Here is a 111239-nt window from a genome sequence, read left to right on the forward strand (position 1 = left end):
AGCGCACCAATCGTCGCTTCCATTACCTGTCGCTGGGTGGCGCCGCCGCGCGCCTGTCCACGGCGTTCGACTCGGTCACGCTATACGGCGAAGATCCGGCACCGCGCCCGGATATCTACGGAAAGATCGGCAATTCCGGTGTTTCCATCGCCACGCTCGACGACATGAAGAAGCTGTACTCCGGCTTCGACCTGTCCGCGCCTTCCACGTCGGTATCGATGACGATCAACGGTCCGGCGCCGATCATCCTCGCCATGTTCATGAACACGGCGATCGACCAGAACGTCGAGAAGTACCTCAACGAGGACCCGTCGCGCTGGGACGCCGCCAAGGCGCGTATCGCGCAGCTTTACCCGGACGGTAACCGCCCGACCTACACCGGTGGCTTGCCCGAGGGCAACAACGGTCTGGGGCTTGGGTTGCTCGGCATCTCGGGTGAGGAAGTGGTCGATGCTGAAACCTACGCACGGATCAAGACCTTCACGCTCGCCAACGTGCGCGGCACGGTGCAGGCCGACATCCTTAAGGAAGACCAGGCGCAGAACACGTGCATCTTCAGTACAGAGTTCGCCCTGCGCATGATGGGTGATATCCAGCAGTACTTCGTCGACCACAAGGTGCGCAATTTCTACTCGGTGTCGATCTCCGGGTATCACATTGCCGAAGCTGGCGCGAACCCGATCAGCCAGCTCGCCTTCACGCTGTCGAACGGCTTCACCATCGTCGAGTACTACCTCGCACGTGGCATGAAGGTCGACGACTTCGCGGCGAACCTGTCGTTCTTCTTCTCCAACGGTATGGACCCCGAGTACACAGTGATCGGCCGCGTGGCACGTCGCATCTGGGCCCGCGCCATGCGTGAACGCTACGGCGCCAGCGCGCGCAGCCAGATGCTGAAATACCACATCCAGACTTCCGGCCGCTCGCTGCACGCGCAGGAAATCCAGTTCAACGACATCCGCACGACGCTGCAGGCGCTGTACGCGCTGTTCGACAACTGCAACAGCCTGCACACGAATGCCTATGACGAGGCGATCACCACGCCGACCGAGGAAAGCGTGCGCCGCGCGGTGGCCATCCAGCTCATCATCAATCGTGAGCTGGGCCTCAACTTCAACGAGAACCCCTGGCAGGGTAGCTACGTGGTCGACGAACTGACCGACCTGGTCGAAGAAGCCGTGTACAAGGAATTCGAGGCGATCAGCGAGCGCGGCGGCGTGCTCGGCGCGATGGACACGATGTACCAGCGCGGCAAGATCCAGGAAGAGTCGATGTACTACGAGCACAAGAAGCACGATGGCTCGCTTCCGCTCATCGGCGTCAACACCTTCCTGCCCAAGGATCACGGCGGCGAGATCTCCACGGAAATCGAACTCATCCGTTCCACGGAAGAAGAGAAGGGCCAGCAGATCGAAAACGTGCTGCTCTACGGTCGCGCCCGCAACAGCCTCGCCCCGGAAAGCCTGCGCACCCTGCAGAAAACCGCCCGCGAGCGCCGCAACGTCTTCGAACAGCTCATGGACGCCGTCAAGAACAACTCCCTCGGCCAGATCAGCCACGCCCTCTACGACGTAGGCGGCGAATACCGCCGCAACATGTAACGAACGAACGAACCGGCTTTTTGTAGGAGCCGATTCATCGGCGAAGCCTTCTGTGGGAGCCGCTTCAGCGGCGATGGGTGCTCGCGCCAGGGCCAGGATTCTTGCCCTGCTCGCGAGCCTCGTCTCGCTAGTCAGCCATGCCCAGACCCCACCCCACAACACGTTCACCCTCGCAACAGCAGCCCCGGCAGAAATCCGCCACATCAACGTCTACACCCCTCCAGGCTACGACGCATCCACTAACCGCTACCCCGTCCTCTATATGCCCGACGGCGGCCTGCAGGAAGACTTTCCGCACGTGGCGAAAGCGGTCGACGAAGGCATCCGCGCTGGGGAAATCCAGCCGCTGATTCTCGTCGGCATCGAAAACACCGAGCGCCGCCGTGACATGACCGGACCGACCACCGTCGACTCCGACAAGGCCATCGCGCCACACGTCGGTGGCTCGGCGGTCTTTCGTGCCTTCATCGCGAAACAGCTCATGCCGGAGATCGGCCGCCGTTACCGGGTGAACACGCACCGCGGCATCATCGGCGAATCGCTCGCGGGCCTGTTCGCCGTCGAGACATTTCTTCGCGAGCCGGGTTTGTTCGATACGGTTATCGCGATCAGTCCCAGCCTCTGGTGGAATGACGGCTCGCTGGTTCGTGAGGCGCCCGTCCTTCTGAAGAACCAGCCGCAAGGCGCGCGGCGTCTTCTCCTGACGTCGGCGGACGAAGACAATATCGCGCCGAACGTGGCCAGGCTCGCCGAGGTGCTGAACACTGGCGCACCGAAAGGTCTCGACTGGAGCTACGTACCTCGGCCCGAGCAACACCATGACACCATCTACCTTGCCTCCGAAGCGTTCGCACTTCGTCGCGCTTTCCCTCCGAAGAAACCTGCGGATGTGGGTCCGAAAGGCGAGCATCGCGTGCTCTTCATCGGCAACAGCCTGACCTACGTCAACAACCTGCCTTCGGCGTTCGCGTCGCTCGCGCCCGCTGGCATGCGCCTCAGCGTCGATATGATCGCCCGCGCCGGCGCCGCGCTCGAGGACTACGACCACGATCCCGTGGTCATGCATGCATTGGCGACAGGGGGCTACACCGACGTGGTGCTGCAGGAGCGCGGCGGCAACGCGACCTGCACGCCGGGCTGCGAACAGCGCCTGGCCGCGTTCGAGCGCACGGATCAGGCCACGGTGGCCCTCACGAGCGATGCACGGGCCGGCGGTGCTCGCGTTTACTACCTCGGCACGTGGCAGCGTGCGAGCCGCGAGATAAGCGAAGGTGAGGTAAGGGGCGAGCAACGCATCGCGACGCTCGCGGGCATCCCCCTCATTGAACTCAGCGAGACGCGCAGGCGGCTCATGGAGACGTATCCGGACGCTGCCTGGACGCACGCGGATGGTGAACATCCCGGCCAGGCGATGACGGCCTTGATGGCCTTGCGGACGTGGCGCGCTGTCATGGGTGAGGTGTCGACGCGGACTCCCTGCGTACCCGGTGCGCTGTGGGACCACGCACCGAAGCCGGAGGATGTCTTGCATGTCGACATGGGAACGACGCCGGCGACCTGTCTGGTCGACGCGTCAATGGCGGCCAGGCTCTCCGCCGTCCCATAAGCGGTTGACGTGACGTATGTCCTCATATGAAGCTTCGTCCGATGCACTGACGCAGGAGCCAGGGGAGGCGAAACATGGACGGAAACGATCCAGAGGGCAATGAACGCCGCGCGGAATGGTCGCCGTCACCGACATGGGTTCGCGTTGGCGCCCGCATCGGGCCCGTCGTGGCTCTTGCTCTATTCGGTGCGGGCTATCTGTGCGATGTCGCAGCCATAGGTAGCGCGGCGTGGATCTATTTTCTCCCGACGCTGATGATCGCTATTCCTACCGGTCGGACAGTCTACGAGGTAGGCCGCTATGTGGCTGCCCGCCGTTCGGGAATGGTCGTCGCCGTGATGCGGATTGGCCCAGTCGACGTGGTACCGCGGCGGAAAGGTTGGCGCGTTCGTTGGAAACGCTATATTCACCCGCTTCCGCCCGGATATGTGCACGCACTTCCCGACCCATCCCGGCCTCTTCGCATGCCGATGATCCGCTTCGCCCTGGGCGGCGCTGTGGCGACGGTCGCCCTTGCCACTCTCGTGGCGTCGTCCATTCCACTGCTTCACACATATGTCGAACGCTGGTCGATGGCTGGGCTCGCTCTCGTGCTCCTGATTCCGCTGTCGAGCCTGTTCCCGAATCCCTCGATCGCGGCCAGCCCGGTCCTCGAGTCTGGCGGCGTCATGGCATGGCGCTGGTGGAGGCATCCGCCAGCGGATGCGTGGATGGCTCGAACGCTTGCATTGTCCCGCGTGCTGCGTGGCACGCCGATTTCGGCATTGGGTCCAGAGGACATCGACATCCTTCTCGACGATTCGGTAAGCGGCGCCTGGTATGCGTTGAAGCAGCACCAGCAGCGCGGTGAGTGGACGCAGGTGACCGATGTCGGGCGCCGGATGGACACCTTGATTCCCGGGCACCGATATGCGAAGTCTGCGCTTGCCGAGCTGATCGACGTGACACGTTCCGAGATCGCGTTCGCGGCCGCTGTCACGGATCGCGACGCTGCACGGTTACCAACCCCCGATGCGCTTCGGCGGTCGCGGTGGGGCAACTCGCCCTTAGCTGCCAGGTGCGCTGCGTGGCGCGCGCACCTGACCGGAGATATCGAGGCTTGGCAAAGCGCTATGGATGAGTGCATTCGTGTCGCGGAGAATTCGGTGGATCGCTCGCTTGCAGCCAGCGAGCGATTGATTGCTAAGCAGCTATACGGCGACGTCGAACCCATGCCGGGCCGCCGATAGCCGAGTGCCGTTAACGATTCACGAAATCGATCTTCGAAAGCCCGTTCACCTTCGCCTCGGCGAGAACCTTTGCCAAGTCCTCATAGGAGGCGTTGTCCGACGCGCTGATGTGAATCGCGGGCTTGTCGCCTTCGCGCAAACCGAGCACCTGCATCTGCGTTGCCAGCGCGGCGTCCGTCACCAGCACATGGTTCCAGAACGTCATGCTGCCTGCTTCGATGGTGATGTCGATGGGCTCCTGCATCGCCGTGGGCGGTTGCGTGCCGGGCGAGGGCAGGTCTAAGCGAGCCTTATGAGCGACGACCGGTGCCGAGATCATGAAGATGATCAGCAGGACCAGGAGGACGTCGACGAGCGGGGTCACATTGATGCCCGAAATTGGGGCAGCGTCTTGCCGTGCAGAGAAAGCCATGGTGCCTCCTACAGACGTTATCGATGGAGTGGTGCCCTGGTGCCGGACCATGGGGGATGTCCGGCGAGTCCAGCCTAGGTGCCGACTGGCCCTTCCCGCAAGCGGCGGCAAGGGTGCATGATGCCGCGATAAGTCAACCTTGAACCAAACCCGCCGTTCGTAGTCCCATGGGGGCTAGGTTTTTGGCAGGAGCGTTACGTTGAGTAGTCAGTCATCAGGTTCGAAATGGGTTGCAGGTTTGCTGATCGTCGCGATTCTGGTCGTGGTCGGCATCTTCGTTTACAGGGAGAAGCAGGCACATGATGCGGGTACCGCACCGGCCTTCTCCAACGGTCCGGTCGCGTCCTCCTCGTCGACCACCGTGCATGATGCGCCGCTCGTGCAGCACCCGATCGGCCCGGCCGGCGGGTCCACCGCGGGCCTGCCGCCGCTCGACCAGAGCGATGACGACGTGCTGGCGGGGCTGATGGCCCTCACCAGCGATGGTGCGCTGAAGTCGCTGCTACGCCCCGAGGCCATCGTCTCGCGCATGGTTTCCACCATCGACGCCCTTCCGAAGCAGAGCGTCGGTATGAATGTCGTGCCGCTGCGCACGCCGACCGGACGTTTCCAGGTGGTTCCCGACGACGGTAACTTCGTCGCTTCGAAGACGAACACCGAGCGCTATGCCACCTACATGTATGTGGCGGACCGCATGGACACGAAGGCCGCCGCGGCCTGGTACAAACGCAACTATCCCCTGTTCCAGCAGGCTTATCGCGACCTCGGTACGAACGGTTACTTCAATGATCGGCTGATCGAAGTGATCGATCATATGCTTGCTGCGCCGGAGCCGAAGGGCAATCAGCAGCTGCTTCCGGAGAAGGTCGGTTATGTCTACGCGAACCAGGCCCTGGAGCAGCTGTCAGTCGGCCAGAAGTTCATGATCCGCCTTGGGCCCGAGAATGAAGCGAAATTGAAGGCGAAGCTTCGGGCGCTGCGAGGCGAAGTGGCTAACCAGTCGGCCGATGCTCCGCTGGAGGATCGAAGCGCTGAAGCGCCTCCCCGTAGATAGTGTTGCCGTAATACTCGCGTTCGCGCTCATCCGGGAATCGGCCGAAATCGATATAGGGCGCGTTGCAGGCCGGGCATCGAAGCGGATTCATGCGCTGGAAGCGACCGCTACACGTGGTGCACGGCGGCAGCCGCATCTCGAAGCGTGTCGTGGCAGCGAGATCCGCTGGGCCCAGCACCGGCGGTGCATCCTGCAGAAGCGCGCTGGCGACGAGGGTATGGGGGCCGCCGTCGCAGTAAAAGTAGGCGAGCTGGCTGAAGCCGGCGTGGAACGAATGCAGGCGAAACCCCGCGTGGCACTGGTCGCAAAGGCACAGCAGCGACACGTTGCCCTGGGTTATCTGTCCCGAGTAATGCAGGCCGCGAGCGAAGAGTCCCTTGCCTTCGAAGATGGCGTTGTCTGCGGCCGATTCCGGCAGCATGAAGGGCTGCAAGCGAACGCCCCTCGCGCCATTCCGAAACGCCTCGAGAGGATCGTCGTCGCGTGACACCGTGAGCAGCCCATCGGGCTGTACGGCAAAGGCGGCGCTCACTCGCACCGACAGATGAAGGTAGCGATCACCCTCGTCGTAGGCAGATGACAAGTCGAATGAGCGCGTTGTACCAGCGCTGTCGGCGAAGTTCAGGCGCATGCCCGGCTTGAGTTCGACCACCGGCATTTTCTCGGCGGGCAGGTCGGCCACGGCCAGCGAGAAAAGCTCGACATCGCCCGCAGTAACGCGAAGGAGAGGGGCAGGACCCGTCGGCTGCCTAGATTTGAAGGGCCACATGGGCAGTGTCCTTTTCGCTTGAAAGGTGACAGGCAGCTACCACTTGACTGATATCTCCTTGATTTCGTCATTCTTGTATGCGGTCACGACGGCCCTTCCGTGGCTGTTGCCGACGAACATCTGGCGCACGACGTATTGGTATTGATCCCCGTTCTGCAGTTGCGCGGCGGTGATTGCCGTCTTCGCCGCGTCACCATGGAACAGGAACTGTATCCCCATCGCGATGAGTACGGCCATGGCGATGCCGCCGCCGAACCAGAGCAGCGGCGGCCTGGCCGCGAGCCCATGCTCCTTCAGCGCCTGTCGCACTTCCTGCCGACGTAACAGCAGGTAGGCCCAGGCCAGAGGGGGCAAAATAAGAACAGGCGAGACCACCATGGGTAACGTCGTCCACGGACACAACTTCAGCTCGAGAAGCCACAGCGGCAACGGTTGAATCGCCGGAAAGACAAAGATGAGTACCAGTATTGAGGCAGCAAGGATCGCCGCGCCGAAGCGCGTCGCCCATAGCGCGGTGTGGAGATTGCCGCGCTTGAGGTAGATCCCGGCGGCGATAGCGAAGACGCTGACTGTGGAACCGTACGCCTGGCTGGTCAGGATGCAGACGACCCAGAAAGCGACATCGATCGCACCGACGACGATGAGGATCTTGCCGGCTTTTGTCAGGGTGCGGCGGTAGTCGTCCATGGGCGTTCCTTCGCGGTGACGTGTACGTCTGACAGCATCGCCAATGAATCGGCTCCTACAGAAGACCTGCGCAGGTTTTGTGTGGGAGCCGATTCATCGGCGATGCTTCTGCTTCTGGCTACGTAGGGCTTACGGCGTGGCCGGCTTCGACGGATCGCGTACCGGCACGCTGATATTGCACAGGTCGATCTTGCCCGCCGGGCGGGTATAGAAATCGTCCTTGCGATTGCGCTTGGCTTCAATCACGGCGGCAAAGGTCTTGCTGTCCGTGCGTAGCACCTGGATCGGCGTGCGCTGGGCTTCGGGCACATCGGCCGCGAGGCGCACGCTCTTGATCGTCACGCGCTGTTCGGGCTTGTCGTAGAAGCCCATCGGCTCGCCACCGCGCGGATACGCGGCGAGGAATTCCATGCCCTTGATGACCTTGCCGGCGACGGCGAGGTTGCGGTCGAGATTGCGGGGGGGCTGGCCGATGATCGCGTAAAGCGAGCTGCCATTACCCGTCTCGGCGCCGACATCGCGAGCCACGCCGACGGTGCCGTAGCAGTGGGTGATCCAGGCTTCGCCGGCCTTCGTGTCACGCGCCACGGGGAAACCCTCCGAGAAGCCCACTTCCGGGGCGTAGACGTCGCCATCGGGCAGCTTCGTGAAGGGAATGGCCTTGCCGCCCAGCTTGCGCGTGAACTCGGGCGTGAGGGTCTCTTTGGCGGTTCCCAGGCTCTTGGCCTTCTTCTTGTCGTCGCCATCGGGGTCGCCCCACTGGGTGACGAAGTTATCCTGGACGCGGATGACCTGGGTGCCGTCGAAGTAGTGTTCGCGGATGAGCGTGCGGATGTTCGCTGCGTGTTCCGGCGACCAGTCCTGGGCCAGCTCGATCACCACCTGGCCCTGGGGCAGGTCCATATAGACAAGATTCTGCGGGTCCGGGGTGCGCCATTCGGCGGCGGTCGACTTGGCCAGCAGCTCCTTCGCCGTGGGCGTGTGCGCCTTCTTCGCCTCCTCGGCAACGGCGGGCAGGGCGAGGGCAAGGGCGAGAACAAGGCAGGTGCGAGCGAGCATGGGATCCCCGGAATGAGTGCTAACGGACGAAAAGTAGCAGAGCCAGTTGTGATGCGCTCGGGTTGAGCCCCATGATGTGTCATTCGTCATCGGAAGGCAGGCATGGATCCCTCCGTACTCGATAATCCGCTGTGGTACTCGCTCACGGGTGAGCACGCAGCGCTGGCCCGGCGTTCGGGCGATGCGCTCTGGTATGGCGACGCCTACGCACCCTTCGTGGCGGTGGAGAGCCCGGCTGCCCGGGTGATCGACGACCCGCGGCTGGTGGGCCGACGCTATTTCCTGGGCGTGGCGCCGGACATGCTTCCTGAGCGCTGGCTGCGGGCCCCTGTCGACACGGGCCACGCGGTACCCGACACCTTGCAGCTCGTCCGGTCCCTGGACGCGCCGGACCTCGATACCGAGGAGACGGTAAGCGTGCTGGGCAACGAGCACCGAGAACGCATGCGTGCGCTCACCTCGTTGGTCTATCCGGAATTCTTCCGCGAGCACACGGCGGCACTGGGCACCTATGTCGGCGTGTTGCAGGAGAGCCGGCTGATCGCCATGGCCGGGGAGCGCATGGCGGTACCAGGTGCGCGCGAAATCAGTGCCGTCTGCACGCACCCGGAGTTCGCCGGTCGAGGTTTGGCGCGTGCACTGCTCGTGGCATTAGTGAACCGACATCGCGCGCAAGGACTGGTTTCCTTCCTCCACGTGTCCGCCGGTAACGAAGGTGCCACGAGGCTCTACGAGAAGCTTGGCTTCGTCCATCGGGCGACGTTGACGCTAACCGCCGTGGATATCGCCAAGTCGCATTAGGCGTCCACGCCGAGCAAGGCCTTCGGCTCGAGGTATGCCTCGAGACCGAAGCTGCCGTATTCCCGACCGAGTCCGGACTGCTTGAAGCCGCCGAACGGTGCCTTCGGCTCGTGCGAGATCGTGTTGACCAATACGCGTCCGGCGTCGATCCGCGAGGCAACACGGCGCGCGCGTACGGGATCAGCGGAAAGGACATAAGCCTGCAGGCCGTAAGGCGTGTCGTTGGCGATCGCGATGGCATCTTCTTCGTCGTCGTAGGCGATGATCGAAAGCACCGGTCCGAAGATTTCCTCGCGAGCGATGGTCATGTCATTGCGTACATCGGTGAAGACGGTCGGGCGCACTAGCCAGCCACGTGCATGGCCTTCCGGACGGCCTTCGCCACCGGCGATCAGGCGTGCGCCTTCTTCGATGCCCTTGCGGATGTAGCCCTGCACGCGATCCCACTGCTTGCGGCTGACCATCGGGCCGACGTCGGTGGCGTGGTCGGCGGGGTCGCCGGAAACGACCGCGTTCGCCGCGGCAGCCATGCGTGTTTCGAAGTCGGCCAGGCGTGCGCGTGGCACGAGCAGGCGCGTGCCCCCGATGCAGGCCTGGCCACTGTTGGCGAAGCCAGCCATCACGGCCAGGGGTACGGCAGCGTCGAAGTCGGCATCACCGAGGATGACCACGGGCGACTTGCCGCCGAGCTCCAGCGTCACGCGCTTGAGGGTATCGGCGGCCGCCCGGACGATGCCCTTGCCGACGGCGGTCGACCCGGTGAACGAAATCTTGGCGATGTCCGGACTGTCGACGATGGCTGCGCCGACCACGTCGCCACGGCCAGTCACGATGTTGAACACCCCGGCCGGCGCGCCCGCGGCATGCAGCGCTTCGGTAACGACGCGCGTCTGCAGGGCACTCATTTCGCTCGGTTTGATCACCGCAGTGCAACCGGCGGCGATGGCCGTAGCGAGCTTGCCGCAGATGAAGCCGGCGTTGCTGTTCCACGGCGTGATGAGACCCCCCACGCCAACCGCCTGCATGACCACCGTCGCTGTTCCCATCCGGCGCTCGAACTCGAAGTGCTCGAGCGTCTCGATCGCATCGAGGAAGACGCTCGAAGCATGCCCGACCATCCAGCGGCCGCGATTCACGGGCGCGCCGTATTCCTCGAGCACGGCGGCAAACAGATCGTCACCGCGCGCTTCGATGGCGGCGTGCATGCGGCGGAGCAGGGCGATGCGCTCAGCCACCGTTGTTCGGGAGAACGCCGGGAAGGCGCGCTTCGCAGCCGCGATGGCGCGGCGGGTGTCGTCTTCGTCGGCAAGACGCACGGTGCCGATGACTTCCTCGGTGGCCGGGTTGAACAGGTCGAAGCGCTCTTCGCCGTGCGGGGTAACGAACGCGCCGTCGATGTAGATCTGGTCGATCGTATGCATGGGAGTTCTCGGGAAGGGAAGGAGGTGGGTGCGATGGAAAGGATGGGCGCAAAGGATTAGCCTGATAAGCCGGACAAATCCGGATGGGGCATGAAGCAGGAGCGGACAATGCGATCGGGACTGACGGAATTCGAGGCGGTGCTGGCGGTGGCGCGACTGGGCAGCTTTCGCGCGGCCGCCGCCGACATGGAGATGTCGACCTCGGCGCTGAGCCAGTCGGTGGCCTCCCTGGAGGCGCGGCTGGGGACGCGGCTCTTCCACCGGACGACCCGCAGCGTCCGCCTGACGGACGCGGGGGAGCGCTTCGTCGCCGACCTGGCACCGGCGGTGGCGGGCATCCGCGACGCCATCGACCGGGCAGGCGACGAGGCAGCGACGCCGAACGGTACCTTGCGGCTCAACTCGTCGACGGGCGCGGCGCGCTGGCTGATGCTGCCTTTCCTGATTCCGTATCTGCAGCGCTATCCGGACGTCCACCTCGACCTGGTCATCGAGGAACGGATGATCGACATCGTCCGCGAGGGCTTCGACGCGGGGTTCCGCACCGTCGATACCGTGCCGGGCGACATGATCGCCGTCCCGCTGGGACCACCTATCCGCTTTGCCGTCGTCGGCTCCCCGGCGTACTTCGCGACGCACGGCCGGCCGCATTCGCCCGCGGACCTGGCGGCGCATCGCTGTATCCGGGCGCGCATGCCGGCGGGCCACATCTACCACTGGGAATTCGAACGGCATGGCGAGGCGGTCAGCATCGATGTCGAGGGGCAGCTGACCCTAGGCCAGCCCGACCTGATGCTGGAGGCGGCGCGCGCTGGGCTGGGGCTGACCTACCTCACCGAGTTCAACGTCTCGGAGGATCTTGCGGCAGGGTCGCTGGAGCGAGTGCTGGAAGACTGGACGCCACCGTTCGATCGCCTGTGCCTGTATTACCCGGGCCGGCGCCATGTGCCCGCTGCTTTGCGGGCATTGATCGACCTCATCAGGGAGACCGGCTGAGCGCATGGGCCAAGGGTCATGGCAAACCTTTGCGGATTGGGCGGCATCCTATCCGCAAGATTCCACGTCCCGGATGACCCATGCATCGCCGCTTCGCCCTGTTCGCCACGCTTTGTCTCGCTGCTTTCTCGGCCCGCGCCGAGGTGACGATCGACGGCCGCATCGACCCGACGGAGTGGGCGGGCGCGCAGCACATCACCGACTTCCGCGACACCCAGCCCAAAACGGGCAAGCCGGGTAGCCAGCCGACCGAGGCCTGGGTGCTCTCGACGCCGAAGGGCCTGGCCGTGGCCATCCGCGTCACCCAGTCCGCCGACGTGCCGCGCTCGAAGCAGCAGACGCGCCGTGACGAAGACGCGCTCGTGGATCGCATCAACGTGATGGTGGATTTCGACGGCGACGGCCGCGTGGGCTACGACTTCGAAGTGCGCTCGCTCGGTGGCGTTGCCGATGAGGTCATCACCAACGAATCGGACTTCAGTTACGACTGGGACGGCCGTTGGGATCATGCGGTCACCGAAGATGCCGAAGGCTATTCGGTCGAGATCCTTATTCCCTGGTATATCGCGCCGATGCGCAGTGCCGGCGACGGCAACCGCCACATTGGCTTGTACATCGACCGTGTCATCGCCGCGACGGGCGAGCGCATGGCCTGGCCGGCGATCAGCTTCGACCAGGGGCGATTCCTTTCGAGTTTTCAGAAAGTCTCGATGCCGGCGTATTCGCAGTCGTTGTTCGCCGTGACGCCGTACCTGGTCGGGCGCGTGGACCGTGCCCACGGCGGCACCTCGTTCCAGGAGGGTGCGGATATCGTCTGGAAGCCGAACGGGCAAACCCAGCTCACCGCCACGATCAACCCGGACTTCGGCCAGGTCGAGAGCGATGACCTCGTCGTGAACTTCTCGCCCGAGGAGACCTTCTTCACCGATAAACGTCCGTTCTTTACCGAGAACCAGGGCATCTTCGACTTCAGCCTGCTCGACGATTACTCGCAGCTGGTCTATACGCGGCGCGTGGGTGGCGAGTCCGATGATGGCCACGGCCCGGCGGATATCTCCGCCGCGGTAAAGGTAAACGGCAGCGTGGGCGATACCAGCTACGGCATCCTCACCGCGCAGGAAAAAGGCGACGACGGCCGTACCTTCGGTGCGTTGCGGCTGACCCAGACCGAAGGCACGCAGACCTTCGGCATGCTCGCCACACGGGTCAATCACCCTTACCTCGATCGCGATGCCAACGTGCTCGGCTTCGACCACCGTTGGCAGCCGAGTGAAACCTTCACCGTTACCAGCAACATCGTCGGCAGCAAGATCGACCAGCCACAGGCTAATTCGTCGGGCCTCGGTGCGACCAGCATCGTGTTCTGGGAGATGACACCGGTCTGGAGCCAGCAGTGGCTGGGCATGTATTTCGGCCATCGCCTGGACATCGACGATTTCGGTTATCTGCCGCGCAACGATATGGAATACCTGCATTGGGAAGTGCGGCAGCGACAGACCGACCTGCCGGCGGACTCCGCGTACGCCTCGCATCTCTGGCGCTACCGCGTTTCCGCCCAGGACAACACCGAAGGCCGTCGCATCTCCCGTCGTTTCCGCATCCAGCGTGACAGCCGGCGTCGCGACGGCGGCGACGAGGAATGGCGGCTGGATGCCTTTACGGCGGCCTATGACGACCTGCTCACCCGCGGCGGTAATCCTTTGCATACACCGCCGACCGCGAAACTCACCTATGAGCGCGAGAGCCCGCGTATCGGTCACTGGAGCTGGAAGGACGAAGGCTTCATCGGCGGCAACCAGCTCACCGGGTATCACCGCCTTTCGTACTACTTCAAGTTCACGCCGACCTATTTCATCACCGATGCGTTCAGTGTCTTCGCTGGTGCGAGTTACGAGTGGGACCCGAACTGGCTGATCTGGCAGGATCGTGGCGCGGGCGTTTCCAACCTGGTCGGCTCATACGACGGCAGGACGGTCGGCATCGACAGCGGCGTGAACTGGAACTTCGGCAACAAGCAGGAGCTGCGCGTGAAGCTGCAGACCCTGGCCGTCGGCGCGAAGCTGCGCCAGGCCTATGAGATCAATCCGGAAGGACGCGCGGTGCCCACCGACGAGCACGTCGATGGCCTGGGCGTCGCCAACCTGGGATTCCAGATCCGCTACCGCTATGAAATCGCGCCGTTGTCCAACCTCTATATCGTCTACAACCGGGGTGGCTACGAGCAGGACACCGAGGACGAGGTGGGTTCACAGTTCCGTCGCGGTTTCGGCCTGAAGGACATCCAGGAAGGACTGGTGAAGGTGGCCTACCGGCTGGAGTTCTGACCCTCTTCACGTGGGCTATGGCATTTCTGCGCCATGTCAAAGGCCCCGAAGCAAGCCGTCCGCGACCCGAACAATCCCGTTCCCGGCCGGAGCATCGGCGAGCACGGCATCATCGGCAACCTCGACACCACCGCGCTGGTGGCCAGCGACGGCACCATCGACTTCATGTGCTGGCCGCACATGGACAGTCCCACGGTGTTCTCCGGCCTCCTCGATCCGGACAAGGGCGGCGAGTTCACCGTGACTCCCGCCCTGACCGACGCACGCACGATGCAGCTGTACGTTCCTGAGACGAACATCCTGATGACGCGCTGGATGGCCGTCGCCGGCAGCGTCGAGCTCACCGACTTCATGCCGCATCCGGAAACTGAACCACGCGTGCCGGTCAGCGTGTTGCGTTGCATCCGCGTGCCACGTGGCAAGGTGCGCATTCGTGTGAACTGCCGCCCGCGGCTTGGCTACGCGCGGAACGTCCCGCAGGTAGAGGATTATGGCGAGACCGTGGTCTTCCACGACGGTCCGCAATCGCTTCGCCTTGGCTCGAATGTGCCGGTGATGATCGACGACGACCAGGGCGGGGCGCACTCGGAGTTCGAGTTGGGTCCGGGTGATGAAGTCTGGTTCGTGCTTTGCGACGAGGCGCACGATCCATTCGATATCCTCGAATGCAAAGCCGCCTTCACCGACACGGCCGAGGCATGGCGTCGGTGGACGCGCAAGTCCAACTATCGCGGCCGCTGGCGCGAACGCGTCGACCGCTCGGCGCTCGTGCTGAAACTGCTGACCTCGCATCGCCACGGCTCAGTGGCGGCCGCCGCGACGTTCGGCCTGCCCGAAGCCACGGGCGAGGGGCGGAACTGGGACTACCGCGCCACCTGGATTCGTGATGCCTCATTCACCGTGTACGCCTTCATGCGACTGGGCTACATCGAGGAGGCCGAGCACTTCCGCCGCTGGATTGAAGCACGGCTGACGGACCTGGACGATCACTCAGAGCTTCGCATCATGTACGCGATCGACGGCAGCGACGCGGCGGACGAAGACGTGCTCGAGCATCTTTCCGGCTATGCGGATTCCAGGCCCGTGCGCGTCGGCAATGCCGCACGCAGCCAGTTGCAGCTGGATATCTTCGGTGAGTTGATGGATAGCCTCTATCTCGCCAACAAGTACGGGCGCGCGATCAGCCGCTCCGGCTGGCTGCACGTGGTGCGAATGGTCGACCATGTCACCCGCCACTGGAAAGAAGCGGACGAAGGCATCTGGGAGATCCGCGATGCCAAACGCGAGTTCCTCCATTCGCGGCTGATGTGCTGGGTCGCGCTCGACCGCGCTGTCCGGCTGGCGAGCAAGCGATCCTTGCCCGGGCCGATCGTCGAATGGGCCACGGAACGCGATCGGATCGCCGAGGACATCTGGGCCCACTTCCGGCATCCTGAACACGGTTACTTCGTCCAGTCGAAGGGTGGCACGGACCTCGATGCCTCGCTGTTGATGATGCCGCTGGTCCGTTTCGTCTCCGCAACTGATCCGGTCTGGCTGGCGACCCTGGATGCGATCCGGGATCAGCTTACCGATGACGGCATGGTGTTCCGCTACCACAACGACGACGGATTGGAAGGCGGAGAAGGTGCATTTACCACATGCACGTTCTGGTATGTCGAATGCCTGGCGCGTGCGGGGCGATTGCACGAGGCGCGCGAAATCATGGCGCGGGGCGTGCTGTATTCGAACTACCTCGGTCTGTTCTCCGAAGAGTTGAGTCTTCGTGGCGAACAGCTTGGCAACTTTCCGCAGGCGCTCACGCACCTTGCCTTCATCAGCGCAGCCTTCTACCTGGATCGCCAGCTCACGGACCCCGACGGGCAGACCTGGCAGCCCTAGACGAGCTGCAGGTCGCGAGGCTTCGCACCGGGGAACACGGTGGCGAGGTTGGCGTCGGAGAGGCCGTAGGTGCGGCGGAGGAGGCCCCCGAGAACGTCGCGGTAGTTGTTGAGTACGGGGTAGTCGCGGTTCTGCAGAAGACTTCCCGCGTTCACTGCCACCTGCTGGCCGGCGACACGGCCACCGTTGACCTTGCCGCCGAGCACCCAATACGTCGTGCCATGCCCATGGTCGGTGCCCTTGTTTCCATTTTCGCGGAACGTCCGGCCAAACTCGGACACGACCACGACAACGGTGTTATTCCATTCCGCCTCGCCGAGTCCATCGGCGAAGCTGGCGAGCCCCTGTCCGAGGTTGTCGAGATTGCTGGCCAGCTGGCCATCGGCGCCGCCCTGGTTCACGTGGGTGTCCCAACCGCCGACGTCGACGAAGCCAAGTCGGAAGCGATCGCGCATGAGCGTGGCCATGCGTTGGCCCTGTTGTGCGAAGCCGCGCGCGTTGACCGCCCCACGACTCGCCGCGACCATTTCCGTCTGCAGGTCCTGTGCGACCTGCTGGCGCAACTGCAGGCCGTCGGTCGCCGCTGCCTGCAGCGACGTGCCTTCGTACATGCTGGCGAGGATTTTCGACTGGCGGTCATCGAAGACCGCTTTGCTGCCACCCTTGAGCGAGATGTTCGGGATATCGCCCGCGCCGCGGAACGACAGCGGCAAGGCATCCGTGAAGGCGATCGGCGGCGAGCCGCGCAGCACGCCGGAGAGGCGTCCCATGAAGCCTGAGCCGTAGCTGCGCGCGTCACCCGCTTCGCCTGCTTCGATGTTGTCCTGCGTTTCGAAGTGGCTGCGCGATAGATCGTCCGTGCCCGAGAAGGGGACGAAGGCGAGCTGGCGCTTGTCCCATAAGGATCCCATCGAAGCGGCGAGTGCCGGCGTGAGTCCCCAGTTCGCGTCGAGCGCGCGCACCGATTTCGGGTTGCCCGGGTCGGGCCTAGCCAACGCGATCGTTGGCCGCGACTCGTAGTAGAAGTCGCTCGAATAGGGCACCAGCATGTTGTTCGCATCGTAGCCGCCGCGTAGGAAAACCAGCAGGAAACGGGGCGACGACGCGGGCGCGGCGAACACCTTGCCGCCCAGCATGAGGGCAGGCACGGCGGCGGTAGCGGCGAGCAGAAACTGGCGGCGATCCATGGGAAGCCTCAGCGGTAGTTGAAGTCGGGAGACGCGAGCAGGAAGGTGTTCCATTCCTGCTGCGACGTAGCCTGGGTGAGCGCATCGCGCGTCTTCTGCGCCAGGAACGGTTCGATGGTCGCGTAATACGTCGGCGTGGTGAGCTGCGGGAAGCCGCCTCGCGTATGCGTGCCGGCCTCGTCGAGGTCGAACAGATGGTTGGCGCCACTGCCGATCGACCTCGCGATTTCGAAGCGCTTCGCCACCTGACCCGAACTCGACCATTCGGAGTCCGTGGTTGGCCAGCCGTCGGGCGTGATGCGACCAAAGGGCGCCTGCCCGAGTTGATTGATCCAGTTCACCAGCGGTCGCGGATTGGGCACGGGCTTGCCGTCGTAGGCGAGGCGCATGGTCGAAACGAGGAACTGGGTCGGATCCTTGTAGCGCTTCCCGAGCGACGCGGTGAACTCCTTCGAGGTAAGCATGGTGTCCATCACCGCGGCAATGTCGCCGTCGGTATGTCGGAACGTCTTGGCCATGGCCTTGACGAGTCCGGGCGGTGGATCGTTGGCGACGAAGTACTGCGCCAGTTTCGTCGAGATGAAGGTCGCGCACGCGGGCTGGCTCACGATGAGGTCGACGGCTTTCTCCACTTCGTCGAAGCCACCGCCCTTGATGGTCTTACCGAGCAGCATCTTGTCGCCGAAGTCGTGCCGGTTCGGGTTGAACTCGAACACGCCTTCCTGCACGTAATAGGCCTGCAGGTCGGGTTTCAGCTTGCGTGGCTGGCCGTCGAAGTTCACGCCGACGCCGGTCAGCACGCGTGCGAGGTTCTGCACGTCGTCCTGGCTGTAGCCGCTGCCAACGCCGAGCGTGTGCAGTTCCATCAGTTCGCGCGCGTAGTTCTCGTTGATCTTGTCGCGCGCGTTCTGCACGTTGTCCAGGTATTCGAGCATGGCCGGGCTTTTCAGCGTGGCCATGACCAGATCGCGGAACTTGCCCAGCGCGTGCGGGCGAATGGTGTTCTGCGCGTAGTCGGCGACTACCCAGCGGACGCGACCCTTCTGTTGGAAAACGCTGAAATGGTTGAGCCAGAACCAGACCATCTGCTCGCGTAGCTGGTTCTCGTCGTAGATGGCGTAAAGCAACTCGCTGGCCTGCGCTTCCTGCGCGTACTGGTTGCCTTGCTTCTGCAGGGCCTGCTTTGCCTGCTGCTTGCCGTCGCCGTCGGGCATGGCATTGATGTCGCGATACTGGTCCCGTACCTGCGCCACGAGCGTCGCCATGGGTATCTTCGAGACATCGAAGCCGTCGATCTGTGCGCGCATCTCCGCAGGAAGGCCGTCGGTCTTCGGATGCAGCTGGCGGTCGAGGAAACGACGCCGACCCAGATCGCGGTAACTGGCGATCGTGGCCGAGTCCACGCCGAAGGTCACCCGATCCAGCCAGGCGATGTCTTCTTTCGAGAGAGCGTCGTCGCGTGCCACGGCGGGCAGCGCGATGAGAGCAAGCAGTACGGCGGTAGCCAACGCTCGCATGGAATCTCCGGTTTCGGTGGGACGTCCACCTTAAACGGGGGCGAGGGCCGAAGGTTTACCCCCAGCTAACCGCAAGAACCTGTAGCAGCTCCCACATTACATCTCTATTTCGTCTTCGCCGATGAATTCGATGGCGGCCTCTCGGCTGCCGGCGGTTTCCTCGGCGACCTCGCGGACGCGCTCGCCGACCTTGTCGTTCGGCACTTCGACTTCCATGGTGAACGTACGCGAGCCGACATCGTCGGACAGTTCGCTGGAGCTGGAGTCGTCGCGGACGCCCATGCCGAAATCGTCGATCTCCTCCACGCGTTCCACGCGGTCGATGCCATGGATGGCGTTGAGCACGTCGTCGAAGATGTCACGGTCGCCGGTAATGCGGAGCTGGATGCGGGGCATGAGGTTCTCCTGGATCGATGGCATCCGATGCTGCGACCGGGCATGTATGCCCGAAGTGTAGGCCCGGCTAACATGTGCGTTTTCGGCGGCCAAGCACCATGCCCAAGACTTACGACAAGGCCTATTTCGACAAGTGGTACCGCAGCGCGGATCACGCCGTAGGCTCCCCGGCCGAACTCGGCCGCAAGGTCGCCATGGTGCTGGCCCAGGCGGAGTTCTACCTGGGTCACCCGGTGCGGAACGTGCTGGACATCGGCTGTGGCGAGGCACCCTGGCGTGCCGTGCTGCGCAAGATGCGTCCGGGTATCGAGTACCGCGGCCTGGAGACTAGTGAATATGCCGTTGCGCGCTACGGCCGTTCCCGGAACATCGGCTACGCGCGTTTCGGCCAGCTTGCCGAGTTGCGCTTCGATACCCGATTCGACCTGATCGTCTGCACCGACGTGCTTCATTACCTCAAGCCGGCGGAGATTCGCGCTGGCCTGACCGGTGTTGGCGAGATGCTCGAAGGCCTGGCCTTCCTGGAGCTCTATACCCGTGAGGACGACCCCGGCGGCGATCGCGAGGGGTTCCTGTCGAGCCCGGCACGCTGGTATCGCGAGGCCTTCAACGAGGTCGGGCTACTTGCCGTGGGGTCGCAGTGCTATGCCGGACCGCGGCTGTCGCGACACGTGGCTTCGCTCGAACGGCTCTGATCTCCGAGCGTCTCAGGAGCTCATGAACCAGCCGGCGGTCGCCAGGGCGTTATTGGCAGCGTGGGCGACGAAGCCCGGCCAGATCGACCCGCTGCGCACGCGCAGCCAGGCGCAGAACACGCCGACCAGGATCAGGTTGGGCACGGCGTACCAGAGCCAGTCGAGGTCGGGCAGGTGCACTGCACCGAAGATGATGGCCGATACCGCGATGGCCCAGCCGTCGCCCAGACGCGTCCGCAGCACCGAAAGCAGGGCGCCGCGGAACAGCAGCTCCTCGACCAGGGGACCTACCAGCACCACAACCGGAAGCAGGGCGACCCTCATGCCGACGTGGGCGCGGTCGGCGATGTCGGTCACTGTCTGGCTCACGTCGTGGTCGCCCGCCAGGAACTGGGTCAGCAGGCCGCCGAGCAGGGGCGCGAGGACGCCGAGCGCCGTGCCGATCGCGACATAGCGCCCGGAGGGTGGGGTAAAGCCGAGCCCACCGGCGCCGCCGTCGAGCGTTTTTGCCGCCCAGCGTCGCACAACCCATGTTACGACCACCCCCGCGGCGCAGATGAGGGTGAGGATCACCACGACGATCAGGCGGTCGGGCTGATCGGGCACGGCCGCCGGGAACCACCGGGCAAGGAGCTGCGACGTACCGCCGAAGGCCCCGCCAAAGCCCGCCTGCAGCGCGAAATAGGCAAGGATGGTCAGGGCGGTCTCGATCGTGCCGGGTGTCCGGGTCGGAACCGGCAGGTCGGGGGGCACGGAGGAGGTGTCGATGGGAGGGGAGGCAGGCAAGAGATCGTGAGGCATGAACCACCGTAGCCGACGGGCAGGGCCATCGCAACGGCGCTTCTGGCACAGACCGTCATGTGCCCCCTGTATAGTGTTGCGTCCCTTCCGGAGGAAACCGGGCGCCTCCCGCGCCGACCCATGTTCGCTTTCGACTGGCTTGCCGACCCATCGGCCTGGGCGGGTCTTCTCACGTTGATCGTGCTGGAGATCGTGCTCGGTATCGACAACCTCGTTTTTGTCGCGATCCTCGCCGACAAGCTGCACGCCCGCCAGCGCGACCAGGCGCGGCTCATGGGTCTTGGCCTGGCGCTGGTCATGCGCCTGTGCCTGCTGGCCGCCATGTCCTGGCTGGTTACGCTGACGCGCCCGTTGTTCAGCTGGAACGGCTTCGGCCTGTCCTGGCGCGACCTGATCCTCGTGATCGGCGGCGGCTTCCTGCTGTTCAAGGCCACGCTGGAACTGCATGAGCGCCTCGAGGCCGACGACGGCAACGATGGCAAGCCAGCCCGTCGGGCCAGCTTCTGGCTGGTCGTGGCGCAGATCGTGATCCTCGATGCCGTGTTTTCGCTGGATTCGGTCATCACCGCGGTCGGCATGGTCGACCACCTGTCGATCATGATGATCGGCGTGGTGATCGCCATGGGCCTGATGATCACGGCGAGCAAGCCGTTGACCGTCTTCGTCAACGCACGCCCGACGATCGTCATCCTCTGCCTGTCCTTCCTGCTGATGATCGGTTTCAGCCTGATCGCGGAAGGCTTTGGCTTCCATATTCCCAAGGGCTACCTGTACGCCGCGATCGGCTTCTCGATCATGATCGAGGCGTTCAACCAGACCATGCGGCGCAACCGTCGTCGCTCGCTGCTGGTGGGCGGCCGCATCATGCGTGACCGCACGGCGAAGGCCGTGCTGCGCCTGCTGGGTGGTTCGCCGGACGATGAAGGCGACAACGGCAAGAACACGCCCGCGACGGAAACCACCGATTCCGCCGTGTTCGGCAAGGACGAGCTGGAAATGGTGCAGGGCGTGCTCGATCTCTCGCAGCGACCCGTCCGTTCGATCATGACGCCGCGCACGGAGATCGTCTGGGTGGACCCGGGCGAAGACCTGCCCACGCTGCTGGCCGAGGCGCGTGAGTCGGCGCACCACTGGATGCTGGTCGCCCATGGCGATCTCGACCAGTTGATCGGCGTGGTCTCGTCGCGCGATCTGCTCGCTAGCCTCGCCGACCACGGCCGCCTTGAAACCGAGCGTGTGGTGCGCAAGCCGATCACGGTGCTCGAATCGCTCAGTGTGTTGCGCCTGATCGACGAGTTTCGCCGCGCACCGCTACAGGTCGCGCTGGTGGTGGACGAGTACGGCAGCATCCTCGGCCTGGTGACCCCGGCCGATGTACTCGAAGTGATTGCGGGCGAATTCCCCGACGAAACCAGCGAGGGCGACCCTTCGGCGGTCAGCGAACCCGATGGCGCCTGGCTGCTCGATGCCAGCCTGGATGTGCGTCGCGTGGAGCATCTCCTCGGCCATCGCCTGCCGGGCGCCAGCGACGGCAACTTCTCCACCCTTGCCGGTTTCGTGCTTCAGCAACTCGGGCGCCTGCCCAGTGCCGGGGACCGCTTCGAAACAGACGGCCTGGAATTCGAAGTCACCGCGATGGAAGGTGCCCGTATCCAGCGGGTTCGCGTGTTGGCGCTTGCACGGGACGACGAGGACTAGATCCCGGGGCCGGCGGCTTCATTGTGGGAGCCGCTTCAGCGGCGATAGCCAGTTCGGCGCACCCCCATCGCCGGCAAAGCCGGCTCCCACAGAAAGCCGGATCAGGCTGCGGTGGCTTCTTCAGCCGGAGCCGCGTTGTTCTCCATGATGGCCATGCCGATCCCGCCGGCAGCCATCACCATCAGCACGGCCCAGGCGATCATCGAGACCAGGTAGCCCGGCCCCCGGCGCGAGGCTTCACGGGCGTAGCCCCAGGCATACCAGACGCGGCCCGCAAGCCAGATCAGCCCTGCGATGCCCGCCCATAGCGGATCGGCGTACTGGGCCGCCAGCCACAGGGCCGGAATGAACATCGCCGCGTTCTCCAGCGTGTTCATCTGCACACGCCAGGCGCGCTCGAAAGCCGGGTCGCCGGAGATGGACGGCGCCTTTATCCCGTAGCGATGACGCGCGCGGCCGACCATCCAGACCGTGGCGAACATCAGGAGCAGGGTGAGCAGGGTGACGACGGCGGGGAGCTGACTGGTCATGAAACCTATCCGGAGGAGCGTATTCAGCCGCCAAGTCTAGCGGTTCTGGTCCATGCGATCATGCCGACCGTGTCTCGCTCCGGGGACACATCCATGGGAGGAGGGCGCCATGCTCTGGCAAAAAGGCCGTAGAAGCGACAACGTGGAAGACGCGGGCGAAGGCGGCGGTGGCGGGGGCCCCTCGTTCGGAGGGCGCGGCCTTGGCATCGGCGGCATCATCATCCTGGCGATCCTCGGCATGGTGTTCTACAAGGACCCCACGGCCCTGCTCGGTCAGGGCGAGCCCGGCACCGCGCCACAGCAGCAGACGCAGTCGGCGCCGCACCAGGCGGCTTCCAGTGACCCGCAGGTCGACTTTGTCCGCGCCATCCTCGGCGAAACCGAAGACACCTGGGGCGAGATATTCGCCGCCAACGGCCAGACCTATGAGCGGCCGAAGCTGGTGTTGTTCCATGGAGGGGTGCGAACCGCGTGCGGATCGGCGTCCTCGGCGGTGGGTCCGTTCTACTGCCCGGGCGACCACAAGGTCTACCTGGACCTCGACTTCTTCCAGACCATGCAACAACGCTTCCATTCGGCAGGGGATTTCGCTCGTGCCTATGTCATCGCCCACGAGGTCGGCCACCACGTGCAGAACCTCGTCGGTGTGTTCGACAAGGTCAGCGATGCGCGTCGACGGGGCGCGCGCCTCGAAGGGGCCACGGGCCTTTCCGTGCGGCAGGAACTGCAGGCCGACTGCTTCGCCGGTGTCTGGGCGAACCGTTCGCAGCAACGCCAGCAGTGGCTGCAGCCCGGCGACGTGGAATCGGCACTCAATGCAGCCACCGCCATCGGCGATGACGCGCTGCAGGAACAGTCACAGGGCAGGGTCGTGCCGGACTCGTTCACGCACGGCACGTCCGCCCAACGCGTGCACTGGTTCAAGACGGGTCTCGAATCCGGTGACATCGGCAAGTGCAACACTTTCTCCGGTTCGATCTGACATAAGCGCCGTATGACCCATCCCTGTCTTCTTTGTGGCGCGTGCTGCGCAACGTTTCGCGTAGCCTTCCACTGGATGGAAACCGATCTCGCCGGCGGCATCGTGCCGTCGGCGTTGACCGAGAACCTCGATCACCATCGGGTAAACATGCACGGCACGAACGCCTACCAGCCGCGGTGCAAGTCGCTGGTCGGCGAGGTTGGCGTCGCGGCGCATTGCGGGATCTACGACGTGCGGCCGTCGCCCTGCCACGATCTGCAGCCCGCCTGGGAAAACGGCGAGCCGAGCCCCCAATGCGACAAAGCGCGCATCAAGCACGGCATGCAGCCGCTAACCCCCGCAGACTTCGCTCACCATTGATCGGTAGGAGCCGATTCATCGGCGAACGCCTCGACGATGATTTCGCTGCGATTGCCTGCTACTTACGCTCTGGTGGGTGCGGACTTTGAGGCCCAGAGCCTTCGGTGCCTGGACGTCGCGGCGCAGAGCCTTCGGTGCCCACCCTCGCTGCTCAGACACCCCTCCGCGTTTCGTACCGGAAGGCCGCTACCGCGGCCCATGTATCTATTGGCCTACGGCCGCTCCACTTGTCGGGAACTCGCCTCGAGGGTGGGCACCGAAGACTCTTCCATCCCTGAGGTTCGTGGGGGGTCGAGCGGACGAAGCAACGCCGCTTCGAGTGCCAGTTCATCGCCATCGCCGAACGCTCGGCTTCAGCGCCAGTCGCGATCGTCCGCGTGAGTCGGCGCAGCGGCGAAGAAGGCGCTCACCGAGCCGGAATGTACGTCCACCACGACTACCGTGACGGACGGCTTCGGCGGCCACACCCACGCCAATGGCTCTCCTTCCTGCAGACCGTATCGTCGTGAGAGACCTTGGTGTCCACCCTCGATGCGAGTTCCGGACAAGTGGAGCGGCCGTAGGCCAAATAAGTACACGAGCCGCGTTAGCGGCCTTCCGGTACGAAACGCGGAGGACTGTCTGAGCAGCGAGGGTGGGCACCAAGGTCTCCCCGCGAAACGCCCAAGTGTAGAGCGCGACGGCAAAGCCGAGCCCGCGAGGCCGAAGGCGAGCGATGTGCGAAAGAATGCCCGGCCTGACGGCCGAGCGCTCACGTCCCGGTAATCCGCGAAGAACAAAAAAAAAGGCACCCGAGGGTGCCTTTTTGCTACTCAGTAATCGCGCTTCTTACGCGGCGGCTTGCCACCGCCGGGAGGACCACCGGCACCACCACCGCTGTGGCCGCCGGGGCGGGCGCCCTGAGGACGGAAGCTGCGCTGCGGCGGACGCGATGCGTTGCCGCTCTGCGGGGCTTCGACACCGTCCCACTCGGCGATCTTCAACTGCTGCTGGGCAACCCACACCTTCTTCAGGTGGGTGAAGATCTCCGGCGGCATGCCGTCCGGCAGGTCGATCAGGCTGTAGTCGTCACGAATGCTGACGCGACCGATGAACTTTGCTTCGACGCCGCCTTCGTTGGCGATGGCGCCGACGATGTTGCCCGGCTTCACGCCATGCTCGTGGCCCACTTCGATGCGGTACGTGCGCTTGCCGGCTTCCGTGGTGTGCGGACGCGGCTGACGCATGCCTTCGCGAACCGGACGACGGTCGTTGAAGTCGCCACCACCCTCACGCGAACCGCGGTCGCGGTCGAAGTCACGCTGCGGACGCTCGCGATCGAACTCGCGCGGCGGACGCTCGGTGTACTCGCGCTTGGCCGGCGGCTCGAGCAGCAGCGGCTGGTCGCCCTGGGCAATCTTCGCCAGTGCGGCAGCGATCTCGATCGCAGGAATGTTGTGCTCCTGCTCGAACTTCTCGACCATCTGCTGGAACAGGCCGAGGTCGCCCTGCGCCAGCGTATCGGTGATCTTCTGGTTGAACTTGTTGATACGCGTATCGTTGACCGCTTCGATCGTCGGCAGCTGCATCTGTTCGATCGGCTGGCGCGTGGCGCGCTCGATCTGACGGAGCAGGTTCTTCTCGCGCGGCGTGACGAAGAGGATCGCCTCACCACTACGGCCAGCGCGACCGGTGCGGCCGATACGGTGCACGTACGACTCGGTGTCGTGCGGGATGTCGTAGTTCAGCACGTGGCTGATGCGTTCGACGTCGAGACCGCGAGCAGCAACGTCGGTAGCGATCAGGATGTCCAGCTTGCCGGTCTTCAGGTTGTCGATCACGCGCTCACGCTGCGCCTGGGCGATGTCACCGTTGATCGCGGCGGCGGCGAAGCCCCTTGCCTGCAGCTTGCTGGCAAGTTCTTCGGTGGCCTGCTTGGTGCGCGTGAAGACGATCATCGCATCGAAGCTTTCGGCTTCGAGGATGCGGGTCAGCGCGTCGAGCTTGTGCACGCCGCTCACGAACCAGTAGCGCTGGCGAATGTTCGCCGCGGTCGTGGTCTTGTTCTTGATCGTGATTTCGATCGGATCTTTCAGGTACGTCTGGGCGATGCGGCGGATCGGCGCCGGCATGGTCGCGGAGAACAGGGCGACCTGACGGGTTTTCGGCGTCGCCTGCAGCAGCTTCTCGACGTCGTCGATGAAACCCATGCGTAGCATTTCGTCTGCTTCGTCGAGGACCAGGAAGCGCAGGCCGGAAAGATCCAGCGTGCCCTTGTCCAGGTGGTCGATGACGCGACCCGGCGTGCCGACGATGACCTGCGCGCCGCGCTTGAGACCCTGCAGCTGCGGACCGTAGCTCTGGCCGCCGTAGATCGGCAGGACCTGGAAGCCCGGCATGTAGGTGGCGTACTTCTGGAAGGCTTCGGCGACCTGGATGGCAAGCTCACGGGTGGGCGCGAGAACCAGCGCCTGTGGCTTGCCCGGCTTCAGGTCGATGCGCGAGAGCACCGGCAGCGCGAAGGCAGCGGTCTTGCCGGTGCCGGTCTGCGCCTGGCCGATGACGTCGCGGCCTTCGAGCAGCGGAGGAATGGTGGCGGCCTGGATGGGCGACGGCACTTCGTAACCGACTTCAGCCAGCACACGCATGACTTTTTCGTCGAGCGCGAGCGCGCTAAAACCGGGCTGAACCGGAGCGTTATCTGTATCGGGGGATGACATGGCGACCTCGAAGAGGGGGCGCGGCGGCGAAAGCGGCGCCGGGCAGTAGCGGTATTGTAGCAGCGATGGGCGCCCGGTGAGGCGGGCCATAGCCACTTGTTGCGTCGGCGTTACACTTCCCGGTCAGCTTTCGTAGGGAGAGAAGGGCATGACGACGATCGAGACGGTCTCGGAACAACGCTGCTTTGGCGGCATCCAGGGCTTTTATTCCCATGCATCCGAAGCGTGCGGCGGTACGATGCGTTTTGCGGTTTTCATGCCTCCTGCGGCCGAAAACGGGCCTGTTCCTGTCCTCTGGTACCTCGCCGGACTGACGTGTACCGCTGAAACTTTTACGATCAAGGCGGGCGCGCAACGCATCGCTGCCGAGCTCGGTATCGCGCTGGTGATGCCTGATACGAGTCCCCGGGATACGGGTATCGAAGGCGCCACCGGTGACTGGGAATTCGGTGAGGGCGCAGGCTTCTACCTGGACGCCACCGAGACCCCTTGGTCTTCACGTTTTCGCATGTACAGCTACATCGTCGACGAACTTCCCCGCGTAGTGGCGGAACGATTCGCGTTGGACATGAGCCGGCAAGGCATTTTCGGCCATTCCATGGGAGGACACGGTGCGATGACCATCGCACTGCGCAATCCCGGCCGTTATCGGTCGGTATCGGCCTTTGCGCCTATCGTCGCGCCGGCCAGCGTGCCCTGGGGCGAGAAGGCGTTTCCGCGCTATCTCGGCCAGGATCGCAAAGCCTGGGCACGTTACGACGCGACCCAGTTGGTACGTGACGGCGCTCGCTTCGACGGCCGGATTCTTATCGACCAGGGCGAAGCCGATAATTTCCTGACGAAGCAGCTGCAGCCCCAGCGCTTCGAGGCGGCCTGCGAGGAAGCGGGCCAGCCGCTCCAGCTACGCATGCAGCCCGGCTACGACCACAGTTACTACTTCATCGAGACGTTCATCGAAGACCACCTGCGCCATCATGCCAAGGCCCTCACTGCATGAGCGAACCGATCCGCATGCGCACGCCGCGAACAGTGATCCGCCTTCTCGATACCGAAGAGGCGGGACTTCTGCAGCGGTACCGCACGGAGAATCGGGAACATCTCAGGCCGTGGGAACCCTTGCGTAACGAATCGCACTACACCGTCGAAGGCTGCCGTCTGGCCATCGAATCAGGCCTCGAGGCGGCAAGGGCGGATCGCGGCTTCCCGTTCGTCGTGCTTACGCCCGACGGCAGCGAGATCATCGCGACATTCACCTTGGCCAACATCGTCCGTGGCGTGTTCCAGGCTTGCCACCTGGGCTACGGGATAGCGCGAAAACACGAAGGCCAGGGCCTGATGTACGAGGCCCTGGACGCCGCGATCCGTTATGCGTTCGGCCCTCTGGACTTCCATCGCGTGATGGCGAATTACATGCCACGCAATGACCGGAGTGGCCGCCTTCTCGGGCGGTTAGGCTTCGAGAAGGAAGGCTATGCCAAGCGCTACCTGAAGATCGAGGGGCTGTGGGAAGACCACGTGCTTACCGCGAAAATCAGGGCGCAGGGCTGAGCGAACGATCAGGCCTTGTTGGTGGCCGGGCCCGTACGCTGACGACGACGCTTGTGGTTGCCGGTGTTCTCACCGGTACCTGCGGCTGAGTGACCATGCGGACGATGCGACGACGGACGGCCGCCGGCGCTGGAACCGCCACCGCCACCCTGGCGAGCTTCACCGCCGGCCGAACGGCCCTGGCCATTACTCGCCGAGCGACCCTGGCCGCCGGCCGGGCGACCCTGACCACCACCGGAGCGGCCCTGGCCGACCTGGTTGCGCGAGGCCTGCGGCTGGCGTGGCTGCTGCTTCGGACGCGGCGCGCCGGAGTCCATACGCAGCGGCGTGCTCGGCTCGTAGCCCGGGACGTTGCTGATTTCGAGGTCGGTCTTGAGCAGGCGGCCGATGTCGCGCAGCAGGCCCGACTCGTCGTGGCTGACCAGCGAGATGGCCTGGCCTTCGGCACCGGCGCGGCCGGTACGGCCGATACGGTGCACGTAGTCTTCGGCAACCATCGGCAGGTCAAAGTTGATCACCACCGGCAGCTGGTCGATGTCGATACCGCGCGCAGCGATATCGGTCGCGACCAGTACGGTAACGCGGCCGGTCTTGAAGTCCGACAGGGCGCGCGTTCGGGCGTTCTGGCTCTTGTTGCCGTGGATCGCCGCGGCCTTGATGCCGGCCTGCTCCAGATGGCGAACGAGCTTGTCGGCGCCGTGCTTGGTCCGGCCAAAGACGAGCGTCTGGCGGCGGCTGTCCTGCGACAGGATATGCAGCAGCAGATCGCGCTTGTTCGCTGCGTCGACCGGGTGCACGCGGTGCGTAACCAGGGTCGCGACCGAGTTGGCCGGCGTGGTCGACACTTCCTTCGGATCGCGCATGAACTGCTGCGCGAGCGCCTTGATCTCCGGCGCGAACGTGGCCGAGAACAGCAGCGTCTGGCGCTGGCGCGGCACGGCAGCGAGGATGCGCTTGAGCGCCGGGAGGAAGCCCATGTCGAGCATGCGGTCGGCTTCGTCGAGAACGAGGATGTCGACCTTGGAGAGGTCGACCGAGCGCTGCTGCATGTGGTCGATCAGGCGACCCGGCGTGGCGACGACGACGTCGACACCGCGGCGCAGGGCCTGAAGCTGATTGCCCATGCCGACGCCGCCAAAGATGACGGTGCTGGAAAGGCGCACGTACTTGCCGTAGTCGCGCAGGTTTTCCTGCACCTGGGCGGCGAGTTCGCGGGTCGGGGTGAGGATCAGCGCGCGGATCGGGCGACGCGTGTCGCCACGGTCGTCCTTGGAGAGCAGCTGCAGCAGCGGCAGCGCAAAGGCGGCCGTCTTGCCGGTACCCGTCTGCGCGGCGGCCATGAGGTCGTTGCCGGCGAGGACAAGGGGAATGGCTGCGGACTGAATCGGAGTGGGCTTTTCATAGCCGGCTTCGGAAAGGGCGCGCAGCAACGCGGGCGCAAGGCCCAGCGAATCGAAAGACATGGAGTGAAGCTCCTGCGTGACTCGAGCGTTCCCTGGAACCGCACTACGAGTCGATGGATTGGCGGCCGCTAACCATGACGAAGACAGCAGGCTGGCCGGTGTCGAGCGCGCTTCCGAGGGTGGGGGAACGGGCGGGAGATTCTCCACGCCGGGGGTCCGCAAGGGAGTCGGAGCGCAAGCACGACCCGCCGAGTATACCTTATTGCGGCGCACAATAGGGCATCGCCGCTGAAGCGGCTCCCACAAAGGGCCTGCCGGGCCAGCCACAGTGGAGGGGGCCCCTTGTGGGAGCCGCTTCAGCGGCGATGCCCTCACAGCCTGGCGATCAGGACCGCCGCGAAGCCACCATCAGGTAACTGTTATAAGGCGTCCGCCCAAAGAGCGGCCTGAAATCCACCCGGATGCCCCGCGGCTCCAGCACGCCGCGAATATCGTCCTCGGTGGGGAAATACTGGGCCCCGCCGGGAATCCAGCCCACCGCCTCGATGAACTTTTCCTCCCACACTGTCGCCCGGTAGCGCCAGGTCCCGTCCCGGATCACGTTGCGCAGGATCAGTACGCCATCGTCGGCCAGATGGTCCACGGCATAGGCCAGCAGACCCGCCTGACGGTCCTCGGGCAGGTAATGCAGCACATCGAGCATGGCGACGTGCCCGCGCATCGCCTGCGGCGTGGTGGCGTCCACTTCGCTCAGGGAAAGGCTCGCCCCCAGGCCAGCGCGATCCGCGGCGGCGCGGCCCATGGCGATTTTCTCGGGGTCATGGTCGAGACCGAGATAGCCATCCAGCGCATCGCAGGCATGCAGGTAATGGCCGAGGATGCCAAGGCCGCAGCCGATGTCCAGCAAGGGGAGTCGTCGGCCGGCGATGGCGGTCGCCGTGGCGGCGTAGACGGGGTCGGTGGCGAGTTTGCCGTGGATGTAGATCCGGTCGCGGCGGCGACTGAACCGCGAGGCGATGCGTCGCCGGGTGCGGGTTTCGGGGGTCATTAGGCTGGTTTCCATCCTGGAAAGAGCCGGGCACGTTCATCGCGCCCGGCCAATTCGCAATTACTTCTTGTTGAGCGGATTGTCCTTCGACAGATACGCGTTGTATTCCTTCTCGTCGATCTTCCCGTTGTGATCCATGTCGTTGTCGCCAATGTGCATGCGGAGCTGCTTCAGGCGCTCGTTATCCGCGGGAATATCCTTGCGGGTAATGAATTTGCCGTCCTTGGACAGATCCGAGAAGGCGGGTGCATCACTGGAGCCAGCGACATCCTGCGCAAGCGCAGAACCCATGCCGAGGCCGGCGATAAGGGCGAACGAAACGAGCGAGTACGAAAACTTCATGAGTCCTCCGTCTGTCGTGGAATAGCGTCTGTCGTGAATGACGCGGTCCAGTTTATCCACGGCGCGTGCTCTCCCCGTCAAGCGCTCGTTGGATTTTCGCCCGCTGTGCTACCTTCGGCGCCGCCTGAATCCGCGTTGAGGAATATCTGATGCCGCTTCCCGCCGCGCTGCGCGAACTCGATTCGACCCAGCGGCATACCGTCATCGCCAGCTTCCTTGGCTGGACCCTCGACGCCTTCGATTATTTCCTGCTGACCTTCGTCATCCTCGCGGTCGCGACGGAATTCCATGTCTCTAAGCAGGAGGTCACCTACGGCCTGTTCCTGACCCTGGCGGCACGGCCCATCGGCGCATTGATCTTCGGCCGCCTTGCCGACCGCTACGGTCGCCGGCCGGTGCTGATGTTCGACATCGTGCTGTTCTCCGTGCTCGAGGTGGCATGTGCCTTCGCGCCCACCCTGGGCATCCTGCTCGGCCTGCGCTTCCTCTTCGGCATCGCCATGGGGGGCGAGTGGGGCATCGGCGCCTCGCTGGCCATGGAGTCGATCCCGGCGAAATCGCGTGGTTTCGTGTCGGGCCTGCTACAGAGCGGTTATCCCTGCGGCTTCTTCCTCGCCGCGCTGGCCAACTGGCTGCTGGTCGATCACATCGGCTGGCGTGGGTTGTTCATCGTTGGAGCCGCCCCCGCGCTGCTGGTGCTCTACATCCGCCGCAAGGTGCCCGAGTCGCCGGTCTGGGAAGGCCGCCGAACCGAGGCTCGCGAGAGCGTGTTCGTGTCCATGCGTGGCAACTGGAAGCGGTTCATCTACATGATGCTGCTCATGGCGGCCTTCAACATGTTCAGCCACGGCTCGCAGGACATGTACCCGACGTTCGTGCAGGAGACGCTGAAGATCCCGGCGGGCTCCGGTACGGCCTTCATGCTCACCGCGCTGCTCAACCTTGGCGCGCTGTTCGGCGGGCTCACGTTTGGCTCCCTGTCGGAGCGGATCGGCCGGCGCAAGGCGATCATCATCGCTGCCCTGCTGGCGATTCCCGTCATCCCGCTGTGGACCTACGGCGGCTCACTGCTGTTCCTGGGCCTGGGTGCCTTCCTCATCCAGGTGATGGTGCAGGGTGCCTGGGGCGTGGTGCCCACCCACCTCAATGAACTCTCGCCGGATGCCGTTCGCGGTACCTTGCCCGGCTTCGCCTACCAGATGGGTAATCTCCTGGCAGCCATCACGGCCACGGCGCAGACCTGGATCGCCGGGCAGCGGGGCGGTGATTTCGCCTTCGCCATGTCTACGTGGATCGGGGCGGTGGCGCTGTTGCTGGCCCTGCTGACGTGGCTCGGGCCGGAGGCGCGCGGCGTGGGATTCGGCAAGGCGCGTGAAACGGCGTGACGCCGGGGCCGGGGGCCGGTAAAATGCCCGGTTTTCATCCGGTAGAAAACGATCATGCAGGCTGGCAAGGACAAGGTCATCTCGTTCCACTACACCCTTACCGTCGACGGTGAGCAGGTCGAAAGCTCGGTGGAGGGTGGCGAGCCGCTCTGGATCCTGCTCGGGCACGGCCAGCTGATCCCCGGCCTGGAAGCCGGCCTGGAAGGCAAGTCCGTCGGTGACACCTTCGACGTGACGATCGAGCCGGAGCAGGGCTACGGTCCCCGCCAGAACGGCCTCACCCAGCGCGTCCCGAAGAAGTATTTCCCGCAGCAGGGCAAGGGGCTGAAGGTCGGCGCCGCGACCGTGCTTTCGCTGAAGGAAGGCGGCAACCGCGCCGTCGTCGTGCAGAAGATCGGTTCGAGCGTGGTCGACGTCGACCTCAATCACCCGATGGCCGGCAAGACGCTGACCTTCCACGTCGACGTCCAGAACGTCCGTGAGGCCACCCCGGAAGAGATCGAGCACGGCCACGCTCACCCGAACGGCGATGCCGCCCACTGATCGGACTGACCCGTGTGACAAGAAAGGCACCTTCGGGTGCCTTTTTTTAGGCTCTTCGCGGAATTCCGGGGACGCTGGGGACGGGCGGCGCAGAGCCTTCGGTGCCCACCCTCGCTGCTCAGACACCCCTCCGCGTTTCGTACCGGAAGGCCGCTACCGCGGCCCGTGTTCTTATTTGGCCTACGGCCGCTCCACTTGTCGGGAACTCGCCTCGAGGGTGGGCACCGAAGACTCTTCCGAACCCTGAGGTTCGTGGGGGTCGAGCCGACGAAGCAACGCCGCTACGGCTGCCAGGTCATCGCCATCGTCAAGCGGTCAACCAGCCCGCCAGTCGCGATCGTCCGCGCGAGGCGGCGCAGCGGCGAGGAAGTCGCTCAGCGCGCCGGAATGTACGTACCAGCACGACGGCCGTGACGACCGTTTTCGGCAGCGACACCGCTCAACGGCTCTCCTTCCCACTGACCGTATCGTCGTGAGAGACCTTGGTGTCCACCCTCGAGGCGAGTTCCGCACAAGTGGAGCGGCCGTAGGCCAATAAGAACATGGCCGCGGAGCGGCTTTCCGGTACGAACGCGGAGGACGTGTCTGAGCAGCGAGGGTGGACACCAAGGTCTCCCCGCGAGACGACCAAGTGTGCGGCTCCCACGGGCCATCGCCGCTGAAGCGGCTCTCACATGGCCGAAGGCGGGCGCCCGAGCCCCGGTAATCCGTGAAGAACCTTTTTTATGGTTCATCGTGAACCGATTTTTCAGAGCATCAGCGGGAAGGGAGTGAACGTATTCGGCAAAGGGGCCGGTTTGGCGCCGAAACGGGCCGTGAGGGGGTCAGCCCGGTGCGACTATCGGGCGGCACGCGGCTAACCGCGGGCACATCCCTCAGACATAGGACACTCCCATGAAAAGCATGTCGCGCTTCGTAGCACTCTTCGTCGTGTCGTTCGCCGCTGCGTCCGCTTTCTCGACCGCCGCTCCGTTGTCCACGGCCCATCCTTCCCAGAACGGCAACGGCGCGGTCCAGACGATGGACCTGGTCAAATGCACCAATCCACGCGAGTGCAGCGTTGGCTAAGCGCCAATCCGTCGAGCGGCGCGATTTCCCGGATGCGGGGTCGCGCCGCTTATTTTCCGAGGCTCGCCGCGTGTCGATCGGCCGCAGCGTGCGACTGCCTGATGCCTGCGAACAAGCTGCCGGAGATCACCAGGGCAAGGATGACCTGCGTGCGGATCATCGCGGGGTCGAGCAGCACCGTGGAGGTCGTGGCAAGGGCGACGCTGCTGAGCAGACCGCCTACAGCGGTTCCTTTCCATCCATGCCGTAGTGTCAAAGCGATGACCGGCACGGCCGTCGCCAGGCGAAGCACGTCCAGGCCAAGGCCCGAAGACGCTGAGGCCGCCGTCGTTATGGCGATCAGGAGCGGTAGCGCGCCCACGGCAACATCCCGGGTCAGCTGGCTGGTGAAAAACCGATGCCAGGACAGGCTCTCGCGAAACCATTCCCGGGTGGCCAGGAGCACCGGCGCAAGGCTCAGCGCCCCGAGGTAAGCGCCGAGGACATAGGCCAGCAGGTCGATCAGGCCCTCGGCCCGCCATGCTTCCCAGCCGTCGGGGTTAACGATGAGCGCGGCGAACACGGCGAGGTCGGTGCGTACTGCGGTGACCGCTGCGCAGGCGAGGGTGGCGAACAGGAGGGTGGTAGCGTTTATCTCCCCATTGCCATCGTAGAGCGGCATCCGCTCGCGGATGGCCTTGATGAAGGGCATGCATAACGGGATGAACGGGATGGCCGATACGGAAGCCCATGCCCAGCCGAAATCTTCGGCGTGAAGCAGGGCGTTCTGCGCGACAGGCAGCGCTTCGCCGAGGATCAGCGCGGGCCAGAAACGGTAGGGAACGAGAAGCAGGCACGCCAGACGGAGCCCGGCCGTGAGGATCCAGTGCGAGTAGGAGAAATACCGGGTGACCTCATAGCAGGCGGCATACGCTGCAGCCACTGCAATGATCTGTCCCCATGGTGGACGTTCGCTCCTGGCTTCCTGCATGCTGCTCGCTCCTGGCGATATCCCCGTACGTCGTCTGATGTGTGGTTGCTAGCCCCTGTTCCGATCGGCCGCTTGTATGGCCGCATCATGTGGGGCACGGGCGTCAATAGAAAGGCCGCGCACCGACATTACGCCTGGATTGCCGAATTTACATACTTGTCGGCCAGCGGTGCAAAAAAAGCGGCGCCCGAAGGCGCCGCCGATTTTTGAGCAGGTGTCGGGAAGATGCTTCAGGCGAGCGTCTTGCCATTCACCGAGATGTCGACGTCCACATTACCGCGGGTGGCATGCGAGTAAGGGCAGACCTTCTCGTGCGCGGTCTTGACGACATCGAGGGCGGTAGCGTCGTCGACACCCGGCAGGCTCACTTCAAGCTTCACGGTGATGCCGAAGCCGGAGTCGTTACGCGGGCCGATACCCACGGAGCTGGCCACCGACGCGCCGTCGACCTTGACCTTCTGCTGGCCGGCGACGAAGCGCACGGCACCCTCGAAGCAGGCAGCGTAGCCAGCGGCAAAGAGCTGTTCCGGATTGCTGCCGCCACCGTTGCCGCCCATTTCCTTCGGCAGGCGAAGGTCGAGCTTGATCAGGCCGTCGTCGGATTCGACGTGACCTTCGCGGCCACCGGCGACCTTGGCGTGGGCGGTGTAGAGGACTTCTTTGAGGTTCGAGAGGTTGCTCATGATCAATGTCCTTGGCGTTCGTGATGGGAGAGGGCGTCGGCGGTGCCGGGCCACAAGAGATAGTTAAGCACGCAATTAAATAGTGCACAACTTAAATTGTCGAACGACGACGCTCTCGTTGCCATTCGTTCAGTTTAGGACGCGGCGACCGTAGACGAAGTTCTCTTTCCAGTACGCGCCGTCGAGGTCGTCCAGCCGTACGGTACCGCCGGAATTCGGCGCATGAACGAAGCGGCCTTTGCCGACGTAGACGCCGACGTGGGTCACGTGGCCGCGGCCGAAAAACACGAGGTCACCACTGGCAAGTTCGGCCTCGTCGACCTTCGGTTTATCCAGCGCCGCCATTTCACCCGAGGTGCGCGGCAGGCGCACGCCGGTCGAAGTCATGTAGATGTAGTTGATCAGGCCACTGCAGTCGAAGCCGCCCTGAGGCGTATTCCCGCCCCACCGGTAGGGGGTGCCCACGAGGCCGATCGCGCGGAACAGCACATCGTTGGCCGCGTCGGCGGGAGGTGCATCAGCCGGGCGGTTGGACCAGGACAGGTTCTTCGCCAGCGGGACGGCAGAGGCGGGGTTGCGCAGCTGGGACGACGATCGCTTCGGAGGCGCGCTGCTGCAGGCTGCAAGCAGGCTCAACGCCATCGCGAGCGCGACAGGGCCTGGAAATCGGGTAGGGCGGAAGCGGAGATCTGGAACCACGGCGAACATCGGGCGTTTCCCCCTGTAGGAGCGGCGCGTCGAGGTTAACAAATCAATGGGTTGCGTGGAATACCTCGCAAAGCGCACGAATTCATCTGGCGGACAGGCCGAAGCGGTTCCAACCGCCGTTAAACTTCGTCGATGGAAAGATCCCGAAGCGACGTTCTGATCATGGGCGGGGGTGTGATTGGCCTGGCATGTGCCCTGTACCTGCTCAAGGCCGGTGCAAGCGTGAGGGTGCTGGAGCAGGGCCTGCCCGGCAGCGGGGCATCCCATGGCAACTGCGGGACCATCACGCCCAGCCACGCAGGCCCGTTGACCATGCCCGGCATGGTCGGGACGGCCCTGCGCTCGTTGCTTCGCCGCGATGCACCGCTCTACGTGAATCCCCGGCCCGACCCGGCGCGGGCGCGTTGGCTGCTCGACTTCGCTCGCCACTGCACCTGGCGCGACTACCAATACGCTGGCGGAGCGCGGGGGGCGATCCTGCAGCGGTCGCGTGCCCTGCTGGGCGAACTGATTGCCGGTGACGGGCTGGCCTGTGAGTTTGAGGAAGTGGGCGAGCTGTACGTCTACCGCGACGGCCGCACCATGCAGGACGACCGTCCGCACGTGGAGCTGCTGCGTCGCCTGGGCATGGACGTACGCGTAATGGTGGGGGATGACGTCCTGGCGCTCGAACCTGCCTTGCGCGACGGGGTGGTGGGTGGACTGCTCCATCCGGGGGATGCGCGCCTGCGCCCCGATCGTTATGTGGCCGAGCTGGCACGGCGCGTGCGCGAGCTAGGCGGCGTGATCGAGACCGGCGCGCGTGTGGACGAGTTCGTGCTCGAGGGTGAGCGCATCTCGCACGTGCGCACGACGCGGGGCGTGTTCAGCGGCGACCGCATCGTGATGGCTCTCGGCGCCTGGTCGCCCCTGGTCGGCAAACTGCTGGACATCCGTTTGCCCATGCAGCCCGGCAAGGGCTATTCGCTCACCTGGGACGAGCCTCCGGAGCGCGTGCCGACGCATTCGCTGGTGCTCCGCGAAGCGGCCGTCTGCGTGACACCGTGGGTATCCGGTTTCCGGCTCGGCAGCACCATGGAGTTTTCCGGCTTCGCCGAAGGACTCAATCCGGTCCGGCTGGAGGCGCTGCGTCGCGGCGCCGCGGCTTATCTGCACGAGCCGGAAGGGCGTGGCGAAGTCGTACCCTGGTGGGGCTGGCGCCCGATGAGCGTGGACGAAGTGCCGATCATCGGGCCGAGCACGCGCTGGTCGAACCTGACGTATGCCACGGCGCACGGCATGCTCGGAATCAGCATGTCGGCCGCCACGGGCGAGCTGGTGGCAAGCCTGTTATCCGGGCCGGCGCCCGTACTCGATCCGACCCCCTACGCGCCGGCGCGTTTCGGTCTGTAGGAGCTGCATTGATCTAATCTTGCCGCGCGTTTGCTACGGTGGCGCATTGACCTTGCTGGAGCGACGCATGACCGTGGAAGCCTTCGACCTCATCGTGATCGGGGCGGGCTCGGGTGGCCTCGCCGCCGCGATCCGCGCTGGCAAGCTTGGCGTGAAGGTCGCGCTTATCGAGCCGGGTGAGCTCGGCGGCACCTGCGTCAACGTCGGCTGTGTTCCCAAGAAAGCCATGTGGTACGCCGCGCAGATGGCCGAAGCGCAATACATTGCGATGGACTACGGGTTTCACGATACGCCGGGCAGTCTCGACTGGCCGCGCTTCATCGAGCGGCGCGACGAATACATCGAGCGTATCCACGGTAAGTATCAACAGGCCCTAGATACCAGCCACGTCACTCTCGTTCGCGAAACCGGGCGCTTTGTCGGCAAGGGTCGTGTGCGTGCGGGTGAGCGCGAACTAACGGCGCCACACATCATCATTTCCACCGGCTCGAAAGCGAAGCATCTCGACAAGCCCGGTTTCCATCTCGCCATGGACTCGGACGGCTTCTTCGACCTGCGCGCCTGCCCGAAACGCGCCGCCATCGTTGGCGGCGGCTACATCGCCGTCGAGCTGGCTGGCGTGCTTCGCGCCCTCGGCTGCGACGTGCACATGTATGTGCGTGGCCGACTGATGAGTGGCTTCGACGAAGAGATGGCGTACGGCCTCGGCGAAGAAATGGAACAACACGGTATCCGCGTCCACTACGAATGCCAGATCGTCGCCGCGCATGAAGCCGACGGCGTGATCCTGCTCGACTGCGACCGCGGCGATCACCCCGGCCCCTTCGATGCGCTCATCGTCGCCATCGGTCGCGAGGCGAACACCGCGGCGCTGGACGTCGGGACGATCGGACTAGCGACCACCGGGGTCGACGGCCATATCGTCATCGACGACTGGCAGAACACCAACGTGGAAGGGGTCTATGCCGTCGGCGATGTCACCGAGCGCATGGCGCTGACCCCGGTGGCTGTTTCAGCGGCGCGCAAGTTGGTCGATCGGCTGTTTGGCGGCAAGCCTGAGGCAAAGCTGGACTACCAGAACATCCCCAGCGTGGTCTTCTCCCACCCGCCGTTGGGTACCATCGGCATGTCCGAGCAGCAGGCCCGCGAGGCCTACGGGGCGGACGTCCACCTCTACAAGCAATCGTTCGTGCCGATGCAACTGGCGCTGGCCCGGCGGCCCATCACCACCCGGTTCAAGCTGATCTGCGTGGGCAAGGAGTCGCGGATCGTCGGCATGCAGATGCTGGGGCCGGGCGTCGACGAGATCCTCCAGGGCTTCGCCGTGGCGATCAAGATGGGCGCCTGTAAATCCGACTTCGACGATACCCTGGCTGTCCATCCGACATCGGCCGAAGAGATGGTGCTGATGGGCGATCGGGTGCCCGGTTGAGCGCTACACTCTGCCCATGATCCCTTACACCCTTCATCGCGGCACCGCGCCGCTCCTGGTGAGCCTGCCCCACAACGGCAGCGCTATTCCCGATGACATGGCCGCCCGCATGAAGCGTCGGGCCCGAGGCTCGGTCGATACCGACTGGCACGTGGCGGAGCTGTACGACTTCGCTCGCGAGATGGGCGCCAGCGTGATCAAGCCCTTCGCGTCCCGCTACGTGGTGGACCTGAACCGCCCGGCGGACGGCCACCTGCTTTATCCCGGCAAGACGGAAACCGGCCTGGTGCCCACGGTGCTGTTCGACGGCCGCGAGATCTACCGGCCCGGCGCCGAGCCGGATGCCGCCGACATTGCTGACCGCGTTGAGCGCTGGTGGAAGCCGTATCACCAGGCCCTGGCTGGGGAACTGGCGCGGCTGAAGGCCGAATTCGGCCACGTGGTGCTTTGGGAAGGACACTCGATTCGCAGTGAGGTGCCGATGCTGTTCGAGGGACGCCTGCCGGACCTGAACCTCGGTACGGCCGACGGCGCCAGCTGCTCGCCGGGCCTGCAGGCCCGTGTCGCCGCCGTGCTCGAACGTCAGGAAGACTATACGTTCGCGGTGAACGGCCGCTTCAAGGGCGGCTACATCACCCGCCAGTATGGCCGTCCGGCTGAAGGTGTCGACGCGATCCAGCTCGAGCTCGCCCAGCTGAACTACATGGATGAGGATTCCTTCGAGTACCTGCCGAAGAAAGCCGCGCAGGTGCAGGTGTTGATCGGGGATATGCTGCGCGTGTGTCTGGAAGGGGCCCGGGCGCTAACGCCCTAGGAGAGGCCCATCGCCGATGAATCGGGTCCCACACAGGGCGTCGCCGATGAATCGGCTCCCACGGGGTAGGGCGGATTTATGTGGGAGCCGCTTTAGCGGCGATGCCCCATATGGGCCACGCACTTCAGCTCGATCGCAATCGGTGTCGGCAGGGCGGTAATGCCCAGTGTCGTACGACACGCATCCACGCCCGCGAACGCCTCGGCATAAAGCCGGTTATACGTGGCGAAATCGCGCGCCATGTCCGTCAGGAACACCGTCACGTCGACCAGGTCCTCGAAGCGAGCGCCGCTGGCTTCCAGTACGGCGCGAACGTTCGCGAACACCTGCCGGCACTGCGCCTCGATGTCGTATGACAGCAGCTCGCCGTTCGCATCGACGACATTGCCAGGCACCGCGTTCGTTGTCGGTACCCGTGGGCCCACGCCGGAAAGAAAGAGCAGGTCGCCAACGCGTCGCGCGTGCGGATAAGCGCCGACAGGCGCCGGCGCGCCCTCGGTGCGGATGATGTCATTGCCCATGGTCGATGCAGACATTCCTGGCCTCGGTAAAGAATCGCATGGCTTCGAATCCGCCTTCGCGGCCGACTCCCGATTGCTTGCTACCACCGAACGGGGTGCGCAGGTCGCGCAGCATCCAGCAGTTGACCCAGACGATGCCGAAGTCGAGCTTCGCGGAGAACCGATGCGCGCGTGACACGTCGCGCGTCCATACCGAAGCGGCAAGACCGTAGGGCGTGCCGTTGGCGATGGCGAGGGCATCGGCCTCGGTGTCGAAGGGAATCAGGGTGACGACGGGCCCGAAAATTTCTTCCTGGTTGGTCGCGGCTTCCGGTGCAAGGCCTTCGATCACGGTCGGCTGGACGAACCAGCCACCGGCACAGCGACCGTCGACCATGACGCGGTCGCCGCCGGTGAGCAACGTGCCGCCTTCGTCAACCGCTCGTGCGATGCAGGCGGTGACCTTGTCGAAGTGTGCTTTGGAGACGAGCGCGCCAAGCTGGCTCGAGGCATCGCGCGGGTCGCCAACCTGCAGCGCGCGCACGCGTTCGAGATAGGCTTCGCGAAAGCGATCATAGATGCCGCGCTGCACCAGCAGGCGCGAGCCACACAGGCAGATCTCGCCCTGGTTCGCGAAGCCCGAGCGCACGATCGTGGCCAGCGAGGCATCGGAGAAGTCGAAATCGTCGAAGACGATCGCGGGATTCTTTCCACCGAGTTCGAGCGATACCTTCTTCAATCGCGGCGCCGCAGCGCTGGCGATGGCGATGCCGGTACGCGTGCTGCCGGTGAACGAGATGGCCTTTACCGCCTCGTGGGTGACGATGGCCTCGCCCACGGCCGGGCCGGTGCCGTGCACGATATTGAGCACGCCCGGCGGAAAGCCTGCGTCGGCCACCAGCGCGCCGAGCAACCACGCCGTATAGGGCGTCACTTCGGATGGCTTGGCCACCACCGTGTTGCCGGCGGCGAGCGCAGGGGCGATCTTCCACGTGAACAGGTAAAGCGGCAGGTTCCACGGACTGATGCAGCCAACCACGCCTAGCGGCAGGCGTAGCGTGTAGTTGATCGCGCCGTGTTCCATGGCATGCGATTCGCCGCTCCATTGTCCCGCCGCGGCAGCGAAGAAGCGCAGGTTGGCGATCGCCCGGGGAATGTCGAGCGAGCGCGCAAGGGCAAGTGGCTTGCCGCTGTCCTGCGATTCGGCCTCGGCGAAGCTCTCAAGGCGAGCCTCGATCAGATCCGCCAGGCGTTGCAGGCAGCGTCCGCGGGCTTCGGCAGGTGTTTGCGCCCAGCCAGGCGCGGCGCGAGATGCAGCCGCGACGGCATCCTCGACATCGGCGGCATCGGAATCGGGGCAGCGGGCGAACGGCTGGCCGACAGCAGGGTCCACGCTGTCGAGATAACGGCCGCCGCGCGGCGCACGCGACCGGCCGTCGATGAGATTGGCGAGGATCTGCATCGCCGCGCGCCTCAGTTGAGGCTGCGTGTGCGGCCGCCGTCAACGGTGAGGCTCACTCCGTTGACGTATCCGGCGGCGGGGCTGGCAAGGAAGGCGATCACGGCCGCGATCTCCGACGGATCGCCGAAGCGGGCCGCGGGCACGCTGGCAAGAAGGCCCTTTTCAACCTCGTCGCGACCCCGGCCCGCCTTGACGCTGGCTTCGACCAGGGCCTCGAGACGCGGGGTGCGCGTGTATCCGGGAAGCACGTTGTTCACCGTGATGCCGTCCGGAGCGACTTCAGCGGAGAGCGTCTTGGCCCAGCCCGCGACGGCCGCACGCACCGTGTTGGAGACGCCGAGGTTGGGAATCGGCTCTTTCACCGACGTGGAAATGACATTGACGATGCGCCCGTAGCGGGCCTCGCGCATGCCGGGCAGGCAAGCCCGGGTAATCACCTGCGCGGCAATGAGGTGCTGGCGAAAGGCGACCAGGAAGGCCTCCGGTTCGGCATGCGCCGCCGGGCCCGGGGGCGGCCCGCCGCTGTTGTTGATCAGGACGTGTACGGCGTTGAGTTTGACTACCCCGGCGACCGCCGCGGCCAGGGCATCGGTGTCGAGCATGTCGACGGCGACGTGCCCGTGTTTCTGCCCCGGATGGGTGGACGGGAGCTCAGCCGCTAGCGCGGCCAGCGCGTCGGCGGAGCGGGAGAGCAGGGTGACGCTGGCGCCGAGCTCGGCCAGCTCGAAGGCGGTGGCCCGGCCGATGCCCTGGGAGGCGCCGCAGACCAGCGCGTGACGACCGGTGAGGCGAAGATCCATGCGTGCTCCCTGGTTGGGTGGCGGCCTGTCAGGCCTGTCTCATCGCCCACCACTGTAGCGCCATCGCGGCGAACCAGCACGGCCATGCGAACCAGGGAGCACGGCGCCACCAGCGCTGCCACCGGTTGAGATCGTCGTCATTGAACAGGGCGGGCGCGTCCGAGCGAAGTACGCGACGCATGCGCAGCCAGTTGGCCATCCCGTTCGGGCGGCCGGTATCGGCCTCGACGATCGTCTTCCACTGGTCTGGGTAACGCTTTCGAAGCAGCGACGTGAAGCGCCACTGCGCGATGAAGTGGAAGACAAAGGCCACCACCGCACCGAGCAGCAACAGGAGGTAGAGGAGGACCGCGATCTGCATGTCGGCTCAGCTACCGTTTTCTTTCTTGGAGGGGTCTTTCTTGTCCTGGTTGTGGCCCTGGCCGAGGATATCCGTGGTCACCACCTGGCGGATCGTGGAGATCACGCCATTGCCCGGCTGAGCCTTGTCGCACACGGCGTTACTGATCGCCTTTTTGTAGGTGTCGTTCTGCATGCCGACGAACAGCACGCCGTCCGGGCCATGGGGAATCTTGAAGCTGCCGGCCGAGGCCATTTTCACCGGCGCTTCGGCCGAGAAGTTGCTCGGCGACTGTTCCCAGTAGGTCTGCGCTTTCTGCTGCTTGGCGGACGAATAGACAACGATGTACCGCGCCTTGTCGTCCTCGACCTTGAACTTGCCGAACGCGCCCGTCGTTTCGTTCGTCCAGCCCATGTACTCGCACAGCTGGATGTCTTCGGCGTGTAGCGGCTGGAAGGCGTCGTCGAGTACGACGACCGTCGGCGCGAACAGGTAGCTCGAGCTGAGCCAGCGGCCATTGAGCTCGGCCTTCATCGCGACGGTGTAAGGCATCTGCGCGCCCGCCGGCAGGCGGAAGGCCAGGAAGTAGCTGCGGTCGCCGTTGAGGTTGGCGACCGGGCTGTCCTTGTCCAGCGAGAAGCGCTGTGGCTGCCACGGCAACATGTCCTGGTAGGACAGGTCGGCGAAGCTGCCGCAGCAAGGCGTGGCGTCGTCGAGCGCCTTGCGTGCGAGATCGACCGTGTTCGACGGGTTTTCCGGCGGACGGAAGTTCGGCGGCACGATGGATTTCATTGTGTGGCAGGCCGCGAGCGTGAGCATCGCGGCGGCGAGGAGCAGGGAACGGAGCGGGGAAGGGGACATAAAATTGATGGTTCTTAGAACTCGGCACTCCCTGCCGCGCGGGGATAGGGAATGGCGTCGCGAATATTCGCGAGGCCGCAGACGTAGACGAGCAGGCGCTCGAAGCCGAGGCCGAAACCGGCATGCGGCACGGTGCCGTAACGGCGCAGGTCGCGGTACCAGTTGTAGACGTCCTTATCGAGGCCGAACTGGTCCATGCGACGGTCGAGGTAGTCCAGGCGTTCTTCGCGTTGGGCACCACCGATGATCTCGCCGATACCGGGCGCGAGGACGTCCATCGCTGCGACGGTCTTGCCGTCTTCGTTCAGACGCATGTAGAACGCCTTGATCTCTTCCGGGTAGTTCATGACGACCACGGGGCGGCCGATATGTTCCTCGGCGAGATAGCGCTCGTGCTCGGTCTGCAGGTCGACACCCCACGCGACCGGGTGTTCGAACTTCTTGCCGGACTTCTGCAGGATATCGACCGCCTCGGTGTACTGGATGCGCTCGAACGGCTTGTCGATGAAGGCTTCCAGGCGCGAGATGGCGTCCGGCTGGATGCGCTCGGCGAAGAAGGCCATGTCGTCGGCGCGTTCGTCGAGCACGGCCTTGAAGATGCCCTTCAGGAACAGCTCGGCGAGATCGGCCATGTCGTTGAGGTCGGCGAAGGCGACCTCGGGCTCGACCATCCAGAACTCGGCCAGGTGACGGGTGGTGTTCGAGTTTTCGGCACGGAAGGTCGGGCCGAAGGTGTAGACCTTGCTCATCGACAGGGCATACGCCTCGACGTTGAGCTGGCCAGATACGGTCAGGAACGCCTCGCGGCCGAAGAAGTCCTTGCGCCAGTCGATGCCGCCCTTGTCGTCGCGGGGGAGGTTGGCCAAGTCCAGGGTGGACAGCCGGAACATGTCCCCGGCGCCTTCGGCGTCCGAGGTGGTGATGATCGGGGTGTTGATCCAGAAGAAGCCCTGCTCGGTCAGCAGGCGGTGGATCGCCATCATCATGGTGTGGCGCACGCGGGTCACGGCGCCGAACAGGTTCGTACGCGGGCGCAGGTGGGCGACCTCGCGCAGGAACTCCATGGAGTGCTGCTTCGGCTGGATCGGGTAGGTGAGCGGGTTCTCGACGAAGCCGGTGACCTCGATCTTCGTGGCCTGGATCTCGAAGGCCTGGCCCTTGCCCTGGGAGGGGACGAGCTTGCCCGTGGCGATGATGCCCGCGCCGGCCGATAGCCGCTTCACGTCGGCCTCGTAGTTGGCCAGGTCGGCGGTGGCGACCACCTGGATGGGGGCGAAGCAGGAGCCGTCGCTCACGTTCACGAAGGACAGGCCGCCCTTGGATTCACGCAGCGTGCGGACCCAGCCGCGTACAGTGACTTCGTGTTCCGCCGCGGTCGTGCCGCCAGCGAGAGCCTGCTTGACGCTTACCACCGTCATCGATTGAAACTCCAGAAAAGGCACCGCACATTAAAGAGGGCGCATGGGACGCGACCCTGCATGATAATGTAAGGGCCACGTGAACGGCAGCGTTCTCCCGATATACCACGGTAAAAAAACGTCTTCATGAGCATTCAGATCACCCCAGCCGCCTCCGACCGCATGCGGTCCTTCCTCGAAAAGGCCCCCGAGGCGGCGGGCGTGCGCTTCTCCGTCAAGCGGATGGGCTGCTCGGGCTTCGGCTACGTGGTCGATCTGGCCGGCGCCATTGGTGCAGACGACCAGGTCATGGATATCGACGGTATCCGGGTGGTGGTCGACCCCAAGAGCCTCCCCCTGGTCGAAGGCACCCTGATCGACTTCCAGCGCCAGGGCCTCAACGCCTCCTTCGTCTTCCACAACCCCAACGCCACCGGCGAGTGCGGCTGCGGCGAGTCATTCACTGTCTCCTGAGCCACCCTTGCGGTAACCCCCGGTTTCTCCTTACAATGCGCGGCTGGCTCTCCCCAAAGGGAGTGCCTTCTTGCCTCACCGCACGTTGCGGGAGGCTGCCATCCCCGCAAGGGGTGCATCCACAAGGAGTCACCATGCGTCATTACGAAGTTGTGTTCATGGTCCATCCGGACCAGAGCGAACAGGTGCCTGCCATGATCGAGCGCTACAAAGCGCTGATCGAAGGCGACAACGGCAAGATCCACCGTCTCGAAGACTGGGGCCGCCGTCAGCTGGCTTACCCGATCGCCAACCTCGCCAAAGCTCACTACGTGATGCTGAACATCGAGGTTTCGCAGAACGCCCTGAACGAGCTCGAGACGGGCTTCCGCTTCAACGACGCCGTGCTGCGTCACCTCGTGGTTCGCCGCGACGAAGCCGACCTCGAGCCGTCCTTCATCCTTAAGAGCAAGGAAAAGGACGAGCAGAAGGGTTCGCGTCGCCGTGACGACGACGACAGCAGCGACGATCGTCGCGGCGGTCGCGATAACGACAACGATCGCGACAGCGACGACTAATCGGGGATCACAGCCATGTCTAAATTCTTCCGCCGCCGCAAGTTCTGCCGTTTCACCGCCGAAGGCGTCAAAGAGATCGATTACAAGGATCTCAACACCCTCCGTCAGTACGTCACCGAGAACGGCAAGATCGTCCCGAGCCGCATCACGGGCACGAAGGCACGCTACCAGCGCCAGCTGGCGACCGCGATCAAGCGCGCTCGCTTCCTCTCGCTGCTGCCGTACACCGACAACCACGACGTCTGATAACCCCGGCGCTCTCCCGTTTCGGTGAGGGCGCTCGGTTGCAGGCATTTCGGACAACCGTCCTGGCTGCACGGGGCCCATTCCGTGCTAACGAAAAGTAAGGAAATACCATGGAACTCATCCTCCTCCAGAAGGTGAAGAACCTCGGTGACCTCGGCGACAAGGTCAACGTCAAGCCGGGTTACGGTCGTAACTTCCTCCTTCCGACTGGCAAGGCCGCTCGCGCGACCGCCGCCAACCTCGAAGCGTTCGAAGCACGTCGTGCCGAATACGAAGCGAAGGCCAAGGAGCACCTGTCGGGTGCCGAGGCTCGCGCTGCCAAGCTCGACGGCGCCGAGGTCACGATCGAAGTCAACGCTTCGCCGGAAGGCAAGCTGTTCGGCTCGGTCACCCCGCGTGACGTTGCCGAAGCCCTGACCGCCAAGGGTCTGGAAGTCGACAAGAGCGAAGTGATCCAGGCCGAAGGCCCGTATCGCAATGTTGGTGAGTACGATGCAGTCATCGTTCTCCACGCCGACATCCAGCAGACGGTCAAGGTCAAGGTGGTCGGCGCGTAAGCTCCGAACCTCCCTGAGATCCTCGGAAGCGGGCGCCGAAAGGCGCCCGTTTTCGTTTCAGGCCATCCAGGATCCGTTTCACCCACAGGTTATCCACAGACTTATCCTCTCACCGGGTGAGACATCCCCGCGTATCATGGCCTCACGGCCAGGCCGTCCCGGCCAGGGGCGCCGTCAGCAACACGAGGTATTCCATGTCCTTCAATCCCGAGCGCGGTGAGCGCGGAGACCGCAAGCGTCGTCGTGAGCCCACGCCGTTCGACTCGTTGCGCATTCCTCCGAATTCGATCGAGGCCGAGCAGGCGGTGCTGGGCGGTCTCATGCTCTCGCCCGATTCGCTGGACAAGGTGGCCGACAAGCTCACCGACGACGACTTCTACCGCAAGGACCACCGCCTCATCTGGCGCGCCATCAACGAACTCGCCAACAAGGGCATGCCCTGCGATGCGATTACGCTGGGCGAGTGGTTCGTCGCCAACGACCTTGCCGAGATGGTGGGTGGTGCCAGCTACCTGATGGAACTGGCCAACTCCACGCCCAGCGCGGCCAACATCGGCGCGTACGGTGACATCGTTCGCGAGAAATCCGTACTGCGCATGCTCATCGACGCCGGCACGTCCATCACCGAAGACGGCTTTCGCCCCGAGGGCAAGAGCGTCCAGGAAGTGATGGAACTGGCCGAGCAGCGCGTGTTCCGCATCGCGGAATCTGGCGCGCGCGGCAAGAAGGACATCGTCTCCGTGCGTGAGGCCGTGGGCGAGGCTTTCCGCATGCTCACCGAGCGCTATGAGAAGCGTGGCCAGCTTACGGGTCTTTCCACGGGATTCACCGATCTCGACGAACTGACGTCAGGACTGCAGCCGTCGGATCTGATCATCGTCGCGGCGCGTCCGTCGATGGGCAAGACGGCCTTCGCCTTGAATCTCGCCGAAGCCGCGGCTATGCGTGGCAAGAAAGCTGTCGCGGTGTTCTCGATGGAAATGTCGGCGTCACAGCTGGCTTTTCGATTGATTTCCTCGCTGGGTCGCGTCCATGCGCAGCATTTGCGTAACGGTGACCTCGCCGAGGAAGACTGGCCGCGCGTGACGTCCGCCATCACCATGCTCTCGGACGCCAAGATCTTCATCGACGACACGCCCGCGATGTCGCCGGTGGAAATGCGTTCGCGTTCGCGTCGCCTGCAGCGCGAGCATGGCCTGGGCCTTATCGTGATCGACTACCTGCAGCTGATGCAGGTGCCAGGCAACAGCGAAAACCGCGCGACGGAAATCTCCGAGATCTCCCGTGGCCTGAAGGCCCTGGCGAAGGAACTCAACGTGCCGGTGATCGCGCTGTCGCAGTTGAATCGCTCCCTCGAGCAGCGCGCCGACAAGCGTCCGATGATGTCCGATCTTCGCGAATCCGGCGCTATCGAGCAGGACGCCGACGTCATCATGTTCATTTACCGCGACGACTACTACAACAAGGAGTCGCCGGATAAGGGCCTGGCCGAAATCATCATCGGCAAGCAGCGAAACGGCCCCACCGACACCATCAAGCTCGCCTTCCTCGGCCACTACACCAAGTTCGAGAACTGGGCCCCCGATTCCTACGTAGGCACCTTCGACTGATCCTGACTGACCACTAACCATGGGCGCCGATTCATAGGCCGCTCCCTGTGGGAGCCGATTCATCGGCGATCCACAAAGGGCGTACGCTATCCGCAGCCGAAGCGGGGGTGCGCTTTGAACACCGACCACTACGATGTCCTGATCATCGGTGCCGGCCTATCCGGCATCGGCATGGCCTGCCGGTTGGCGATGGCCGGCCCCGAGAAACGTGTGGGCATTCTCGAACGACGCCACGCCATCGGCGGCACCTGGGACTTCTTTCGCTATCCGGGCGTCCGCTCCGACTCGGACATGTTCACCTTCGGCTACGCGTTCCGGCCGTGGAACGAGTTGAAGGTGTTGGCGGATGGCGATGCGATCCGCGACTACGTCGTGGCAACGGCGCGCGAATACGGTATCGAAGAAAAAATTCGGTTTGGGTTGAGCACGACGTACGCATCGTGGTCTTCCGCCGAATCCCTCTGGACGGTCACCGCTGTCGATGAGCAAGGAAGTGTGCAGGTCTTCACTGCGAAGTTCCTCGTCGGGTGCACCGGCTACTACGCCTACGACCACGGCTATGTGCCTGACTTCCCTGATAGAGATCGCTTCGAGGGTCGTTTCGTTCATCCGCAGCAGTGGCCGGACGACATGGAGTGGGAAGGAAAGCGCGTTGTCGTCATAGGCAGTGGAGCCACGGCGATCACTCTCGTTCCCGAGCTGGCGGCGAAAGCGGCACACGTCACCCTGCTTCAGCGCTCACCCGGCTATGTCTTTTCCGTGCCTTCCCGCGATGCGATATCGGCAGCGCTGTTACACGTACTGCCCAAGCACGTGGTCTATGCCATGGCGCGCCGGCGAAACATTGCACTGCAGCGACTGCTCTATCGTGCTGCGATGCGCTGGCCAAAGCGAGTGCGATCCCTGCTGCTCGCAGCCGTGCGTCGTCGCCTGGATGGTGCGGCAGCGCTCAGAGACTTTGCGCCTGCTTACGATCCGTGGACACAACGCCTCTGCGTCGTACCCGACAACGACCTTTTCACCGCAGTTCGCGAGGGCAAGGCATCGGTACGGACCGACACCATCGACGCCTTCACCGGGTCCGGCGTCCGGCTGGCATCGGGCGCGATGATCGATGCCGACATCATTATTTCCGCAACGGGCTTCCGTGTGCAGGTACTCGGTGGCATGCGCATCGAGGTCGACGGCGTCCTCCGCGATCCCGGCAGCCTGCTGACGTACAAAGGCGTGTTGCTCGACGGCATACCGAATGCTGCGGTGCTGTTCGGCTACATCAATGCATCGTGGACGCTGAAAGTGGATCTCGCCGCGCAGTACGTGTGTCGCCTCCTGCGCCGGATGGACGAGCGCGGCGCTAACGTTGCCGTGCCTCGGTCACCGCCTGGGCAGGCCCTCGATGAGTGCATCCTGGGCGCGCTCACCTCTGGCTACGTCATGCGGGGCGAAGCGGAATTGCCGAGGCAGGGCAGGGATGCGCCCTGGCGTGTGACCCACCGTTACGAAGTGGACCGGCGAGTGTTGCTGGATGACCCCGTGGACGACGCATGGCTTGAGATGGATTGCCGTCATGAGGACGGCAGAAATCTCACTGCGCGTCGCTGAAGAAGGGCGACGAGATCCGGTGCCATGTAGTCATAGTCGTCGGGGATGTTCAGGCAAACCAGGCGCTTTCCCTTCAGTGCTTCGCCGAAGCCCCGGCGCAACTTCGCCTGATGACGGGTTTCCATGACAACGATCACGTCCGCCCAGCGTAGTTGCTCTGTCGAGACGGGCACCTCAGCGTCTTGATTTACGCCTGCAGAGTCGGTTTCGATGCCTGGATACGAGGCGAACACGTGTTCCGCTGTTGGGCTACGCAGCTTGTTCTTTGCGCAGATAAAAAGAATTCGTGTCATGGGCCCCGGTATCCCTTCCGAAAGGTTGCATGTGGCGGGTCGTTTCGCCGACCATCGGGTCGGGGTGATTTTAGCTTCAGGGGACGATCATGCGTGTTGCGATGTTACTTTGCGCGGTGTGCTTTGCGGGCGTGGCGATCGCCGCGACGCCGCAGGCCCGGATCGTGTTACCTGACAACCCGACGCCCGACCAGCGCGCTGACATCGAGCAGCGCCTGAACGACTGGCCGCTGCTGGCGCGCTTCGCAAAGGACAACGCCACGTACCCGCCACCGAAGCAGGGCGAGAAGCGCGTGGTCTTTTTTGGCGACTCGATCACCGACTTCTGGGGCAGACCTGTCGGCGAGTTCTTCCCGGGCCAGGGCTATATCAACCGCGGCATCAGCGGACAGACGACGCCGCAGATGCTGGTGCGCTTCCGGGCCGATGTCATCGCGCTGGAGCCGAAAGTCGTTGTCATCCTTGCAGGAACCAACGACATCTCTGGCAACACGGGTGCGGCCACATTAACGATGATCGAAGACAATCTTTCGTCAATGGCCGAGCTGGCGCGTGCCCACGGCATTCGTGTAGTCCTTGCCACGCTTCTGCCGGTAAACGACTATGTGGACGGCCTGCAGACCGCGCGTCGTCCACAGACCGAGATTCGCGCACTGAATGGCTGGATTCGCTCATACGCCTCGCGTGAGCATCTTGTGCTGCTCGATTATTACCCCGCGATGGTCGATGCGAGTGCTGCCCTGAAGAGGGAGCTCAGCGACGACGGATTACATCCGAACGCGAGGGGTTATGCGGTCATGGCGCCGATAGCTCAGGGTGCGGTGAATGCCGCCTTAGGGAGTGCTGTTATAGCGACCGATCCGCGCTAGTTCGCTTGAGGTGCGCGGGCGAACCCTACACATTGGCCAGCGGACTCGCACTGCGTTTTAGGACAATTCCCAGCAGACCATCGTCAACCCAGTCGGTAGCATCGTGTCCTCTTTCGATTGCCATCAGGACAGGACCGACATGGAATTTACTCTCAGGCACGCCGCGCTGGCGTCGCTTGCAATAGGCGCCGCCGTTTCGATGACGGCATGCACGACGGCAAATCCGCTTGTCACCCGCACGCAGAAGCAGCACGAGGCGAAAGTCGCTGCGATTCCCCACTGCGCGCGCAAGCTGGGTACGATTTCGGTCATCGAGCCCGAAGGCGACGTTCACTGGTGGACACAGCAACAGCTGCCATCACCGACCAAGCTCATCAAGGTGTTCGTCAACAAGTCCGGTTGCTTCACCCTACTCGATCGCGGCATGGGCATGAACGCAGCGATGCGCGAGCGCGCCCTCGCTGCGGGTGGTGAGCTGCGTGGCGGCGCCAATATCGGGAAGGGCCAGGTCAAGGCGGCCGACTACGTTCTGGTGCCCGATTTGATCTCGTCCAATGCCAATGCCGGTCGGAGTTCGCTCAGCGCATTGGCTGGCGGCCTCATCGGTGGCGGCGCGGGCGCACTCGTCGGTGCGATCAACATTAGCTCGAAGACCTCTGATGTCGTTCTCACCGTGACGGACGTTCGTTCGTCCGAGCAGGTCGCGATGACCGAGGGCCACGGCGAAAAGAACGACATCGGCCTGGGCGCCGGTGGTTCCTTCTTCGGCGGCCAGGGGTTGGGCGGGGCCGGTATCGGCGGTTATGCGAACACGACCATCGGCCAGGTCATCACCATGGCCTACCTCGACGCTTATACCAAGCTCGTGAATGAGATGGGCGGCATGCCCGGCAACGCGTCGGCGGCTAACTCCCGACAGTCCGGTGCCGTAAGCGTTGCTACGCGGATGTTTCCCACGGCCAGCATGAAAGGCAAGCCGGTCCGCTCGCTCAGTCCTGGCATGACCGTCTACCCCACGGGCGACAAGGTCGGTGTCATCTGGGAGGTGGAAGACGAGCACGGTAACCGTGGCTGGATCTCGTCAGAGAATTTCGACCTGGCGAAATAAAAGAGCAAGCAGTGCAAGCGCCGGGCTTGTGCTGCTCACCACATCGTCCGTCGGCGGGGCGAGGCCGCCGAGGTGGAACATGTCATCATCCCTTGCTACCATTTCGCACGAACGGGTTGCGCTCCAGGGGGGCGCAACCAATAGCCGTGGTTAACCGGCTTCAGACAGGGGATGTCGTTTGCGCTGCTTCCATGCCGGATACAAAGCGTTTTCCAACGAACTTCGCCAGCGGGCGTGCTCATCGACGTGCGTTCGAGCGAACAGGTCGCGCTGGCGCAGGGTCAGGCCAAGAAGACCGACCTCGGCATCAATGCGTCGGGTGCGCTGTTCGGCAACTCCGGCGTCGGCGGCGCTGGCGTTGGCGGCTATGCGAATACCGAGATGGGTCAGTTGATCACGATGGCCTACCTGCAGGCATACACCGACCTGGTCGGGCAGCTGGGTGGCCTCAACGGCAACGCCTCGGCGAGCAACGCCCAGCAGGCCGTCACGGTGACCAAGCCGGGTCGCCTGCTCGCGAACGCGAAGGGCACCGGTACCGCCGTGCGTACGCTGGATCCGGGGATGATGCTTTATCCCACGGGCACCAAAGACGGGATGATGTGGGAAGTGCAGGACGAGCTCGGTAACAAGGGTTGGGTCTCCTCGACCCTGATCGAACTGTCCAAGTGACGCCATGGCAGTGGCGAGCGTCGGTCTTGATGCCCGCCACTGCCAGTCCCTCGCCACACGGCTGCCCGTTGGATGCGGCTAGACTGAGCGGTCTGTCCTTGCCGCGTTGACCGCTTCCAGCCCATGAGTCGTACCACTGTCGCCACCATTCATCTCGGCGCCCTGCGCCATAACCTGGCCCGCGTTCGCGAGCTGGCGGGGGATGCGAAGGTGATGGCGGTGGTCAAGGCCGATGCCTACGGCCATGGCCTTGAACGGGTCGCCCGTGCGCTCGATGGAGAAGCCGAGGCCTTCGCGGTGGCCGCCATTGGCGATGGCCTGCGTTTGCGCGCCGCCGGTCATCGGCAGCGCATCGTCGTGCTTTCCGGTCCCGACACCCCTTCCGATATTGCGGAAATGCAGCGCCTTCGCCTGGATGCGTTGATCCACCACGATGCCCAGTTGCCCTGGTTAGCCAGGGCCGATCCTTCACGCGGGCCAGTGCGCGTATGGATCAAGTTCGACACCGGCATGCACCGTCTGGGTTTTGCGCCCGCCCGCGCCCGCGAAGTCCACGCACTACTGCAGGCCATGCCTGCCATAGACGGCGAGATCGGTCTCATGACCCATTTCGCCTCCTCGGAAGAATTCGAGGGGCACGAAACAGCCCTGCAGATCCAGCGCTTCAAGGAGGCGACCGCCGGTCTCGACGGGCCACGGGCGCTGGCGAACTCCGCAGCAGTGCTTGGCTGGCCCGACGCCCGCGCCGACTGGGTCCGTACGGGCGGCCTGCTTTACGGGCTTTCGGTTGTGGAAGGTCGCACAGGTGCCGATTTCGGCTTCCGCCCGGCGATGACCCTCTCGACCCGGCTTGTCGCGATCAATCAGCTCGCGAAGGGCGAGCGTGTCGGTTACAACGGCACCTACGAATGTCCCGAGGATATGGCCGTCGGCGTGGCCGCCATCGGCTATGGCGATGGCTATCCCCGGAGTGCGGCGGCAGGCACGCCCGTGTTGGTGAACGGCCACACGGCGCCGCTGATCGGCCGCGTCTCGATGGACCTGATCACGATCGATCTGCGCGACGTTCCCGATGCACGCACCGGTGATCGCGTCACCCTCTGGGGAGAAGGCCTGCCTGTCGAGACCGTCGCAGCTGCGGCCGGTACGATTTCCTACGACCTCACCTGCGGCATGACCCGTCGCGTACTCTTCGTCGAAGACGAAAGCTGATTCGCGCGCCGTTGCGCGTGTATCGCTCCGTGCGACGCGGTCGCGCTATATAGATCCCTCCCTTCCCGGAAGAACACGACACGATGGCCAAGGCCAAGACCGCCTACGTTTGTACTGAATGCGGTGCCGAGCACAGCAAGTGGCAGGGCCAGTGCGCCGAATGCGGCGTGTGGAACGTCCTCTCGGCCTTCGTCGTGGAGTCGGCCAAACCTGCCGCCGTGGTGTCGCTCGGCGCCCAGCGCGGCGGCTATGCCGGCGCCGCCGCCGGCGCGCCGAGGATCACCGCACTTACCGAGGTGTTGCTTACAGCAGAAGCGCGCACGAACACCGGTATCGGTGAACTCGATCGCGTGCTCGGCGGCGGTCTGGTCGACGGCTCGGTCGTCCTCATCGGCGGTGACCCCGGTATCGGCAAGTCCACCTTGCTGCTGCAGATGCTCGGCACGTTGGGCGCCGTGCTACCCAGTCTCTATGTCACGGGCGAAGAATCGCTATCGCAGGTGGCCAGTCGCGCCCAGCGCCTCGACCTCCCGCTCGCCCCGCTGCAGGCCCTGGCGGAAACCTGCATCGAGCGCATCCTCGAGCAGGCCATGACAGCGCGCCCACGGGTTCTGGTCATCGATTCCATCCAGACGATCTGGACCGAGATGCTCACGGCGGCGCCGGGCTCCGTCAGCCAGGTACGCGAGTCGGCGGCGAAGCTCACGCGTTTCGCCAAGGAAACCGGTACATCGGTGTTCCTTGTCGGTCACGTGACCAAGGAAGGTGGCATCGCCGGTCCGCGTGTCCTGGAGCACATGGTTGATGCAGTCCTCTATTTCGAGGGTGAATCCGGCAGTCGCTTCCGCGTGCTGCGTGCCTTCAAGAATCGCTTCGGCGCGGTCAACGAACTCGGTGTCTTCGCGATGTCCGAGAAGGGCCTGCGCGAAGTGCCGAATCCCTCGGCCATCTTCCTGTCGTCGCACTCGGGCCCCACGCCGGGGAGCGCCGTCATGGTCACTCGCGAAGGCACGCGGCCGCTGCTGGTCGAAGTCCAGGCGCTGGTCGATCAGTCATCGCTGGGCAATCCGCGTCGCGTCGTGCTCGGCCTCGAGCAAAACCGTCTCGCGATGCTGCTCGCCGTATTGCACCGGCATGGCGGCATTGCGGCGTATGACCAGGACGTCTTCGTCAACGTGGTCGGCGGTATCCGGGTGCAGGAAACGGCATCGGACGTGCCCGTGTTGATGGCGGTGCTATCGAGCCTGCGTGACCGTGCGCTACCGGAGAAATCCATCGCCTTCGGTGAGGTGGGTCTCTCGGGCGAGATCCGTCCGGTACCGAACGGAGAGGAGCGTCTCAAGGAGGCAGCCACTCATGGATTCCGCCGCGCCGTCGTGCCGGCCGCCAATGCACCTAAGAAAGGCCGCGTAGGCGACATGGAAGTCATCGGTGTAGAGCGGCTGTCGCAAGCCATCGACGCCTGCCGCGAGTAAGTGTGGGAGCCGCTTCAGCGGCGATAACCGGGTTGCCGCAAGCTCCCATCGCCGCTGAAGCGGCTCCCACACAGAGCAAGCGCACGACGACTTAGCCCGTGCGGTGCAGGATCAGCTCGAGCACCAGCTTGGTGCCAAAGAAGGCCAGCAACAGCACGCCCATGCCGATCAGCGTGAGGTTCACGGCGCGCGTGCCGCGCCAGCCGTGGCGCCAGCGACCCCATAGCAGCACGCCAAAGACGATCCAGGCCACGATCGACAGGACCGTCTTGTGGACCAGGTGCTGGCTGAATAGGTTGCCGACGAACAGCGTACCGGTGACCAGGGTCAGCGTGAGAAGCACGAAGCCGACGGCGATCAGGCGAAACAGCAGTACTTCGGTGAGGGTAAGCGGGGGCAGGGCGCGCAACCAATGGCCGAACTTGCTGCGACGCAAAGCTCGCTCCTGGATCGCCAGCAGGATCGCCAGGGCGGCAGCGATCGAGAGAATGCCGAAAGCGAGCACGGCGATCGTCACGTGAAGCTCGATCTGCCAGGTCATGGCTTCTGGCGCCGTGCGCGGCACGATGAAGGCATCCATCGCGAGGAATACCGCCGATAGCGGGAAGATGAGGATGCCCAGTCCCGCCACTGGGCGTGACAGGTTCACCACGAGCGTGAGCGCCGAGGCAATCCACGCCACCAGGGACAAGGCGGCAAAGAAATGCAGGTCGAGCGTGCCGCGATGGGCGCTCAGCAGAAGCCCGGCATGAGCCAGTGCCGCGAGTGTGGCCATCGTCATGCCGATGCGCGCCAACGGCTGGCCTCCGGTCATCAGCGGGCGCGCAAGCACGCCTGCGGCAGACAGGTAGAGGGCGATGGCAGCGAGCGCAAGGATGGCGACGATCATGGACGCGGAGTGTGGCATAGCGGCCCGGTATCGTGAATGCGACACGTTGGCATTGCCTGCCGTACGGCAGGGGTCCACTCCGGCTATAATCCGTCGTTTACAGCATTCATCGACTCGCCATGTTCGAATCGCTCAGCAATCGCCTCTCCGATACCGTCAACCGCCTGCGTGGTCGCGGCCGGCTGACCGAAGAAAACATCCGCGAGACCCTGCGCGAGGTTCGCATCGCGCTGCTCGAGGCCGATGTGGCCTTGCCGGTGGTGAAGGCGCTGATCGAACGCGTGAAGGTCCGGGCCGTCGGCCAGGAAGTCCTCAAGAGCCTTTCGCCGGGGCAGGCGCTGGTCAAGGTTGTCAGTGACGAGCTGACCACCGTCATGGGTGTCGCCAACACCGAGCTGAACCTCGCCGCCACGCCGCCGGCCATCGTGCTGATGGCAGGCCTGCAGGGCGCGGGTAAGACCACCACGGTCGCCAAGCTCGCCCGCTTCCTTAAGGAGCGGAAGAAGAAGCGCGTCATGGTCGTCAGCTGCGACGTCTACCGTCCGGCCGCCATCGAGCAGCTGCGCACGCTGGCTGAGCAGGTCGATGTCGCCTTCTTCCCGTCGGAAGCGGGTCAGAACCCGGTCGATATCGCAAAGGCCGCCATTGCTGCTGCCCGTCGCGAAGTGATGGACGTGCTCCTGGTCGATACCGCCGGCCGCCTGCACATCGACGAAGCGATGATGGACGAGATCAAGGCGCTGCACGCCGCGCTCGATCCGATCGAAACCCTGTTCGTGGTCGATTCCATGACCGGTCAGGATGCCGCCAACACGGCCAAGGCGTTCTCCGACGCGATTCCGCTCACCGGCGTGGTCCTCACCAAGACGGACGGCGACGCCCGTGGCGGTGCTGCGCTGTCGGTTCGTTACGTGACGGGCCGTCCGATCAAGTTCCTCGGCGCCGGTGAGAAGACCGACGCCCTCGAGCCGTTCCATCCGGATCGCCTCGCCCAGCGCATCCTCGGCATGGGCGACGTCCTGTCGCTGGTCGAGGAGGTCGAGCGCAAGGTCGATCAGGAGAAAGCCCAGAAACTGGCCGAGAAGGTCATGAAGGGCAAGCGGTTCGATCTCAACGACATGAGAGACCAGCTCGAGCAGATGTCCAACATGGGAGGTCTCGCCGGTCTCATGGACAAGTTGCCGGGCATGGGCAACCTGCCCGACAACGTCAAATCCAAGGTCAACGACAACGAATTGAAGCGCATGGTCGCAATCATCGGGTCGATGACCAAGAAGGAGCGCCGTCACCCGGATCTCCTCAACGGTTCGCGCAAGGCCCGTGTGGCCCGCGGTTCCGGCACCCAGCCCGCCGACGTCAACCGTTTGCTCAAGCAGTTCATGCAGATGGAAAAAATGATGTCCAAGCTGTCCAAAGGCGGCAGCAAGGGCCTCATGCGCCAGATGCGTGGCGCCATGAAGGGCATGGGCGGCATGGGTGGAATGGGCGGCGGTATGCCGCCGATGCGCTGAACCCCTTCCATTTTCTACAACTTTCGCTAAAATGCCGGGTTTACCGCGCCCGCATCTAGCGCGCGCCTGCCGGCAATCGGCAATTCTGGAGCTCGTAATATGGTTAAGATTCGTCTTTCGCGCGGTGGCGCCAAGGGCCGTCCGTTTTATCACGTCGTCGTGACCGACCAGCGCAACAAGCGCGACGGTCGCAACATCGAGCGCGTGGGCTACTACAACCCGGTCGCTTCGGGCGCTGATAAGCGTCTCGAACTCGACGTTGCCAAGGTCCAGGCCTGGGTGGCGAAGGGTGCACAGCTGACCGACAAGGTCCGTGCCCTCGTGAAGGAAGCCGGCAAGCTGGCTGCTTGATGTCGACAGGGCTCGGTAAGCGCGTCCGGCTCGGACGCATTGTCGGGCTCTACGGCGTGCAGGGTCAGGTCAAGCTCGAAAGCTGGACCGAACCCCGTATTCAGATCTTCCAATACCAGCCCTGGCTGCTCACCGCGCCGGGTGTGGAAAAGGAGATCAGCGGGATCCGCGGACGCGCGCAAGGTAAGGGCCTCGTGGCCACCCTTCCGGGCATCGAGGATCGCGACCAGGCGAATGCACTGATCGGCTGCGAAATTACCGTTTCGCGTGATGTGCTGCCGCCGCCCGCGCCGGGCGAGTTCTACTGGACCGATCTCGAGGGTCTCGAGGTCGTCACCACGGAGAACGTCGTCCTGGGTCGGGTGAACCATCTCTTTGCCACCGGCGCCAATGACGTCATGGTAGTGAAGGACGGTGAAAGGGAGCGACTTATCCCGTTCGTCCAGGGCCCCTACGTGCACTCCATCGATTTCGATGGCCAGCGCATCGTGGTGGACTGGGACCCCGAGTTCTAAGGCACCGAATCCAGATCATGCGTATCGATGTGGTTTCGTTGTTTCCCGATTTCGTCCGTCAGTCGGCCGCGGTCGGGGTGGTCGGCAGGGCGCAGCAACGCGAGTTGTTACAGGTCGAAACCTGGAACCCCCGCGACTTCGCTCCCGATAAGCATCGCACCGTGGACGGTCGTCCCTTTGGTGGTGGGCCGGGCATGGTGATGCTGATCGACCCTTTGCGAGCAGCGCTCGTGGCGGTTCGTGAGGCGGCACCGGAACCGGTGCACGTGATTTACCTCAGCCCGCAAGGTGCGCGGCTGACGCAGGGTAAGGTCGAGGCGCTGGCAAATATGCCGCGAATCGCCCTGATCTGCGGACGTTACGAGGGCGTGGACGAACGCCTGCTGCAGCATGAGGTCGACGAGGAGCTCTCAATCGGCGATTATGTGCTGTCTGGCGGGGAGCTTGCTGCAGCGGTAATCATCGATGCAGTAGGTCGTCTTCAGGATGGCGCGTTGAACGACGCGCAATCCGCCCAACAGGACTCCTTCTCGGATGGCCTGCTGGATTGCCCGCATTACACCCGTCCCGAACAGCACGATGTTTGGGGTGGCGTGCCGGAGGTGCTGCTTTCCGGCGATCACGCGGCTATTCGCCGGTGGCGTCGCAAACAGTCGCTGGGTCGTACCTGGCTACGCCGGCCGGACTTGCTAACGCAGCGTGCACTCGATGACGAATCGAGGGCATTGCTGGATGAATTCCGCCGTGAATATGCACGGCTAAACGGTGCGGCCGATATCGACCGCCGTAACGAAAATTGATGACAGGTGTGCCATGAACAAACTTCTCCAACAGTTCGAAGCCGAGCAGATCACCCGCCAGCTGCCGGATTTCGGTCCTGGCGACACCGTGGTCGTCAACGTCAAGGTCAAGGAAGGTACTCGCGAGCGCGTTCAGGCGTTCGAGGGCATCGTCATTGCCAAGCGTAGCCGCGGTCTGCACTCCGCCTTTACCGTGCGCAAGATCTCGCACGGCACCGGTGTCGAGCGCGTGTTCCAGTCGCACAGCCAGGCCATCGACTCGGTCGAAGTGAAGCGCAAGGGCAAGGTCCGTGGCGCCAAGCTGTACTACCTCCGTGGTCTGGAAGGTAAGGCAGCCCGCATCAAGGAAGACGTGGCCGCCGCCGCTGCCGCCAAGGTCGCGAAGAAGGCCGCCGCTGCCGCTGCCCAGTAATTCTGGCAGCCAGCGCAATGAAAAAGCCCGCGAGCAATCGCGGGCTTTTTTGTTGCCTGGGTTTTCGATGGCTCCCACAATCGCCGATGAATCGGCTTCTGCCAGGCAGTGGTCGCTAGCCCGGCCTCAGACGGGCATGTATTCCTCGGCCAGCACCTTGGCCGGCTCCTGCAGGAAGTTGCCCTGGACGAAGTCCACGCCGCAGGCGAACAGCAGCGAAGTACTCACGGCATCCTCGACCCACTCGGCGACCGTCTGCTTGCCCGACGCGTGGCCTTCCTTGCAGATCTCGGCGATCTTCTTCTGGTTTTCCGGATGCTGGGGCAGGTCGGTCATGAAGCTGCGGTCGATCTTGAGGAAGTCCGCTTCGACGTGGTTGAGCATCTGGAACGAGTTGAGGCCTGAACCGAACTGTTCGATGGCGAACCCACCGCCAGCCTTGCGCCAGCCGGCAACAAATTCCTGGGTGGGGCGGAGGCTCGTCAGTACCTTGGATTCGGGCATCTCGATGACCAGCGTACTGCGACGCAGCTTGGCGGTTTCGAGGCGACGGCAGAGCCAGGGGAGCAGGTCCGGATCTTCCAGCGACTGCAGGGTCATCTTCACGAAATAGGTGGTCGTGAGCCCGTCGTTCTCGCGGTGCGCGAGCGCATCGATGGCGTGGCCGAGCACCCAGCGGTCGATCGCGGGGAGGAGGCCGTTGCGCTCCGCCACGGGGAAGAAATACGACGGCAGTACGTCGCCCTTCGGTCCACGCATGCGTACCAGGATCTCGTAGAACTCGCCCGCAGCGTCCTGCAGGCTGATGATCTGCTGGTGGTAGAGGCGCAATCCGTCGGTCGACAGCGCGTGGCGGACAAGATCGAGCCAGTACTGCTCGCGCTCGGCGTCGGCCTTCTCTCGGGCGCTGGGATCGTGCAACTCCACGCGGTTGCCGCCCTGGTTCTGGGCGTTGCGCAGCGCGGCACTGGCCTGCTCGAGTACAGCCTCGGTGTTGGCGTTCTTCTCGGCGATCAGCGTGCCGCCGATCGTAATCGTGACATTGAGCGAACGGGTGCCCGCATCGATGATGTGCTCGGCGATGCTGGTGCGCAGGCGTTCGGTCAAAGCGGCATGTTCGAGGTCGCCACGTGGCGCCAGGATCAGGCCGAGCGTGTGGTCGCCCAGCACACCGGCGACATCTTCGTCGTCAATGGATTCGTTGATCTTCGCGGCGATGGCGGCCAGCAGCTTGTCGGCATTGCCGATGCCGGCGTTTGCGACCATTTCCTTCCAGTTGTCCGGTTCGAGCAGGAGCATGGCCTGGCCGGCGCGGCCGGCGGCTGCCGCAGCCACCGCTTCGTCGATGTGCTCGAGCGTGCGCGCGCGATTGAACAGGCCCGTCACCGGGTCACGCTGCAGCTGGGCGACCAGGGCGGCGTCGACCATCTGCTGGCGGAATACGATCTGCAGGCAGGCCTCGCCCTCGAACGTGGCGTGCGCGAAGTCGACGAGGGCCTTGAAGGTCGCTCCGTCGTCGCGGCGCGCCAGCAGTTCCAGTGGCGGCGGGGCTTTGTCGCCCTTGGACAGGCCGCGCAGCACACCCTTGAAATCGTCGGCGTGCGTGCCGGCGATCAGGTCGAGGATCGGCAGGCCGAGGATGTCGTCGAACTCGGCAAAGCCGAAGGCCTCGAGATAGGCCTGGTTGACGCGCACGTGCATGCCTTCGTGAACATAGGCAATGGCGTCGCGCGAGGAATCGAGTAAGGAATCGCAGCGGCGCTCGGTCTCGCGCAGCGAGGTTTCCAGGCGGCGCACCTGGCGTCGCGTCGAGAGCGCCTCGAACTCACGAAGCACCACGGCCAGGACCTGGTCGGAGCGTTTGCGCAGGGCCACGCCGCGCGCGCCACCGGCGAAGAGGTCCGCCACGCTGTCGTCGGTAAGGCTGTTGACCACGGCGATAAGCGAGAGGTCGCGTCCACTCGAATCCAGCTGGCGGGCGACACCGACGGCATCGATCCCCGGCACGCTCGGATTCATCAGCACGAGGTCGGGCACCAGTTCGTCGAGAGCGGACTGGATCTCCGCCGCGTTCGTCGCGCGGGCAGGGCGCACGGCGATACCGCCGTTGCGAAGTACATTGATCAAAAGCTCGGCGTCTTCCACCGAGTCTTCGATGAAGAGAATCCTGATGACGTTGTCGTGTTTCATGCCGTTCCGAAAGCCGCTTGCTACCCGCGCGGACCGTTAGCTGGCCCGCTCCCCCCTCACGCGGTCCGGCCAGGTCATGCTGGTCGGATGATGCCCATACTAGCGCGCGAATTCGGCAACGGGGCGTTTGGATGGGTCGCCCTGCAATTCACGTACGAGTTTTGGGACCAGGTACCCAGGCAGCCTGCCCCGAAGCACTTCCATGAGCCCCAGCGCCTGCTCGTCGGACACCTCGAAATGCGCCGCCCCGGCCACTTTGTCCAGCTGGTGCAGGTAGTAGGGCAGCACGCCGGCGGCGAACGAACGCTCGCACAGCGCCACGAGGGTATCGGCGTCGTCGTTCACTTCCTTGAGCAGCACGGACTGGTTGAGCAGGGTGGCGCCTGCGGCGCGAAGCCGTGAGCAGGCCGCGTCTACCGCTGCGTCGAACTCGTTGGCGTGATTCGCGTGCAACACCACCACTTTCTGCAGGGGCAGGGCAGCCAGCCAGTCCGTGAAGGCGTCATCGATACGCTCGGGCAGCACTATCGGCAAGCGGGTGTGGATGCGCAGTCGGATGACATGAGGCATGTCGGTCAGCCCGCGGGTGAGCTCGTCGAGCTTATGGGTGGCGAGGGACAGGGGGTCGCCGCCCGACAGGATCAGTTCGCGGATGCTCGCGTCGGCCTTCACATGGGCAAGGGCGTCGCGCCACTGGGCGGCCGCGGCGATCTCCTCGCCGTACGGGAAATGCCGGCGGAAGCAGTAGCGGCAGTTGACGGCGCAGCTGCCGCTGGCGATCAGCAGGGCGCGGCCGTCGTATTTGTGAAGGACACCGTGGCCGGCCCGCGAGGCCATGTCGCCCACGGCGTCCACCGTGAAACCCTCGACCACATCGTGCTCGGCGCGGCGCGGCAGCACCTGCAGGAGGAGGGGGTCGGTGGGGTCGCCCCGGCGCATGCGGGCCACGAAACCACGCGGGACGCGCAGCGGAAACCCGGCGTCGTCGGCCGGAAGCAGGTCGGTCCGGTGGGCCAGGCCGACGGCCTCCAGCAGTTCTCCCGCGTCCGTGATGGCATCCCGCCATAGCTCGCGCCAGCCCGTGACGGGCGGCGATAGGCGGGAAGTGGGGCTTGCGGTTATCATTGCGGACCTTGGATCGGGCGCTATGGCCCGTGACAGACCCTATTTTAGCCGCCCAGCGGGGCGGATATAACTCTGGAGCAGATACAGATGGGCATGCTTGGCCTCAACGACGTCAAAACGGGCAAGAAGATCATCCACAACGGCGATCCCTGGATCATCACCGAAGCGGACTTCGTCAAGCCGGGTAAGGGCCAGGCGTTCACCCGTATCCGTATCCGCAACCTCAAGGACGGCCGCACGACCGAGCAGACGCTCAAGTCGAGCGATTCGTACGAAGAAGCCGATGCCGTCGACACCGATGCCAACTTCTCGTACGTCGAGGGCACCGGCAACGATCGCGAATGGATCTTCATGCAGAGCGAGACCTTCGAGCAGCATCGTGCCAGCCTCGCTGCCATGGGCGATGCCTGGAAGTGGCTGAAGGGCGAGGAAGAGTGCGTGGTCACGCTGTTCAACGGCAACATCATCGCCGTGCAGGCGCCGAAGTTCGTCGAGCTGAAGATTACCGAGACCGACCCGGGCGTGCGTGGCGATACCTCGGGCGGCGGCGGCAAGCCGGCCACCCTGGAAACCGGCGCCGTGGTTCGCGTGCCGCTCTTCGTCAACCAGGACGAAATCATCAAGGTCGATACGCGCACCGGCGAGTACGACAGCCGCGTCAAGTAAGGCGCAGCACCTGATGCATCGATCGGCACGGCAGCCCTCCCGGGCGCCGTGCCGTTTTTTTTACACGCTTCCCTGAGGTAGCAATGACTTCCAGCCCCATCGACATCGACCTCCTCATCGAAGCCCGCTGGGTCGTCCCCATCGAACCGCACGCCGTGGTACTCGACGACCACGCGGTGGCCGTGAACGGCGGCGAGATCCTCGCGATCCTGCCGATCGCCGACGCACGCGCTACCTACGCGCCGCGCCAACGCGTCGAGCTGCCCGAACATGCCCTCATGCCGGGCCTGATCAACTCGCATACCCACAACCCGATGACCCTGCTGCGCGGGCTCGCGGACGACCTCCCGCTGATGACCTGGTTGCAGGAACACATCTGGCCGGCCGAGGCGCGGGTGATGGGTCCGGACTTCATCCGTGACGGCGTGGAACTCGCCGTGGCCGAGATGATCCGTGGCGGCACGACCTGCGCCAACGAGAACTACTTCTTCCCGGACGTGATCGCGGCGACCTACAAGCAGATGGGTTTTCGCGCGGTCATCGGCCTGCCGGTGATCGACTTCCCGACGCCCTGGGCGAAGACGTCGGATGAATACTTCAGCCGCGCGCTGGAAGTGCATGAGTCGCTGAAGGCCGAGCCGCTGCTCACGACGGCATTCGTACCGCATGCGCCGTACACTGTGTCCGACGAGAACTTCATAAGGATCCGCGATCTCGCCAACGAGCTCGATATCCCCATCCACCTGCATACCCACGAAACCGCGTTGGAAGTGCAGCAGGGCAAGGACAAGGACGGCATGCGTCCGTTCGAGCGCCTGCAGAAGCTCGGCATCGTGACCGACCGCCTGCTCGCCGTGCACATGACCCAACTCAACGACGACGAGATCGCTGCCTGCGCCGCGGCCGGCGTGTCGGTAGCGCATTGCCCGGAATCCAACCTCAAGCTCGCCTCCGGGTTTTGTCCGGCGGAGAAGCTGCGCGCTGCGGGCGTCAACGTCTGCATCGGCACGGATGGCTGCGCCTCGAACAACGATCTGGACATGTTCGGCGAGATGCGCACGGCGGCCCTGCTGGCCAAGGCCGTTGCCGGCGACGCCGCGGCATTCGACGCCGCGTTCGCGTTGCGCGCCGCCACGCTCAATGGCGCCAGGGCGATCGGTCTCGGCGACCGTATCGGCTCGATCGAGCCGCGCAAGCGCGCCGACCTCACGGCGGTGCGTCTCGACGCGCTGGAAACGCAGCCCCTTTATCATGTGGCTTCGCAGCTTGTATACGCGACCGGCCGCCATCAGGTCAGCGATGTATGGATCGACGGCCAGCGTAAGCTGGCTGACGGCGAACTCGTCGGCATCGACAAGGCGCGTATTCTTTCGAAGGCGCGGGCCTGGCGCGAAATCATTGCCTCCGAGGAGGAAGCCTGAACCATGCAAACCAACGCCAATGTCAGCGCGGAAGAAATCGCGCGTTTCGAGAAGCTAGCGGCACGCTGGTGGGATCCCGATGGTGAGTCCCGCCCGCTGCACGATCTGAACCCGGTGCGCGCGGCTTATGTCTCAGGTCGTGTGAACCTGCGCGGCGCGAAGGTCGTCGATGTCGGCTGCGGCGGCGGCCTGCTCAGCGAGGCGCTCGCGCGCGCGGGTGCGCAGGTGACGGCGATCGACCTCGGCGCCAAGCTGATCGAGATCGCGAAGCTGCACCTCTTCGAATCGAACCTGCAGGTGGACTACCGCGTGCAGTCCTCGACGGCGTTGGCCGAGACCGAGCCAGCGTCGTTCGACGCCGTGTGCTGCATGGAAATGATCGAACACGTTCCCGATCCGGCCGAGTTGATCCGCGACCTCGCCGCCATGCTCAAGCCGGGTGGCCAGCTGTTCCTTTCGACCCTCAACCGCACGCCGGCCGCCTTCGGTGCGGCCATCGTTGGCGCCGAGTACCTGATGCGCCTGCTTCCGCGTGGCACGCACCACTACGCGCAGTTCCTCAAGCCTTCGGAAGTGGCCGGCATGCTTCGCCGCTTCGATCTCGAACTCGAGGACATCAAGGGCCTCGCCTACAACCCGCTGACACGCAACGCGAGCCTGTCGTCGAACACGGCCGTGAACTACATCCTGAGCGCGAGGAAGGTCGGGTGAGCAGCTTGCCGTTCACGCTCGACGGGGTGTTCTTCGATCTCGACGGTACCCTGCTGGACAGCGCACTCGACCTCCACGGCGCCCTGCTCGACCTTTGCACGGAGCAGGGTGTGACACCGCCGTCTTACGAGCAGGTGCGCCCGGTGGTCTCGCGCGGCTCGCGGGCGATCATCGCGGTAGGCTTCCCTGGTATCGATCCCGAGCGCTTGATGGCGCTGGTTCCTCGTTACCTGGAAATCTACGAGGCGAACATGGCCCGGCACACCGTGCCTTTCGACGGCGTGGAATCGATGCTTGTCGGCCTCGATAACGCCGGCGTCCGCTGGGGCATCGTGACCAATAAGCCGGGCTTCCTTACCGACGGCCTGTTGCCGCAGGCGGTACCGCACTGGAAACCTTCGGCCGTGGTGTCGGGCGACACCTTGTCGGTGAAGAAGCCCGATCCGGCACCCGTCCTGCACGCCTGCGCCCTTGCCGGCTGTGATCCGGCGCGTTCGGTCTTCGTCGGCGACGATCGCCGCGATGTGGAGGCGGGCAACGCCGCCGGCTTGTTCACCGTGGCGGTGCGCTGGGGCTATCTCGACGGCGGCGATCCGGATGCATGGGGCGCCGATGTCGTGCTCGACAGCGTGGATGAACTCGCGGCCCTGCTTGGCGTGAGGGAGATTCCGGCGTGACCGACGGTGCCATCCAGAGCTATGTCGACAAGTGGCTTGCGGTGCAGCCGCAGCAGCGCGTGGCGCTGCCCTTCGTCGAGACCTCCGTGCGCGACGCCCACGTGGCGCTCGCGGCGCTCGAGCAGGAGCTGATTGCTTCCGCTTATGGCGTGCGTGAGCCGCAGGTCGCTGCGGCGAAGCTGCAGTGGTGGGCGGAGGAACTCGCAGGTGCTGCCGCGAGCGGTGGCCGTCACCCCCTGACCAAGCAGTTGTTCGCCGATGAGCGCGCCCGCCGCGTTCCCGCTGACCGCTGGCTGGGGCCTGTGCTGGCCGCGATGGCCCAGCTGGAGCAGGGCACACCGTCCGATTTCAACGCGCAGGTCGCGGCCTCGCGCGGTATGCACGGCGCCTTGGCCGCCCTCGAAAACGCCTGGTGGTTCGGCGCCGACGCGCCCGTGGAGGCCGCCTCCCGCATTGCCACGTTGTCGCACCTGGTCTTCTCGCTGTCGCGGCTGGAGCTCGACGCCGAGCGCGAACGGCTGCCCTTGCCCATGTCCCGCCTGGCCCGCCACGGCCTGTCGCGCGGCCAGCTCAAGGACGACACGCCGGCCCGTCGCGAGGCCCTGAAAGCCCAGCTGTCCGAGCTTGCGGACGGCCTGCGTGCGGCACTGGCACTCGGTGAGCCCCTGAGCACCTTCCGCGGCCTGGAGGGCCGTACGGCGCTTTCTACGGCCCGTGCCGCCGCCAAGGCAACCGAACCCTTCCGTGAACTGCACTTACGGCAGTCGCGCACCGGGCCGGCGACGGCTATCCGGGCGTGGCTGGCGGCACGGCATGCGGGACGATTCGGCTGAACGGACCGTTTCCATGCGCGGACCATTGAGCCAATCCTCAACATCCCCATTTCGGTCACGGTAAGCCGGTAACGGCGCGTTCCCCTTAGGATCCCCCGATGTACATCCAAGATTCCCCGACCCGCCTCCTTCCCGACGTCGCCTCGCAGGAGCACGCCCTCGCCATCGGCACGCTCGACTGGGTCGGCATGGATGGCATGGAAATGCCGGTGCAGTTCGATGCGGGCGACGGCGATGTCCGTTCGACCGGTGCGCGGGTAGGCGCCTTCGTCAACCTGAACAAGCCAGAGGTTCGCGGCATTCACATGTCGCGCCTGTACCTGCTGGTCTCCGAGGCGCTCTCCGCCGGCCCGCTGACCATCGGCGGCATCCGCGAGCTGCTCGGCTCGTTCCTGAGCTCGCATGAAGGCCTGTCGGACCACGCGAAGATCACCATCGGGTTCGAGCACCTGGTTCGCCGGCGCGCCCTTCGCAGCGACAACAGCGGCTGGCGGTCTTACCCGATCACCATCTGCGCCAACCTGAGCGGCGACAAGTTCAGTATCGAAATCACCACGGACGTGGTCTATTCGTCGACTTGCCCTGCCTCGGCTGCGCTGTCGCGCCAGCTCATTCAGGACAACTTCGCCAGGACGTTCTCGGCGGATAACGCGCTGGATCGGGACACCATCCTTGCCTGGCTGGGCACGGAGCAGGGCATCGTCGCCACCCCGCATGCACAGCGCAGCACCGCGACGATCCGCGTGCGTCCGGTAGGTGAGGGCGTGTTCCCGCTGATCGACATGATCGACAACGTCGAAGCGGCCCTGGGCACGCCGGTGCAGACGGCGGTCAAACGTGCAGACGAACAGGCCTTCGCACTCGCCAATGGCAGCAACCTGATGTTCTGCGAGGACGCCGCCCGTCGCATCCAGAAGACCCTCGACGCCGATCCGCGCGTCGGCGATTTCCATGTGCGTGTAGCGCATCACGAAAGCCTGCACCCGCACGACGCCGTCGCCTTCGCCTCGAAGGTCAGGTAATAAAGAAATGTAGGAGCCGATTCATCGGCGAAACGATGCAATGTGGGAGCCGATTCATCGGCGAAAAGCCAACGGAGCGGTGTAGCCATACGCCCGTTCGCCGATGAATCGGCTCCCACAAAATCGGCTCCCACAAAGAGCTTCATCCGTTACTGGATGCCCGGCAACAACAGCGGATCCAGCCGCAACCCGAACCAGTTGAACCCCCAGTGCACATGAGGCCCGGTCGCGCGCCCCGTCATGCCGGCCGCACCGATCACTTCCCCCTGATGCACGTGCTGTCCCACCTTCACGTCGATCCGCGAAAGGTGCAGGAAGTTCGACGACAGGCCGAAGCCGTGGTCGAGCAGTACCGTGCCGCCGGTGAGGTAGAGATCGGGCTTGGCGAAGGTGACGATGCCGTCGGCCGGCGCCTTCACCGGCGTGCCTTGCGGCACGGCGATGTCCATGCCCGAGTGCGGCGCCTTCGGATCACCGTTGTAGATGCGCTGGTTGCCGAAGCGACCACTGATACGCCCGGTGACCGGCCAGATGAAGCCGTGCGTGAAGTCCTCGCGTGCGTCGTCGCGATTGCGTGCGGCGACCACTTCGGCCTGCTCGCGCTGGATGCGTGCGGCGATCTCGGGCGGGGGATTCACCGTGGCCGGCGGCACCCCCTCGACGCGTTCGATCGGCCAGTCGCGTGGGGTTACGCTGAGACTGTGGCTGGCCCCACCGACGACGACCTCGATCGGGCCCTGCTCGTCGCGTCCCGCACCGAAGACGAAGACGCCATCGGCGCCGACGTGAACGGGCTTTCCCGCCACGGTAACGCGGGATCCCGGCGCCGCATGACCGATCACGAGACCGCCCTGCGATACGCTGGAGGGCAGGTCGGTGACGACTGCGGCGGCGGTCGTGGACAGGAACAGGGCGGCAAGTGCGCTTGCGATTTTTCTCATCGATCGAACGTCAGGCGCTGGCCACGCACGCTCTCGTCCACCTTCTTGCCGTCCCAGACGCGCCGGCCGTTGACGAAGGTCGAGGCGATGCTGCTGCTGAAGGTCTCACCTTCGAACGGCGACCAGCCGCACTTGGACAGCACTTCCTCGCGAACCACCGTGTGCTTGCGCTTCGGGTCCACAAGAACCAGATCGGCGGCATAACCTTCACGAAGGAAACCGCGATTTTCCACGTCGAACAGCTTGGCCGGTGCGTGGCAGACCGCCTCGACAACGCGCTCCAGGGTCAGCTTGCCCTCGAAGACACGCTCGAGCGCCGCCTGGAGCGCGTACTGCACCAGCGGCAGGCCGGACGGAGCCTTGTCGTACTTCTGCGCCTTCTCTTCGAGCAGGTGAGGGGCATGGTCGGTGGCGAGTACGTCCAGGCGGCCTTCGGCCAGCGCCCTGGTGATGGCGTCGCGGTCCGCTTCGTCCTTGATCGCCGGGTTGCACTTGATCAGGAAGCCGAGGCGTTCGTAGTCCGGCGCCGCGAAATGCAGGAAGTGCACGCAGGTTTCCGCGGTGATCTTCTTGCCTTCGATCGGGCCGGGCTCGAACAGGGCCAGCTCGTCTGCGGTGGAAATATGCAGAACGTGCAGGCGGGTGCCGTGCTTTTTCGCCAGCGAGATCGCCAGCTTCGTCGATTTGATGCAGGCCTCTCGCGAGCGGATGAGCGGATGCTCACGGGCGGGGATGTCTTCGCCGTACTTCTCGTGCGCCTTTTCCAGATTCACGTCGATCATCGGCGTGTCTTCGCAGTGCGTGATGATCGGCGTCGGCGCATCGCGGAAGATGTGGTCGAGGGTTTCCGGGTTGTCGACCAGCATGTTGCCGGTGGAGGCGCCCATGAACACCTTGATGCCGGGGGCGGCCTTCGGATCGAGCGCGCGGATCGCCTCGAGGTTGTCGTTGCTGGCGCCCATGTAGAAGGCGTAGTTGACGCGAGATGTTTCTGAGGCGCGCGTGTACTTGGCTTCGAGGGAGTCACGGTCGAGGGCCGGCGGCCTGGTATTGGGCATCTCCATGAAGCTGGTGATGCCGCCAGCCGCGCAGGCGGTGGATTCACTGGCGATATCGGCCTTCTGCGTGAGGCCCGGCTCGCGGAAGTGAACCTGGTCGTCGATCATGCCCGGCATCAGCCACAGGCCTGAAGCGTCGATCACCTGTTCGTCACGCTCTTTTTCCAGACCTTGGGCGATGGTCGCGATTTTTCCGTTCCGCAAACGTACATCGGCAGTGAAACGGCGGCCTTCGTTGATCAGTTCGGCGTTCTTGATGAGCCAGGCGTCAGTCATGGATATGTGCTCCTTGGGCGCCACATCGGCGCAGGACAAAGTGATCGGGTACGGGGTCCATGCCACCTTCGCAGAACGGCTGGCAACGGCAGAGGCGCCAGGCGCCGAGCACGGAGCCTCGCACCGGACCGAAGCGGGCTATGGCAACCCGTGCATAATCGGAACAGGATGGATGGAACCGGCAGCGGGCCCCTAGAAGGGGGCTCAGCCAGCGTTTATAGAGGGACAGAAGGAATAGAAGGAGGCGGGTCACTTTTCAGTCCGGGTCGACCGGCGTCAGCCAGCCGACAGTATCCCAGAAGATAGGTTGCTGGGCTAACGCATCTGGGCTATAACACCCCGCCGCCACGGCCACCGAGGTGAAGGAAATGGCGAAAACCGCGCATAGTTCCGCAGCTGCCAAGGGCACCGCCAAGAAGGGCGGCGCCGGCGATGTGAGTAAGGCCAGGACGGCTACGGCCGGGGTAAAGACAAAGACGCCGGCAAAGACGGCGGTCGGTGCCGCGGCCAAGCCCGCGACAAAGACCTCCGCCAAGACAGCCCCCAAGAAGGCCGCGCCCGCCAAGGCCGCGCCTCCGAAGAGTGCGCCGGCGAAACCCGTGGCAAAGGTTGCTGCCAAGAAGGCGCCAGCCAAGGCTGCGCCGGTAAAGGCGATCACCAAGGCAGCGCCCAAGCCGGCTGTCAAGGCCGCCCCGCAGGCAGCCGCGAAGGCCGTGTCGAAAGCGCCAGCCAAGAAGGTAGCTGCCGTTGCACCAACGAAAGCATCGCCCGCCGTGAACGCGGCGGCTGCTAAAAAGACCGCTACGGCGCCTGCCAAGGCTGCCGTGCCCGCTCCCGTGCCGGCGGCGAAGAAAGTCGCCCCGGCCAACGACGTCGCGCCGCCCCCCAAGGGTCGCACGGCATCGGCCGTTGCTGCTGTGACACCGCGGACAGCCTCCGCAGTGGGCAGCGCTAACTCATCCAGAAACGAGAAGTCCGCTCAATCCAGCATGAACAGCACAGCTTCCAATACCGCCGATAACGGCATCACGCGCGAAGACGGCCGCTATGCGCTGCCCGCTTCGACTGTCATTGACCTGCCCAAGGGCTACAAGCCCAGCAGTGACGAGGAGTACATGAGTCCTCGTCACCTTGCTTATTTCCGCAACAAGCTCAAGGAATGGCGCGAGCAGCTGGTCGAGGAATCCCGCCAGACCATGGACAACCTCCGCGAGGAAGTCCGTGACGTGGGTGACGAGGCCGAGCGCGCCACGCGCGAGACCGAGAACTCGCTCGAACTGCGTACCCGCGATCGCTACCGTAAGCTCATCTCCAAGATCGACAAGGCCCTGCGCCGGATCGAGGAAGGCCGCTACGGTTTCTGCGAAGAGACCGACGAGGAAATCGGTGTGGAGCGCCTCGACGCCCGCCCGATCGCCACGTTGACCCTCGACGCACAGGAGCGCCGCGAGCACCTGCAGAAGCAGATGGGCGACTGATCCTGGTCCGCACTGCCAAAATGAGAAACCCCGCTATAAGCGGGGTTTTTTTTGCTTCATGTGGGGCCGATTCATCGACGATCCCGCGCAGCGGGCCCGTTACGCGAACACCATCGCCGATAAATCGGCTCCTGTAGGAGCGGTGGCTAGCCGGCGAGGGTCGCAGCTGCGTAGGCTTTCGCCTTGGCCAGCATCGCCGCCAGGCCGTTGGAGCGGGTAGGGGAGAGGTGCTTGGCCAGGCCGATCTCCTGCACGAAGGCCGGTTCGGTATCGACGATCTCCCGTGCCGATCGGCCCGAGTAGACGCGTAGCATCAGCGCGATCAGTCCGGACACGATGGCCGAATCGCTGGCGGCGTCGAAATGCATTTTCGAGGCATCGCCGGAGGGGATCAGCCAGACCATGGACTGGCAGCCGTGGACACGGTTCTCCTCTGTCTTGCTCGCATCCGGGAACGGCGGCAACTGCCGACCCAGGTCGATCAGGTACTGGTAGCGCTCCGTCCAGTCGCTGAAGAAAGCGAACTCCTCGGCGATAGCGGCCTGGGCCTCCGCGGCGGTGGCTTCCTGGGGTTCGTTCATGCCTTCACCACACTCCAGCGCGTGCCTTGTGCGCTGTCTTCGATCGCGATGCCCAGGTCCTTGAGCTGGTCGCGAATGGCATCGGAGCGGGCGAAGTCCTTCGCGGCGCGGGCGGAGCGGCGTTCCTCGAGGAGTGCCTCGATAGCGCTCGCGTCGATAGCTTCGCCCGGATTCCCCTGGCGGAACCAGGCTTCGGGGTTTTCGCCGAGCAGGCCCAGCAGCGCGGCACCGCCCAGCAGCGCGGCCTTGGCAGCGACGCGCTCATCACCCGTGGCGCGGCGGGCGTTGTCGGCGAGCTGGGAGATTTCAGCCAGGGCCTGGGGCGTGTTGAGGTCGTCGCACAGCGCGGCTTCGACGGCGGCCGGTATCACGGGCGTGCCGGCTTCGACGTCCGCCATGTCGCGAAGCACGCCGTACCAGCCGTCGAGCGTGCGCACGGCCTGGGTCATGGCGGTGTCCGACCAGTCCAGCGGTTGGCGGTAATGGCCGCGGAGCAGCATGAGGCGGAGCGCTTCGGCGGGATGTTTGTCCAGCAGCTGGTGCAGCTGGAGCACGTTGCCGAGCGACTTGGACATCTTCCGGCCGTCGAAGGTCAGCATGCCGTTGTGCATCCAGAACCGCGCGAACGGCTTGCCGCCATGCGCGCAGACGCTCTGGGCGATCTCGTTCTCGTGGTGCGGGAAGGTGAGGTCGACGCCGCCGGCGTGGATGTCGATGGTGTCGCCCAGATGGGCCTCGCTCATGGCCGAGCACTCGATGTGCCAGCCGGGGCGCCCGCGGCCCCAGGGACTGTCCCAGCCCGGTAGGGTCTCGTCGGAGGGTTTCCACAGCACGAAGTCGCCAGGGCTCTTCTTGTAGGGCGCCACCTCGACCCGTGCGCCGGCCAGCAGCTCGTCCGGGTCACGGCCCGAGAGCGCGCCGTAGGCGGCGTAGGACTCGACGTTGAACAACACGTGGCCTTCCGCCTCGTAGGCGTGACCGCTGTCGATCAGCCGCTCGATCATGCGGATGATCTGGGGGATATGGTCGGTCGCGTAGGGCTCGACATCGGGCGGGGCGACGCCAAGACGCGCCAGGTCTTCGTTGTAGGCCTTGGCATAGCGGCCGGTGATTTCGCCGATGGGCACGCCCGCGGCGGCCGCCGCATTGTTGATCTTGTCGTCCACGTCGGTGACGTTCCGGGCATAGACGAGCTTCGGGTAGTGGCGCCGGATAAGCCGCGCCAGCACGTCGAAGACGACCGGCGGACGGGCGTTGCCGATATGGATGTAGTTGTAGACGGTAGGCCCGCAGACGTACATGGTCACCCGCTGCGGATCGAGCGGGCTGAACGCTTCCGTGCGGCGAGACAGGGTGTTGTAGAGCGAGATCGGCATCGGGGATCCGTGGACGGGCGCGGCGGGCGGCCGGTCGGAGATATTAGCAAGCCCGGCCCGGCCTGCGGCGTACGCGCGGCGCGGAATTCGGTTGACATGACTGTGTGAAGACAGCCCATGCGGTTCTAAGCGTGGATTCAGCGTGAACTTGATGAAATGCACTTGTAGGCGTTTTGTGCGCCTGGCTGGAGGTTCTCCTAAATGTCTCGCCTGCTCATCCCCGCGATCATCCTCGCGGTTTTCGCTACCACTGCCAGTGCCCAGGACGACGGTCGTTATGGTCCGCCCCAGGGTCCGCAGCCCGGCCCGGCCCAGGGCCCGGACGACAATACCCACTTCGGCTGGGCCGATGTCCTGCGCGTCGACCCGGTCTATGGCGTCGCGCGTGTGGAGACACCCCGACAGGAGTGCTACGACCAGCCTGTCGTCCGTCAGGAGTCCAGCGGTAACAGCACCGCCGGGACCATCCTCGGTGCCGTCGTCGGCGGCGTGCTCGGCAACACCGTCGGCAAGGGCGATGGCCGCAAGGCCGCCACCGTGGTCGGCGCCGTCGCCGGTGGCGCGGTCGGCAACAACCTTTCCCACCAGGGCGACCGTACCTATTCGGGTACCGAAACCCGCTGCCGCGATGTCAGTTCGGTCTCCGAGCAGCGCCGTATTGCTGGCTACGACGTCGAGTATCGTTATCGCGGTGAGGTGTACGTTTCGCGCCTGAACTATGACCCGGGCGAGCGTTTGCGCGTGCGGGTGAGCGTTGCGCCGGCCGACTGAGTCGGATTGCTCCGCGATATCGAAGAGGGCCGCGAGAAATCGCGGCCCTCTTCCGTTGTGGGAGCCGCTTCTGTTGTGGGAGCCGCTTCAGCGGCGATCACGCGTATGGCATCGCCGCTCCGTTGGCTGTTCGCCGCTGAAGCGGCTCCCACAACACCCAGCCCTTCTCCGCTCTGCCCGTCTTGCGCGTCGCACCAAATCCCGGCATGATCGCCGTTCCTCTTTTCCAGACCTTGCCGTGTCCCATACCGTCTACACCGCCGTCGTCTTCACCAGCGCCCGTATGGCCGCAGGGATGACGTCGCGTGCTCGTCGACCGTACATCGGATACTCGGCCGGGTAGGCTGTCGCGCGCTTTTCATACGCATCGACTAAAAAACCCGGCCCAGTGCCGGGTTTTTTTGTTTCCGATTCCTGATTCTCTGGTTTTTCCGACTTTCCTCCACGGCCCGCAAGGCCACCGACCGATCTGGACCGCCATGACCGTTCGCCACTTCCTCTCCACCCAGGATTACAGCCGCTCTGAAATCGACGCCCTGCTTGAGCAGGCGGCGCAGTTCAAGCTGTCGCCCCAGGGCCAGCAGCTGGCCGGCAAGTCGATTGCCCTGATGTTCTTCAATCCGTCGATGCGAACACGCACGAGCTTTGAACTGGGTGCCTTCCAGTTGGGTGGCCATGCCATCGTGCTGTCGCCGGGCAAGGATGCGTGGCCGATCGAGTTCGAGGTTGGCACGGTCATGGATGGCGATACGGAAGAGCACATCGCCGAGGTGGCCCGGGTGCTGTCCCGCTACGTCGACATCATCGCCGTCCGCGCCTTCCCGAAGTTCGTCGACTGGCAGGTGGATCGCCAGGACAAGGTGCTCAAGTCGTTTGCGCAATACGCCACGGTGCCGGTGATCAACCTCGAGACGATCACTCATCCCTGCCAGGAGCTGGCCCACGCGATGGCGCTCAAGGAGCACCTGGGCGATCTGCAGAACAAGAAGTACGTGCTGACCTGGACCTACCATCCGAAGCCGCTGAACACGGCGGTCGCGAACTCGGCGCTGATGATCGCGACGAAGATGGGGATGGACGTGACCCTGCTGTGCCCGACGCCCGAGTACATACTCGATGAGCGCTACATGGAATTCGCGAAGCAGAACGCGAAAGAGAACGGCGGCTCGCTGAAGGTGTCCCACGACATCGAAGATGCCTACCGCGGCGCCGACGTGATCTACGCCAAGAGCTGGGGTGCGATCCCTTATTTCGGCCGCTGGGACGAAGAGAAGGCGATTCGCGAAGCCAACAAGCACTTCATCGTCGACGAGGCCAAGATGGCCCTGACCAACAACGGCCTGTTCAGCCACTGCCTCCCGCTGCGCCGGAACATCAAGGCGACGGATGCAGTGATGGATTCGCCGGCCTGCATCGCCATCGACGAAGCCGAGAACCGCCTGCATGTGCAAAAGGCGGTCATGGCTTCGCTCATTTCCCAGTCGTCGGGCGTGAAGTCCGGCCTCGGTCTCTGATTCGCCTTTTCCTATTCGTCTAACGTTATTCCGGAGCCTTCATGTCCAGCCAAGATATCGTCCTCGCCTTTTCCGGCGGCCTCGACACCAGCTTCTGCGTGCCTTACCTGATGGAGCGCGGCTATGCCGTGCATACCGTGTTCGTCGACACCGGCGGCGTCTCGGCCGAGGAGCGCGAGTACATCGAGCAGCGCGCGCATGAACTCGGCGCCGCCTCGCATCGCACGGTGGACGCCTCGCAGGCGATCTGGGACAGTTTCGTCACCCCGTTGATCTGGGCGGGCGAGTTCTACCAGGGCCAGTACCCGCTGCTGGTTTCGGATCGCTACCTCATCGTGAAGGCTTCGCTGGAGCGTTGCGACGAGCTGGGCACAAAATTCTTTGCCCACGGCTGCACGGGTATGGGCAACGATCAGGTGCGTTTCGACCTGACCGTCCGTGCGCTGGGCGATTACACGATCATCGCGCCGGTGCGCGAGATCCAGCGCGAGCACACCCAGGTGCGTGCCTACGAGCAGAAGTACCTCGAAGACAAGGGCTTCGAAGTGCGCGCCAAGACCAAGCACTACACGATCAACGAGAACGTGCTCGGCGTGACGATTTCCGGCGGCGAGATCGATGCGTGGGAAATTCCGGGCGAAGGCGCGATCGGCTGGTGCGCGCCGCGTTCCGAATGGCCGTCCGAAGCGCTTCGCGTGGAACTCGGTTTCGAAAAGGGCACGGCGGTCACGCTCAACGGCAAGCCGGCCTCGGGTCCGGAGATTCTCGGCTTCCTCAACCATGAGCTGGCGAAGTACGGCGTCGGTCGTAGCCTTTACACCGGCGATACGAACATCGGCCTGAAGGGTCGCATCGTATTCGAAGCGCCGGCGCTGACCGCGCTGCTCGTCGCGCACCGCGCCCTGGAAGAGACCGTCCTGTCGAAGCAGCAGAACCGCTTCAAGCCGGAAATCGGCCGCAAGTGGACCGAAGTCGCCTATGAAGGTTTCTTCAACGATCCGATCAAGGCCGACCTGGAGGCGTATCTCGTCTCCACGCAGCGCAAGGTCGACGGCAAGGTCATCATCGAAACCCGCGGCGGCTCGATCTACGCGGTGAAGGTGGAATCGAAGAACCTCCTGCACTCGGCGAAGGCCACGTACGCGCAGGCTGCCGACTGGGGCGTCGCCGAAGCCGAGGGCTTCATCAAGCTCTACGGCATGAGCTCGACGATCTGGGCGGAAGTCGACCGCGCCAACGGGAACTGATCCGGGACCATGGATAAGCTCCTCGAAGACACCCTGACTCATCTGCGCGCACTGGTCGGCTTCGACACGCGCAATCCGCCGCGAGAGATCGGTACCGATGGCATCTTCGATTACCTGCGCGCGAACCTTCCGGGGTTCGACGTGCAGGTGACGGATTTTGGCGCCGGTGCCGTGAATCTGTATGCCGTGCGCGGTACGCCGAAGTATCTGTTCAACGTGCACATGGATACGGTGCCGGATTCACCGCACTGGACCGCGAGCCCGCACGAGCTGCGCGTGACGGAAGACCGGGCTATCGGCCTCGGCGCCTGTGACATCAAGGGCGCTGCCGCTGCACTCGTCGCCGTGGCCAATGCCACGCAGGGTGACATGGCCCTGCTGCTATCCACGGATGAGGAAGCCAACGATGCGCGTTGCATCGACGGCTTCCTGGCAACGCCGCGCGACTACGAGGCGATCATCGTGGCCGAGCCGACCAAGGGTGAAGCGGTGCTGGCGCACCGGGGCATCCACTCGGTGCAGATGCGTTTCCAGGGCCGGGCAGGGCATGCATCCGGCGATCAGAAACCCTCGGACAGCGCCTTGCACCAGGGTATCCGCTGGGGCGCCGCCGCGCTGGACCACGTGCAGAAGCTGTCGCACGAGCGCTTCGGTGGTCTCACCGGTCTGCGCTTCAACATCGGCAAGGTCGAAGGTGGGATCAAGGCTAACGTGATCGCACCGACGACGGACATCCGCTTCGGCTTCCGTCCACTGCCCTCGATGGACGCCGACAAACTGCTCGAGACCTTCCGCACGCTGGTCGAACCGGCACCGGTTGAATACGGCGAAACCTTCCGCGGCGACTCGTTGCCGGCAGGCGACACCGCGACAGCTGAAACCCGCCGCCTGGCTGCACGCGACGTCGCCGACGAGCTCGGCATTCCGGTGGGCAACGCGGTCGACTTCTGGACCGAAGCCGCGCTGTTCTCGAAGGCGGGTTACACCACCTTCGTCTACGGCCCCGGCGACATCGCCCAGGCACACAGCGCCGACGAGTGGGTTCTCCTGGACCAGCTCGCACACTACGCACAGACCATCCATCGGATCGTGGACAGTGGAATCTAACAAGCACACCCGCAAGACGATCGTCCGCCTGCTGTCCTCCATGGGCAGCGCGCGCGAGATCCAGCAGTACCTCAAGCGCTTCTCGCAGCTGGACGCGGCGCGCTTCGCCGTGGTCAAGGTGGGCGGCGCCGTGTTGCGCGACGACCTGCCGGCGCTCACCTCGTCGCTGTCCTTCCTGCAACAGGTCGGCCTTACGCCGATCGTGCTGCATGGCGCGGGTCCGCAGCTCGACGAGGAACTCTCGGCGGCCGGGATCGAGAAGAAGACGATCAACGGGCTTCGGGTGACGTCGCCCGAGGCGCTGGCCATCGTCCGGCGCGTGTTCCAGGCCCAGAACCTGCGTCTGGTCGAAGCGCTGCAGGAAGTCGATACGCGCGCCACCTCGGTGCCGTCCGGCGTCTTTGCGGCTGATTTTCTCGACCAGGGAACGTTTGGCCTGGTCGGCAAGGTTCGCGAGATCAACCTGGCGCCGATCGAAGCCAGCCTGCGCGCGGGTTCGATTCCGGTCATCGCCAGCCTGGGTGAGACCGACTCGGGGCAGATCCTCAACATCAATGCCGACTTCGCTGCGAACGAGCTCGTCCGCGTGCTGCAGCCGTACAAGATCGTGTTCCTGACCGGTACCGGCGGCCTGCTCGACGGCGACGGCAACGTTATCGACTCGATCAACTTGTCGACGGAGTACGACCAACTGCTCAAGCAGCCCTGGCTGCACTCGGGCATGCGCCTGAAGATCGAACAGATCAAGGATCTTCTCGACGACCTGCCGCTGACGACGTCGGTTTCGATCACGCGGCCCGCCGAGCTGGCCAAGGAGCTTTTCACGCACAAGGGCTCCGGCACGCTCGTACGGCGGGGCGAGCGCGTGTTGCGCTACGAGTCGTGGGAGGGCGTCGACAAGGAGCGCCTTCGCGAGCTGATCGAGTCGAGCTTTGGCCGCCCGGTCGTGCCGGACTATTTCGAGCGCACGAACCTGTATCGCCTCTACGTGTCCGAGAACTATCGCGCGGCGATGGTGCTCACGCAGGACGAAGGCTTTGCGTATCTGGACAAGTTTGCCGTGCTCGACGAAGCACAGGGCGAAGGCCTGGGTCGCGCGGTCTGGCAGGTGATGCGCGACGAGAACCCCAAGCTGTTCTGGCGCTCGCGCCACGGCAACACGATCAATCATTTCTATTACGCGGAGTCCGACGGCTGCTTCAAGCAGTCGCGCTGGAAGGTGTTCTGGTACGGCCTGGACAACTTCGCGGATATCGAACGCTGCGTGGCGCATTGCGCCACGCGCATCCCCACTTTGCAGGACTGACCGGTCATGGCATCCAGGACCATCGGTATTGTCGGCGCGCGCGGCCACACAGGCGCCGAGCTGATCAAACTGATCTCGAACCACCCGCACCTTGAACTCGCCTTCGTCTCCTCGCGTGAACTGGACGGGCAGCGCCTGGCCGATCACAGTGATGCGTACACGGGCGAGCTGACTTACAGCAATCTCGATCCGGAAGGCGTCGCAGCGCAGGCTGCGGACGTGGTGATCCTCGCGTTGCCGAATGGCAAGGCGGCACCTTACGTCGAGGCGATCGACAAGGCGGGCGGTTCGACCGTGATCGTCGATCTCTCGGCAGACTATCGTTTCGATGAGCGCTGGTACTACGGCCTGCCGGAGCTCTATCGCGATCGCTGGCGCGGCGAGAAACGTATCAGCAATCCGGGCTGCTATGCGACGGCGATCCAGGTGTCGATCGCACCGATCAAGGACCTGCTCGCGGCACCGCCGGTGTCGTTCGGCGTTTCCGGTTACTCCGGCGCAGGTACGACGCCGTCGGACCGTAACGATCCGGAGAAGCTGCGCGACAACCTCATGCCGTATGCGCTCACCGGTCACATGCACGAGAAAGAGGCGAGCCGTCACCTCGGCCTGCCGGTGGAGTTCATGCCGCACGTCGCGCCGCATTTCCGCGGCCTGACGGTGACGACGAACCTGTACCTCGCGAAGCCGGCCAGGCGGGAGGAGATTGTCCTTCGCTTCGAGGCGCGTTTCGACAAGGACAAGCTGATCCACGTCGTCGACGAGGCGCCCTGGGTCAGCCAGGTCGCGAACCGTCATCACCTGGATATCGGTGGCTTCACGATGTCGGCGGATGGTCGTCGCGTCGTCGTTGTCGCTACCCTGGACAACCTGCTCAAGGGCGCCGCCTCGCAGGCCATGCAGAACGTCAACCGTGCGCTCGGCTTCGACGAGCTCACCGCCATTCCGCTCTGAGCGAAAGGACCTTACGATGACCCAGCCGCTCTGGCAGAAATCCGATACGCAGGTAGACGCACGCATCATGCGTTTCCTTGCCGGTAACGACGTGGTGCTCGACCGCGAGTTCTTCCTGCACGACATCACCGCGAGTAAGGCGCATGTCGAAGGCCTGGCTAATATTGGCGTGGTGTCCGGTGAGGAGCGCGATGCGCTGCTGCGCGAGCTCGATATTCTGGCCACCGATTTTTCGGCAGGCGCTTTCGTCCTCGACGACCGCTTCGAAGACGGGCATTCCGCCATTGAAGCTCGCCTGACCGAACGTCTTGGTGACGCCGGTCGTCGCGTGCACACCGGGCGCAGCCGTAACGATCAGATTCTCGTCGCCACGCGCCTGTGGCTGAAGGAGAAGCTGTCGACACTGGAGACACTGTGCCGCGCGATCGCCGGGGTGTGTCTGCAGCGTGCCGCCGGTGATTCGGTACCGATGCCGGGCTACACGCATATCCAGCGTGCCGTGGTCTCGTCGACCGGGATGTGGTTCGCCGCGTTCGCTGAGGCCTTCATCGACAACACCCTGCGCGCGCGCCAGGCACTCGAGCTGATCGACGCGAATCCGCTGGGAACGGCGGCGGGTTATGGCGTCAACGTGGCGCTCGACCGCGCGCATACGACAGCGGCGTTGGGCTTCGGCCGCATGCAGGTCTCGCCGATCTACGCACAGCTCTCGCGCGGCAAGTTCGAAATGGCCGCGTTGGATGCGGTCGGTACGGCGCTGCTCGATACGCGTCGCCTGGCGTGGGATCTCTCGCTGTTCACCACAGCCGAATTCGACTTCGTCAGCCTGCCGGGTGAGTACACCACGGGTTCGTCGATCATGCCGAACAAGCGTAATCCGGACGTCGTCGAGTTGCTGCGTGCGAGTTACGCCAGCGTGGCCGCGGCACGCACGGAGATCGAGCAGCTGCTGTCGCTGCCTTCCGGCTATCAGCGCGACCTGCAGTTCTCAAAGGGCTCGCTGTTCCATGGCTTCTCGATGGGTCTCGGCGCACTCGAACTGCTGCCCGACCTACTCGCCCGTTTCAGCTGGAAGGCGGAGAAGATGCGTGCGGCGATCGAGCCGGCGATGTATGCCACGGATGTGGCGATCGAGGCGGCGGTAGCGGGTGTTCCGTTCCGTGATGCGTACCGTGCGGCGGCGGAGACGGCGTCTTCGTCCGGCGAAGGACGCACGCCAGAATCAAGCCTGGCTGCGCGCACGTCGCCGGGTGCCGGGAACGACCTCATGCTGGATACGTTGCGTGCGAGACTGGCAGCCCTCGCGGGCTGATCGCCGCTGAAGCGGCTCCCACACCAGACCTGCGCAGGCTTTGGGCATGTGCTCTTTGTGGGAGCCGATTCATCGGCGAATGGGATTGCCTCACCCACTCAGGGAAAGACCATGCCCCAAGCCTTCACCCGCCAGCCCCTCCCCCGATGGCACCGTGCCGTCCTCAAGGTCGGCAGCAGCCTCCTTACGATCCCCGAGGGCGGCCTCACCGGTCGCCACGCCGAAGCCCTCGCCACCTTCGTCGCCCGCAGCCGCAGTGCCGGCCGTGAGGTCGTCATCGTCTCCTCCGGCGCCGTCGCTGCCGGACGCGGCCTTGCCACCCCCGAGCGCGGCGCGGGCCTCACCGGCCGGCAAGCCCTCGCCGCCCTGGGCCAGACGCGCCTCATTGCCCTCTGGCAGACCTTCTTCGACTCGCCGGTCGCCCAGGTCCTCCTCACCCACGACGACCTGCGCAACCGCCCCCGGTATCTCAACGCGCGCACCACGCTGCGTGAGTTGCTCTCCCTCGGCGCCATCCCGGTCATCAACGAAAACGATACGGTCGCCGTCGATGAGCTTAAATTAGGCGACAACGACAATCTCGCCGCCATCGTCGCGGCCCTGGTCGACGCGGACGTTCTCTTTATCGCCTCGGACATCGCCGGCCTGTACACGGCGAACCCGCGAACCGATCCCACGGCCCAGCCCATTGACGACGTCGCCGAAGTCACCGAGGCACACCTCGCCAGCGCAGGGGGTGCGGGAAGCGCAGCAGGCACCGGCGGCATGCGGACGAAGCTGGAAGCCGCAGGGAAGGCAGCTGCCGCAGGTATCGAGACGATCCTGTTCGACGGCCGTGACACCGCATGTATCGATGGTCTGGGGGAGGGCATGCTTACCGGCACCCGTCTGCGCGCGCCGCGTACCCGGCTGGCTGCCCGGAAGTACTGGCTGCGCCACGCACCTCCTGCCGGCAAGATCACGGTCGATGCTGGCGCCGTCGAGGCGCTGCGCTCACGCGGCGCTTCCTTGCTCCCCGGTGGGGTCGTTGCCGCAGAAGGCGACTTTGCGCGCGGTGACGTGGTGGACATCGCCGATGAGCACGCGTCGTTCGCGCGCGGCATCGCTCAGTACTCTGCCGCCGATGTACGCCGTATCGCGCGCCGTCACACTCGCGATATCGACGCCGCACTGGGCTACAGTTATGGCGAGAACGTCGTGCACCGCGACGATCTCGTCGCCCTTACCCCATGAGCGAGGTTGCAATGTCCTCTTCCCTGCGTGAGAAGGCACTTGCATGCCGGGACGCCGCAGCCACCGTGGCCGGGCTCGATACCGAAGCCAAGCGCGGCTTGCTTCACGCCATGGCCGATGCCCTGGCGGGTGCCGAAAGCGTGGTCCTCGAGGCCAATGCGAAGGACACGGACGCCGCGCGATCAAACGGCACTAGCAACGCCATGCTCGATCGCCTGCGCCTGGATGCCTCGCGTATCGCGGGTATCGTCGCGGCGATCCGCGAGGTCGCCGGTCTGCCTGACCCCGTGGGCATCGTTACGCGTCGCGAAACGCGCCCTAACGGCATCGTGGTCGAGCGCGTACGGATTCCGCTCGGCGTGATCGCGATGATCTACGAGGCGCGGCCTAACGTTACCGCCGACGCAGCCGCGTTGTGCCTGATGGCGGGGAACGCGGTGATTTTGCGTGGCGGCTCCGATGCGATGCAGTCGAACGTGGCGATCGCCACCGCGTTGCGAGGGGCCTTGAAGGCCAACGGAATTCCCGAGGCTGCACTAACGCTGATCGACGATCCTCGACGCGAAGCAATGGTCGAGCTCCTGCAGCTTGTCGACATCGTGGATCTGGCGATCCCGCGTGGTGGCGAGGGCCTGATTCGGTTCGTCGCCGAGCATGCACGCGTTCCCGTGATCAAGCATTACAAGGGCGTTTGCCATCTCTACGTGGACCGCGACGTGGACCTTGCACTTGCACTACGCCTCCTGGTGGATGGAAAGACAAGCCGTCCGGGCGTTTGCAACGCATTGGAAACGCTGCTTGTGCACAAGGAGATCGCGGCAGGCTTTTTGCCGGATGCACTGAGGGAACTGCGCAGGCTCGGCGTTGATATCCGCGGCGACGAGGTGACGCGCGCGCTTGTCGCCGACATATCGCCCGCCATGGAAGACGACTATGCGGCCGAGTTCCTCGACCTCGTCATCGCCGTGCGCGTGGTCGATGACCTCGATGAGGCGATCACACATATCCGTCGCTATGGCTCGGACCACACCGAGGTCATCGCCACGCGTGATGGCCGTGCGGCGGACGCGTTCGTTCGGGCCATTCGCTCGGCTGTCGTCATGGTCAATGCGTCATCGCGTTTCAGCGATGGTGGTGAACTCGGCCTCGGTACGGAGATCGGCATCTCGACGACGCGGCTCCACGCCTATGGGCCCATGGGTGCGGAGTCGCTGACAGTGGAGCGCTTCGTCGTTCGCGGGGAAGGGCAGATTCGCCATCCCGGTATCCAGTCAATCAAGGTACGGTGAGATGCTGGATAGCGACCACGATAACCAGAAACTTTCGCGCTACTTCGTGCAAAAGGGCATGAGCGATCTGAGTCCTGCGCAGCTGATCGACCTTCTCACGCAAGACGACCCGATCGTGCGGTCCTCGGCGGGCTTTCTCCTTCATCTTTCGGGCGGTAACAGCGAGGACTTCGATCGCATTGCCGCGCTTGCAACTCACGCCGACGCCCATGTACGGGAAGTTGCCGCGTATGTGCTCGGTCAGTTTGGAACGCCTGATTACCCATTTCGCGCCGCGAGCGTCCCGCTTCTGTCACGAATGACGCGCGATTCAGACGACGAAGTCCGCGTTTCCGCTATATCAGCTCTTGGGCACCTCCGGGGAGATGACGCCTGGGAGGCGATTCTCTCGGCTGTGGCGGACCCGTCACCCGACGTCCGATCGGTCGTTGCATTCTTATTGGAATTTCTAGATGGATCGGAGCGCTCCGTCGCTGCGTTGCGGGCACTCGCCGGAGACCTGGATTCCGACGTACGTGCAGCGGCCGCTGAAAGCCTCAACGAGTTGCGGGACAACGGCGCCCTTACTGCAGCAGCGAATTCACCGCTTCGAGGTCCTTGATGTCCACCGTGCCGGCCGTCTGCTTGAGCAGGAGGTTGTCGAGGATGAACTGGTGGCGAGCCTGCGAGTAGTCGCTGAGCGACGAGGTGAGGTTCTGCTGAGCGATCAGCACGTCGACGATAGTGCGGGTACCGACTTCGAAGCCGGCCTGCGTGGCGTCGCGGGCGCTCTCCGACGACTCGACGGCCGCCTTGGTCGCGCCGACCTTGCTGATGCCGGCGACGACGGAGCGGTAGAAGTTCAGCGTGTCGCGGACCACCTGGCGGCGTACCGATTCCAGGGAGTCCTGGGCGGCGTCGCGCTGGTAGATCGACTGGCGGACACGCGACTGCGTGAGGCCGCCGGAGAAGATCGGCACGTTGAGCGTGAGGCCGACCGAAGTCGCGCCACGGCCGTTGCTGCCGGACGACGAACCAAGGGTGCCCGCGGTGGCAGCAGAACCGACGCCGCCGTTCTGCGCCCATGCCGTGGTCTTGTTGTAGCCCAGTGACGCGTCGATCGTCGGCAGGTGGCCGGCGCGCGCGGACGAGATGCTGTGCTCGCTCGAGTCGACGCTGTACTGCGCGGCGAGGATGCTCGGGCTGCTCTTGACCGCTTCGGCGACCCAGGCCTTCGGATCGTTCGGCGTCGGGGCATCCATCGGCAGCTGCTCGCGCAGCTTCTTCAGGTTGTCTGCCGGCTTGCCGGTGATCTGGGTGAGCGCTTCACGCGAATCGGCAAGCGTGTTCTCGGCCGTGATGACGGAGGCGACCGAAGTGTCGTGCTGGGCCTTGGCGTCCTGCACGTCCGTGATGGCGGACAAGCCGACGTCGAAACGCAGGCTTGCCTGGTCGAGGTAGCGGGCGAAGGCCTGCTCGTTAGCCTTGGCGAACGTCAGGGCGTCGTCGTTGGTCAGGACCTGGAAGTAGGCCGTGGCGACGCGCGTCAGAAGCTGCTGGACAGCTGCTTCGTAGGCCGAGTTCTCTGCATGAGAGGATGATTGGGCGGCCCTCAGCCGGGAGTATCTGCTGAAGTCGAGCACGCGCTGGCGGATCGTTATCGAATGGGTGCGTTTGCGAACGTAGCCGTCATGCGAGGGAGCGCCATCTGGTCGCTTTTCGATCCACCCTGATTGGGCGCTTATCTGCGGAAGCAGGGACGCACGGGCAATGCCTATCTCTTCGCGGACCGCTCGTCGCAAAGAGTCCGATCGCATGAGAGAGGGGTTGCCGACTCGGGCATCGTAGTAGGCATCCAGCAGGTCGCCAGCGTGGATGCGACCTGGAAAAGACAACAGGGCCATCGTGATCAAGGAGGATGTGAAGCGCATGAACGTGTCTCGCGGTATAGATTCGCGGCGATCGTTCCGTCACACAGCCGCACCCGTCATATGCTGCAAGGTCACGTCACAGCGAGGTATCGGGTTTTTCCTCGCTCATGAGTAAGACCATGCTCATATGGTGCGTAATCCTGCTTAAGCTCCGCCCTTGTAGGAGCCTGAGCGGTGTGACGCGTCATTCGATGCGAGGCAACGATGCAGATTGCGTTTTTGCGCCCAGGAGCATCGCCACTGAAGCGGCTCCCACAAAGGCGGCACGGGCCGACGAGTGGCTACGTCGTTCAAGCCGGCCGGCCAAGCTCCATGCGAATCCGCTCCGAGACATCCATCATCGCCGCCCACGCTTTCTCGACAGCATCCGCGAGCGCATCACGCTCAAGCGCCACCGTCTCCGCACGACCGCCTTCATCGGGCATGTATTCGATAAGCACCCGCTGCCCGTCGATCCATGCCTGGTCACCGGCAAGAAAGAGTGGATCCTCAAAACTTCCCATCCCGGGCTCCGGCGGCATCGCAAAGGCGGTGCGCCCGTCGCGAGGAGCGTCGCGGAGCAGCTCGATAACGCGCTCGTACGAGCCATCTTCGTCATCAAGCTCGAACGCCACGCTGTCCATCTGCGGGCCGGCGTAGAGCTCGATGGAGCCCGTGAAGATGGCATGCGTGGCGTAGCCATCAAGACGGGCGCGCGGGCTTTTCAGTACGTCGCGCAGGGCGGCGACGTAGCGCGACGTGACGTCCGGATGCTCGCGCAACCACACGCTGCTGACGTCCTCGATGGCTGTGACATGGCCATCCGACTTCGCTTCAACGCCACGATGTGACACCGACGCAGGGCGGTCGGGCAGGGAGACCGGAAGACCACCCGCCTTGAGGCCAAGCATCACGCGACCCGGCGCAACACGCAGCCAGTGGGTCACCGCCTGTACGACAAAGCCATTGCCCCGCTCGCTATATGGAACGGGAAACAGTTCCTGTGCGCTCATGCCTGCGTTCCGCGCCAGGCTTCGATCGCTTCCACGGCGCCGAGGCAATCGGCGAAGCGGTTGTACAAGGGTGTCGGTGACAGGCGAATCACATCAGGCTCGCGCCAGTCGCCAATAATCCCGTGCTGTTCGAGATGCCCGAACAAAGCGCGGCCAGCATCACGCCCGGCGCGTACGCGCACCGAAAGCTGCGCACCGCGCTGCAGCGGATCGTTCGGCGTGACGATGTCGAGGGTTTCATCGAGCCGGCTGCGAATGAGCCAGTCGAGATACGAGGTAAGCCGGCGACTCTTCTCCACCAGATTGGGCATGCCGGCGCGTGTGAACACATCGAGTGAGGCACGCAACGGAGCGAGCGCAAGGATCGGCGGATTCGATAGCTGCCAGCCTTCTGCGCCCGGCGTCGGCACGAACTGTGGACCCATCTGGAAACGGGTGGACTTGTCGTGCCCCCACCAGCCGGCAAAACGCGGCACGTCCGCATTCGCGTGGCGCTCGTGGACGAAGCAACCGGCAACCGCACCGGGGCCGGCGTTGAGGTATTTATACGTGCACCACACGGCGAAATCCGCGCCGCTGTCGTGTAGCGCGAGCGGCAGGTTGCCGACGGCATGAGCGAGGTCGAAACCCACGAGGCAGCCCTGCGCGTGCGCAAGACGCGCAATCGCAGCAAGGTCGAACACCTGGCCCGTGCGGTACTGCACTCCAGGCAATACCACCAGCGCGACGCGGTGGCCGTGCTCCGCGATGGCCTGCTCGATCGCACTCATGGACAACGTGCCGCCCGGGCCATCGGGCTGCAACTCGATCAGATCCGTTGCCGGATCGAAGCCATGGAACCGAACCTGCGATTCGAGGGCGTAGCGATCGGTGGGGAACGCGCCGGCTTCCATTAGGATAGCCGGGCGCTCCGCCGTCGGCCGGTAGAAGCTGACCATCATCAGGTGCAGGTTCACGCCCAGCGTATTCATGGCGACCACTTCGTGCGGCTGTGCGCCGACCACCTCGGCCATCGCGTCACGCACGTACTCGTGGTAATGCATCCACGGCGAGCGGCCACGGAAGTGCGCCTCGACCGCCAGCTCCGACCAGTCGGCCAGCTCCGCCTCGACCGCAGCGCGGACGCCCTTCGGCTGAAGTCCAAGCGAGTTGCCGCAGAAATACAGGGTCTCCCGCCCATGATGCGGCGGGATGTGGAATTCGTCGCGGAACGCGCGCAGGGGATCAGTCGCATCCTGGGCCTGGGCCCAATCGCGCGTCGCTTCGAAACCGGTCATACGTTTACCTTGGGAATCAGGAGGGCATATGGGCCGCCACGTCGGCGCAACCCTTGTCGAACGAGGCATTCCACTTGGCATCGCCGTTGGGGCGGATGCAGCGGAGCTGGATCGCATAGCCGCCACTGTAGAAATAACGCTCGAAGTAGTCGAGCTTTACCGTGCCTTCCTTCGCCGTGTAACGGTTCTCGGTGGGCGAGGTGGCCTTGCCCGCCACGTATTCTTTCAGGCCGGACGCATGCGATCGCAAATTGCCCGAAAACTGCTGGAAGCCGTTGAGGTTGGGCACCTGCTGCAGGGTGATCGAGACCCGCGCCAGCGTGGCATCCGCCGCGGCGGAGCCGGGCACCTGAAACACCTGGGTCTCCGTGACGTCACCCTGTGACTGCATGATCGGCACCCAGGTGTCCGGTACCGGCACGTGCAGGGCGCCACCAGCCAGGGCGACGTCGGTGGCCGACACGAAGGGGCTGGCCAGCAGGAGGGCAAACGGAAGGGTACGCAGGAGGCGCTTCACGATTAAGGATTCCCCAGAGAGGCCGCGGCGGCGCGGCGCAACGCGGGCATTCTTGCACAGCGTCCGGCCGCGCATGGCAGGCCACAGTGTGCGTTGCGTCACGCCACGGCGGACATGGTCTGGAAACGCGACAGCGGAACGCCCAGCCACTCCAGGGCCGTACCGTGGAACAGGCGGGCACGGGAGGTATCGTCCAGGCCGAGGGCCTCGATGCCGCTACCCGGCTCCTGCTCCCCCAGCGGGAACGGATAGTCGGTACCCAGCATCACTCGATCGGTGCCGGCCACCTCGAGAAGGTAGCGAAGGGCAGCGTCGTCATGCACGCAGGAATCGAAATAGAGCCGCTGCATGTACTCGCGCGGGTTGCGCGCATTGTCGGTGGCGACGAGGTCCGGACGCATGCGGAAACCGTGTTCGATGCGGCCGATGGAATAGGGGAAGCTGCCGCCGCCGTGGGCGAGCATGATCTTCAGCGAAGGCAGACGCTCGAGCACACCACCGAAAATCAGCGCGCAGGCGGCACGCGACTGCTCGGCGGGCATCCCGACCAGCCAGGGCAGCCAGTACTTGGGCATCGTGTCGGTGCCCATCATGTCCCACGGGTGCACGAGAACGGCGGCATCGAGGTCGGCGGCCGCTTCGAAGAACGGAAAGAGCTCCGGCGCGTCCAGGTTCCACTCGTTGCAGTGCGAGCCGATCTGCACGCCTTGCAGCCCGAGTTCGTCGACGCAGCGCTCAAGCTCACGTATCGCCAGCGAGGGCGATTGCAGGGGCACCGTGCCGATGCCGGCGTAGTGGCGCGGATGCTTCTGGCAGACCGCAGCCATGTCGTCGTTCAGATGCGTGTGAAGCTCGAGTGCCTGATGGCCCTTGGCCCAGTACGAGAACATCACCGGAACGGTGGAGACCACCTGCACACCGACGCCGAACCGGGCGTAGTCGGCAATGCGATGCTCCGCGTCGAAGGCGGACTCCCAAACCTCCCGGAAAAACCGTCCGTCCTTGTAGATCCGGTGGTGCCCGCTGGAGTGGGTCATGACCGGAAAGCGGTCGTCGCCGTAGCGGGCCGCGAGATCGGGCCAGTCACGGGGCAGGATGTGCGCGTGGGTGTCGATCTTCAGCATGGCCCGAGTGTAGCGCCGCCTGCGCTGCGAGGCCTCTCGCGGTGCAGCAAGGGCAGCGGTCCATTGGGACGCGGGATCAGGCCTGGGTCACGGACCTTCGGGTCACCACGTGCGCCACGGTGTCCACGTTATCGGTCAGTCGGTCGGACAGGCGGGCGATGGCGTCCGCCAGTTCCCGGTCCTTGGTCCGGGCCAGCGCCTCGACCAGTGCGCGCTGATGCGTCCGCAGGTCGGGCGGGACGGTCGCACCTTCGGCTACGGTGAGTGCCTCGCCCTGCGCGCGTAGCGCCGTCGAGGCCTCGCGGATGAACGGCCCGACATGCGCCCATTCCTCGGGCACCTCGTCTACATCGATGAGAGCTTCCAGTGTCATCGCCGTTCGGGCCAGGCGGTTGCCGTTGGCGTAGAGCGTCTCGGCCAGCTCCAGCAGCACCGCGGGCGTCCCGGGCTCGGCGCGCATGCGGTCGACCGACGCCTGGGCATTCGTGCGTGCCGTACGGGTGGCGTTGCGGACCTGATGACGTGTACCCCGGTCGGCGGGCCCGACGAGGGTGTCGAGGTAGTCCGCGTAGGCGCAGAGCATTTCCGACAGCGCGATGCGCGCCCGGCTCCGCTCCCACGAGGGCCAGAGTATGTAAGCCAGCAAGGCCATGGCGCTGCCCGCTGCGGTATTGATGACACGGTCGCTCATGGCATTGAAGGGATCGACGCCATCGAACGACAGCAGGACGACGACGGTGCCCGTCAGGGCTGCCACGGCGATGCCGTAGTGCGCGCCGGCGAGATAGCGGAAAGCCAGGCAAAGCACGCCCATCACCGCGATGTGAGCCCAGACGATATCCGGCGTCAGTCGCAGCACCAACGTCGTGAGGATCAGGCCGAGCACAGTGCCGACCACACGAAGCAGGCCGAAATTGAACGTCGCAGCGAAGTCAGGGCGCAGCACGATGGCGGCCGTCATGGGCAGCCAGTAGCCATGCGGCAGATGGAGATAACGCGACACCGCGAAGGCCAGCGTGAGGACGACGGCACAGCGCACGGCATGGCGGAAGGCCACGGAGTGCGGCGTGATATTCGCGCGCAACGTCGCCAGTGGCGAAGCGCTGCGCAAGGTATCCGGCAGCGAGGTCTCGGCACGCTGGGCACGCTCTTCACCGCGGCTACCGGCCCAGTTCGTATTGCGGACCACGGCGGCGAGCTGACCCGACAGGGCACGGATATGCACTCCGAGGCCGGACCCTGTCGAGCCGGCAAGCAGCGCGCGCTCGCTCGCCTGCAGCGTTGCCAGTGCGCGCTCGGCGCGCTGCGGTGGCTCGGCAGCATCGAGCGCGTCGGCGGTGGCGGTGAGGACACGGGCGGCGTCGTTGCGGAACATCTCGCCCATGGACTCGCGCTTGAGCTCGAGCTCCGCCATGGCGACGAGTTCGAGGCGAATGCGTTCGGCCAGTTCCAGCAACACGCGGAATGCCTCCATCGCACGGCCGTGCGCGTGGTGACGGCCGAGCAGGGTGAGCTGCAGTGCGTTCATCGCATCGGTGATGCCAGGCGCCTCACCATCCTTGTGCGGTTTGCGGGCGAGATCGGCGAGCCCGCGATACACGAGGGCGAGCGCAGCGCGTTCGGGCCGATAACGCTGCAGTGGCCATGCCGCGATGGAAAACGAGGCGAGCAGCATGCCGCCAGCGAAGATGAGGCCGCCGCCTGCCAGGGCACCCTCGATGCCCTTGGGGGTGGCCGCCGTGATCACGAGCAGCAGCATGCTGGTCATGCCCACGCGGGCGATGTCCGCACCGAAGACGACGAGCAGGCCGCCGGAGAAGCCGCACAGGACGCAGGCGACGCACATCGCCAGGATCTGGTCACCCAGCAGGAAACCGATCAGCGAAGCGAGGCCGGCGGCGAGCGCGGCAAGGAAGAGTCGGTTCAGCCGTTGCTGATAAGGCCCCGGCTGATCCGAAAACATGGTGTCCAGGGCGCCGGCAGCAATGCCGATACCGACTTCCGGGTGCCCGAACGCGATGCCGGCGGTAAGCGGCAGCACCACGGCCGCGGTATTGCGCAAGGCAACCCGCATGGGCACATCCGGACGTTTCGTCCGGATCAACGTATCGACGACGCTGGCGCGGAAGGAGTAGCCCTGGGTCATGTGATCACGAGGCGCGTCCCGCGAATTCGCCGGTCAGGGTGTTTACCGTGACCTTCTCACCGTTGGTGATGTATTCGGGAACCTGCACTTCGACACCGGTCTGCAGCTTGGCCGGTTTGTTGCGCTTGGTAGCGCTGGAGCCCTTCAGCTCCGGCGCGGTGTCGATCACGGTCAGCACGACCGAGGTCGGCACCTGCAGGCCGACCGGTGCGTCGTCGATCACCTGCACGTAGTAGCCCTCGAGATCCTCGACGACATAGCCGGCGTTCTCGCCGACCACGTCGGGACCGAGTGTGTACTGGGTGTAATCCTCGTCATCCATGAAGACGAAATTGTCGCCGTCCATGTACGAGAACTTCGCCTGGCGACGCTCGAGGCTGACTTCCTTCAGTTCGTCTTCGGAACGCAGGCTGAGGTCGAACTTGCGCTGGCCCGGAATCGAGTACAGCGTGAAGCGGAACGTCACGTTGCCGCCGCGCGCCGAAGGCGAGCTGCGTTCGATATCGCGGACCTGGTACACGGTGCCGTCGTGCTCGACGACGTTACCTTTTTTCACATCGGATGCTTTCATGGCGTTCGACTTTGCTGTTCTTGGGTTGGATTACTTCGGGGCGAGACGAACGGCGCCATCGAGGCGGATCGTTTCGCCGTTGAGATAACGGCTGTTGATGATGAACGCCACGGTATCGGCGAACTCTTCCGGCCGGCCGAGGCGCGAGGGGAAGGGGATCGACGCGGACAGCGATTCCTGCACGGATGGCGGCATGCCGTCGACCATCGGGGTCCAGAAGATACCCGGGGCGATCGTATTCACGCGGATGCCGAAACGGGCCAGCTCACGCGCCATCGGCAGGGTCATGCCGACCACGCCACCCTTGGACGCGGAGTAGGCAGCCTGGCCGATCTGGCCCTCATAGGCTGCGACCGAGGCCGTGTTGATGATGACGCCGCGCTCGCCGTCTTCACCGGCTTCGTTGGCCTGGATCAGCTGCGCGGCGGCTTTGGCCACGTTGAAGCTGCCAACGAGGTTGACCATGACGGTACCGGAGAACGTCGACAGCGGCATCGGGCCTTCCTTGCCCAGCACGCGACCCGCGCCAAGGATGCCGGCACAGTTGACGACCACGTTGAGGCCACCCATCGCAGCCTGCGCGGCGGCGACGTTGGCCGTCACGCCCTCTTCGGAGGTGACGTCGGTGCGCTGGAAGCTCGCGTGCTTGCCAAGGGCGGCGACAGCCGCGTGGCCCTTCTCTTCGTTCACGTCGAAGAGGGCAACCTTCGCGCCCGCGGCGACGAGGCGCTGCGCGACGGCGTGGCCGAGACCGGATGCGCCGCCGGTGATGACGGCCCTGACCTGTTCGAGCTGCATGAATACTCCGCTGGTACGACTGGCAAAGAGGCCAATCTTAGCCGAGGGGCGGGTGCGACGGCTTGCGGCGCCGCCGCAGGCAGCACAGACCGCGCAGGGAGCACAGATCTGGCAGGGAGCAGAGATAGTGTAGGAGCCGCTTCAGCGGCGATCCCGCGGCAGCGGGCAGGGTTGCGGCAAGCACCTATCGCCGCTGAAGCGGCTCCCACACAATGCACGCGGTGTCAGGCCAGCGCGAGGAGCGCGGCCAAGTCCTCTGCAGCCGCCAGCGCCGCGAACGGAATCACCGGCGTCGGCGGCGTCGCGGGCTCCGACAGAAACAGGCTCCACACCCCCACGTCCCACCACTGGCCGAGCTTGTACCCGGCTTTCGGCCAGACGCCTGCCGGCGCGAAGCCCATGGCCTCGTGCATCGCCACACTGCTGGCGCCCGGCAGGGTGATCACGCCGACCGCCTGGTTGATGCCTTGCAGGCGCATGACGTCCAGCAGAGCGCTGTAGAGGCGCCGGGCAATGCCGCGACGGCGGGCGTCCTCGTGCACGTAGATCGAGGTCTCGGCGACCCAGTCATAGGCGGCGCGCTCGCGAAAACGACCGCCGTACGCATAGGCGAGCACCTTGCCGTCGTCTTCCCAGATCAGCCAGGGATGGGTCTGCACACGCGCACGGATGCGCTCGCGCATGGCCGCCTCACCGGGCAGGTCGGTCTCGAAGGTGATCGCGCTGGATTCGACGATCGGTGCATAAATGGCGTGGCAGACGGCAGCGTCGGCCTCGGTGGCGATGCGGATCAAAGCGGTTTTTCCATGAAGATGCTGGCGGGATGGGCGTGATGATCGCCGAACGGCGGGCAGCGCCGATAGCCTGAGCGCTCGTACAGTTCGATCGATTCGGTCTGCGCCGTACCGGTCTCCAGCTTTACCCGGGTGCCACCGGCCGCGCGGACCTGGGTCTCGAGCGCTTCGAGCATCTCCTTGCCCAGCCCCATGCCGCGGCAGGCGGGCACGACATACATGTACTTGAGCTCCACGTAGTCGCCCTGATCGATGCCGGCGCCGCACGCCAGCGGCAGGCCGTCCACACGAGCCGTCATGAAGGTCACGTGGGGCTGGCGCAGGCTTTCCACGCCCACATGCGGGGGCAGGGGCTGGTGGTACAGGTCGGAGAGGTAGCCGTGCAACTGCTCGATCAATGGCAGCACATCCTCGCGGCCCGGGTCATCGATCGCGAAGAGCAGGGTGGGCGGCTCCGGCGCAACGATCAGGTCGCCGTCGTTGAGGTGACGCAGGAAAAAGCGGTCGCAGCTGAAGTGGCCGGTCCCACCCATCGGAGCGTCGATGCGCGCGAAGCCGTGCCGCAGGTAGAGCACCTGGGCCGCGTCCATACCTGTCAACGTTTCCAGGTAAATGCGCTGGAAGCCAGCGCGGCGTGCCGCATCCAGGCAGCGGCGCATCAGTCGCGAGGCCGCACCGATGCCACGCGCCTTGGGCAGGAAATACATCTTGCGAAGTTCGCAGGTGTCTTCGTCGCCGCCTTCCAGTGGCGCGATACCCGCGCCGCCGATGGCGTGGCCGTCCTTCTCGACGACGAAGTAGGCGTGGCGCGGTCGCGCGTACGCCGTGGATAGGCCGTCCACTTCGGGATCGTGAATGGCAAAGCCCGGACCGTCGGCCCCGAATTCCGGCATGACGTGACGGATCACGGCGGCCATGTCGGCGTCGTCGCGCGGCTCAATGGGGCGGATCATGTAATCGGTGCGCATGGGTCTTCCGATGAAAAACTGAGGCCAGGATTCGCGATCGACTCAAGCGTGCCGATTTTAGCCAGTTTGCGCCTACAACGTATGGCGGCTGCCGTCAGTACGGAGAAACATGGAAGGTGAGATTATGCGGCGGTGCGTGCTCTCGTAACGCGGCTCGCGGTCTCCTTGTTCAGTTGCCTTGCCAACCAAGCCCCTGTCTCGATCAACGTGTCCAGGTTCACACCTGTACTCATTCCCATGCCATGAAGCATGTACACCACGTCCTCACTGGCGACGTTACCCGTCGCGCCCTTTGCATAAGGACAGCCGCCAGTGCCCGATACAGCGCTATCCACCACACGCACGCCTTCTTCCAGGCAGGACAGAATGTTCGCCAGCGCCTGCCCATAGGTATCGTGGAAGTGGACGGCCAGCGCACTCATCGGCACCTCGCCGGCAACAGCGCGCAGCATCTCGCGTGCCTTCGACGCTGTGCCGACGCCGATCGTGTCGCCTAGTGATATCTCGTGACACCCCAGTTCGTGTAGCTTGCGCGCCACGCGTACGACATCGGCGATGGGCACCTCGCCCTGGTAGGGACACCCCAGCACGGTGGAGACGTAACCACGCACAGCCACGCCATCGGCACGCGCTCGCTCCAACACAGGAACGAAGCGCTCGATGGATTCGTCGATCGATGCGTTGATGTTCTTCTGATTGAATGCTTCGGACGCCGCAGTAAACACAGCCACTTCCGTCGCCCCCACGTCGCGTGCCCGCTCATAGCCCTGCAGGTTAGGCACGAGCACTGGATAGACCACCCCAGGCGCCTTGCGAATGGCACGGAACACCTCGGCGGCGTCGGCCAGCTGCGGCACCCACTTCGGGCTGACGAAGCTGGTCGCCTCGATCGTCGCCAGGCCGGTCGCGGAAAGCCGGTCGATCAACTCGATTTTCACCGCGGCGGCAAGCATCGCTTTTTCGTTCTGCAGGCCGTCGCGCGGACCGACTTCGACAATGCGTACGTGGTTGGACGTGTTCATGGCTATTCCGGTCAGGCGGGTTCGGCGAAGCGGACGAGGATCGCGTCGGCGTCCACGAAGTCACCTTGTGCCGCGGATATCGATTCGATGGTGCCGGCGCGCGGCGCCTTCAAGGCGAGTTCCATCTTCATGGCCTCCATCACCAGCAGTTCCTGGCCTTCCTCGACCACGTCGCCCACGGCGGCGCGGACCAGCACGATGCGACCCGGCATCGGCGCGGCGAGATGGCGTGCGGCCGTGCCCTGCGCTCCGGCCCAGGCGTAGGCCGGTGCGCGGTCGAAGTTCCACCGGCGGCCCGCCTCGTCGTGCACGCGGATACGCGTACCCAACGTACCGAGGGGCAGCCGGCGTGACTGGCCGTCGAAGCGCGCCGACAGCACATCGTTGCCCAGGCGCGCGCCAGCGACGGTACAAGTGACATCGCCGCTGCGGAGCACGTAGGCGCCGCCATGGCCGTGTGCATCGATTTCGTGGCGGACATCGCCTTCCATCAGCGCGACGACGCGCTTGCCCGAGTGGCCGATGCGCCAGGCATCCGCGCTGGCCCAGGGTGAGTGGGGATCGGCCGCAACGCCACGCTGCGCGAGCTCGTCGGCAAGCAGCACGGCGGTCGCCGCAGCGAACAGCTCGGTGTTACCCGCGACGCTGTCACCAGTGAGGAATTCTTCAAGATGTCGGTCGAGATAGCCCGTGTCGATGCGTCCTTCGACGACCGCCGGATGACGCGCCAGGCGCTCCAGGAAACCGACGTTGGACTTGGTGCCGACGATATCGGTGACTGCCAGTGCTTCGCGCAGCCGCTCGAGCGCCTGCTCACGATTGCGGTCGTGGACGATCAGCTTGGCGATCATCGGGTCGTAGAAGATCGTCACCGTGTCGCCGGCAATCACGCCGCCGTCGAGGCGGACGTGGCGCGAGGGCGAGGGAAGGTTCAGCGCCAGCAGTCGGCCGGAGCCCGGAAGGAAGCCCGCCTCCGGATCTTCGGCGTAGAGGCGCACCTCGATGGCGTGTCCCTGGGCGTGGATATCCTGCTGGGCGAGCGGCAGGGGTTCGCCGGCCGCCACGCGCAGCTGCCACTCGACAAGGTCAAGGCCAAGGGTCTCTTCGGTGACCGGATGCTCGACCTGCAGGCGGGTGTTCATCTCCATGAAGAAGAATTCGCCATCCTGCGCGACGATGAACTCGACCGTGCCGGCGCCCACGTAATCGACGGCGCGTGCGGCGGCCACGGCGGCCTCACCCATGCGCTGGCGACGGGCTTCGTCGAGGAAGGGCGAGGGCGTCTCTTCCAGCACCTTCTGGTAGCGACGCTGTGCGGAACACTCGCGCTCGTTGAGGTGGATGATGTTGCCGTGGGTGTCGCCGAACACCTGGAACTCGATGTGGCGTGGATGATCCACGTAGCGTTCCAGGATGACGCGGGTGTCACCGAAGGCATTCGCCGCCTCGCGCTGGGCTGAGGCCAGCGCCTCGGCGAAGCTTGCGGCATCCCGGCAGATGCGCATGCCCTTGCCGCCGCCGCCCGAGGCGGCCTTGATCATCAGCGGGAAACCGGTGTTCGCGGCCTCCTTCGCCAGGCGTGCCGGATCCTGGTCGGCACCGTGGTAGCCGGGAACGAGGGGCACCGCGTGGGTTTCCATCAGTGCCTTGGCCGCCGCTTTCGAGCCCATGGCGTCGATGCTCTCCGGACGCGGACCGATGAAGGCGATTCCCGCCGACGCGCAGGCGCGGGCGAAGTCGGTGTTCTCCGAAAGGAAGCCGTAGCCCGGATGAATCGCCTGGGCCCCGGTTTTCAGGGCGACCTCGATGATGGCATCGCCGCGCAGGTAGGACTCGGCAGGACGTGGGCCGCCGATGGGCCAGGCCTCGTCGGCGAGGCGAACGTGCTGGGCGTCTGCGTCGGCCGTGGAGTACACGGCCACGGTGCGGATGCCCAGGCGGCGGCAGGTCCGGATCACGCGGCAGGCGATCTCGCCACGGTTGGCGATCAGAATGCAGTCGAACATGCGGCTCCCGGTGGGGCGTCGAAAGGGGAAGGGGAAAGGCGGGAAAACTAGCAGATTACGCGCCGTCGGCGGGTTGCGCCGCAGCATCGCGAAGGGTCTGTGATTTGCAGTCAGGCGGCCGGTCGCCTAGCCTTGAGGGCCCCCAAGGTCGCCCACACGTCCTTTCTTTACTCTTCATAGCGAGAATTTTCATGCAGATTGCCAACCGCCATGCCGTTTCCTTCCACTACACGCTGACCGACGACCAGGGCAATGTCATCGACAGCTCGGATGGCCGCGAGCCGCTGGCATACATCCATGGCGAAGGTCATATCGTGCCGGGTCTGGAAAAGGCACTGGAAGGTCGGTCGGTCGGCGATCAGTTCAAGGTGGACGTGAGCCCCGAGGAAGGCTACGGCGTGCGCCACGACGAGCTGGTGCAGGTAGTTCCGAAGGCCGCGTTCCAGGGCGTGGAAGACCTGCAGCCGGGCATGCAGTTCCAGGGTCGTAACGACCAGGGCAGCATCAACGTGACCGTCTCCAAGATCGAAGGCGACAACGTCACCGTTGACGGCAACCACCCGCTGGCCGGCCAGACCCTGCATTTCGCCGTCGAGATCACCGGCGTGCGCGATGCCAGCGAGGAAGAGCTCGCCCACGGCCACATCCACGGCGAGGGTGGTCACCACCACTAAGGCGACTCTGGCCTTGTGCCCTTGTGGGAGCCGATTCATCGGCGATCAGCCTCGCAGCTACACCGCTCCGTTGGATTTTCGCCGCTGAAGCGGCTCCCACATGGTCTTAATCAGTACCAGTCGAGCAACGACACGCCGACGCCGAGATACGTCGCCTTGTGGTTGTAGTCGATCAGGCTTTCGCCATAGCCATGGAACACCTCGAGATAGCCGCGCAGGTTGTGCACTACCGGGAAGCTCCAGGTGCCTCGTAGCGAACCGTGTGACTCATCGCCGGTACGGAACGAGTGTCGGGCGGTCAGCGCGAACTCGTTGGCGCCCATTTCCTTCACGACCTGCACTTCGCCGCGGCCCATGTAGTTCTGAATGTCCGGGTTGTCGTCTTCCTTGCCGCCCTCGGGAATGCGCCACCACGGTCGGAAGTTCACGACCCAGGTTTCCCTTTCGAAGCCGAAATCGGCAACCACGCGGTTCCAGCTGCGTGAGAGGGGATCGGCGCGTCCGTTGGACTGATGGTTCACGCCGATGTCGGCGAGGCGGCCGTTCCAGCCGAAGATGCTGTAGTTGGTGTTGAACACCAGCAGGGCTTCGGGCTCGTAGTTGGTCTCGCGGAAGGGACGCGAGTTTTCCTTGTTGTAGACCTGCCAGCGGGACGACTGCGTATACCCGACCCAGAGATCGCCGTTGTTGCCGAAGATGTTTTCCCAGACCTTGGTCTTCAGGCTGATCTGGAACTTCGCCTCGACATTCTGCAGCTCCTGCGCCTGCGTCACCGTATGGTCGGGTGCCGGGCTGGACGGGGTCTTGTTCTGCTTCGTCGTACCGAAGAACGGCATGGCGTAGGTCGGCTTGTAGCCCCGCAGGTTGAACGTACCGAGCTTGCTTTCGGGCGAGAGCTCCCAGCGGCTGTCGAGCAGGGAGACCGGACGGGCCACGTCGTTCGAATTGCGCGTGGCGAGGTCGACGCTCACCGATTCGCCCTTCTCGTCCTTTCGCTTGGCGGCCTGAGGGAGTTGGTCGCGCCCTGTCGCCTTGTCGTAGCAGAGCAGGCGCTGGGCGTCGGTTTCGATCGCCGAGCAGGCGCGAATGTCGATGGGGCTCGGATTTTGCGCAAGGGCGAGCCCCGCATGGAGGCACGCATAGGCGCCAAGGGCGCCTGCGGCATGGAAACGCTTCATGTGGTGTTACTCCCTGGATGCCGGAGGGGCACGGCGAGCAGGGAGTTTAGCTGCCACGAATGTGTGAAAAACGTGCATTGGGTTCGTTAGCTGCACGGAAAGACACAGGAGCGCATCGCGCCCCTGTGTCGAAGCTACGCTAAGCGATCATTGACCGCTGGCTCCCGAGTGCTGCACCCAGCGCTGGTATTCAGCCTTGCTGATCTTTCCGTCGCGGTTTGCATCCGCGTACTGGAAGTCGTTGGCCAGCAGCGGGAAGGCAGAGGCCTGCGTGGCGGTGATCGAGCCCTTGCCGCCCGAAAGGGTCGCGAAGTCCGGCGCCGGGCCGGACGGCTTGGCGGGAGCAGGGCCACTGTTGACGCTGACCTGACCCTGCGCCGTTGGCATGGTTGTCCCTGTCGAGCCGGCTTCAGCCGTTGGGGCAGGCGGCGGGGGAGGCGGCGCATCCGCCACCGGCGGAGGCATACCCGCCGCACCGGCCGCCGGAGGTGGTGGGACGTTGCCCGGCGGCATGTCCGCTGGCGGCGGCGGGGTGGCTTCACCCGGTGGCGTAGGCGGAACCCTCGGTGGCGGCGGAACGTCCTGGGCGAACGCCGCGCCTGCCAGCAGCAGCGATGCGCCTAATGCAAAGGCGCGAACTTGCTTCTTCATCGAAAGCCTCCTTTTTGTCAGCGGGTGGGGAATCATTGCCGACGCTAGCAAGGAGCGATTTAATGGCGGCCCAACTGCGAACAGGCCTATACCGTGCCATCACGCGTATCCGACGGCTCCTCCACGGACAACGTGGTTCGCCTCTCGCACCGATCCGCCCAGTTGCTTCATCTGGCCGCGCAGGGGCTGCTCCGACGACGCACCAGGAGGGCGAAAAAAACCGACGTCGTTGCGGCCATCGCTGGCATGGGCATCCTGCAGATCGACACCATCAACGTCGTTGCGCGCAGCCCGTACATGGTCCTGTTTTCGCGACTGGGCACGTATCGGAACGACTGGCTGGAAGAAGCGCTGGCCGAGGGCGAGATTGCCGAATGCTGGGCGCACGAAGCGTCGTTCATTCCCTCGTCCGAATACCGGTATCACCGCGACTACCGCTCCGGGCGGGGCGGTCATTGGGCGCAGAAGAGTGCGGAGCGCACGCGCGCCGAGGCGGGTGCCGACATGGATCTCCTGCTCGAACGCATCCGTACCGAAGGGCCGCTCCGCGCCGCCGACTTCGAGCGCGATACGCCTTCCACCAAGGGTTGGTGGGGCTGGAAGCCCGAAAAACGATGGCTGGAGGCGTGGTTCGCGCTCGGCAACCTGATGGTCAGCCGGCGCGAGCGTTTCCAGCGTGTCTATGACCTCGCCGAGCGGGTGACCTCCCGCTGGGCCGTTCCACCTGCGGTGGGCACCCTGGAGGAGGCGCAGGTTCGCCGTCATTTCGTCCTGGAGAGTGTCCGCGCCCTCGGCATCGCGAAAGCCCGTTGGGTTGCCGATTACTTCCGTTTGCGACCACGGGTGACCGACGACGAGCTGGCACCGCTGGTGGCCGAAGGCTTGCTCATCGAAGTGGTCGTGGAGGGTTGGAGCGATCGGGCCTACGTGCATCGTGAGCACGCAGCCTTCCTGGGCGACGCTGCTGCCAATTCACTGCGCGCGACACGCACCACGCTGCTGTCGCCGTTCGATCCGGTGGTCTGGGATCGCGCCCGGGCACTGGACCTCTTCGGTTTCGAATACACGCTCGAGTGCTACACGCCGGCGGCGAAGCGGACCTACGGCTACTACGTGCTGCCCATCCTGCATCGAGGACGCCTGGTCGGGCGGCTCGATGCCAAGGCACACCGCCAGGAGGGCCTGTTCGAAGTGATCGGGATCTGGCTGGAAGCCGATGTCACGGCCTCATCCGCGCTTGTCGCGGGGATTGCGTCGGCGATCACGGAGTGCGCAGGCTGGCATGGCACCCCGCGTATTGCGATTCAGCGTAGCCAGCCGCGGGGGCTGGCTACGCTGATCCGGGCCGAGCTGAAGGACTGATCAGCGGGTCGAGGCGGGGGCCGGTGTATCCGCGCAGGACTTGCCGTGCAGGGCATCCTTCAGCTGGGAAGCCAGCGACACGCAGCGGTTCTGCAGCTGGTCGCGCATGTCCGGGTCCTGGGACTGGCGAAGCAGGCTGGTGCGCATCATTTCGTAGCGGGGTTCGATCTGGTCGCGCGCAAACACGCCGGCGGCCATGTGGCAGCTCTTGTAGCTGGCCAGGTATTCGTCACAGGCAGCAATGCCCGTGCTGTTCGGAAGCGGGCCAGCGGCAGCGGCAGCGGTCGCGCCGGACTGGGTTTTGGATCCCGGCACGCTTGTGACGCTGGTCGTTGCAGAGCGCGACTTCGTCGTGCCGCCGGTCGCGCCGCGGGTCGTGGTCGACGTGGCCGTTACGGTCTGCGTGGTCGTTGGCTTGGGCTTGTGGTCCGCGCAGGCGGCGAGGGCCAGGGCGCAGACAGCCAACGGCAGGAGGCGGGTGAGGTGTCGGGTCATGGTCGTTAGTCCCCCTTGGGCTTGGCTTGGACGGATGGTAGGCGAAAAGTCGCAATAGCGGGTGCGACGGGGCGCAAGCATGTGCCGCGAGGGGGTGAACGTAGCGTCAGGGCGGCGGCCAGCGGGCTCGCCCAAGGGGTGCCATCGCTATTTCCGGAAGGGGCGAGTATAGTTCGCCGACTGTGTTTGCCGGGGTCATAGAGTTACGTTGACCCGATGCAGCTGATCACGGATCCGCAACATCGCTTCGCTCCTCGCGTTTCCTTGCACACCAGTTCCAGCGACGATCAACCGATCGTCGGTTTTATTCGCTACACAATAGTATTGGAGTGTTTCTATGTCGGATCGTGAAATCGGCACCGTCAAGTGGTTCAACGACGCCAAGGGCTTCGGCTTTATCTCCCGTGAGAACGGCCCGGACGTGTTTGTTCACTTCCGCGCCATCCAGGGCAACGGCTTCAAGTCCCTCACCGAAGGCGAGAAGGTCTCCTTCAAGGTCGTGAACGGCCAGAAGGGTCTGCAGGCTGAGGAAGTCAACAAGGCGTAAGCCTTTCGACATCTCGCTGCACAAAAAAGCCGGGCGGCAACGCCCGGCTTTTTTCATGCGCGCCCGATTTAATTCCTAAGAAAATCGACTTTTCACAAAAAAAGTCGTGATTCACGTCAAAAATTCGTCCCATGTAGGCATTCCCCTACATAACTCGCGCCAAATATGGTTATTATCCACCTTACTGTGTCTGCGCGGTCACGCGAGTGGCCCGATGTAAGCGCGAAGTTTACGCTCCATCGCCTCACCCGGTCCTGCATTCCCAGTAAGTCGCCGGCTCGCGAGCCGGGTTTTCGAGTGTTGGATAGAGGTGTGTGTGATGGCAACTGGTACTGTTAAGTGGTTCAACGATGCAAAGGGCTTTGGCTTCATCACTCAGGATGAGGGCGGCCCGGACGTGTTCGTCCATTTCCGTTCGATCCAGGGCAACGGCTTCAAGTCGCTGCAGGAAGGTCAGAAGGTTGAGTACACCGTGACCCAGGGCCAGAAGGGCCCGCAGGCGGACAACGTCAATCCGAAGTAACTCTGTTCGGGCTGGCTAACGCCGCTCGTTCTTGCAAGACTTCTGCTCCCTCGGCACCCTGTGCCGAGGGAGCTTTTGGCTGCATGACTGATCGTTTAACCTTGCACATGACCGACGGCGCATCTGCCGATCTGGTCCTCTACCGCCCCATCGCGGACGAACGCGCTGTCTTGCTCTGGGTGCCGGCACTCGGTGTGGCCGCGCGTCACTATGAACCCCTCGCTCTGGCGCTGGCCGCACACGGTGTCGCCGTGGCCGTGCATGAGTGGCGCGGCATCGGCTCGAGCAATCGCCGGGCCAGCCGAAGCTCGGACTGGGGTTATCGCGAACTTATTACCGACGATCTCCCCACCAGTCTTCGCGCCCTGCGCGAGGCCGTGCCGTCGGTGCCCCTCTACGTCGGCGGTCACAGCCTGGGTGGGCAACTGGCCACCGTGCTCGCATCGACCACGTCCTTGCCCCTCGCCGGTCTCGCCCTCGTCGGCAGCGGTTCCCCATACTGGCGCAACTTCAAGCCATGGGTCGGCCTGGCGTTGATCGCGGCGCCCCTTCTCGCCAATCTGCTTGGGTGGCTGCCCGGACGTCGGATCGGCTTCGGTGGAAACGAAGCTCGCGGCGTCATAGGCGACTGGTCGCGTAGCGGTCGGACCGGGCGCTACGCAGGTCGCGGTATCGACGTGGATCTGGAAGCAGCGCTTCGTGCGCAACGGGCACCGGTGCTCGCACTGCGCCTTCGCGACGACTGGTTCGGTCCGGAGGCGTCGCTGGCGTTCCTGCTCGGCAAGATGCCGGAAGCAACGCGACGGAGTGAGGTCCTTGGTCCCGGTGACCTGGCTGGCGCGCCCGCCGACCACTTTGCCTGGATGAAGGTGCCCGCCGAGGTTGCACGACGCCTTGCCCAATGGATGCATCAGCGCTGAAGCCTTCGCGCATCGGCTACGCTTGACGCCTACGACACACGGAGAATCCCATGACGACGGTCCCTATCGACGGCAAGCAGCGCGACCTCGGCGGCGGTTTCGTCGTACGTCGCATGTTGCCGCATCTCAAGGCCCGGCACGTCGGTCCGTTTGTGTTCTTCGACCAGATGGGGCCGGCTGCCTTTGGCGAGGACACCGGCATGGATGTGCGGCCGCATCCGCACATCGGCCTGGCCACGGTGACCTGGTTGTTCGCCGGGGCGATACGTCACCGCGACAGCCTCGGCAGCGCCGTCGACATTCATCCGGGTGATGTGAACTGGATGACGGCCGGAAAAGGCATCGTGCATTCCGAGCGCACGCCGCCGGATGAGCGTCATCACGGTCAGAACCTGCACGGAATCCAGGTATGGGTGGCCTTGCCGAAGACGCACGAACATATCGACCCCGAATTCCACCACCACGCCGCCGACACGCTGCCGAAAGTGAGGCGCGACAAAGCTGATCTCGTGGTGATCGCCGGCGATGCCTTCGGCGTGACCTCGCCCGTGCGTGTTTATGCGCCGATGTTTTTCGTCGAAGCGCGCCTCGAGGCTGGCGCGACGCTGACCCTGCCGGAGCAGCACGCGGAGTGGGGCGCTTACGTGGTCGAGGGAGCGGTCCGTTTCGGTGACATCGAACTGGGCGCCCTCGACATGGGTGTGGCTTTCGAAGGCGAGCCGCCGGTGCTGACGGCGCGCGAGTCGTCGCTGGTGATGCTCTTCGGTGGCGCGGCACTCGATGGCGAGCGTCACCTGTGGTGGAATTTCGTGGCCAGTTCGCAGGAGCTCATCGACGCGGCGAAGGTCGACTGGTCGGAAGGGCGCTTCCCGGTCGTTCCTGGCGACGAATACGAACGGATTCCCTTGCCTACGTATTGAACGGAGGTCGGGTGGGACACTTCGTGTTGGAGAAAAATCGCCCGGCCACCTTCTGCCATCCGATTTACAGCCTGATCGGCGACTGGGCGATGTTCTGGGACATCCTGCGCGGGCGCGTTTCGCTGCACTGATGTGCAGGGAGGAGGCGCCCGCGCAACCGTCAGGCTACTTCCGCCGATGGTGACCTTGCGCTGTCGCGTGTCGACCGCCGGGTCGCACTCCATGCGGGAAGATCCATGGCATCGCGAGCTACGCGGCAGACCTCGATCAGCCGATCCACGTCGGTGTCGCTCATCCCGGCATTGAGGGTCAGGCGCAGCAGGGAGCGGTTGACTGTCGTCGCGGGTGCACTGAATACCGAGCCGAAGACACCGTGACGTTCCATCACGTCGCGAACGTGCCCGGTGAGAATCTCGATCCCGGCCTCGAAGGCGACGATCTGCTCGGTGCCGTCCGCAATGGGATAACCCAGCTCGGTAAGCTCGCTGCGTACGCGACGCGTCACCTGCCGGAGCCGCTGGCGTCGCCAACCTTCGGACTGAATGACCCGGTGCGAAGCCGATAGCCCGGCCAGTTCGTGCGGCAGCAGCGAGGAGCTGAAAATCGCCGGCAATGCCTCACAGCCGAAGTAGTCCTTGAACGCCGTGGTGCAGGCGATGAAACCCGCGCGCGAGCAATACGCCTTGGCCAGGCTGGCGGTGATGAAATGGACGCGGTGATTGAGCCCCAGGCTGGCCACCAGCCCTTCGCCGCGCGCGCCGTGCGTCCCGAGCGAATGCGATTCGTCGACCACCAGCACGCAGCCGTGGTCGTGCGCGAGCTGCGCGATCTCGACCAGGGGCGCGACGCTGCCGTTGGTGCTGTAGACCGCATCGACCACGATCACGCCCGGGCCATTGCGCATCACCTGGCGTTCGAGATGGGTCATGTCGTTGTGCAGGACGGAGACCGCTTTGGCACCTGCGCTGCGGACACCTTCCCACAGTGACGCGTGGGCCAACATGTCGACGTAGACAGGTACGCGTTCGCCCGCGATCGACTGGATGAGCCCCACGTTGGCGGCGAAACCGGATTGCGCGAGGATGCCGTCCTCGCTGCCCACAGCGCGTGCGAGTTCGCCCTCCACACGATGCAGTGGATCGTCGGCATGCTGCTGGAACAGTGCCGACATCATCATGCCAAGCCCGCCATTGGCGAGCGCCTCACGCTGGGCCTCCACGATGGCCGGGTGGCCGGCGATGGCCAGGTAATCATTGCTCTGCAGCATCAGATCGGAATCCGTCGGACGCCGGCCCCGCAAAATGTGACGGCCACCCCAGTCGATGGCAACCCGTTCGTTGTGAAATTTGTCGACCCTGCGTTGAACGAAGTCGGGAAGCATCGGTGCCTTGGCAATGCGATGCAGGACGGAAACGTTTTCCATGATGGTCTCTCTCTCTGGCAAGGGGGACGGGCGATATCCACGACGCCGCCCTTGCGGACGGCGCACGCACGTCTGCCTCGCCCAGGCAGACGCATGAAGATTGAGAGAGGCGTCCTGCGAAGCCCGCGCGGGCGGACTTCGGCCTCATGCCATTACAAAGAGAGACGTCACCGGGCTCCGGCGTCGGAACGACCGTGGGGCCACGCACGACAAAGGACGCCTGACGCACCGGATGATCCGGTACGGTGGCGTCCTCCACATTGAGAAATTAGCCCAATTAGATGAAGCGTGGCCGGCTGTCGGCCGAGAGGCTCAGGTCCTGCTCGCGCAGCCAGCTCCGGTACGACTTGATGTGTTGCAGCCGGAAGCGCTCCACGTCGTCGATCAGGGCGTAGTAGTACCACTGTTCGCCGGAAACGGCCGTGGCGGGGTACATGTGGGCTTCCGGGTTCTCCACGCCTTTGTGGTAGAAACCGTCCCGGGAGCGGAACCAGGGCAGTGCCTCGCCGCCGCGGAGGGCGTCGAGCACGGTCTGGGGCGCGCCGAGATCTGCCGCAATTTCATAGTGGGTCCGCAGGTCCTCGTCCGTCTGGACGAGGAGGAAGCGCCCGATACCCCAGGCGTCGATCAGCAGCAAGCCGGTGGGATTGCAGTGCACGTAGCACTCCACGGGCTGGAAGGTGGCCGTGACGCTCTGCAGAACCTCGCGGAAGGCCGGGTCACGCAGGAACCGGAAGTTGCCCAGTGCCAGCGTTTCAGCGACGAAGGCGCTGGCCCGCTCGAAGTACCGGCGCTGAAGCTCGGTGATCGCCGTCTGCAGCTTTTCGATCGCGAGGGGATCGTTCTTGCGGATGAAGCGGTCGATCACGCCCGAATTGAAGGCATCGATCGCCGTGGCGTCGTCCGCGCGCCCCGTGAGCAGGATCTTGCCGATATGCGGATTCGGCAAGCGCTTGCAAAAGGTGATGCCGTCCATCTCGGGCATGGCCTGGTCGACCACCACCACGGAAATCTCCGCGAAGCGCTCGGGGTCGTAGACCACCCGGTGGATCGAGTCGATATCCAGCGCCACGAGTTCTTGCGTTTCGGAAGGCCGGTCCTTCCAGCGATAGAGCCAGCCACCGCCCGGAACAGGGCGGCTGCCGTTATTGCCCAGGGTGGCCAGCGCGCTGCGCGGCGAACTGAAGGTGCGCACGCGGACCATCGGATCGAGCAGGAGCGGCACGACGTCGAGATATTCCTCGTGGTCGTCCACGAGAAACGTCGTCGTTGGAAAGTGGAAGGGCTGGATATCGCCCTGCGAGTTCAACGTCATCACTGCCGGTCCCCGGTCTCCGCATGCGGAAAGGTAAGGATGAACTCAGTGAATTCACCCAGATTCGTTCGGCAGACGATGCCACCTCCCATATGCTCCATCGCCGCGCGGCAAAAAGCGAGACCTATTCCTAGCCCGGTGATCGCCCCGGTGCCCGGGCTGTCACTCGAATACGAGTAGAAACGGTTGAAAATACGGGGTACGACGTCCGGTGGGATGCCCGGGCCAGTGTCATGGACGCGTATGCGGCTGGCCCGTTCGCCCGGCTCGATGAAGACGCCGATGTCGCCCTTGCCAGCCCGATCGGTATGAAAAAGTGCATTGCGCAGCAAATTGAACAGCACGTGGACGACCAGGCTCTCTTCGCCCAGGAGGGAAAAATCGCCGGTGGGGGACAGGGTGATCCGCTCGCGTTCGGCGCGCGAGCCGTACGGAAAGCGGCGCAGGGCCTGCTCCACGCACTCGCGGGCAGTAAGCGGAATCAGGGGGACTTCGCCGATCGGCCGGGCCGAGAGCAGAAGCATGTCGATGATCGTATTCGCGTAGGTGACTTCGCGCTCCATGACGCCGATGCTGCGCTCGAGCGCATGCAGGTTCTGGGTGCGCAGTTCCGGAACCTCCAGGCCCGCGCCTTCGGCGAGCCGGTGGCTGCGGATCAGGTCTGGCATGAATCGGGCGACCGCCCGCGCGGCGATGCGCAGCGACCCCAGCGGTGTGCGCAGTTCGTGGGCGATGTTGTTCGACGCGGCAGTCAGCGCTTCGATGCGCGACTGCTCGGCCATGGTGGCGGACACCGTGCAGGTGGCGCCGCCGACCATGCCGAACAACAGCAGGGGAACGTATTCGAGCATCGTCTGGGTTTGCAGATGGGCTTCGGGAGAAAGCACGAAGACCAGGCCGGCAAGCAGGCTGCCGATGCTGAACACCAGCAGGAAGCTCACGATGTCGAACAGCATCATCAGCAGCATCACGCAGGCCAGGTGGGTCATCAGCCAGGCTGGGGTGGCATTGCGAAGGGTCATGTAGCCGACGAAGAAGGGCATCGCCACGGTCATCGCGAAATACCAGTACGTGGGCAGGTGCGTGCGCAGTCGCCGTGGCCACCATGGCAACAGGGCCAGCGGAATGAAGGTCGCGCTGCATACCAGCCGCATCGGCAGGTTTTCGTAGGGCTGCGGAAACAGATAGGCCCATACGGGGTAATACACGGCAAGGCAAAAGCTACCGACCACGCCGATAGCGACCATCTTCGGCTGCGAGTAACGGGTGCGCAGGAACATGGTGGTTTCGAAGCGCGCCATGGCACGCACCAGTAGCCACCACTGCATGCGAAGGAAGCTGGTCGGCCGGTCGGGCGGGGATCCCGTCATGTCAGCGGAATTGCTGGTGACAGGACTGGCAGGCGTCGCCCACCGGTTTCAGGGCGGCAACCAGGGCCTCGCAGGTTGTCGGCGCGCTGGTGAG

The 111239-nt window shown here is 64.6% G+C and carries 109 protein-coding genes and 3 pseudogenes (2 of these 112 only partly in view); 60 read left to right on the forward strand and 52 right to left on the reverse strand.

Annotated features, from left to right (window positions below):
- The 3 genes from ACVWWJ_RS06825 to ACVWWJ_RS06835 form a co-directional block, all read left to right on the forward strand.
- A protein-coding gene (locus ACVWWJ_RS06825) for a methylmalonyl-CoA mutase family protein (protein ID WP_159895280.1) crosses the window boundary here: on the forward strand, window positions 1-1601 show its end. Its footprint begins 1852 nt before the window's first position; the window shows 1601 of its 3453 coding nt (coding positions 1853-3453); its start codon lies off the left edge, out of view; its stop codon occupies window positions 1599-1601.
- 73 nt (window positions 1602-1674) lie between these two features.
- Window positions 1675-3207, forward strand: a complete 1533-nt coding sequence (locus ACVWWJ_RS06830; RefSeq protein WP_456967189.1) for an alpha/beta hydrolase — start codon at window positions 1675-1677, stop codon at window positions 3205-3207.
- A 464-nt stretch (window positions 3208-3671) separates the two neighbouring features.
- Window positions 3672-4436, forward strand: coding sequence for a hypothetical protein (locus tag ACVWWJ_RS06835; RefSeq protein ID WP_456967190.1), 765 nt, complete (start codon window positions 3672-3674; stop codon window positions 4434-4436).
- Window positions 4437-4446: 10 nt separating this feature from the next.
- On the opposite strand, the gene ACVWWJ_RS06840 is transcribed toward ACVWWJ_RS06835, so the two are convergent.
- Window positions 4447-4848: an ExbD/TolR family protein gene (locus ACVWWJ_RS06840; protein WP_456967191.1), complete on the reverse strand. Its 402-nt coding sequence runs from the start codon at window positions 4846-4848 to the stop codon at window positions 4447-4449.
- A 199-nt stretch (window positions 4849-5047) separates the two neighbouring features.
- On the opposite strand from ACVWWJ_RS06840, the gene ACVWWJ_RS06845 reads away from it, so the two are divergent.
- Complete coding sequence (locus ACVWWJ_RS06845; RefSeq protein WP_456967192.1) at window positions 5048-5902, forward strand: DUF3014 domain-containing protein; 855 nt, start codon at window positions 5048-5050, stop codon at window positions 5900-5902.
- Here ACVWWJ_RS06845 and ACVWWJ_RS06850 read toward each other — a convergent pair.
- The 3 genes from ACVWWJ_RS06850 to ACVWWJ_RS06860 all read right to left on the reverse strand — a co-directional run bounded on the left by ACVWWJ_RS06850 (window position 5841) and on the right by ACVWWJ_RS06860 (window position 8525).
- The gene (locus ACVWWJ_RS06850) at window positions 5841-6671 is read right to left on the reverse strand and encodes a hypothetical protein (protein WP_456967193.1); all 831 of its coding nucleotides are present in this window, start codon (window positions 6669-6671) and stop codon (window positions 5841-5843) included. The two genes, ACVWWJ_RS06845 and ACVWWJ_RS06850, sit on opposite strands and share 62 nt — an antisense overlap.
- 36 nt (window positions 6672-6707) lie before the next feature.
- A complete protein-coding gene (locus ACVWWJ_RS06855) occupies window positions 6708-7358 on the reverse strand; it encodes a hypothetical protein (RefSeq protein ID WP_456967194.1) in 651 nt (216 codons plus the stop codon).
- Between the two features lie 129 nt (window positions 7359-7487).
- A complete protein-coding gene (locus ACVWWJ_RS06860; protein ID WP_456969673.1) occupies window positions 7488-8525 on the reverse strand; it encodes a peptidylprolyl isomerase in 1038 nt (345 codons plus the stop codon).
- Here ACVWWJ_RS06860 and ACVWWJ_RS06865 point away from each other — a divergent pair.
- Window positions 8520-9218, forward strand: coding sequence for a GNAT family N-acetyltransferase (locus ACVWWJ_RS06865; RefSeq protein ID WP_456967195.1), 699 nt, complete (start codon window positions 8520-8522; stop codon window positions 9216-9218). The two genes, ACVWWJ_RS06860 and ACVWWJ_RS06865, sit on opposite strands and share 6 nt — an antisense overlap.
- Here ACVWWJ_RS06865 and ACVWWJ_RS06870 read toward each other — a convergent pair.
- A complete protein-coding gene (locus ACVWWJ_RS06870) occupies window positions 9215-10639 on the reverse strand; it encodes an aldehyde dehydrogenase family protein (protein ID WP_456967196.1) in 1425 nt (474 codons plus the stop codon). The two genes, ACVWWJ_RS06865 and ACVWWJ_RS06870, sit on opposite strands and share 4 nt — an antisense overlap.
- A gap of 90 nt (window positions 10640-10729) precedes the next feature.
- On the opposite strand from ACVWWJ_RS06870, the gene ACVWWJ_RS06875 reads away from it, so the two are divergent.
- From ACVWWJ_RS06875 to ACVWWJ_RS06885, 3 genes are all read left to right on the forward strand, one after another.
- Window positions 10730-11635 carry a LysR family transcriptional regulator gene (locus ACVWWJ_RS06875; RefSeq protein ID WP_456967197.1) on the forward strand — a complete coding sequence of 302 codons (906 nt, stop codon included), beginning with the start codon at window positions 10730-10732 and terminating at the stop codon, window positions 11633-11635.
- Window positions 11636-11715: 80 nt separating this feature from the next.
- Window positions 11716-13959, forward strand: coding sequence for a DUF5916 domain-containing protein (locus tag ACVWWJ_RS06880; RefSeq protein ID WP_456967198.1), 2244 nt, complete (start codon window positions 11716-11718; stop codon window positions 13957-13959).
- A gap of 33 nt (window positions 13960-13992) precedes the next feature.
- Window positions 13993-15840, forward strand: coding sequence for a glycoside hydrolase family 15 protein (locus ACVWWJ_RS06885; RefSeq protein ID WP_456967199.1), 1848 nt, complete (start codon window positions 13993-13995; stop codon window positions 15838-15840).
- On the opposite strand, the gene ACVWWJ_RS06890 is transcribed toward ACVWWJ_RS06885, so the two are convergent.
- From ACVWWJ_RS06890 to ACVWWJ_RS06900, 3 genes are all read right to left on the reverse strand, one after another.
- Window positions 15837-17027, reverse strand: a complete 1191-nt coding sequence (locus ACVWWJ_RS06890) for a DUF1501 domain-containing protein (protein ID WP_456967200.1) — start codon at window positions 17025-17027, stop codon at window positions 15837-15839. The genes ACVWWJ_RS06885 and ACVWWJ_RS06890 overlap by 4 nt on opposite strands.
- 8 nt (window positions 17028-17035) lie before the next feature.
- Window positions 17036-18544 (reverse strand): DUF1800 domain-containing protein, encoded by a 1509-nt coding sequence (locus ACVWWJ_RS06895; protein WP_456967201.1) that lies wholly within the window; start codon window positions 18542-18544, stop codon window positions 17036-17038.
- 96 nt (window positions 18545-18640) lie between these two features.
- Window positions 18641-18940 (reverse strand): hypothetical protein, encoded by a 300-nt coding sequence (locus ACVWWJ_RS06900; protein ID WP_200851884.1) that lies wholly within the window; start codon window positions 18938-18940, stop codon window positions 18641-18643.
- A gap of 98 nt (window positions 18941-19038) precedes the next feature.
- Between ACVWWJ_RS06900 and ACVWWJ_RS06905 the strand changes: the two genes are divergently transcribed.
- A complete protein-coding gene (locus ACVWWJ_RS06905) occupies window positions 19039-19635 on the forward strand; it encodes a class I SAM-dependent DNA methyltransferase (protein ID WP_456967202.1) in 597 nt (198 codons plus the stop codon).
- A 12-nt stretch (window positions 19636-19647) separates the two neighbouring features.
- On the opposite strand, the gene ACVWWJ_RS06910 is transcribed toward ACVWWJ_RS06905, so the two are convergent.
- A complete protein-coding gene (locus tag ACVWWJ_RS06910) occupies window positions 19648-20436 on the reverse strand; it encodes a CPBP family intramembrane glutamic endopeptidase (RefSeq protein WP_456967203.1) in 789 nt (262 codons plus the stop codon).
- A gap of 120 nt (window positions 20437-20556) precedes the next feature.
- On the opposite strand from ACVWWJ_RS06910, the gene ACVWWJ_RS06915 reads away from it, so the two are divergent.
- Entirely contained in the window at window positions 20557-22134 is a 1578-nt protein-coding gene (locus ACVWWJ_RS06915) for a TerC family protein (protein WP_456967204.1), read from the forward strand.
- Between the two features lie 101 nt (window positions 22135-22235).
- Here the strand turns inward: ACVWWJ_RS06915 and ACVWWJ_RS06920 are convergent, their stop codons facing one another.
- Window positions 22236-22664, reverse strand: coding sequence for an MAPEG family protein (locus tag ACVWWJ_RS06920; protein ID WP_456967205.1), 429 nt, complete (start codon window positions 22662-22664; stop codon window positions 22236-22238).
- A gap of 109 nt (window positions 22665-22773) precedes the next feature.
- Between ACVWWJ_RS06920 and ypfJ the strand changes: the two genes are divergently transcribed.
- A complete protein-coding gene (gene ypfJ, locus ACVWWJ_RS06925) occupies window positions 22774-23646 on the forward strand; it encodes a KPN_02809 family neutral zinc metallopeptidase (protein ID WP_159893485.1) in 873 nt (290 codons plus the stop codon).
- Window positions 23647-23658: 12 nt separating this feature from the next.
- Window positions 23659-24006, forward strand: coding sequence for a YkgJ family cysteine cluster protein (locus ACVWWJ_RS06930; RefSeq protein WP_456967206.1), 348 nt, complete (start codon window positions 23659-23661; stop codon window positions 24004-24006).
- A gap of 812 nt (window positions 24007-24818) precedes the next feature.
- Here the strand turns inward: ACVWWJ_RS06930 and ACVWWJ_RS06935 are convergent.
- Window positions 24819-26705: a DEAD/DEAH box helicase gene (locus ACVWWJ_RS06935; protein ID WP_456967207.1), complete on the reverse strand. Its 1887-nt coding sequence runs from the start codon at window positions 26703-26705 to the stop codon at window positions 24819-24821.
- 148 nt (window positions 26706-26853) lie between these two features.
- Between ACVWWJ_RS06935 and fghA the strand changes: the two genes are divergently transcribed.
- Together fghA and rimJ are read left to right on the forward strand one after the other, a co-directional pair.
- Window positions 26854-27702, forward strand: coding sequence for an S-formylglutathione hydrolase (gene fghA, locus ACVWWJ_RS06940; protein WP_456967208.1), 849 nt, complete (start codon window positions 26854-26856; stop codon window positions 27700-27702).
- Entirely contained in the window at window positions 27699-28253 is a 555-nt protein-coding gene (gene rimJ / locus ACVWWJ_RS06945) for a ribosomal protein S5-alanine N-acetyltransferase (protein WP_159897047.1), read from the forward strand. Before fghA ends, rimJ begins: the two co-directional genes overlap by 4 nt.
- 8 nt (window positions 28254-28261) lie before the next feature.
- On the opposite strand, the gene ACVWWJ_RS06950 is transcribed toward rimJ, so the two are convergent.
- From ACVWWJ_RS06950 to ACVWWJ_RS06960, 3 genes are all read right to left on the reverse strand, one after another.
- The gene (locus ACVWWJ_RS06950) at window positions 28262-29716 is read right to left on the reverse strand and encodes a DEAD/DEAH box helicase (RefSeq protein ID WP_159897045.1); all 1455 of its coding nucleotides are present in this window, start codon (window positions 29714-29716) and stop codon (window positions 28262-28264) included.
- A gap of 325 nt (window positions 29717-30041) precedes the next feature.
- Entirely contained in the window at window positions 30042-30704 is a 663-nt protein-coding gene (locus ACVWWJ_RS06955; RefSeq protein ID WP_456967209.1) for a class I SAM-dependent methyltransferase, read from the reverse strand.
- Window positions 30705-30764: 60 nt separating this feature from the next.
- Entirely contained in the window at window positions 30765-31046 is a 282-nt protein-coding gene (locus ACVWWJ_RS06960; protein ID WP_456967210.1) for a hypothetical protein, read from the reverse strand.
- Window positions 31047-31195: 149 nt separating this feature from the next.
- Between ACVWWJ_RS06960 and ACVWWJ_RS06965 the strand changes: the two genes are divergently transcribed.
- The 3 genes from ACVWWJ_RS06965 to ACVWWJ_RS06975 all read left to right on the forward strand — a co-directional run bounded on the left by ACVWWJ_RS06965 (window position 31196) and on the right by ACVWWJ_RS06975 (window position 34042).
- Window positions 31196-32431 carry an MFS transporter gene (locus ACVWWJ_RS06965; RefSeq protein ID WP_159897123.1) on the forward strand — a complete coding sequence of 412 codons (1236 nt, stop codon included), beginning with the start codon at window positions 31196-31198 and terminating at the stop codon, window positions 32429-32431.
- Window positions 32432-32485: 54 nt separating this feature from the next.
- Window positions 32486-32974, forward strand: coding sequence for an FKBP-type peptidyl-prolyl cis-trans isomerase (locus ACVWWJ_RS06970; protein WP_456967212.1), 489 nt, complete (start codon window positions 32486-32488; stop codon window positions 32972-32974).
- An 894-nt stretch (window positions 32975-33868) separates the two neighbouring features.
- Window positions 33869-34042 (forward strand): hypothetical protein, encoded by a 174-nt coding sequence (locus ACVWWJ_RS06975; protein WP_456967213.1) that lies wholly within the window; start codon window positions 33869-33871, stop codon window positions 34040-34042.
- A gap of 49 nt (window positions 34043-34091) precedes the next feature.
- On the opposite strand, the gene ACVWWJ_RS06980 is transcribed toward ACVWWJ_RS06975, so the two are convergent.
- From ACVWWJ_RS06980 to ACVWWJ_RS06990, 3 genes are all read right to left on the reverse strand, one after another.
- Complete coding sequence (locus ACVWWJ_RS06980; RefSeq protein ID WP_456967214.1) at window positions 34092-35012, reverse strand: MASE1 domain-containing protein; 921 nt, start codon at window positions 35010-35012, stop codon at window positions 34092-34094.
- Window positions 35013-35242: 230 nt separating this feature from the next.
- Window positions 35243-35695 (reverse strand): organic hydroperoxide resistance protein, encoded by a 453-nt coding sequence (locus ACVWWJ_RS06985; RefSeq protein WP_456967215.1) that lies wholly within the window; start codon window positions 35693-35695, stop codon window positions 35243-35245.
- A 129-nt stretch (window positions 35696-35824) separates the two neighbouring features.
- Window positions 35825-36403 carry a C40 family peptidase gene (locus ACVWWJ_RS06990; RefSeq protein ID WP_200851728.1) on the reverse strand — a complete coding sequence of 193 codons (579 nt, stop codon included), beginning with the start codon at window positions 36401-36403 and terminating at the stop codon, window positions 35825-35827.
- Window positions 36404-36565: 162 nt separating this feature from the next.
- On the opposite strand from ACVWWJ_RS06990, the gene ACVWWJ_RS06995 reads away from it, so the two are divergent.
- The 3 genes from ACVWWJ_RS06995 (at window position 36566) to hutG (ending at window position 40041) form a co-directional block, all read left to right on the forward strand.
- Window positions 36566-37795 carry an NAD(P)/FAD-dependent oxidoreductase gene (locus ACVWWJ_RS06995; protein WP_456967216.1) on the forward strand — a complete coding sequence of 410 codons (1230 nt, stop codon included), beginning with the start codon at window positions 36566-36568 and terminating at the stop codon, window positions 37793-37795.
- Window positions 37796-37862: 67 nt separating this feature from the next.
- Window positions 37863-39227, forward strand: coding sequence for a glutathione-disulfide reductase (gorA, locus tag ACVWWJ_RS07000; RefSeq protein ID WP_159893137.1), 1365 nt, complete (start codon window positions 37863-37865; stop codon window positions 39225-39227).
- Window positions 39228-39243: 16 nt separating this feature from the next.
- Window positions 39244-40041, forward strand: a complete 798-nt coding sequence (hutG, locus tag ACVWWJ_RS07005; RefSeq protein ID WP_159893139.1) for an N-formylglutamate deformylase — start codon at window positions 39244-39246, stop codon at window positions 40039-40041.
- Window positions 40042-40133: 92 nt separating this feature from the next.
- Here hutG and ACVWWJ_RS07010 read toward each other — a convergent pair whose 3' ends face one another.
- Genes ACVWWJ_RS07010 through asnS form a run of 6 tightly spaced genes read right to left on the reverse strand, consistent with a single transcriptional unit; the run spans window position 40134 to window position 45422 of the window.
- Window positions 40134-40562 (reverse strand): RidA family protein, encoded by a 429-nt coding sequence (locus tag ACVWWJ_RS07010; protein WP_456969674.1) that lies wholly within the window; start codon window positions 40560-40562, stop codon window positions 40134-40136.
- Window positions 40552-42003 carry an aldehyde dehydrogenase gene (locus tag ACVWWJ_RS07015; RefSeq protein ID WP_456967217.1) on the reverse strand — a complete coding sequence of 484 codons (1452 nt, stop codon included), beginning with the start codon at window positions 42001-42003 and terminating at the stop codon, window positions 40552-40554. The genes ACVWWJ_RS07010 and ACVWWJ_RS07015 overlap by 11 nt, the downstream gene beginning before the upstream one ends.
- A gap of 11 nt (window positions 42004-42014) precedes the next feature.
- Window positions 42015-42803, reverse strand: coding sequence for an SDR family oxidoreductase (locus tag ACVWWJ_RS07020; protein WP_456967218.1), 789 nt, complete (start codon window positions 42801-42803; stop codon window positions 42015-42017).
- 28 nt (window positions 42804-42831) lie between these two features.
- Window positions 42832-43164, reverse strand: coding sequence for a hypothetical protein (locus ACVWWJ_RS07025; RefSeq protein WP_456967219.1), 333 nt, complete (start codon window positions 43162-43164; stop codon window positions 42832-42834).
- Window positions 43165-43170: 6 nt separating this feature from the next.
- A complete protein-coding gene (locus ACVWWJ_RS07030; RefSeq protein ID WP_456967220.1) occupies window positions 43171-44004 on the reverse strand; it encodes a MalM family protein in 834 nt (277 codons plus the stop codon).
- A gap of 14 nt (window positions 44005-44018) precedes the next feature.
- Complete coding sequence (gene asnS / locus ACVWWJ_RS07035; RefSeq protein ID WP_159893149.1) at window positions 44019-45422, reverse strand: asparagine--tRNA ligase; 1404 nt, start codon at window positions 45420-45422, stop codon at window positions 44019-44021.
- 126 nt (window positions 45423-45548) lie between these two features.
- Here asnS and ACVWWJ_RS07040 point away from each other — a divergent pair, with 126 nt between their 5' ends.
- The 6 genes from ACVWWJ_RS07040 (at window position 45549) to ACVWWJ_RS07065 (ending at window position 50447) form a co-directional block, all read left to right on the forward strand.
- Window positions 45549-45875, forward strand: coding sequence for a HesB/IscA family protein (locus ACVWWJ_RS07040; protein WP_159893151.1), 327 nt, complete (start codon window positions 45549-45551; stop codon window positions 45873-45875).
- A gap of 134 nt (window positions 45876-46009) precedes the next feature.
- On the forward strand, window positions 46010-46432 hold the full coding sequence (gene rpsF, locus ACVWWJ_RS07045; RefSeq protein ID WP_159893153.1) for a 30S ribosomal protein S6: 423 nt from the start codon (window positions 46010-46012) through the stop codon (window positions 46430-46432).
- Between the two features lie 15 nt (window positions 46433-46447).
- Window positions 46448-46678 carry a 30S ribosomal protein S18 gene (rpsR, locus tag ACVWWJ_RS07050; protein WP_029214018.1) on the forward strand — a complete coding sequence of 77 codons (231 nt, stop codon included), beginning with the start codon at window positions 46448-46450 and terminating at the stop codon, window positions 46676-46678.
- A gap of 110 nt (window positions 46679-46788) precedes the next feature.
- Window positions 46789-47235 (forward strand): 50S ribosomal protein L9, encoded by a 447-nt coding sequence (gene rplI / locus ACVWWJ_RS07055; RefSeq protein WP_159893155.1) that lies wholly within the window; start codon window positions 46789-46791, stop codon window positions 47233-47235.
- Between the two features lie 194 nt (window positions 47236-47429).
- Window positions 47430-48845 (forward strand): replicative DNA helicase, encoded by a 1416-nt coding sequence (locus ACVWWJ_RS07060; protein ID WP_159893157.1) that lies wholly within the window; start codon window positions 47430-47432, stop codon window positions 48843-48845.
- A 114-nt stretch (window positions 48846-48959) separates the two neighbouring features.
- The gene (locus tag ACVWWJ_RS07065; RefSeq protein WP_456967221.1) at window positions 48960-50447 is read left to right on the forward strand and encodes a flavin-containing monooxygenase; all 1488 of its coding nucleotides are present in this window, start codon (window positions 48960-48962) and stop codon (window positions 50445-50447) included.
- Here the strand turns inward: ACVWWJ_RS07065 and ACVWWJ_RS07070 are convergent.
- Entirely contained in the window at window positions 50411-50740 is a 330-nt protein-coding gene (locus tag ACVWWJ_RS07070; RefSeq protein WP_456967222.1) for a low molecular weight protein tyrosine phosphatase family protein, read from the reverse strand. The two genes, ACVWWJ_RS07065 and ACVWWJ_RS07070, sit on opposite strands and share 37 nt — an antisense overlap.
- A gap of 89 nt (window positions 50741-50829) precedes the next feature.
- Between ACVWWJ_RS07070 and ACVWWJ_RS07075 the strand changes: the two genes are divergently transcribed.
- The 5 genes and pseudogenes from ACVWWJ_RS07075 to radA all read left to right on the forward strand — a co-directional run bounded on the left by ACVWWJ_RS07075 (window position 50830) and on the right by radA (window position 56076).
- Window positions 50830-51609 carry an SGNH/GDSL hydrolase family protein gene (locus ACVWWJ_RS07075; protein WP_456967223.1) on the forward strand — a complete coding sequence of 260 codons (780 nt, stop codon included), beginning with the start codon at window positions 50830-50832 and terminating at the stop codon, window positions 51607-51609.
- A gap of 139 nt (window positions 51610-51748) precedes the next feature.
- A complete protein-coding gene (locus ACVWWJ_RS07080) occupies window positions 51749-52717 on the forward strand; it encodes a CsgG/HfaB family protein (RefSeq protein WP_456967224.1) in 969 nt (322 codons plus the stop codon).
- Between the two features lie 237 nt (window positions 52718-52954).
- A pseudogene (locus ACVWWJ_RS07085) lies at window positions 52955-53389 on the forward strand (CsgG/HfaB family protein); the annotation flags it as partial.
- Between the two features lie 123 nt (window positions 53390-53512).
- Window positions 53513-54601 carry an alanine racemase gene (gene alr, locus ACVWWJ_RS07090; RefSeq protein ID WP_456967225.1) on the forward strand — a complete coding sequence of 363 codons (1089 nt, stop codon included), beginning with the start codon at window positions 53513-53515 and terminating at the stop codon, window positions 54599-54601.
- A gap of 83 nt (window positions 54602-54684) precedes the next feature.
- Window positions 54685-56076 (forward strand): DNA repair protein RadA, encoded by a 1392-nt coding sequence (radA, locus tag ACVWWJ_RS07095; RefSeq protein WP_456967226.1) that lies wholly within the window; start codon window positions 54685-54687, stop codon window positions 56074-56076.
- A 91-nt stretch (window positions 56077-56167) separates the two neighbouring features.
- Here the strand turns inward: radA and ACVWWJ_RS07100 are convergent, their stop codons facing one another.
- Window positions 56168-56965 (reverse strand): cytochrome C assembly family protein, encoded by a 798-nt coding sequence (locus tag ACVWWJ_RS07100; RefSeq protein WP_456969675.1) that lies wholly within the window; start codon window positions 56963-56965, stop codon window positions 56168-56170.
- 119 nt (window positions 56966-57084) lie between these two features.
- On the opposite strand from ACVWWJ_RS07100, the gene ffh reads away from it, so the two are divergent.
- The 5 genes from ffh to rplS all read left to right on the forward strand — a co-directional run bounded on the left by ffh (window position 57085) and on the right by rplS (window position 60554).
- Window positions 57085-58476 (forward strand): signal recognition particle protein, encoded by a 1392-nt coding sequence (ffh, locus tag ACVWWJ_RS07105; protein ID WP_159893171.1) that lies wholly within the window; start codon window positions 57085-57087, stop codon window positions 58474-58476.
- A gap of 99 nt (window positions 58477-58575) precedes the next feature.
- On the forward strand, window positions 58576-58827 hold the full coding sequence (gene rpsP / locus ACVWWJ_RS07110; RefSeq protein ID WP_063573145.1) for a 30S ribosomal protein S16: 252 nt from the start codon (window positions 58576-58578) through the stop codon (window positions 58825-58827).
- Window positions 58827-59342: a ribosome maturation factor RimM gene (rimM, locus tag ACVWWJ_RS07115; RefSeq protein WP_159893173.1), complete on the forward strand. Its 516-nt coding sequence runs from the start codon at window positions 58827-58829 to the stop codon at window positions 59340-59342. Before rpsP ends, rimM begins: the two co-directional genes overlap by 1 nt.
- A gap of 17 nt (window positions 59343-59359) precedes the next feature.
- Window positions 59360-60142, forward strand: coding sequence for a tRNA (guanosine(37)-N1)-methyltransferase TrmD (gene trmD, locus ACVWWJ_RS07120; protein ID WP_159893175.1), 783 nt, complete (start codon window positions 59360-59362; stop codon window positions 60140-60142).
- A 13-nt stretch (window positions 60143-60155) separates the two neighbouring features.
- Window positions 60156-60554 carry a 50S ribosomal protein L19 gene (gene rplS / locus ACVWWJ_RS07125; protein ID WP_159893177.1) on the forward strand — a complete coding sequence of 133 codons (399 nt, stop codon included), beginning with the start codon at window positions 60156-60158 and terminating at the stop codon, window positions 60552-60554.
- Window positions 60555-60680: 126 nt separating this feature from the next.
- Here rplS and ACVWWJ_RS07130 read toward each other — a convergent pair whose 3' ends face one another.
- Both ACVWWJ_RS07130 and epmB read right to left on the reverse strand, forming a co-directional pair.
- Window positions 60681-62744, reverse strand: coding sequence for an EAL domain-containing response regulator (locus tag ACVWWJ_RS07130; protein WP_456967227.1), 2064 nt, complete (start codon window positions 62742-62744; stop codon window positions 60681-60683).
- A 99-nt stretch (window positions 62745-62843) separates the two neighbouring features.
- Window positions 62844-63869, reverse strand: a complete 1026-nt coding sequence (gene epmB, locus ACVWWJ_RS07135) for an EF-P beta-lysylation protein EpmB (RefSeq protein ID WP_456967228.1) — start codon at window positions 63867-63869, stop codon at window positions 62844-62846.
- Between the two features lie 87 nt (window positions 63870-63956).
- Here epmB and efp point away from each other — a divergent pair, with 87 nt between their 5' ends.
- From efp to folE2, 6 genes are all read left to right on the forward strand, one after another.
- On the forward strand, window positions 63957-64535 hold the full coding sequence (gene efp / locus ACVWWJ_RS07140) for an elongation factor P (protein WP_159893183.1): 579 nt from the start codon (window positions 63957-63959) through the stop codon (window positions 64533-64535).
- An 83-nt stretch (window positions 64536-64618) separates the two neighbouring features.
- On the forward strand, window positions 64619-65956 hold the full coding sequence (locus ACVWWJ_RS07145; RefSeq protein WP_456967229.1) for a TRZ/ATZ family hydrolase: 1338 nt from the start codon (window positions 64619-64621) through the stop codon (window positions 65954-65956).
- 3 nt (window positions 65957-65959) lie between these two features.
- Window positions 65960-66667, forward strand: coding sequence for a bifunctional 2-polyprenyl-6-hydroxyphenol methylase/3-demethylubiquinol 3-O-methyltransferase UbiG (gene ubiG, locus ACVWWJ_RS07150; protein ID WP_456967230.1), 708 nt, complete (start codon window positions 65960-65962; stop codon window positions 66665-66667).
- Complete coding sequence (locus ACVWWJ_RS07155; protein WP_159893189.1) at window positions 66664-67344, forward strand: HAD-IA family hydrolase; 681 nt, start codon at window positions 66664-66666, stop codon at window positions 67342-67344. The genes ubiG and ACVWWJ_RS07155 overlap by 4 nt, the downstream gene beginning before the upstream one ends.
- Window positions 67341-68177, forward strand: a complete 837-nt coding sequence (locus ACVWWJ_RS07160) for a squalene/phytoene synthase family protein (protein ID WP_456967231.1) — start codon at window positions 67341-67343, stop codon at window positions 68175-68177. Before ACVWWJ_RS07155 ends, ACVWWJ_RS07160 begins: the two co-directional genes overlap by 4 nt.
- A 98-nt stretch (window positions 68178-68275) precedes the next feature.
- The gene (gene folE2, locus ACVWWJ_RS07165; RefSeq protein ID WP_159893193.1) at window positions 68276-69199 is read left to right on the forward strand and encodes a GTP cyclohydrolase FolE2; all 924 of its coding nucleotides are present in this window, start codon (window positions 68276-68278) and stop codon (window positions 69197-69199) included.
- Between the two features lie 149 nt (window positions 69200-69348).
- On the opposite strand, the gene ACVWWJ_RS07170 is transcribed toward folE2, so the two are convergent.
- Genes ACVWWJ_RS07170 through yidD form a run of 3 tightly spaced genes read right to left on the reverse strand, consistent with a single transcriptional unit; the run spans window position 69349 to window position 71727 of the window.
- The gene (locus tag ACVWWJ_RS07170) at window positions 69349-70140 is read right to left on the reverse strand and encodes a M23 family metallopeptidase (RefSeq protein ID WP_456967232.1); all 792 of its coding nucleotides are present in this window, start codon (window positions 70138-70140) and stop codon (window positions 69349-69351) included.
- Window positions 70137-71474 (reverse strand): dihydroorotase, encoded by a 1338-nt coding sequence (locus tag ACVWWJ_RS07175; RefSeq protein ID WP_456967233.1) that lies wholly within the window; start codon window positions 71472-71474, stop codon window positions 70137-70139. Before ACVWWJ_RS07175 ends, ACVWWJ_RS07170 begins: the two co-directional genes overlap by 4 nt.
- Complete coding sequence (yidD, locus tag ACVWWJ_RS07180; protein ID WP_071924815.1) at window positions 71467-71727, reverse strand: membrane protein insertion efficiency factor YidD; 261 nt, start codon at window positions 71725-71727, stop codon at window positions 71467-71469. Before yidD ends, ACVWWJ_RS07175 begins: the two co-directional genes overlap by 8 nt.
- 115 nt (window positions 71728-71842) lie before the next feature.
- Here yidD and dksA point away from each other — a divergent pair, with 115 nt between their 5' ends.
- Window positions 71843-72952 (forward strand): RNA polymerase-binding protein DksA, encoded by a 1110-nt coding sequence (gene dksA / locus ACVWWJ_RS07185; protein WP_456967234.1) that lies wholly within the window; start codon window positions 71843-71845, stop codon window positions 72950-72952.
- 146 nt (window positions 72953-73098) lie between these two features.
- Here dksA and ACVWWJ_RS07190 read toward each other — a convergent pair whose 3' ends face one another.
- The gene (locus tag ACVWWJ_RS07190) at window positions 73099-73533 is read right to left on the reverse strand and encodes a SufE family protein (RefSeq protein WP_456967235.1); all 435 of its coding nucleotides are present in this window, start codon (window positions 73531-73533) and stop codon (window positions 73099-73101) included.
- Entirely contained in the window at window positions 73530-74909 is a 1380-nt protein-coding gene (gene cysS / locus ACVWWJ_RS07195) for a cysteine--tRNA ligase (protein WP_456967236.1), read from the reverse strand. The genes ACVWWJ_RS07190 and cysS overlap by 4 nt, the downstream gene beginning before the upstream one ends.
- A gap of 201 nt (window positions 74910-75110) precedes the next feature.
- Here cysS and ACVWWJ_RS07200 point away from each other — a divergent pair, with 201 nt between their 5' ends.
- The 10 genes from ACVWWJ_RS07200 (at window position 75111) to ACVWWJ_RS07245 (ending at window position 86243) form a co-directional block, all read left to right on the forward strand.
- On the forward strand, window positions 75111-75680 hold the full coding sequence (locus ACVWWJ_RS07200; RefSeq protein WP_159893203.1) for a glycine zipper 2TM domain-containing protein: 570 nt from the start codon (window positions 75111-75113) through the stop codon (window positions 75678-75680).
- Window positions 75681-76159: 479 nt separating this feature from the next.
- A complete protein-coding gene (locus ACVWWJ_RS07205; protein ID WP_456967237.1) occupies window positions 76160-77194 on the forward strand; it encodes an N-acetylornithine carbamoyltransferase in 1035 nt (344 codons plus the stop codon).
- Between the two features lie 41 nt (window positions 77195-77235).
- Entirely contained in the window at window positions 77236-78441 is a 1206-nt protein-coding gene (locus ACVWWJ_RS07210; RefSeq protein WP_159895287.1) for an argininosuccinate synthase, read from the forward strand.
- Between the two features lie 9 nt (window positions 78442-78450).
- Window positions 78451-79548: an acetylornithine deacetylase gene (locus ACVWWJ_RS07215; RefSeq protein WP_159895289.1), complete on the forward strand. Its 1098-nt coding sequence runs from the start codon at window positions 78451-78453 to the stop codon at window positions 79546-79548.
- Window positions 79538-80854, forward strand: a complete 1317-nt coding sequence (locus ACVWWJ_RS07220; protein ID WP_159895291.1) for an acetylglutamate kinase — start codon at window positions 79538-79540, stop codon at window positions 80852-80854. The genes ACVWWJ_RS07215 and ACVWWJ_RS07220 overlap by 11 nt, the downstream gene beginning before the upstream one ends.
- Window positions 80855-80860: 6 nt before the next feature.
- Complete coding sequence (gene argC, locus ACVWWJ_RS07225; protein WP_456967238.1) at window positions 80861-81808, forward strand: N-acetyl-gamma-glutamyl-phosphate reductase; 948 nt, start codon at window positions 80861-80863, stop codon at window positions 81806-81808.
- A gap of 16 nt (window positions 81809-81824) precedes the next feature.
- Window positions 81825-83120, forward strand: a complete 1296-nt coding sequence (locus ACVWWJ_RS07230) for an argininosuccinate lyase (protein ID WP_456967239.1) — start codon at window positions 81825-81827, stop codon at window positions 83118-83120.
- Between the two features lie 111 nt (window positions 83121-83231).
- Entirely contained in the window at window positions 83232-84353 is a 1122-nt protein-coding gene (gene proB / locus ACVWWJ_RS07235; protein ID WP_456967240.1) for a glutamate 5-kinase, read from the forward strand.
- 11 nt (window positions 84354-84364) lie between these two features.
- Window positions 84365-85642, forward strand: coding sequence for a glutamate-5-semialdehyde dehydrogenase (locus ACVWWJ_RS07240; protein WP_456967241.1), 1278 nt, complete (start codon window positions 84365-84367; stop codon window positions 85640-85642).
- Window position 85643: 1 nt separating this feature from the next.
- Window positions 85644-86243: a HEAT repeat domain-containing protein gene (locus tag ACVWWJ_RS07245; RefSeq protein WP_456967242.1), complete on the forward strand. Its 600-nt coding sequence runs from the start codon at window positions 85644-85646 to the stop codon at window positions 86241-86243.
- Here ACVWWJ_RS07245 and ACVWWJ_RS07250 read toward each other — a convergent pair.
- The 13 genes and pseudogenes from ACVWWJ_RS07250 to ACVWWJ_RS07310 form a co-directional block, all read right to left on the reverse strand.
- Window positions 86206-87552 carry a TolC family outer membrane protein gene (locus ACVWWJ_RS07250; RefSeq protein WP_456967243.1) on the reverse strand — a complete coding sequence of 449 codons (1347 nt, stop codon included), beginning with the start codon at window positions 87550-87552 and terminating at the stop codon, window positions 86206-86208. The two genes, ACVWWJ_RS07245 and ACVWWJ_RS07250, sit on opposite strands and share 38 nt — an antisense overlap.
- Before the next feature lie 290 nt (window positions 87553-87842).
- Entirely contained in the window at window positions 87843-88544 is a 702-nt protein-coding gene (locus ACVWWJ_RS07255; protein WP_456967244.1) for a hypothetical protein, read from the reverse strand.
- Window positions 88541-89821, reverse strand: coding sequence for a kynureninase (kynU, locus tag ACVWWJ_RS07260; RefSeq protein WP_456967245.1), 1281 nt, complete (start codon window positions 89819-89821; stop codon window positions 88541-88543). Before kynU ends, ACVWWJ_RS07255 begins: the two co-directional genes overlap by 4 nt.
- Before the next feature lie 16 nt (window positions 89822-89837).
- A complete protein-coding gene (locus ACVWWJ_RS07265; protein ID WP_456967246.1) occupies window positions 89838-90338 on the reverse strand; it encodes a hypothetical protein in 501 nt (166 codons plus the stop codon).
- Window positions 90339-90436: 98 nt separating this feature from the next.
- Window positions 90437-91462, reverse strand: coding sequence for an amidohydrolase family protein (locus tag ACVWWJ_RS07270; RefSeq protein ID WP_456967247.1), 1026 nt, complete (start codon window positions 91460-91462; stop codon window positions 90437-90439).
- A 76-nt stretch (window positions 91463-91538) separates the two neighbouring features.
- The gene (locus ACVWWJ_RS07275; protein WP_456967248.1) at window positions 91539-93608 is read right to left on the reverse strand and encodes an FUSC family protein; all 2070 of its coding nucleotides are present in this window, start codon (window positions 93606-93608) and stop codon (window positions 91539-91541) included.
- Window positions 93609-93612: 4 nt separating this feature from the next.
- Entirely contained in the window at window positions 93613-94179 is a 567-nt protein-coding gene (gene efpL / locus ACVWWJ_RS07280; protein ID WP_456967249.1) for an elongation factor P-like protein EfpL, read from the reverse strand.
- 30 nt (window positions 94180-94209) lie between these two features.
- Entirely contained in the window at window positions 94210-94977 is a 768-nt protein-coding gene (locus ACVWWJ_RS07285) for an SDR family NAD(P)-dependent oxidoreductase (protein ID WP_456967250.1), read from the reverse strand.
- Window positions 94978-95201: 224 nt separating this feature from the next.
- A complete protein-coding gene (locus ACVWWJ_RS07290) occupies window positions 95202-95771 on the reverse strand; it encodes a GNAT family N-acetyltransferase (RefSeq protein ID WP_159895313.1) in 570 nt (189 codons plus the stop codon).
- Window positions 95768-96178 (reverse strand): GNAT family N-acetyltransferase, encoded by a 411-nt coding sequence (locus tag ACVWWJ_RS07295; RefSeq protein ID WP_456969676.1) that lies wholly within the window; start codon window positions 96176-96178, stop codon window positions 95768-95770. Before ACVWWJ_RS07295 ends, ACVWWJ_RS07290 begins: the two co-directional genes overlap by 4 nt.
- Before the next feature lie 75 nt (window positions 96179-96253).
- Window positions 96254-96739, reverse strand: a pseudogene (locus tag ACVWWJ_RS07300) (GNAT family N-acetyltransferase); the annotation flags it as partial.
- A 122-nt stretch (window positions 96740-96861) separates the two neighbouring features.
- Window positions 96862-97761, reverse strand: coding sequence for a hydroxymethylglutaryl-CoA lyase (locus tag ACVWWJ_RS07305; protein WP_456967251.1), 900 nt, complete (start codon window positions 97759-97761; stop codon window positions 96862-96864).
- 11 nt (window positions 97762-97772) lie between these two features.
- Entirely contained in the window at window positions 97773-99767 is a 1995-nt protein-coding gene (locus ACVWWJ_RS07310; protein WP_456967253.1) for an acetyl/propionyl/methylcrotonyl-CoA carboxylase subunit alpha, read from the reverse strand.
- Window positions 99768-99958: 191 nt separating this feature from the next.
- On the opposite strand from ACVWWJ_RS07310, the gene ACVWWJ_RS07315 reads away from it, so the two are divergent.
- The gene (locus tag ACVWWJ_RS07315) at window positions 99959-100441 is read left to right on the forward strand and encodes an FKBP-type peptidyl-prolyl cis-trans isomerase (RefSeq protein WP_159895319.1); all 483 of its coding nucleotides are present in this window, start codon (window positions 99959-99961) and stop codon (window positions 100439-100441) included.
- 110 nt (window positions 100442-100551) lie between these two features.
- Here the strand turns inward: ACVWWJ_RS07315 and ACVWWJ_RS07320 are convergent, their stop codons facing one another.
- Together ACVWWJ_RS07320 and ACVWWJ_RS07325 are read right to left on the reverse strand one after the other, a co-directional pair.
- Entirely contained in the window at window positions 100552-101619 is a 1068-nt protein-coding gene (locus ACVWWJ_RS07320) for a phospholipase A (protein WP_159895321.1), read from the reverse strand.
- Between the two features lie 147 nt (window positions 101620-101766).
- The gene (locus ACVWWJ_RS07325; RefSeq protein ID WP_456967254.1) at window positions 101767-102270 is read right to left on the reverse strand and encodes an EF-hand domain-containing protein; all 504 of its coding nucleotides are present in this window, start codon (window positions 102268-102270) and stop codon (window positions 101767-101769) included.
- Window positions 102271-102363: 93 nt separating this feature from the next.
- Between ACVWWJ_RS07325 and ACVWWJ_RS07330 the strand changes: the two genes are divergently transcribed.
- Window positions 102364-103632, forward strand: a complete 1269-nt coding sequence (locus tag ACVWWJ_RS07330) for a winged helix-turn-helix domain-containing protein (RefSeq protein ID WP_456967255.1) — start codon at window positions 102364-102366, stop codon at window positions 103630-103632.
- On the opposite strand, the gene ACVWWJ_RS07335 is transcribed toward ACVWWJ_RS07330, so the two are convergent.
- A complete protein-coding gene (locus ACVWWJ_RS07335) occupies window positions 103633-104127 on the reverse strand; it encodes a hypothetical protein (protein WP_456967256.1) in 495 nt (164 codons plus the stop codon).
- Between the two features lie 337 nt (window positions 104128-104464).
- Between ACVWWJ_RS07335 and ACVWWJ_RS07340 the strand changes: the two genes are divergently transcribed.
- From ACVWWJ_RS07340 to ACVWWJ_RS07360, 5 genes and pseudogenes are all read left to right on the forward strand, one after another.
- Window positions 104465-104674, forward strand: a complete 210-nt coding sequence (locus tag ACVWWJ_RS07340; RefSeq protein ID WP_456967257.1) for a cold-shock protein — start codon at window positions 104465-104467, stop codon at window positions 104672-104674.
- Between the two features lie 319 nt (window positions 104675-104993).
- Window positions 104994-105197: a transcription antiterminator/RNA stability regulator CspE gene (gene cspE, locus ACVWWJ_RS07345; RefSeq protein ID WP_046967384.1), complete on the forward strand. Its 204-nt coding sequence runs from the start codon at window positions 104994-104996 to the stop codon at window positions 105195-105197.
- Window positions 105198-105280: 83 nt separating this feature from the next.
- A complete protein-coding gene (locus tag ACVWWJ_RS07350; RefSeq protein ID WP_456967258.1) occupies window positions 105281-106117 on the forward strand; it encodes an alpha/beta hydrolase family protein in 837 nt (278 codons plus the stop codon).
- 50 nt (window positions 106118-106167) lie between these two features.
- A complete protein-coding gene (locus ACVWWJ_RS07355) occupies window positions 106168-107037 on the forward strand; it encodes a pirin family protein (RefSeq protein ID WP_456967259.1) in 870 nt (289 codons plus the stop codon).
- Between the two features lie 11 nt (window positions 107038-107048).
- Window positions 107049-107168, forward strand: a pseudogene (locus ACVWWJ_RS07360) (Mpo1-like protein); the annotation flags it as partial.
- 29 nt (window positions 107169-107197) lie between these two features.
- On the opposite strand, the gene cqsA reads toward ACVWWJ_RS07360, so the two are convergent.
- The 4 genes from cqsA to ACVWWJ_RS07380 all read right to left on the reverse strand — a co-directional run.
- Entirely contained in the window at window positions 107198-108460 is a 1263-nt protein-coding gene (gene cqsA, locus ACVWWJ_RS07365; protein ID WP_456967260.1) for an alpha-hydroxyketone-type quorum-sensing autoinducer synthase, read from the reverse strand.
- Window positions 108461-108737: 277 nt separating this feature from the next.
- Window positions 108738-109775, reverse strand: a complete 1038-nt coding sequence (locus ACVWWJ_RS07370) for a response regulator (RefSeq protein ID WP_052767135.1) — start codon at window positions 109773-109775, stop codon at window positions 108738-108740.
- Entirely contained in the window at window positions 109775-111145 is a 1371-nt protein-coding gene (locus tag ACVWWJ_RS07375) for a sensor histidine kinase (protein ID WP_456967261.1), read from the reverse strand. Before ACVWWJ_RS07375 ends, ACVWWJ_RS07370 begins: the two co-directional genes overlap by 1 nt.
- Window position 111146: 1 nt before the next feature.
- Window positions 111147-111239: the 3' portion of a cytochrome c gene (locus tag ACVWWJ_RS07380; protein ID WP_456967262.1), read on the reverse strand. The gene runs 297 nt beyond the window's last position; only the last 93 of its 390 coding nucleotides appear in the window; its start codon lies off the right edge, out of view — the gene reads right to left on this strand; its stop codon occupies window positions 111147-111149.

Source organism: Luteibacter sp. HA06 (genome assembly GCF_054061215.1).

Bases quoted from the DNA above. Each gene is read 5' to 3' on its own strand.
- trmD (WP_159893175.1), top strand. From the start codon at position 59,360: ATGCGTATCGATGTGGTTTCGTTGTTTCCCGATTTCGTCCGTCAGTCG.
- ypfJ (WP_159893485.1), top strand. From the start codon at position 22,774: ATGCTCTGGCAAAAAGGCCGTAGAAGCGACAACGTGGAAGACGCGGGC.
- ACVWWJ_RS07070 (WP_456967222.1), bottom strand. From the start codon at position 50,740: ATGACACGAATTCTTTTTATCTGCGCAAAGAACAAGCTGCGTAGCCCA.
- ACVWWJ_RS06870 (WP_456967196.1), bottom strand. From the start codon at position 10,639: ATGCATACGATCGACCAGATCTACATCGACGGCGCGTTCGTTACCCCG.
- ACVWWJ_RS07315 (WP_159895319.1), top strand. From the start codon at position 99,959: ATGCAGATTGCCAACCGCCATGCCGTTTCCTTCCACTACACGCTGACC.
- ACVWWJ_RS07375 (WP_456967261.1), bottom strand. From the start codon at position 111,145: ATGACGGGATCCCCGCCCGACCGGCCGACCAGCTTCCTTCGCATGCAG.
- ACVWWJ_RS07210 (WP_159895287.1), top strand. From the start codon at position 77,236: ATGTCCAGCCAAGATATCGTCCTCGCCTTTTCCGGCGGCCTCGACACC.
- ACVWWJ_RS06865 (WP_456967195.1), top strand. From the start codon at position 8,520: ATGGATCCCTCCGTACTCGATAATCCGCTGTGGTACTCGCTCACGGGT.
- ACVWWJ_RS07270 (WP_456967247.1), bottom strand. From the start codon at position 91,462: ATGCTGAAGATCGACACCCACGCGCACATCCTGCCCCGTGACTGGCCC.
- ACVWWJ_RS07015 (WP_456967217.1), bottom strand. From the start codon at position 42,003: ATGCAGATCCTCGCCAATCTCATCGACGGCCGGTCGCGTGCGCCGCGC.
- ACVWWJ_RS07305 (WP_456967251.1), bottom strand. From the start codon at position 97,761: ATGAACACGTCCAACCACGTACGCATTGTCGAAGTCGGTCCGCGCGAC.
- gorA (WP_159893137.1), top strand. From the start codon at position 37,863: ATGACCGTGGAAGCCTTCGACCTCATCGTGATCGGGGCGGGCTCGGGT.
- ACVWWJ_RS06890 (WP_456967200.1), bottom strand. From the start codon at position 17,027: ATGGATCGCCGCCAGTTTCTGCTCGCCGCTACCGCCGCCGTGCCTGCC.
- folE2 (WP_159893193.1), top strand. From the start codon at position 68,276: ATGTACATCCAAGATTCCCCGACCCGCCTCCTTCCCGACGTCGCCTCG.
- ACVWWJ_RS06955 (WP_456967209.1), bottom strand. From the start codon at position 30,704: ATGACCCCCGAAACCCGCACCCGGCGACGCATCGCCTCGCGGTTCAGT.
- rpsF (WP_159893153.1), top strand. From the start codon at position 46,010: ATGCGTCATTACGAAGTTGTGTTCATGGTCCATCCGGACCAGAGCGAA.
- ACVWWJ_RS06910 (WP_456967203.1), bottom strand. From the start codon at position 20,436: ATGCCTCACGATCTCTTGCCTGCCTCCCCTCCCATCGACACCTCCTCC.
- dksA (WP_456967234.1), top strand. From the start codon at position 71,843: ATGGCGAAAACCGCGCATAGTTCCGCAGCTGCCAAGGGCACCGCCAAG.
- ACVWWJ_RS07175 (WP_456967233.1), bottom strand. From the start codon at position 71,474: ATGACTGACGCCTGGCTCATCAAGAACGCCGAACTGATCAACGAAGGC.
- ACVWWJ_RS07025 (WP_456967219.1), bottom strand. From the start codon at position 43,164: ATGCAGATCGCGGTCCTCCTCTACCTCCTGTTGCTGCTCGGTGCGGTG.
- ACVWWJ_RS07255 (WP_456967244.1), bottom strand. From the start codon at position 88,544: ATGAGCGCACAGGAACTGTTTCCCGTTCCATATAGCGAGCGGGGCAAT.
- ACVWWJ_RS06835 (WP_456967190.1), top strand. From the start codon at position 3,672: ATGCCGATGATCCGCTTCGCCCTGGGCGGCGCTGTGGCGACGGTCGCC.
- ACVWWJ_RS07100 (WP_456969675.1), bottom strand. From the start codon at position 56,965: ATGATCGTCGCCATCCTTGCGCTCGCTGCCATCGCCCTCTACCTGTCT.
- ACVWWJ_RS07030 (WP_456967220.1), bottom strand. From the start codon at position 44,004: ATGTCCCCTTCCCCGCTCCGTTCCCTGCTCCTCGCCGCCGCGATGCTC.
- ACVWWJ_RS06900 (WP_200851884.1), bottom strand. From the start codon at position 18,940: ATGCCCCGCATCCAGCTCCGCATTACCGGCGACCGTGACATCTTCGAC.
- rpsP (WP_063573145.1), top strand. From the start codon at position 58,576: ATGGTTAAGATTCGTCTTTCGCGCGGTGGCGCCAAGGGCCGTCCGTTT.
- ubiG (WP_456967230.1), top strand. From the start codon at position 65,960: ATGCAAACCAACGCCAATGTCAGCGCGGAAGAAATCGCGCGTTTCGAG.
- ACVWWJ_RS06950 (WP_159897045.1), bottom strand. From the start codon at position 29,716: ATGTCTTTCGATTCGCTGGGCCTTGCGCCCGCGTTGCTGCGCGCCCTT.
- ACVWWJ_RS07145 (WP_456967229.1), top strand. From the start codon at position 64,619: ATGACTTCCAGCCCCATCGACATCGACCTCCTCATCGAAGCCCGCTGG.
- argC (WP_456967238.1), top strand. From the start codon at position 80,861: ATGGCATCCAGGACCATCGGTATTGTCGGCGCGCGCGGCCACACAGGC.
- ACVWWJ_RS06985 (WP_456967215.1), bottom strand. From the start codon at position 35,695: ATGAGCAACCTCTCGAACCTCAAAGAAGTCCTCTACACCGCCCACGCC.
- proB (WP_456967240.1), top strand. From the start codon at position 83,232: ATGCCCCAAGCCTTCACCCGCCAGCCCCTCCCCCGATGGCACCGTGCC.
- ACVWWJ_RS07205 (WP_456967237.1), top strand. From the start codon at position 76,160: ATGACCGTTCGCCACTTCCTCTCCACCCAGGATTACAGCCGCTCTGAA.
- ACVWWJ_RS07170 (WP_456967232.1), bottom strand. From the start codon at position 70,140: ATGAGAAAAATCGCAAGCGCACTTGCCGCCCTGTTCCTGTCCACGACC.
- kynU (WP_456967245.1), bottom strand. From the start codon at position 89,821: ATGACCGGTTTCGAAGCGACGCGCGATTGGGCCCAGGCCCAGGATGCG.
- ACVWWJ_RS07320 (WP_159895321.1), bottom strand. From the start codon at position 101,619: ATGAAGCGTTTCCATGCCGCAGGCGCCCTTGGCGCCTATGCGTGCCTC.
- rimJ (WP_159897047.1), top strand. From the start codon at position 27,699: ATGAGCGAACCGATCCGCATGCGCACGCCGCGAACAGTGATCCGCCTT.
- ACVWWJ_RS06830 (WP_456967189.1), top strand. From the start codon at position 1,675: ATGGGTGCTCGCGCCAGGGCCAGGATTCTTGCCCTGCTCGCGAGCCTC.
- ACVWWJ_RS06850 (WP_456967193.1), bottom strand. From the start codon at position 6,671: ATGTGGCCCTTCAAATCTAGGCAGCCGACGGGTCCTGCCCCTCTCCTT.
- epmB (WP_456967228.1), bottom strand. From the start codon at position 63,869: ATGATAACCGCAAGCCCCACTTCCCGCCTATCGCCGCCCGTCACGGGC.
- ACVWWJ_RS06895 (WP_456967201.1), bottom strand. From the start codon at position 18,544: ATGCGAGCGTTGGCTACCGCCGTACTGCTTGCTCTCATCGCGCTGCCC.
- ACVWWJ_RS07075 (WP_456967223.1), top strand. From the start codon at position 50,830: ATGCGTGTTGCGATGTTACTTTGCGCGGTGTGCTTTGCGGGCGTGGCG.
- ACVWWJ_RS07275 (WP_456967248.1), bottom strand. From the start codon at position 93,608: ATGACCCAGGGCTACTCCTTCCGCGCCAGCGTCGTCGATACGTTGATC.
- fghA (WP_456967208.1), top strand. From the start codon at position 26,854: ATGACGACGATCGAGACGGTCTCGGAACAACGCTGCTTTGGCGGCATC.
- efp (WP_159893183.1), top strand. From the start codon at position 63,957: ATGGGCATGCTTGGCCTCAACGACGTCAAAACGGGCAAGAAGATCATC.
- ACVWWJ_RS06875 (WP_456967197.1), top strand. From the start codon at position 10,730: ATGAAGCAGGAGCGGACAATGCGATCGGGACTGACGGAATTCGAGGCG.
- ACVWWJ_RS06970 (WP_456967212.1), top strand. From the start codon at position 32,486: ATGCAGGCTGGCAAGGACAAGGTCATCTCGTTCCACTACACCCTTACC.
- ACVWWJ_RS06855 (WP_456967194.1), bottom strand. From the start codon at position 7,358: ATGGACGACTACCGCCGCACCCTGACAAAAGCCGGCAAGATCCTCATC.
- ACVWWJ_RS06990 (WP_200851728.1), bottom strand. From the start codon at position 36,403: ATGTTCGCCGTGGTTCCAGATCTCCGCTTCCGCCCTACCCGATTTCCA.
- ACVWWJ_RS06980 (WP_456967214.1), bottom strand. From the start codon at position 35,012: ATGCAGGAAGCCAGGAGCGAACGTCCACCATGGGGACAGATCATTGCA.
- ACVWWJ_RS06960 (WP_456967210.1), bottom strand. From the start codon at position 31,046: ATGAAGTTTTCGTACTCGCTCGTTTCGTTCGCCCTTATCGCCGGCCTC.
- ACVWWJ_RS07060 (WP_159893157.1), top strand. From the start codon at position 47,430: ATGTCCTTCAATCCCGAGCGCGGTGAGCGCGGAGACCGCAAGCGTCGT.
- ACVWWJ_RS07240 (WP_456967241.1), top strand. From the start codon at position 84,365: ATGTCCTCTTCCCTGCGTGAGAAGGCACTTGCATGCCGGGACGCCGCA.
- rpsR (WP_029214018.1), top strand. From the start codon at position 46,448: ATGTCTAAATTCTTCCGCCGCCGCAAGTTCTGCCGTTTCACCGCCGAA.
- ACVWWJ_RS07340 (WP_456967257.1), top strand. From the start codon at position 104,465: ATGTCGGATCGTGAAATCGGCACCGTCAAGTGGTTCAACGACGCCAAG.
- ACVWWJ_RS07020 (WP_456967218.1), bottom strand. From the start codon at position 42,803: ATGGATCTTCGCCTCACCGGTCGTCACGCGCTGGTCTGCGGCGCCTCC.
- ACVWWJ_RS07285 (WP_456967250.1), bottom strand. From the start codon at position 94,977: ATGCAGCTCGAACAGGTCAGGGCCGTCATCACCGGCGGCGCATCCGGT.
- asnS (WP_159893149.1), bottom strand. From the start codon at position 45,422: ATGACGGTGGTAAGCGTCAAGCAGGCTCTCGCTGGCGGCACGACCGCG.
- ACVWWJ_RS07350 (WP_456967258.1), top strand. From the start codon at position 105,281: ATGACTGATCGTTTAACCTTGCACATGACCGACGGCGCATCTGCCGAT.
- ACVWWJ_RS06905 (WP_456967202.1), top strand. From the start codon at position 19,039: ATGCCCAAGACTTACGACAAGGCCTATTTCGACAAGTGGTACCGCAGC.
- cysS (WP_456967236.1), bottom strand. From the start codon at position 74,909: ATGCCGATCTCGCTCTACAACACCCTGTCTCGCCGCACGGAAGCGTTC.
- ACVWWJ_RS07370 (WP_052767135.1), bottom strand. From the start codon at position 109,775: ATGACGTTGAACTCGCAGGGCGATATCCAGCCCTTCCACTTTCCAACG.
- rimM (WP_159893173.1), top strand. From the start codon at position 58,827: ATGTCGACAGGGCTCGGTAAGCGCGTCCGGCTCGGACGCATTGTCGGG.
- ACVWWJ_RS06935 (WP_456967207.1), bottom strand. From the start codon at position 26,705: ATGTCATCCCCCGATACAGATAACGCTCCGGTTCAGCCCGGTTTTAGC.
- ACVWWJ_RS07230 (WP_456967239.1), top strand. From the start codon at position 81,825: ATGACCCAGCCGCTCTGGCAGAAATCCGATACGCAGGTAGACGCACGC.
- cqsA (WP_456967260.1), bottom strand. From the start codon at position 108,460: ATGGAAAACGTTTCCGTCCTGCATCGCATTGCCAAGGCACCGATGCTT.
- ACVWWJ_RS07040 (WP_159893151.1), top strand. From the start codon at position 45,549: ATGAGCATTCAGATCACCCCAGCCGCCTCCGACCGCATGCGGTCCTTC.
- efpL (WP_456967249.1), bottom strand. From the start codon at position 94,179: ATGAAAGCATCCGATGTGAAAAAAGGTAACGTCGTCGAGCACGACGGC.
- ACVWWJ_RS06885 (WP_456967199.1), top strand. From the start codon at position 13,993: ATGTCAAAGGCCCCGAAGCAAGCCGTCCGCGACCCGAACAATCCCGTT.
- ACVWWJ_RS07325 (WP_456967254.1), bottom strand. From the start codon at position 102,270: ATGAAGAAGCAAGTTCGCGCCTTTGCATTAGGCGCATCGCTGCTGCTG.
- ACVWWJ_RS07310 (WP_456967253.1), bottom strand. From the start codon at position 99,767: ATGTTCGACTGCATTCTGATCGCCAACCGTGGCGAGATCGCCTGCCGC.
- ACVWWJ_RS07245 (WP_456967242.1), top strand. From the start codon at position 85,644: ATGCTGGATAGCGACCACGATAACCAGAAACTTTCGCGCTACTTCGTG.
- hutG (WP_159893139.1), top strand. From the start codon at position 39,244: ATGATCCCTTACACCCTTCATCGCGGCACCGCGCCGCTCCTGGTGAGC.
- ACVWWJ_RS07130 (WP_456967227.1), bottom strand. From the start codon at position 62,744: ATGAAACACGACAACGTCATCAGGATTCTCTTCATCGAAGACTCGGTG.
- ACVWWJ_RS06995 (WP_456967216.1), top strand. From the start codon at position 36,566: ATGGGCGGGGGTGTGATTGGCCTGGCATGTGCCCTGTACCTGCTCAAG.
- ACVWWJ_RS07080 (WP_456967224.1), top strand. From the start codon at position 51,749: ATGGAATTTACTCTCAGGCACGCCGCGCTGGCGTCGCTTGCAATAGGC.
- ACVWWJ_RS06915 (WP_456967204.1), top strand. From the start codon at position 20,557: ATGTTCGCTTTCGACTGGCTTGCCGACCCATCGGCCTGGGCGGGTCTT.
- ACVWWJ_RS07250 (WP_456967243.1), bottom strand. From the start codon at position 87,552: ATGCGCTTCACATCCTCCTTGATCACGATGGCCCTGTTGTCTTTTCCA.
- ACVWWJ_RS07215 (WP_159895289.1), top strand. From the start codon at position 78,451: ATGGATAAGCTCCTCGAAGACACCCTGACTCATCTGCGCGCACTGGTC.
- ACVWWJ_RS06965 (WP_159897123.1), top strand. From the start codon at position 31,196: ATGCCGCTTCCCGCCGCGCTGCGCGAACTCGATTCGACCCAGCGGCAT.
- alr (WP_456967225.1), top strand. From the start codon at position 53,513: ATGAGTCGTACCACTGTCGCCACCATTCATCTCGGCGCCCTGCGCCAT.
- ACVWWJ_RS07010 (WP_456969674.1), bottom strand. From the start codon at position 40,562: ATGGGCAATGACATCATCCGCACCGAGGGCGCGCCGGCGCCTGTCGGC.
- ffh (WP_159893171.1), top strand. From the start codon at position 57,085: ATGTTCGAATCGCTCAGCAATCGCCTCTCCGATACCGTCAACCGCCTG.
- ACVWWJ_RS06840 (WP_456967191.1), bottom strand. From the start codon at position 4,848: ATGGCTTTCTCTGCACGGCAAGACGCTGCCCCAATTTCGGGCATCAAT.
- ACVWWJ_RS07190 (WP_456967235.1), bottom strand. From the start codon at position 73,533: ATGAACGAACCCCAGGAAGCCACCGCCGCGGAGGCCCAGGCCGCTATC.
- rplI (WP_159893155.1), top strand. From the start codon at position 46,789: ATGGAACTCATCCTCCTCCAGAAGGTGAAGAACCTCGGTGACCTCGGC.
- ACVWWJ_RS06880 (WP_456967198.1), top strand. From the start codon at position 11,716: ATGCATCGCCGCTTCGCCCTGTTCGCCACGCTTTGTCTCGCTGCTTTC.
- ACVWWJ_RS06975 (WP_456967213.1), top strand. From the start codon at position 33,869: ATGAAAAGCATGTCGCGCTTCGTAGCACTCTTCGTCGTGTCGTTCGCC.
- ACVWWJ_RS07200 (WP_159893203.1), top strand. From the start codon at position 75,111: ATGTCTCGCCTGCTCATCCCCGCGATCATCCTCGCGGTTTTCGCTACC.
- radA (WP_456967226.1), top strand. From the start codon at position 54,685: ATGGCCAAGGCCAAGACCGCCTACGTTTGTACTGAATGCGGTGCCGAG.
- ACVWWJ_RS06930 (WP_456967206.1), top strand. From the start codon at position 23,659: ATGACCCATCCCTGTCTTCTTTGTGGCGCGTGCTGCGCAACGTTTCGC.
- ACVWWJ_RS07335 (WP_456967256.1), bottom strand. From the start codon at position 104,127: ATGACCCGACACCTCACCCGCCTCCTGCCGTTGGCTGTCTGCGCCCTG.
- cspE (WP_046967384.1), top strand. From the start codon at position 104,994: ATGGCAACTGGTACTGTTAAGTGGTTCAACGATGCAAAGGGCTTTGGC.
- ACVWWJ_RS06920 (WP_456967205.1), bottom strand. From the start codon at position 22,664: ATGACCAGTCAGCTCCCCGCCGTCGTCACCCTGCTCACCCTGCTCCTG.
- rplS (WP_159893177.1), top strand. From the start codon at position 60,156: ATGAACAAACTTCTCCAACAGTTCGAAGCCGAGCAGATCACCCGCCAG.
- ACVWWJ_RS07355 (WP_456967259.1), top strand. From the start codon at position 106,168: ATGACGACGGTCCCTATCGACGGCAAGCAGCGCGACCTCGGCGGCGGT.